This is a genomic window from Myxococcus sp. AM009 (genome assembly GCF_013372605.1).
Lineage (GTDB): Bacteria > Myxococcota > Myxococcia > Myxococcales > Myxococcaceae > Myxococcus > Myxococcus vastator.
The window spans coordinates 1-95365 of record NZ_JABXEP010000010.1 but is presented as its reverse complement, the minus strand read 5'-3'; the positions used below and the strand labels follow the sequence as shown (position 1 = coordinate 95365).

At 70.3% G+C, this 95365-nt stretch carries 87 protein-coding genes; 48 read left to right on the top strand and 39 right to left on the bottom strand.

All coding sequences use genetic code 11. The features are described from left to right. Window positions 1–2664: M1 family metallopeptidase (locus HV824_RS04705; RefSeq protein ID WP_255207765.1), on the top strand; the 2664-nt coding region annotated here is incomplete at its 5' end. Between the two features lie 66 nt (window positions 2665–2730). Here the strand turns inward: HV824_RS04705 and HV824_RS04700 are convergent. Both HV824_RS04700 and HV824_RS04695 read right to left on the bottom strand, forming a co-directional pair. After that, on the bottom strand, window positions 2731–3483 hold the full coding sequence (locus tag HV824_RS04700) for an enoyl-CoA hydratase (protein WP_163783988.1): 753 nt from the start codon (window positions 3481–3483) through the stop codon (window positions 2731–2733). A 100-nt stretch (window positions 3484–3583) separates the two neighbouring features. Then, window positions 3584–4489 carry a ribose-phosphate pyrophosphokinase gene (locus tag HV824_RS04695; RefSeq protein WP_176419030.1) on the bottom strand — a complete coding sequence of 302 codons (906 nt, stop codon included), beginning with the start codon at window positions 4487–4489 and terminating at the stop codon, window positions 3584–3586. 135 nt (window positions 4490–4624) lie between these two features. Here HV824_RS04695 and HV824_RS04690 point away from each other — a divergent pair, with 135 nt between their 5' ends. The 4 genes from HV824_RS04690 (at window position 4625) to orn (ending at window position 7136) form a co-directional block, all read left to right on the top strand. Then, complete coding sequence (locus HV824_RS04690; RefSeq protein WP_176419031.1) at window positions 4625–5308, top strand: phosphoribosyltransferase; 684 nt, start codon at window positions 4625–4627, stop codon at window positions 5306–5308. 26 nt (window positions 5309–5334) lie between these two features. Beyond that, the gene (locus tag HV824_RS04685) at window positions 5335–6027 is read left to right on the top strand and encodes a dienelactone hydrolase family protein (RefSeq protein ID WP_176422760.1); all 693 of its coding nucleotides are present in this window, start codon (window positions 5335–5337) and stop codon (window positions 6025–6027) included. Continuing rightward, window positions 6024–6515, top strand: coding sequence for an archease (locus HV824_RS04680; protein WP_176422754.1), 492 nt, complete (start codon window positions 6024–6026; stop codon window positions 6513–6515). The genes HV824_RS04685 and HV824_RS04680 overlap by 4 nt, the downstream gene beginning before the upstream one ends. A 69-nt stretch (window positions 6516–6584) precedes the next feature. Continuing rightward, window positions 6585–7136, top strand: a complete 552-nt coding sequence (gene orn / locus HV824_RS04675; protein ID WP_176419033.1) for an oligoribonuclease — start codon at window positions 6585–6587, stop codon at window positions 7134–7136. Here orn and HV824_RS04670 read toward each other — a convergent pair. From HV824_RS04670 to HV824_RS04660, 3 genes are all read right to left on the bottom strand, one after another. Then, the gene (locus HV824_RS04670) at window positions 7133–7501 is read right to left on the bottom strand and encodes a response regulator (protein ID WP_176419034.1); all 369 of its coding nucleotides are present in this window, start codon (window positions 7499–7501) and stop codon (window positions 7133–7135) included. The two genes, orn and HV824_RS04670, sit on opposite strands and share 4 nt — an antisense overlap. Beyond that, complete coding sequence (locus HV824_RS38140) at window positions 7498–9042, bottom strand: ATPase domain-containing protein (RefSeq protein ID WP_176422753.1); 1545 nt, start codon at window positions 9040–9042, stop codon at window positions 7498–7500. Before HV824_RS38140 ends, HV824_RS04670 begins: the two co-directional genes overlap by 4 nt. Window positions 9043–9143: 101 nt before the next feature. After that, window positions 9144–10712, bottom strand: a complete 1569-nt coding sequence (locus HV824_RS04660; RefSeq protein ID WP_176422752.1) for an AMP-binding protein — start codon at window positions 10710–10712, stop codon at window positions 9144–9146. A 182-nt stretch (window positions 10713–10894) separates the two neighbouring features. On the opposite strand from HV824_RS04660, the gene HV824_RS04655 reads away from it, so the two are divergent. From HV824_RS04655 to HV824_RS04640, 4 genes are all read left to right on the top strand, one after another. Further along, entirely contained in the window at window positions 10895–12139 is a 1245-nt protein-coding gene (locus HV824_RS04655; protein WP_176419037.1) for an HlyD family efflux transporter periplasmic adaptor subunit, read from the top strand. Further along, on the top strand, window positions 12136–12897 hold the full coding sequence (locus HV824_RS04650; RefSeq protein WP_176419038.1) for an ABC transporter ATP-binding protein: 762 nt from the start codon (window positions 12136–12138) through the stop codon (window positions 12895–12897). Before HV824_RS04655 ends, HV824_RS04650 begins: the two co-directional genes overlap by 4 nt. A gap of 153 nt (window positions 12898–13050) precedes the next feature. After that, on the top strand, window positions 13051–14472 hold the full coding sequence (locus HV824_RS04645; RefSeq protein WP_176419039.1) for a sigma-54 dependent transcriptional regulator: 1422 nt from the start codon (window positions 13051–13053) through the stop codon (window positions 14470–14472). Next, entirely contained in the window at window positions 14469–15812 is a 1344-nt protein-coding gene (locus HV824_RS04640; protein WP_176419040.1) for an ATP-binding protein, read from the top strand. Before HV824_RS04645 ends, HV824_RS04640 begins: the two co-directional genes overlap by 4 nt. Before the next feature lie 3 nt (window positions 15813–15815). On the opposite strand, the gene HV824_RS04635 is transcribed toward HV824_RS04640, so the two are convergent. Then, window positions 15816–16343, bottom strand: a complete 528-nt coding sequence (locus tag HV824_RS04635; protein ID WP_176419041.1) for a hypothetical protein — start codon at window positions 16341–16343, stop codon at window positions 15816–15818. Between the two features lie 219 nt (window positions 16344–16562). Here HV824_RS04635 and HV824_RS04630 point away from each other — a divergent pair, with 219 nt between their 5' ends. Next, window positions 16563–19142, top strand: coding sequence for a glycoside hydrolase family 15 protein (locus HV824_RS04630; RefSeq protein ID WP_176419042.1), 2580 nt, complete (start codon window positions 16563–16565; stop codon window positions 19140–19142). Between the two features lie 91 nt (window positions 19143–19233). Here HV824_RS04630 and HV824_RS04625 read toward each other — a convergent pair whose 3' ends face one another. Next, complete coding sequence (locus HV824_RS04625; RefSeq protein WP_217917088.1) at window positions 19234–21078, bottom strand: penicillin-binding transpeptidase domain-containing protein; 1845 nt, start codon at window positions 21076–21078, stop codon at window positions 19234–19236. 291 nt (window positions 21079–21369) lie between these two features. On the opposite strand from HV824_RS04625, the gene HV824_RS04620 reads away from it, so the two are divergent. The 6 genes from HV824_RS04620 (at window position 21370) to HV824_RS04595 (ending at window position 25444) form a co-directional block, all read left to right on the top strand. After that, entirely contained in the window at window positions 21370–21864 is a 495-nt protein-coding gene (locus tag HV824_RS04620; protein ID WP_176419044.1) for a CinA family protein, read from the top strand. Window positions 21865–21953: 89 nt separating this feature from the next. Then, the gene (locus tag HV824_RS04615) at window positions 21954–22568 is read left to right on the top strand and encodes a hypothetical protein (RefSeq protein WP_176422751.1); all 615 of its coding nucleotides are present in this window, start codon (window positions 21954–21956) and stop codon (window positions 22566–22568) included. A gap of 331 nt (window positions 22569–22899) precedes the next feature. Beyond that, on the top strand, window positions 22900–23160 hold the full coding sequence (locus HV824_RS04610) for a hypothetical protein (protein ID WP_176419046.1): 261 nt from the start codon (window positions 22900–22902) through the stop codon (window positions 23158–23160). 2 nt (window positions 23161–23162) lie between these two features. Beyond that, the gene (locus HV824_RS04605) at window positions 23163–24062 is read left to right on the top strand and encodes an AHH domain-containing protein (RefSeq protein ID WP_176422750.1); all 900 of its coding nucleotides are present in this window, start codon (window positions 23163–23165) and stop codon (window positions 24060–24062) included. Window positions 24063–24077: 15 nt separating this feature from the next. After that, entirely contained in the window at window positions 24078–24662 is a 585-nt protein-coding gene (locus tag HV824_RS04600) for a DUF1629 domain-containing protein (RefSeq protein WP_163778485.1), read from the top strand. Between the two features lie 17 nt (window positions 24663–24679). Then, window positions 24680–25444 (top strand): Imm49 family immunity protein, encoded by a 765-nt coding sequence (locus tag HV824_RS04595; RefSeq protein ID WP_176422749.1) that lies wholly within the window; start codon window positions 24680–24682, stop codon window positions 25442–25444. 17 nt (window positions 25445–25461) lie between these two features. Here HV824_RS04595 and HV824_RS04590 read toward each other — a convergent pair whose 3' ends face one another. The 4 genes from HV824_RS04590 to HV824_RS04575 all read right to left on the bottom strand — a co-directional run bounded on the left by HV824_RS04590 (window position 25462) and on the right by HV824_RS04575 (window position 29151). Beyond that, entirely contained in the window at window positions 25462–26790 is a 1329-nt protein-coding gene (locus tag HV824_RS04590) for a TIGR02270 family protein (protein WP_176419051.1), read from the bottom strand. A gap of 16 nt (window positions 26791–26806) precedes the next feature. Continuing rightward, window positions 26807–27271 (bottom strand): DUF4150 domain-containing protein, encoded by a 465-nt coding sequence (locus tag HV824_RS04585; protein WP_176422748.1) that lies wholly within the window; start codon window positions 27269–27271, stop codon window positions 26807–26809. 116 nt (window positions 27272–27387) lie between these two features. Further along, window positions 27388–28425 (bottom strand): DUF2169 domain-containing protein, encoded by a 1038-nt coding sequence (locus HV824_RS04580; protein WP_176419059.1) that lies wholly within the window; start codon window positions 28423–28425, stop codon window positions 27388–27390. Between the two features lie 99 nt (window positions 28426–28524). Further along, the gene (locus tag HV824_RS04575) at window positions 28525–29151 is read right to left on the bottom strand and encodes a hypothetical protein (protein ID WP_176422747.1); all 627 of its coding nucleotides are present in this window, start codon (window positions 29149–29151) and stop codon (window positions 28525–28527) included. 173 nt (window positions 29152–29324) lie between these two features. Here HV824_RS04575 and HV824_RS04570 point away from each other — a divergent pair, with 173 nt between their 5' ends. Genes HV824_RS04570 through HV824_RS04555 form a run of 4 tightly spaced genes read left to right on the top strand, consistent with a single transcriptional unit; the run spans window position 29325 to window position 35815 of the window. Further along, window positions 29325–32192, top strand: coding sequence for an FG-GAP-like repeat-containing protein (locus HV824_RS04570; protein WP_176422746.1), 2868 nt, complete (start codon window positions 29325–29327; stop codon window positions 32190–32192). Continuing rightward, complete coding sequence (locus HV824_RS04565) at window positions 32189–32962, top strand: hypothetical protein (protein ID WP_176419062.1); 774 nt, start codon at window positions 32189–32191, stop codon at window positions 32960–32962. Before HV824_RS04570 ends, HV824_RS04565 begins: the two co-directional genes overlap by 4 nt. Window positions 32963–32969: 7 nt before the next feature. Then, window positions 32970–34637 carry a GH3 auxin-responsive promoter family protein gene (locus HV824_RS04560; RefSeq protein WP_176422745.1) on the top strand — a complete coding sequence of 556 codons (1668 nt, stop codon included), beginning with the start codon at window positions 32970–32972 and terminating at the stop codon, window positions 34635–34637. Beyond that, entirely contained in the window at window positions 34634–35815 is a 1182-nt protein-coding gene (locus HV824_RS04555) for an aromatic ring-hydroxylating dioxygenase subunit alpha (protein ID WP_176419064.1), read from the top strand. Before HV824_RS04560 ends, HV824_RS04555 begins: the two co-directional genes overlap by 4 nt. Before the next feature lie 13 nt (window positions 35816–35828). Here HV824_RS04555 and HV824_RS04550 read toward each other — a convergent pair whose 3' ends face one another. Continuing rightward, window positions 35829–37250 carry an ATP-binding protein gene (locus HV824_RS04550; protein ID WP_176422744.1) on the bottom strand — a complete coding sequence of 474 codons (1422 nt, stop codon included), beginning with the start codon at window positions 37248–37250 and terminating at the stop codon, window positions 35829–35831. Window positions 37251–37533: 283 nt separating this feature from the next. On the opposite strand from HV824_RS04550, the gene HV824_RS04545 reads away from it, so the two are divergent. After that, window positions 37534–39378, top strand: coding sequence for a DUF262 domain-containing protein (locus HV824_RS04545; RefSeq protein ID WP_176422743.1), 1845 nt, complete (start codon window positions 37534–37536; stop codon window positions 39376–39378). A 676-nt stretch (window positions 39379–40054) separates the two neighbouring features. Here HV824_RS04545 and HV824_RS04540 read toward each other — a convergent pair. Both HV824_RS04540 and HV824_RS04535 read right to left on the bottom strand, forming a co-directional pair. Further along, window positions 40055–40423, bottom strand: coding sequence for an ATP-dependent DNA helicase (locus HV824_RS04540; protein ID WP_176422742.1), 369 nt, complete (start codon window positions 40421–40423; stop codon window positions 40055–40057). 133 nt (window positions 40424–40556) lie between these two features. Continuing rightward, window positions 40557–41804, bottom strand: coding sequence for a serine protease (locus HV824_RS04535; RefSeq protein ID WP_176422741.1), 1248 nt, complete (start codon window positions 41802–41804; stop codon window positions 40557–40559). A 108-nt stretch (window positions 41805–41912) separates the two neighbouring features. On the opposite strand from HV824_RS04535, the gene HV824_RS04530 reads away from it, so the two are divergent. Next, on the top strand, window positions 41913–42332 hold the full coding sequence (locus tag HV824_RS04530; protein ID WP_176419067.1) for a 2TM domain-containing protein: 420 nt from the start codon (window positions 41913–41915) through the stop codon (window positions 42330–42332). 13 nt (window positions 42333–42345) lie between these two features. Here the strand turns inward: HV824_RS04530 and HV824_RS04525 are convergent, their stop codons facing one another. Next, window positions 42346–43407 (bottom strand): gamma carbonic anhydrase family protein, encoded by a 1062-nt coding sequence (locus HV824_RS04525; protein ID WP_176419068.1) that lies wholly within the window; start codon window positions 43405–43407, stop codon window positions 42346–42348. Between the two features lie 172 nt (window positions 43408–43579). Here HV824_RS04525 and HV824_RS04520 point away from each other — a divergent pair, with 172 nt between their 5' ends. After that, window positions 43580–45430: a hypothetical protein gene (locus HV824_RS04520; RefSeq protein WP_255207764.1), complete on the top strand. Its 1851-nt coding sequence runs from the start codon at window positions 43580–43582 to the stop codon at window positions 45428–45430. Window positions 45431–45437: 7 nt separating this feature from the next. Here the strand turns inward: HV824_RS04520 and HV824_RS04515 are convergent, their stop codons facing one another. Beyond that, a complete protein-coding gene (locus HV824_RS04515; protein WP_176422739.1) occupies window positions 45438–46544 on the bottom strand; it encodes a hypothetical protein in 1107 nt (368 codons plus the stop codon). Between the two features lie 74 nt (window positions 46545–46618). Between HV824_RS04515 and HV824_RS04510 the strand changes: the two genes are divergently transcribed. Then, entirely contained in the window at window positions 46619–46822 is a 204-nt protein-coding gene (locus tag HV824_RS04510) for a hypothetical protein (RefSeq protein ID WP_176419071.1), read from the top strand. Window positions 46823–46891: 69 nt separating this feature from the next. Here HV824_RS04510 and HV824_RS04505 read toward each other — a convergent pair whose 3' ends face one another. The 4 genes from HV824_RS04505 to HV824_RS04490 all read right to left on the bottom strand — a co-directional run bounded on the left by HV824_RS04505 (window position 46892) and on the right by HV824_RS04490 (window position 52567). Further along, window positions 46892–48565, bottom strand: coding sequence for an iron ABC transporter permease (locus HV824_RS04505; RefSeq protein ID WP_176422738.1), 1674 nt, complete (start codon window positions 48563–48565; stop codon window positions 46892–46894). Next, window positions 48562–49605: an ABC transporter substrate-binding protein gene (locus HV824_RS04500; protein ID WP_176422737.1), complete on the bottom strand. Its 1044-nt coding sequence runs from the start codon at window positions 49603–49605 to the stop codon at window positions 48562–48564. Before HV824_RS04500 ends, HV824_RS04505 begins: the two co-directional genes overlap by 4 nt. A 121-nt stretch (window positions 49606–49726) precedes the next feature. Further along, entirely contained in the window at window positions 49727–50998 is a 1272-nt protein-coding gene (locus tag HV824_RS04495; RefSeq protein WP_217917087.1) for an SO2930 family diheme c-type cytochrome, read from the bottom strand. A 21-nt stretch (window positions 50999–51019) separates the two neighbouring features. Beyond that, entirely contained in the window at window positions 51020–52567 is a 1548-nt protein-coding gene (locus tag HV824_RS04490) for a parallel beta-helix domain-containing protein (RefSeq protein WP_255207763.1), read from the bottom strand. Between the two features lie 201 nt (window positions 52568–52768). Here HV824_RS04490 and HV824_RS04485 point away from each other — a divergent pair, with 201 nt between their 5' ends. The 3 genes from HV824_RS04485 to HV824_RS04475 all read left to right on the top strand — a co-directional run bounded on the left by HV824_RS04485 (window position 52769) and on the right by HV824_RS04475 (window position 55681). Next, complete coding sequence (locus tag HV824_RS04485; protein ID WP_176422734.1) at window positions 52769–53692, top strand: DUF3445 domain-containing protein; 924 nt, start codon at window positions 52769–52771, stop codon at window positions 53690–53692. A 207-nt stretch (window positions 53693–53899) separates the two neighbouring features. After that, window positions 53900–54679 carry an FKBP-type peptidyl-prolyl cis-trans isomerase gene (locus tag HV824_RS04480; RefSeq protein ID WP_176419076.1) on the top strand — a complete coding sequence of 260 codons (780 nt, stop codon included), beginning with the start codon at window positions 53900–53902 and terminating at the stop codon, window positions 54677–54679. 171 nt (window positions 54680–54850) lie between these two features. Beyond that, window positions 54851–55681: a dienelactone hydrolase family protein gene (locus tag HV824_RS04475; RefSeq protein ID WP_176419077.1), complete on the top strand. Its 831-nt coding sequence runs from the start codon at window positions 54851–54853 to the stop codon at window positions 55679–55681. Here HV824_RS04475 and HV824_RS04470 read toward each other — a convergent pair. The 5 genes from HV824_RS04470 to HV824_RS04450 form a co-directional block, all read right to left on the bottom strand. Beyond that, window positions 55675–56256 (bottom strand): CAP domain-containing protein, encoded by a 582-nt coding sequence (locus HV824_RS04470; RefSeq protein WP_176422733.1) that lies wholly within the window; start codon window positions 56254–56256, stop codon window positions 55675–55677. The genes HV824_RS04475 and HV824_RS04470 overlap by 7 nt on opposite strands. Before the next feature lie 95 nt (window positions 56257–56351). Further along, the gene (locus HV824_RS04465; protein WP_176422732.1) at window positions 56352–56999 is read right to left on the bottom strand and encodes a CAP domain-containing protein; all 648 of its coding nucleotides are present in this window, start codon (window positions 56997–56999) and stop codon (window positions 56352–56354) included. Window positions 57000–57075: 76 nt separating this feature from the next. Next, window positions 57076–58416 (bottom strand): DUF1552 domain-containing protein, encoded by a 1341-nt coding sequence (locus tag HV824_RS04460; protein ID WP_176420061.1) that lies wholly within the window; start codon window positions 58414–58416, stop codon window positions 57076–57078. Continuing rightward, complete coding sequence (locus tag HV824_RS04455) at window positions 58413–60017, bottom strand: DUF1592 domain-containing protein (protein ID WP_255207762.1); 1605 nt, start codon at window positions 60015–60017, stop codon at window positions 58413–58415. Before HV824_RS04455 ends, HV824_RS04460 begins: the two co-directional genes overlap by 4 nt. Window positions 60018–60311: 294 nt before the next feature. Continuing rightward, window positions 60312–62258 (bottom strand): M3 family metallopeptidase, encoded by a 1947-nt coding sequence (locus HV824_RS04450; protein ID WP_217917086.1) that lies wholly within the window; start codon window positions 62256–62258, stop codon window positions 60312–60314. A gap of 99 nt (window positions 62259–62357) precedes the next feature. On the opposite strand from HV824_RS04450, the gene HV824_RS04445 reads away from it, so the two are divergent. The 4 genes from HV824_RS04445 to HV824_RS04430 all read left to right on the top strand — a co-directional run bounded on the left by HV824_RS04445 (window position 62358) and on the right by HV824_RS04430 (window position 65158). Beyond that, window positions 62358–63179 carry a protein-glutamate O-methyltransferase CheR gene (locus HV824_RS04445; protein WP_176420060.1) on the top strand — a complete coding sequence of 274 codons (822 nt, stop codon included), beginning with the start codon at window positions 62358–62360 and terminating at the stop codon, window positions 63177–63179. A gap of 120 nt (window positions 63180–63299) precedes the next feature. Further along, window positions 63300–64196, top strand: a complete 897-nt coding sequence (locus tag HV824_RS04440; RefSeq protein WP_176422731.1) for a hypothetical protein — start codon at window positions 63300–63302, stop codon at window positions 64194–64196. A gap of 3 nt (window positions 64197–64199) precedes the next feature. Further along, window positions 64200–64577: a hypothetical protein gene (locus tag HV824_RS04435; RefSeq protein WP_176420058.1), complete on the top strand. Its 378-nt coding sequence runs from the start codon at window positions 64200–64202 to the stop codon at window positions 64575–64577. Between the two features lie 23 nt (window positions 64578–64600). Continuing rightward, window positions 64601–65158 carry a hypothetical protein gene (locus tag HV824_RS04430; RefSeq protein ID WP_255207761.1) on the top strand — a complete coding sequence of 186 codons (558 nt, stop codon included), beginning with the start codon at window positions 64601–64603 and terminating at the stop codon, window positions 65156–65158. Between the two features lie 79 nt (window positions 65159–65237). On the opposite strand, the gene HV824_RS04425 is transcribed toward HV824_RS04430, so the two are convergent. Further along, window positions 65238–65639, bottom strand: coding sequence for a hypothetical protein (locus HV824_RS04425; protein ID WP_176422730.1), 402 nt, complete (start codon window positions 65637–65639; stop codon window positions 65238–65240). A 164-nt stretch (window positions 65640–65803) separates the two neighbouring features. Between HV824_RS04425 and HV824_RS04420 the strand changes: the two genes are divergently transcribed. Beyond that, a complete protein-coding gene (locus HV824_RS04420) occupies window positions 65804–66463 on the top strand; it encodes a hypothetical protein (protein ID WP_255207760.1) in 660 nt (219 codons plus the stop codon). A gap of 61 nt (window positions 66464–66524) precedes the next feature. On the opposite strand, the gene HV824_RS04415 is transcribed toward HV824_RS04420, so the two are convergent. Further along, complete coding sequence (locus HV824_RS04415; RefSeq protein ID WP_217917085.1) at window positions 66525–66824, bottom strand: hypothetical protein; 300 nt, start codon at window positions 66822–66824, stop codon at window positions 66525–66527. A gap of 364 nt (window positions 66825–67188) precedes the next feature. Here HV824_RS04415 and HV824_RS04410 point away from each other — a divergent pair, with 364 nt between their 5' ends. Together HV824_RS04410 and HV824_RS37940 are read left to right on the top strand one after the other, a co-directional pair. Further along, window positions 67189–67698 carry a hypothetical protein gene (locus HV824_RS04410; RefSeq protein ID WP_176420055.1) on the top strand — a complete coding sequence of 170 codons (510 nt, stop codon included), beginning with the start codon at window positions 67189–67191 and terminating at the stop codon, window positions 67696–67698. 157 nt (window positions 67699–67855) lie between these two features. Next, the gene (locus HV824_RS37940; protein ID WP_217917084.1) at window positions 67856–69268 is read left to right on the top strand and encodes a collagen-like protein; all 1413 of its coding nucleotides are present in this window, start codon (window positions 67856–67858) and stop codon (window positions 69266–69268) included. Window positions 69269–69599: 331 nt separating this feature from the next. On the opposite strand, the gene HV824_RS04400 is transcribed toward HV824_RS37940, so the two are convergent. From HV824_RS04400 to HV824_RS04380, 5 genes are all read right to left on the bottom strand, one after another. After that, the gene (locus tag HV824_RS04400; protein ID WP_176422729.1) at window positions 69600–69971 is read right to left on the bottom strand and encodes a HEAT repeat domain-containing protein; all 372 of its coding nucleotides are present in this window, start codon (window positions 69969–69971) and stop codon (window positions 69600–69602) included. A gap of 115 nt (window positions 69972–70086) precedes the next feature. After that, window positions 70087–71517 (bottom strand): serine/threonine-protein kinase, encoded by a 1431-nt coding sequence (locus tag HV824_RS04395; protein WP_255207759.1) that lies wholly within the window; start codon window positions 71515–71517, stop codon window positions 70087–70089. Window positions 71518–71677: 160 nt separating this feature from the next. Beyond that, window positions 71678–72166 carry a hypothetical protein gene (locus HV824_RS04390; protein WP_176420053.1) on the bottom strand — a complete coding sequence of 163 codons (489 nt, stop codon included), beginning with the start codon at window positions 72164–72166 and terminating at the stop codon, window positions 71678–71680. Between the two features lie 106 nt (window positions 72167–72272). Then, entirely contained in the window at window positions 72273–73781 is a 1509-nt protein-coding gene (locus HV824_RS04385; RefSeq protein WP_176420052.1) for an HAD-IG family 5'-nucleotidase, read from the bottom strand. Between the two features lie 95 nt (window positions 73782–73876). Continuing rightward, complete coding sequence (locus HV824_RS04380) at window positions 73877–74428, bottom strand: glutathione peroxidase (RefSeq protein WP_176420051.1); 552 nt, start codon at window positions 74426–74428, stop codon at window positions 73877–73879. A gap of 109 nt (window positions 74429–74537) precedes the next feature. On the opposite strand from HV824_RS04380, the gene HV824_RS04375 reads away from it, so the two are divergent. From HV824_RS04375 to HV824_RS04335, 9 genes are all read left to right on the top strand, one after another. Beyond that, window positions 74538–75155, top strand: coding sequence for a hypothetical protein (locus HV824_RS04375; protein ID WP_176422728.1), 618 nt, complete (start codon window positions 74538–74540; stop codon window positions 75153–75155). Further along, a complete protein-coding gene (locus HV824_RS04370) occupies window positions 75152–75391 on the top strand; it encodes a hypothetical protein (protein ID WP_176420049.1) in 240 nt (79 codons plus the stop codon). Before HV824_RS04375 ends, HV824_RS04370 begins: the two co-directional genes overlap by 4 nt. A gap of 156 nt (window positions 75392–75547) precedes the next feature. Then, the gene (locus HV824_RS04365; protein ID WP_255207758.1) at window positions 75548–76195 is read left to right on the top strand and encodes an START domain-containing protein; all 648 of its coding nucleotides are present in this window, start codon (window positions 75548–75550) and stop codon (window positions 76193–76195) included. Between the two features lie 164 nt (window positions 76196–76359). Beyond that, window positions 76360–76623, top strand: a complete 264-nt coding sequence (locus tag HV824_RS04360; protein ID WP_176422726.1) for a TraR/DksA C4-type zinc finger protein — start codon at window positions 76360–76362, stop codon at window positions 76621–76623. Between the two features lie 120 nt (window positions 76624–76743). Continuing rightward, window positions 76744–76965, top strand: coding sequence for a hypothetical protein (locus HV824_RS04355; RefSeq protein ID WP_176420046.1), 222 nt, complete (start codon window positions 76744–76746; stop codon window positions 76963–76965). Continuing rightward, window positions 76962–77957: a type I methionyl aminopeptidase gene (gene map, locus HV824_RS04350; RefSeq protein WP_176422725.1), complete on the top strand. Its 996-nt coding sequence runs from the start codon at window positions 76962–76964 to the stop codon at window positions 77955–77957. Before HV824_RS04355 ends, map begins: the two co-directional genes overlap by 4 nt. Before the next feature lie 200 nt (window positions 77958–78157). Beyond that, window positions 78158–79063 carry a transcriptional regulator gene (locus HV824_RS04345; protein ID WP_255207757.1) on the top strand — a complete coding sequence of 302 codons (906 nt, stop codon included), beginning with the start codon at window positions 78158–78160 and terminating at the stop codon, window positions 79061–79063. After that, window positions 79060–82125 (top strand): serine/threonine-protein kinase, encoded by a 3066-nt coding sequence (locus tag HV824_RS37935; RefSeq protein ID WP_176422724.1) that lies wholly within the window; start codon window positions 79060–79062, stop codon window positions 82123–82125. Before HV824_RS04345 ends, HV824_RS37935 begins: the two co-directional genes overlap by 4 nt. Before the next feature lie 86 nt (window positions 82126–82211). After that, on the top strand, window positions 82212–82829 hold the full coding sequence (locus HV824_RS04335) for a hypothetical protein (RefSeq protein ID WP_176420043.1): 618 nt from the start codon (window positions 82212–82214) through the stop codon (window positions 82827–82829). A gap of 103 nt (window positions 82830–82932) precedes the next feature. Here HV824_RS04335 and HV824_RS04330 read toward each other — a convergent pair whose 3' ends face one another. Both HV824_RS04330 and HV824_RS04325 read right to left on the bottom strand, forming a co-directional pair. After that, a complete protein-coding gene (locus tag HV824_RS04330) occupies window positions 82933–83646 on the bottom strand; it encodes a class I SAM-dependent methyltransferase (RefSeq protein WP_176420042.1) in 714 nt (237 codons plus the stop codon). 116 nt (window positions 83647–83762) lie between these two features. Next, complete coding sequence (locus tag HV824_RS04325; RefSeq protein ID WP_368671007.1) at window positions 83763–84611, bottom strand: helix-turn-helix transcriptional regulator; 849 nt, start codon at window positions 84609–84611, stop codon at window positions 83763–83765. 84 nt (window positions 84612–84695) lie between these two features. Between HV824_RS04325 and HV824_RS04320 the strand changes: the two genes are divergently transcribed. Continuing rightward, on the top strand, window positions 84696–85685 hold the full coding sequence (locus HV824_RS04320; protein WP_176422723.1) for a PD40 domain-containing protein: 990 nt from the start codon (window positions 84696–84698) through the stop codon (window positions 85683–85685). A gap of 91 nt (window positions 85686–85776) precedes the next feature. Here the strand turns inward: HV824_RS04320 and HV824_RS04315 are convergent, their stop codons facing one another. After that, window positions 85777–86574, bottom strand: a complete 798-nt coding sequence (locus tag HV824_RS04315; protein ID WP_176422722.1) for a hypothetical protein — start codon at window positions 86572–86574, stop codon at window positions 85777–85779. A gap of 306 nt (window positions 86575–86880) precedes the next feature. Between HV824_RS04315 and HV824_RS04310 the strand changes: the two genes are divergently transcribed. Beyond that, on the top strand, window positions 86881–88290 hold the full coding sequence (locus HV824_RS04310; RefSeq protein ID WP_176422721.1) for a discoidin domain-containing protein: 1410 nt from the start codon (window positions 86881–86883) through the stop codon (window positions 88288–88290). Window positions 88291–88389: 99 nt separating this feature from the next. Here HV824_RS04310 and HV824_RS04305 read toward each other — a convergent pair whose 3' ends face one another. Continuing rightward, the gene (locus tag HV824_RS04305; protein WP_255207756.1) at window positions 88390–88698 is read right to left on the bottom strand and encodes a DUF2917 domain-containing protein; all 309 of its coding nucleotides are present in this window, start codon (window positions 88696–88698) and stop codon (window positions 88390–88392) included. A 207-nt stretch (window positions 88699–88905) separates the two neighbouring features. Between HV824_RS04305 and HV824_RS04300 the strand changes: the two genes are divergently transcribed. Further along, complete coding sequence (locus tag HV824_RS04300) at window positions 88906–90342, top strand: PLP-dependent aminotransferase family protein (RefSeq protein WP_176422720.1); 1437 nt, start codon at window positions 88906–88908, stop codon at window positions 90340–90342. On the opposite strand, the gene HV824_RS04295 is transcribed toward HV824_RS04300, so the two are convergent. Both HV824_RS04295 and HV824_RS04290 read right to left on the bottom strand, forming a co-directional pair. Further along, complete coding sequence (locus HV824_RS04295) at window positions 90339–91055, bottom strand: hypothetical protein (protein WP_176422719.1); 717 nt, start codon at window positions 91053–91055, stop codon at window positions 90339–90341. The genes HV824_RS04300 and HV824_RS04295 overlap by 4 nt on opposite strands. 81 nt (window positions 91056–91136) lie before the next feature. Continuing rightward, window positions 91137–92972 carry a metallophosphoesterase gene (locus tag HV824_RS04290; RefSeq protein WP_176420035.1) on the bottom strand — a complete coding sequence of 612 codons (1836 nt, stop codon included), beginning with the start codon at window positions 92970–92972 and terminating at the stop codon, window positions 91137–91139. Window positions 92973–93157: 185 nt separating this feature from the next. Here HV824_RS04290 and HV824_RS04285 point away from each other — a divergent pair, with 185 nt between their 5' ends. Both HV824_RS04285 and HV824_RS04280 read left to right on the top strand, forming a co-directional pair. Beyond that, the gene (locus HV824_RS04285; RefSeq protein WP_176420063.1) at window positions 93158–93622 is read left to right on the top strand and encodes a thioesterase family protein; all 465 of its coding nucleotides are present in this window, start codon (window positions 93158–93160) and stop codon (window positions 93620–93622) included. Window positions 93623–93654: 32 nt separating this feature from the next. Beyond that, a complete protein-coding gene (locus HV824_RS04280; protein WP_176420034.1) occupies window positions 93655–94425 on the top strand; it encodes a class I SAM-dependent methyltransferase in 771 nt (256 codons plus the stop codon). Between the two features lie 35 nt (window positions 94426–94460). Here HV824_RS04280 and HV824_RS04275 read toward each other — a convergent pair. After that, a partial coding sequence (locus HV824_RS04275; RefSeq protein WP_176422718.1) for a hypothetical protein occupies window positions 94461–95365 on the bottom strand: 905 nt, incomplete at its 5' end.

The following is a 95365-nucleotide window of genomic DNA, read 5'->3' as shown; positions in this document are numbered from 1 at the left end:
GCCCAACCCCCTCCGGCCCAGGCGTCACGACAGGCCGTTCCCGCGACGCCTCAGTCACCGAAGCTGCGCCTGCCCACGGAGGTGCGCCCCACCGGTTACACGGTGGAGCTCACGCTGGACCCGAAGGTGTCCGTGTTCCAGGGCGTGGCGGACATCGCGCTCGAGGTGACGAAGCCCACGTCCGTGGTGTGGCTGCACGCCAAGAGCCTCACCGTGAAGAAGGCCACGCTCACGCAGGGCGGTGCGTCCTCCGACGTCACGCCGGTGCGGGGCGAGGAGGACTTCCTCGGCTTCCCGCTGACGAAGCCGCTGGCCACCGGACCGGCGACGCTGCGCATCGTCTATGACGGCGTCGCGTCGGAGAAGGAGACGGACGGCGCCTTCCGCGTCAACGAGGGCGGGGACTGGTACCTCTACACCCAGTTCGAGCCGGTGGACGCGCGCCGCGTGTTCCCCTCCTTCGACGAGCCCGGCTTCAAGGTGCCGTGGCAGCTCACCTTCCACGTGCCCGCGGGCGTCGTGGCCGTCACCAACACGCCGCAGGAGTCGGAGGAGGCCCGCCCGGACGGTGGCCGCACCTACCGCTTCGCGCGCACGCAGCCGCTGCCCAGCTATCTCATCGCCTTCGGCGTGGGGCCCTTCGACTTCCTCCCCGCCGCCGACGCGGGCCAGAAGAAGGTGAAGACGCGCATCATCACCCCGCGCGGCCGCACGGTGGAGGGGACCTATGCCGCGAAGGTGACGCCGGAAATCCTGGCCGCGCTGGAGGACTACTTCGGCACCCCGTACCCGTACGAGAAGCTGGACGTGATGGCGGTGCCGCTGCTGGGCGGCGCCATGGAGCACCCGGGCCTGGTGACGTTCAACTCGCGCCTCATTCTCGCGAAGCCGGAGGAGGACTCGCTGGGCCGCCAGCGCGGCTTCTCCGATACGCAGGTGCACGAGCTGGCGCACCAGTGGTTCGGCAACCTGGTCACCATGCAGTGGTGGGATGACCTGTGGCTCAACGAGGCCTTCGCCTCGTGGATGACCCCGCGCCTCGTCGAGTCGTGGCGCCCCGCCTGGGACGCGCCCGTCGAGCGCGTGCACGACCGCGCCCGGGCCCTGGACGCGGACAGCCTCCTGTCGGCGCGCCGCATCCGCCAGCCCATCGAGAGCGCCAACGACATCCACAACGCCTTTGACGGCATCACCTACGGCAAGGGCTCCGCGGTGCTCAGCATGACGGAGGAGTGGCTGGGCCGGGACGTCTTCCAGCGCGGCATCCAGCGCTACTTCCGCAAGCACGCGGGCGGCAACGCCACCGCGAAGGACTTCCTGGACGCCGTGTCCGCCGAGTCCGGCAAGGACGTGACGGGCATGCTGGGGACCTTCCTGGACCAGAGCGGGGCGCCGCTCGTCACCGCGTCGCTGGTGTGCGGCGCGGACGGCGCGAAGGTGGTGCTCACGCAGCGGCGCTACCTGCGGCTGGGGGCCACGTCACCGGGCCCGCAGACGTGGAAGGTGCCGGTGTGCGTGGAGTACGCGGCGGGCGGCAAGGAGGCCCGGACCTGCACGCTGCTGGAGGGCGAGCGCGCGGAGGTGGCCCTGAGCGAGGCGAAGACGTGCCCGGACTGGGTGTTCCCCAACGCGGAGGGCGCCGGCTACTTCCGCGTCCAGCTGGACGGGGACGCGGCGGCGAAGCTGGCGAAGTCCGGAATGAAGCGGCTGTCGCGCACCGAGCAGGTGACGTTCCTGACGGACGTGCGCGCGCTGGCCCTGGCCGGGACGATTCCCGCCGCCGAGGCCCTGGCCCTGACGCGCCGCCTGGCGAATGAGCCGGACCGCGTCGTCACCCTGGCCTCGTTGGATTTGCTGGAGCTGGTCAGCTCGCGGCTGCTTCCGGACGAGAAGCTGGAGGACCGGGCCCGCTTCCTGCGGGAGACGTATGGGCCCCGGGCGCGGCAGCTCGGCTTCACCCCGCGCAAGGGGGAGAGCGAGGACACGCGCCTGCTCCGTCCCCGGCTGGTGCGGCTGGCGGGGCGGGAAGGCAGGGACCCGAAGCTGCGCGCGGAGGCGCGCGCCCTCGCGAACAAGTGGTTGAAGGACAAGCGCGCGGTGGCGCCGGAGATGGTGGACGTGGTGCTCGCCATCACCGCCACCGAGAACGACGCGGCCTTCCGGGAGCAGCTCGTCGCGGCGGTGCGCTCGGAGAAGGAGCGGCACACGCGCCAGCACCTCATCGGCGCGTTGAGCCACTTCACGGACCCGGCGCTGGTGAAGCAGAACCTGGCCCTGGTGTTCGAGAAGGGCCTGGACCCGCGTGAGACGGTGTGGATGGCGTTCGCCGCCTCGCGGGGCCTGCGCACCCAGGACGTGGCCTTCGACTTCGTGAAGGAGCACTATGACCGGCTGGTGGGGGACTCGCCCGAGGCGCTGCTGCCCGTCGAGGCCGCCGGGCGCATGGCCTACGTCGGCAGCAACTTCTGCGACGCGGGCAAGCGTCAGCAGGTGGAGGACTTCTTCACCGAGCGCAACGCGAAGGCGCCGGGTGGCCCCCGGATGCTGGCGCAGGTGCTGGAAATCGTGGACCAGTGCATCGCGCTGAAGAAGACGCAGGCGGCGAGCGCCGAGTCCTTCCTCTCCAAGGGCGCCCCGTCGCCGCGGGCGCCCACGTCGCGGTAGCCCGCGCGGTCGGTCGGGCCCGGCAGCCCTCGCGGGGTGGCCGGGCCCGGAGGCTCACGCCGGGCCCTACTTCCGGCCGCGGGACATGAAGGACATGAAGGCCTCCTGCGCCTCGGCGGACTGGAGGCGCTGGATGAACTCGCCGCCCTCGCGGGCCAGCGTCTCGCGAATCTGGGCGCGCAGGGGCTCGCGGACCAGCCGCTTCGTCACGCGCACCGCCTCGGCCGGGCGGGAGGCCAGCGTGGTGGCGCGCTCGGTGGCCACCTGCTGGAGGCTGGCGTCCGGCACCACCTTGTTGATGATGCCCGCGCGCAGCGCCGTGGCCGCGTCGAAGGGCTCGCCGAAGAGCAGCAGCTCGCTGGCCAGCGCGAAGCCCGCCGTCCTGGGGATGAGCAGGCTGCTGGCGCCCTCCGCGCACAGCCCCAGTTGGACGAAGGGCATGTGGAAGCGCGCGCGCTCGCTGGCCACCACGTAGTCACAGTGCAGCAGCATCGTCGTGCCGATGCCCACCGCCGGGCCGTCCACCGCCGCCAGCACCGGCTTGTCCGCGTCCACCAGCGCGCGCAGGAAGCGGAACACGGCGCTGTCCTCGCCCGCGGGCGGGTGCTCCATGAAGTCGCCAATGTCGTTGCCGGCGGTGAAGACGTTGCCCGCGCCGGTGAGCAGCACCGCGCGCACGTCGACGTTGCCCTCCGCGTCCTTCAGCGCGCGGGTGGCCGCCTCGTACATGGCATGCGTGAAGGCGTTCTTCTTCTCGGGCCGGTTGAAGGTGAGGGTGAGGACCCCCGAGTCGAGCTTCGTCAGCAGCGTGTCGGACATGATGCCGGGGAGCCTAACCGACTCCGTGCGGAGGGCGGGAGAATGGCGCCCGGCCCCCTGGCAATGGGGGCTGTCGAGGAGCCCAGCCCCTTGCGGGCCGTCAGGGCCGCAGGGCCCGGGCCACCAGGGGCGCGAGCGTCACCACCTGGTGCTGGAACGGCAGCCCCTGGACGGGCTCCACGCTGTCGGTGCTCACCAACCGGGTGAGCGGCAGAGTGCGCAGGCGTTCCGCGGCGGGGCCCACCAGCAGGGCGTGGGTCGTCACCACGGTGAAGTCCTCCGTGCAGCCCGCGTCGCGCAGCGTGCCCGCCGCGGCGACCAGGGTGCCGCCGGTGGACACCATGTCATCCACCAGAATCGGGCGGCGCCCTCGCACCTCGCCCATCAGCCCGCTGGCGTGGACCTCGTCCCCGCTCAGCCGCACCTTGTGAATCACCGCCCATGGCCGGTCCAGCAGCCGCGCCAGGGCCTCCGCGCGCTTCACCGCGCCCAGGTCCGGCGCCACCACCACGGAGGTGTCGGTGACGTGCTCGCGCAGCGCGTCCGCCAGGAGCGGCAGCGCGGTGAGGTGCTCCAGCGGCGCGCCGAAGCAGCCCTCCAGCGCGGGGCTGTGCAGGTCCACCACCAGCACGCGCGCGAAGCGGCCCTGTGACAGCAGGTCCGCCACCAGCCGGCCGCCCAGGGGCTCTCCGGGCTTCGCCCGCCGGTCCTGCCGCGCGTAGCCCAGGTAGGGCACCACGGCCTCCAGGCGGGCGGCGCCCATGCGCCAGCACGCGTCCGCCATCAGCAGCAGCTCCAGCAGGTGCTCGCCCGCGGGCGGCGTCGTGGACTGCACCAGGATGACGGTGCGGCCTCGCACCCGCTCGGGCACCTCGACGTGCATCTCCCCGTCGGGGAAGCGCTCGAAGTGGCAGTCAGCGGGCGCGATGCCCAGGGCTTGCCCGAGCGCGCGTCCCAGGTGGGGGCTCGCCGTGCCAACAAGGAGGACAGGGTCCATGGGCCGCACCCTAGCGCGCCTGCCGGCCGGACGGCGCGTCCTGGGTGGCCCCCTCGCGAGCACCCCTGCGGGGCGGCCTCCGCCTGGCCCTCCGCCGCAGGCTGCGGGCCCCGTGACTTCCTTGTGGGGAGGAGGAAGGACGCAATGCGCTTTCGGGACCGAGCAGATGCGGGCCGCCGGCTGGCGGCGCGGCTGTTGCCCTACCGGGGCGGCGAGGTGCGCGTACTGGGCCTGGCGCGAGGCGGGCTCCGCGTGGCGTACGAGGTGGCCCGCGCCCTGGATGCGCCGCTGGACGTCTGGGTCGCCCGCCGCCTGGACGTGCCGGGCCGGCTGCCGGTGCTGGGCGCGGTGTCGGAAGGGGGCGGCATCTACCTGGACCGGGGCGCGCTGCGGGACCTGGGCCTGGCGGAGGTGGAGGCCCGGAGCCGGGCGCGGGCGGAGGCTTCGGAAGTGGACACTCAGGTCCAGCGGCTGCGGGGCACCTCGGAGCCCTCGGTGAGCGGCGCCACGGTGCTGCTGGTGGATGACGGGCTGGTGTCGGGCGCCACGGCGGTGGCCGCGCTCCAGGTGCTGCGGCGGCGGCACCCGGCCCGGCTGGTGCTGGGCGTCCCCGTGGGGACCCCGCACGGGCTGGCCCGGGCGCGGCCGGAGGCGGACGCGGTGCACTGCCTGGAGGTGCTCCCCGCGATGCGCGACGCGTCGGAGGCCTACGACGACTTCCGGCCGCTGCCGGACGTGGAGCTGCGGCAGTTGCTCGTGCGCGCCCGGGAGCCCGCGCAGCCGCGTGAGCTCCTCGAGTCCACGGACCTGGGCGGCTTCTGGATGTGACGCGAAACCAAGGAGGCATGGACGACATGTGGCAGGGAGGAAAGACGGACCCGGACATCCGGGAGGTGCAGGTCCAGGTGGGTGACGTGGTGCTGGGGGGCAGCCTGGGCATCCCGGACGGCGCGGAAGGCCTGGTCATCTTCGCCCATGGCAGCGGCAGCAGCCGCTTCAGTCCCCGAAACCGCGCGGTGGCGCGAGCGCTGCGCGCGCAGGGGCTGGCCACGCTGCTGTTCGACCTGCTGAGTGAAGAGGAGGAGGTGGAGGACGCGGGCACCGGGGAGCTGCGCTTCGACATCCCGTTCCTCGCCCGGCGGTTGGCGGCGGTGACGGAGTGGGCGGAGCGGCAGCCGGCGCTGGCCGCGCTGCGCATGGGCTACTTCGGCTCCAGCACCGGCGCGGCGGCGGCGCTCGTGGCGGCGGCCCTGCATCCGGACCTCATCCACGCCGTCGTGTCGCGCGGCGGGCGGCCCGACCTGGCTGGGCCGGTACTGCCCCGCGTGCAGGCCCCCACGCTGCTGCTCGTGGGCGGGCAGGACGTGGGCGTGCTGGAGCTGAACGAGGAGTCGCTCGCGCGGATGGAAGGCCTGAAGGGCATCCAAATCATCCCGGGAGCCACGCACCTCTTCGAGGAGCCCGGCGCGCTGGAGCAGGTGGCCCGCCAGGCCGCCGCGTGGTTCCTGCGCTTCCTCGGCGGGGTCGGCGCGGAGGCGCGCGCGTGAGCCTGGCGTCGGGACACACCAACGAGGGAGGCGTCATGGAGACGGGGCAGGTGGCGGCGGCGCGCGAGGCGGTGCCTCGGTGGGAGCACCTCACCCGCGGCTCGGAGCGCGTGGTGCGGGGGCGGGGGCGCTCGCTGGAGGAGGCCTTCGAGCAGGCCGCGGCGGCGCTGTGCGCGCTGGTGGTGGACCCCACGGCGGTGGAGGTTCGCGAGGAGGTGGAGCTGACGTGCGAGGCGACGGCGCCGGAGCGGCTGCTGGCGGACTGGCTGCGCGCCATCGTCCACAAGATGGCGGCGCGCCGCCTGTGCTTCCGGTGCTTCGCGGTGCGCATGGACGGCACGCGCCTCTTCGGCCATGCCTTTGGTGAGCCGTTGGACCGGGAACGCCACCCCTTCGCGCGAGACGTGCGGGGCGTGTCGCTGATGGAAACGCGGGTGTTCCAGGACGCGGATGGGCTGTGGACGGCCGAGTGCGAAGTGGAGCTGTGACGCAGGGGCGCGCGGGACGTGGCGCAATGAGCCCCCCGGGCGCGCGCGCGGGCTGGTAGGGTCCGCCGCATGAGTTCGCGTGAGCAGCGCTTCGTCTGGTTGGACTTGGAGATGACCGGGCTGGACCCGGAGACGTGTTCCATCATCGAGGTGGGCGTCATCATCACCGGTCCGGATTTGCGGCCCCTCGCGGAGATAGAGCGCGTCATCTGGCAGCCGGAGGAGGTGCTCCTGCGCATGGAGCCCGTCGTCCGGGAGATGCACACCCGCAACGGGCTCTTGGAGAAGGTGCGTGCCTCCAGCACCTCCCTGCGCGTGGCGGAGCGGGACGTGATGGCGCTCGTCGCCGAGCACTGCGCCCTGGGCGAGGGCATCCTCGCCGGCAACTCCATCCACACCGACCGGCGCTTCCTATTCCGCTACATGCCCATGCTGGAGCGCTATCTGCACTACCGCATGGTGGACGTGACGAGCCTCAAGGTGTTGTCGCGCGCCTGGTACCCGAACCTGGTGGAGCCGCGCAAGCCGCCCAGCGGGCACACCGCCCTGGCGGACGTGCGCGCCAGCATCGCGGAGCTTCAGTACTTCCGCGACACCCTCTTCCGCGGGACGCCGGCCTAGGCGTGGGGCTGATGCTCGACGAGCAGCTCGGCGATGGTGTCGAGCAGCACGTCCAGCTCGAAGGGCTTGGCGAGGAAGCGCGCGCTGGAGCGGCGCTCCTCGTCGGAGATGCGGCCGGCGCTCATCACCACCACAGGGATGCCTCGCAGGCCGGTGTCCTCGCGCATGCGGCGCAGCATCTCCCGGCCGTCCATGACGGGCATCATCAGGTCCAGCAGCACCAGGTCCGGCTTCGCGTCCGCCATGCGCTGCAGGCCCTCGGCGCCGTTGAAGGCGGTGACGATGTCGTAGCCCTCCACGGACAGGATGTCCTGGAGCGCCTCGACGATGGCCAGCTCGTCGTCCACGATGAGAAGCCGCTTCATGCGCCACGCCCCCCACGTCGGGGCGGCTTTCCGCGCCGGACCGGTTTGCGCCCTGCCTTGCGTTTCGGCTTCCGCGGCGGCGCTGCCTGGGACGGGGTCTGCCCGTTGAAGAGGGCCTCCGCGCCCTCGCTGTCCGCCGCGACCTCGATGCCCCGGGGCGTCATGGCGAACAGGCGCTGGGCCGCGTCATGGTCGCTCTCCCGCGCCTTCAGCACGGAGAGCACGCGGTAGCGCCGCGAGCGCAGCGCCACCAGCCGCAGCACCAGGACGTTGTCGACGAGCGCCTCCACGTCCAGTCGCGCGTCCGCCTCCGGCGCGGCGAGCTCGTGCGTCTGCTGGAGGAGCAGCGGGGTGACGCCCAGGTTGAGCAGTTCGTACATGAGGGCGGCGAGGAAGCGGGGCGTGCGCTCCGGGGCCGTGAGTTCCTGACAGAAGGACTCCAGTCCGTCCAGTACCAGCCGCTGGATGCCGTGCTGTTTCACCCACCCGAACAGCTCCTCGGCCAGCGCGTCCGGCTGCGACTCCGCCGCCACGCGGGACACCAGGTGGACCCGGCCCGCGTCCACGTGCCCGCCCAGCGCCAGTCCCATCCGCTCCGCCCTGTTGACCAGCCGGGGCGGCGTCTCCACGAAGCCCAGGTACAGCCCGGGCTCTTGCCGGCGCGCGCCCTCCATCAGGAAGTGCAGCCCCAACTGCGTCTTGCCGCTGCCGGGCGGGCCCGCCACCAGCGTGGACGAATCCCGAACCAGGCCGCCGGAGAGCATCTCGTCCAGCGCGGGGAGGCCGGAGGTGAGCCGCGCGTCCGTCGCGAGCGTGCGCGCGGGCAGCCGCGTGTAGACGGCTTCGATTCGGGGATGAACGGACAGGCCGTCCTTGGAAATCTGGAAGCCGTGCTGGCCGGGGACCTGCGGGCCGCCGCGGAACTTCGTCACTTCGACCAGGCGCACCGACTTCACGCCGACGCGCTCCTGGGCCAGGGCGACGACGCCGTCCACCATGGTGTAGCGCGGGTCCACCGGGCCACCGTGCTGCCCGGCGAGCAGCAACGTGGTGCAGCCCGCGAGCGCGTTGTGGACGCACAGGCCGTGGAGGAACTCCCGGAGGCGCAGCGGGTCCTCGGAGCGCTCCTCCATGGCCACCAGGCCGTCCACCACCAGCGCCGTGGCGCCGTGCTCGCGCACCGCGCGGAAGATGAGCTTGCCGAGTCCCGCCAGCCCTTCCGCCTTGAGGGCGGCGGAGCCGCTTTCGTAGTTCAGTACGCGGCCGACCGCTTCCGGGTGGAAGAAGCTCATGCTCCGCAGGTGCTGCATCATCCGCGCGTGGGATTCACCCAGCACCGTGAGGTAGACGGCGCGCCCGCCCTGGGCCACGGTGGCGAAGCAGTACTGGTTGCCGAGGAGGGTCTTCCCCGTCCCCGGCGCCCCCGCGATGATGTACGTGCCCCCGCGAAGAAAGCCGCCGCGCAGGAGCGTGTCCAGTCCTGGCACGCCGCTGGAGACGCGTGCGTCGGGTTCGTCCGGCCGCTCAGCGGTGTCCGTCACACGATGCTCCTTCCGTCCTGGGCGCGAACCCTAGGCCAGCAAGGTGCCCACGCCACGCAATTGCGCGGCGTCTGTCCGGAACCGTGCGGAGGAAGCGCGGCTCACCGCGTCTCTTGCGTGCCGGGTGTCACCAGCGCCGCCCGGAGGAGGTGCTTCTGCACCTTGCCCAACGCATTGCGCGGCAGCGCCTCCGTGAAGACGACCTGGCGCGGCTTCTTGAAGCTGGCGAGCCGGTCCTTGCACCAGTCCACCAGGGCCTGGGACTCCGGCGGGGGCGCGCCCGGGTGAGGCACCACGACGGCCACCACCTGCTCGCCCAGGTCCGCGTCCGGCAGGCCCAGCACCGCGACCTCGGCGACGCCCGGGTGCAGGGCGAGCACCTCCTCCACCTCGCGCGGGTACACGTTGAAGCCGCCGCTGATGATGAGCTCGCGCGCCCGCCCGGTGATGCGCAGGTATCCGTCCGCGTCCACCTCCCCCAGGTCGCCCGTGCGGAACCACCCGTCCGCGTCGAAGGACTCGGCGGTGGCGTCCTGGCGGCGCCAGTACCCGGCGAAGACGTGAGGGCCCCGCACCTCGATTTCGCCCGTCTCACCGCGCGGCAGCGGCTGGCGCGTGCGCACGTCCACCACGCGCGCCTCCTGGCCAGGGTAGGGGAAGCCCACCGTGCCAGGGCGGCGCTCGCCCTCGTAGGGGTTGGTGGTGTTCATGACGGTCTCCGTCATCCCGTAGCGCTCCAGGATGCGGGCGCCGAACGCCGCTTCGATGTCCGCGAAGAGCTGGGGGCTGAGCGGCGCCGAACCGGACACCCACAGGCGCAGCGCGCGCGGCTTCACGCCCGACACGCGGGCCTCCTCCAGCAGGCGGCTGTACAGGGTGGGCACGCCGAAGAACATCGTGAGCGAGGCGTCGTCCCGCAGCGCGGCCAGGGCCTCGGCGGCGTTGAAGCGGCGGCGCAGGTCCACGCTGGCGCCGGTGAACAGCGTGCCGTGCAGGCCCACCATCAGGCCGTGGGTGTGGAACAGCGGCAGGGTGAGCAGCAGCCTGTCTTCCTCCGTCCAGCGCCACGCCTGGGTGACGGCCCGCACGTTGGCCAGCAGGTTGCGGTGCAGCAGCATGGCGCCCTTGGAGCGGCCGGTGGTGCCGGAGGTGTAGCCCAACACCGCCAGGTCCTCCGGACGTGGCATCACCAGCGGCGCGGTGGCCAAGGTGCCCTCCGCGAGCAGCGTGTCGAAGGGGACCTCGGTCAGCGACTCGGGCAGCGCGGTGGTGGGGCGCTCCACGGTGACGAGCCACTGGAGCGAGGGCAGCTGGGCCCGCAGCGGCACCAGCTCGGCGACGCCCGCCGCGCCGGTGACGCAGCCGCAGACCTCCGCGTCGGACAGGATGTGGGCCAGCTCCACCTGCCGGTAGGCGGTGTTGACCAGCACCACCACGCCGCCCGCGGCCTGCACGCCCAGGTAGGCGATGGCGAAGCGGGCGCTGTTCTCCAGGAAGAGCGCCACCCGCTCACCGGCCTGGAGCCCGCGCTGCTTGAGGCTCCGCGCGAAGGCCGTGACGTGCGTGGCGAGCTGTCCGTAGGTGAAGCGCTCCTGCTCGAACGTCAGCAGGGGCCGCTCGGGCGCGCGGTGTGCATGGTCCAGGAACACTTCGAGAAGGGAGTCCGGCATGGGCGCGCACCTTAGCCCTGGCGCCTCCAGGGGCCTCCACCCCCTTCCCGCTGCTGTCCGCTTCTGGGACGGCCCTTTCCGCAAGTGGGCACGCGCTTCGGGAGGCACTGCTTGGGTCTTAGCAATTCCAGGGGCTTGGCGCGGAGCGTGGCCTTGGCACGAGCCTCGCTCTGCGCAGGGGCGTGGACATTCCCAAAGCCAAGAAGCCGCGTCGCAAGCCCTGGGTGCTCGCCATCGGTGGGGCCTGCGCGCTCCTGGTGGTGACGGTGGGCCTGTCCCGGCTGCGCCCGGCGGCGCCCACGGTGGAGCGGGCCTCGGTGTGGTTGGACACGGTGAAGCGCGGCCCCATGGTGCGCCAGGTGAAGGGCGCGGGCACGCTGGTGCCGGAGTACATCCGCTGGCTCACCGCGGACACGGCGGGCCGGGTGGAGCGCATCCACGTGCGGCCCGGGGCCACGGTGACGGCGGACACGCTCTTGATGGAGCTGTCGAACCCGGACGTGCAGCTCCAGGCCTTGGAGGCCGAGCGCCAGCTGGCCAGCGTGGAGGCCGACCTCATCCAGGTGCGCATGGAGCTGGAGACGCAGCGGCTGGCCCAGGAGGCCATGGTGGCGGCGCTCATCAGCGAGTCCGCCGAGGCGACGCGCCGCGCCGAGGCCAACGAGGTCCTCCACCAGCAGGCGCACATCGGTGACCTGGAGGTGCGGCAGACGCGCGACAAGGCCGCGGAGCTGAAGCGCCGTCTGGCGCTGGAGGAGAAGAAGCTCCAGGTCGTGGCCTCCAGCATGAAGGAGCAGCTCTCCGCGCAGCAGGGACAGGTGGAGCGGCTGAAGGCGGTGGCCCGCTTCCGCCGCGCGCAGGTGGAGTCGATGAAGGTGCTGGCGGGCGAGGACGGCGTGCTCCAGGACCTGCCGCTGGAGCTGGGGCAGTGGGTGACGCCGGGGGTGCTGCTGGCGAAGGTGGTGAAGCCGGAGCGGCTGAAGGCGGAGCTGCGCATCGCGGAGACGCAGGCGCGCGACATCCAGCCCGGGCTGAAGGCGTTGGTGGACACCCGCAACGGCGTGGTGGAAGGCCAGGTGGCGCGGGTGGCGCCCGCGGCGAGCCAGGGCACGGTGCGCGTGGAGGTGTCGCTGCCCGCGGAGCTGCCCCGGGGCGCGCGGCCGGATTTGACGGTGGAGGGCACGGTGGAGCTGGAGCGGCTGGGCGACGTGCTGTCCGTGGGGCGCCCAGCTGGCGCGCAGCCGGGCGCCACCATGGCCCTCTTCCGGTTGATGCCGGACAGTGATGAAGCCGTCCGCGTGCCGGTGCAGCTGGGCCGGGGTTCGGTGAACGCGGTAGAGGTGCTGCAGGGCCTTCAAGAAGGTGACCAGGTGGTGCTGTCGGACATGGCCGCGTGGGACGCGGTCGAGCGGGTGAGGCTGCGATGATGACGAACGACACGAAGACGGCTGCTCCCTCGGAAGGCGCGGCGGCGCAGGAGGGCGCGAGCGTGGAGCCCGGCAAGGGGCTCATCCACCTGGACGGCCTGACCAAGGTCTTCGAGACCGAGGACGTGGAGACGCACGCGCTCTCCAACATCCACCTCAACGTGCGCAAGGGAGAGTGGGTGGCGATTGTCGGCCCGTCGGGTTCGGGCAAGTCCACCTTGCTGGCGGTGCTAGGGCTGCTGGACACGGCGACGCGCGGGGCCTACCTGCTGGACGGGCGCAGCGTGTTGGACCTGTCCGCGACGGACCGGGCGCTGGTGCGCAACCGGCACATCGGCTTCATCTTCCAGAGCTTCAACCTCATCGGCGACCTGACGGTGTTCGAGAACGTGGAGCTGCCGCTGACGTACCGGGGCATGCCCGCCGCCGAGCGCAAGCAGCGGGTGGAGGGCGCGCTGGAGAAGGTGGGCATGGCGCACCGGGCCCGTCACATGCCGGGGCAGCTCTCCGGCGGTCAGCAGCAGCGCGTGGCGGTGGCGCGCGCGGTGGCCGGCGACCCGCTCATCCTCCTGGCGGACGAGCCCACGGGCAACCTGGACTCGAAGAACGGCGAGGCGGTGATGCAGCTCCTCTCCGAGCTGCACAAGGGCGGTGCCACCATCTGCATGGTGACGCACGACCCGGCGCACGCGCGCGTGGCCACCCGCACGGTGAGCCTCTTTGACGGCCGCGTCGTCCAGGACGAGCAGCGCCGCTGAGCGCGGGACCTGGCCTCAGCGCCCATCTCCCCGAGGAGCGCCGGGAAGTCCTATCCCCTGGCCGGCGGCCGGGCTCGGGGGGGCCGCGCCTGAGAGACTCCCGCGCGACCACCGCCGGTTGTTTCTGGCACATTCCCCCCATGGGTGTCCCCCGTGTCTGAATCCGCCCCCTCCGTCCCGAATGCCCCCAGTGCCGCCGGGCGGCCTCCGTGTGTCCTGGTCGCCGATGACCAGGCGGACGTCCTGGAAGCCCTCCGCCTGCTCCTCAAGCGTGACGGGCTCACCGTCGTCACCTCGCAGTCGCCCGCTGGCGCGCTCGCCACGCTGGAGGCCGAGGACGTGGACCTGGTCCTGATGGACCTGAACTACGCGCGCGACACCACCTCCGGGCAGGAGGGCATCGACCTGCTGGGCCGCATCCGCGCGCAGGACGCGTCCCTGCCGGTGGTGGTGATGACGGCGTGGGGCAGCGTGGAGGGCGCGGTGGAGGCCATGCGCGCCGGTGCTCGCGACTATGTGCAGAAGCCCTGGGACAACACGCGCCTGCTGGCCACGCTGCGCACCCAACTGGAGCTGCGCCGGGCCCTGAAGCGCAGCCGCCGGCTGGAGGAGGAGAACCAGCACCTGCGCCGGGGGCAGGGCCATCAGCTCTCCCTGGTGTCCGAGTCCCGGTCCATGCAGCCGGTGCGGCGGCTCATCGACCGGGTGGCGCCGTCCGGCGCCAACGTGCTGGTGACGGGCGAGCACGGCACGGGCAAGGAGGTGGTGGCGCGGCTGATTCACGCGGCCTCCACGCGCTCGGAGCGGACCTTCGTCGCCGTCAACTCCGGTGGCCTGTCCGAGGGCGTCTTCGAGAGCGAGCTGTTCGGCCACGTGAAGGGCGCCTTCACGGACGCGAAGACGGACCGCATCGGCTGCTTCGAGCTGGCGGATGGTGGCACGCTCTTCCTGGACGAGATTGGCAACATGCCGCTGTCGCAGCAGGCCAAGCTGCTGCGCGTGCTCCAGACGGGCGAGCTGCACCCGGTGGGCTCGTCGAAGACGCGGCGGGTGGACGTGCGCGTGGTGAGCGCCACCAACGTGGACCTGTCGCGGGCGGTGACGGAGGGGCGCTTCCGGGAGGACCTGCTGTACCGCCTCAACACGGTGGAGGTGCAGCTGCCGCCCCTGCGTGAGCGGCGCGAGGACATCCCGCTGCTCGCCGCGCACTTCCTGGCTGAGCAGGGCCGGCGCTACGGCCGGCCCGACGTCCGGCTGTCCCCGGAGGCGCTGGAGGCCCTGCTGTCCTATGCGTGGCCGGGCAACGTGCGCGAGCTGGAGCACGCGGTGGAGCGCGCGATGCTGATGGCGTCGGGCGACGAGGTGACGCAGGAGGACCTGCTGCTCAAGCGGGCCGGCCGCGAGGGCCTGGCGCGCCTGGAGGAGATGACGCTGGAGGAGGTGGAGCGCTACCTCATCGAGCGGGCGCTGGCGCGGCACGAAGGCAACGTGAGCGAGGCGGCGAAGGGGCTGGGGTTGTCGCGCAGCGCGCTGTACCGGCGGCTCCAGTACTACGGCATCAAGGGCGCTCGGTGAGCGAGGAGCGCCGGCTACCGCCGCATGACCTGCAGGTGCTCGGGCTCGCGTGGCTCGCGGGCCTGCCGGGCTCGGTGGCCGCGCTCGTGCTGGTGTGGCTGGGGGACTTCTCCACCAAGGTGCAGTGGACGCTGACGTCCCTGGTGGTGGGCACCTTCCTGGGCGTGGGCCTGCTGGTGCGCGAACGGGTGATGCGGCCGCTGCACGCGGTGGCCAACCTGCTGGCCGCGCTGCGCGAAGGGGACTACTCCGTGCGCGGCCGAGGCGCGCGGGCGGGGGACGCGCTGGGCGAGGTGCTGCTGGAGGTGAACGCGCTGGGGGCCACCCTGCGCGAGCAGCGGCTGGGAGTGCTGGAGGCGGGCGCGCTCCTGGAGCAGGTGATGGAGGAGATTGACGTCGGCGTGCTGGCCTTCGACGGGGCGGGCACGCTGCGGCTGGTGAACCGCGCGGGCGAGCGGCTGCTGGGCGCGTCACGCTCGCAGTTGGTGGGCAAGGGCGCCGGAGCCCTGGGCCTGACAGACCTGCTGGCGGGCGACGTGCCTCGCAGGCTGACGCGCTCCTTCACGGAGGAGGGGGGGCCCTACGAGCTGCGGCGAGGCTCCTTCCGGCAGGGTGGCCTGCCACACCAGTTGGTGGTGCTCGCGGACCTGCGGCTGGCGTTGCGTGAGCAGGAGCGCGAGGCCTGGCAACGGCTGGTGCGGGTGCTGAGCCACGAAATCAACAACTCGCTGGCGCCCATCGGCTCCATCGCGGAGGCGCTGCGCGACACGTTGCTCATGGCGCCGCGTCCGTCCGACTGGGAGGAGGACGCGAAGAGCGGGCTGGGCATCGTCGCCCGTCGCTCCCAGTCCCTGGCGCGCTTCATGTCCGCCTACGCCAGCCTCGCGCGGCTGCCGCCTCCGACGCTGGGGGCGGTGGAGGTGGACGCGTGGGTGCGCCGGTCGGTCGCGCTGGAGAAGCGCCGGAAGGTGGGCGTGCGCGCGGGCCCCGGGTTGGTGCTGCGGGGCGACGTGGACCAGCTGGAGCAGCTGCTCATCAACCTGGTGCGCAACGCGGTGGACGCGGTGTTGTCCGTGCCGGAGGGCGCGGGGGACGTCTGGGTGTCCTGGGCCGTGCTGTCGCCGGGCGCGGTGGAGGTCTGGGTGGAGGACGAGGGCCCCGGCATGACGGACACCGGCAACCTCTTCGTGCCCTTCTTCACCACCAAGCCCCAGGGCAGCGGCATCGGCCTGGCGCTCAGCCGGCAGATCGCCGAAGCCCACGGGGGCAGCCTGCGCCTGGAGAACCGCCCCGAGGGCAAGGGCTGCCGCGCGCGCTTGAGGTTGCCTCAGGGCGCGTGAGCCTCAGGCCACCTGTGCGCGGGCCGTCGCGGGAGGCGCGTCGTACTCGGGCGTGAGGTCCACCACGTCGATGGTGAGCAGGTGGTAGACGATGCAGTTGCTCACCCAGAAGAACAGCGCGCTGTAGTGGACGTAGACGAGCGGTGAGCCGGGCCACACCTGGAGCGGATGGTTGAAGACGTTGGCCGCGATGTAGCCGCCCACCCACTCACCCACCCAGCACGCCGCGGCGCCAATGGCCAGCCGCGGCCAGACCTTCACGCGGCGCGGGTAGAACCAGAAGAAGTGGAGGCTCCACAAGAGCGCCACGCAGCCGGCCCACAGGATGAGGCTCCCGAAAGAGAACCAGTGGTACGGCGACCTGGGGAACACCCAGCCCCAGTCCCCATTCATCCACCGCCAGGCCACGTTCTGCGCCAGCTCCATGAACCAGAAGAGCGGGGCGACGTAGAGCACCTGCGTCAGCAGGACGCGCAGGAAGGTGCCGGAGTTCTGCCAGGTCAGCCTCGCGGGCCGGGCGAGCGAAGTCATGAGGTCCCTTGCGGCGGCGATGGGTGGTCCGGTGCCGCGTCACCAGTCAGTACGTGATGAGTCCCATTTCTTGGGAGAAGGGCGGCGACAGGTGGTTGCGCGGAGGCGCCAGAGTCCCGGTGGGAGGCGCCGTTGAAACAGCCATTTCCAGGAAGGTCAGCAAGAGAGGTGGTTTCGCACCCGTTGGCCTGGGACGGGAAGGGCCCCAGAATCCGCCGGATGATTGCCACCCCCCGCCTGTATCACCGACTCGGCCAGCCGCCCGCGCTGCTCCTGGCGCTGCTGTGCACCGTGGGCGCCGGCGCCCGCGCGGAGGCCCCCATCCAGCGCTCCTTCCTGCGCCTGCCTTCGTCCAACGGGCATGGCGCGGTGATGCTGGACGTGGAGCAGCGAAAGGTGACGCACTTTCGCGAGCACCTGTTCGCCACCGAGGAGCCCGTCATCGACGCGGCGGGCAATGACGTCTTCGAGAATGGCCACCCGAAGGTGATTCACTCCCGCGACCTGCTCTTCGACGCGTTCTTCGGGCTGCGCTCCGGGGGCACGCAGCGCTGGCTCAGCACGCAGGAGGCGGACCGGGACGCCAGCGGCTACGCGGCGTGGGCGCCGGAGAAGACGGGCGGAACGGGGCTGGGCGCGCTGGTGCAGCGGGTGGGGACGCTGGAGGCGACGACGTTCGTCTTCGCGCCGCAAGGCCTGCCGCACGCGTCCTTCGTGATGGCGCTGCGCGTGCGCAACACCGGCGCGGCGGCCGTCACCGGTGTGAGCGCCTTCTCGCTCCACAACTTCCACCTGGGCTTCGGTCGGCCGGGGGTGATGGCGGACCTGGAGGAGAATGGCGAGACGGTGGAGCTGAGCGGCGACGACTTCGTGGAGAAGGGCTTCGCCGGCGTGCTGGTGGCGCGGCCGTTGGGCGCGGTGGCGCGGAAGGCGGCGTGGCTGTCGGCGACGACGGGCGCGCAGAACGCCTACACGGTGGTGAATGGCGGCGGTGGGCAGGACCTGCGGGACTTCACGGCGCAGCCCTCGGCGGGGACGGGCTGGGCGACGGCGTACCAGTTCAACCTGGGGGACATCCCGGCGGGCGCGGAGCGGTGGGTGGGCGTGGCCTTCGCGCACCACGGTGACCCCGCGTCCGGGGCCACCGCGCGGCAGTGGCTGACGGAGTACGCGGGCGCGTCCGGCGCCCAGGCGCTGGTGGACGCGGAGGTGGCGCGGTGGGCGGCGTTCCAGGCGGACACGGTGAAGGTGCCGGCGGGCATGTCGGCGGACGAGGAGTCGCTGCTGCGGCACTCGGCGGTGGTGCTGCACATGGCGCAGGTGCGCTCGCGCGACGTGTACCTGCGCGAAGCGCTGTCCCGGGATGGCGAGCCGCGCCGCACGCGCTTCAAGGCGCCCGACGGGACGACGGCGACGCTGCCGGGCACGGTGCGCCACGCGGGCTACGGCGCGGTGCTGGCGAGCCTGCCGCCCGGGCAATGGACGTATGCGTGGATTCGGGACGGGGCCTACGCGGCGGCGGCCATGGCCACGCTGGGGATGCAGGCGGATGCCCGTGACGCGCTGGCCTATTACCTCAACGCGGACAGTGGCCGCTTCCAGCACTGGCGTGAGCTGGAGCCGTATTCGATGCCGCCGTACATCATCACCCTCACGCGCTACCACGGCTTCGGCGTGGAGGAGACGGACTTCAACGAGGCGGGGCCGAACCTCGAGTTCGACGGCTTCGGGCTCTTCCTCTGGGCGCTGCGGCACTACGAGCGGACGACGGGCGACACCACGCTGGTGGACCAGACCTGGCCCACGGTGTCGACGAAGGTGGGGGACGCGCTGGTGGCGCTCATCGACCCGGTGACGGGGCTCATCCGTCCGGACTCGTCCATCTGGGAGACGCACTGGAACGGGCGGCAGCGCTCCTGGACGTACACCAGCCTCACGGCGGCGCGCGGCCTGTGTGACGCGGCGGAGCTGGCGCGGCGGGTGGGAGACACGGAGCGCGCGCAGCGCTACCGGCAGGCGGGCGAGTCCTTGCGTCGGGCGATGGCGGAGCAGCTGACGGACAGCACCTTCGCGCTGGCGTCGAACCTGGAGGAGCTGAAGACGGGCCGGGGCTACTGGGACGCGGCGGTGTTCGACGCGTTCGCCTTCGAGCTGTTCGACCCGGCGGGGAAGATTGCCCAGGCCACGTACCGAGGCCTGGACCTGCGCCTGTCCTCACCGGCGGGGGCGGGCTGGCAGCGCAACGATGACCGGTATGACCACCCGGGTGGCGCGGACATGAGCCCCTGGGGCGGCGAGTACGACAGCGCGGAGTGGGTCATCGTCAGCCTGCGCGGCGCGGTTGCCAAGCGCATGGGCGGCGATGTGGCGCGTGCCGACCGCGTGCTGAAGTGGGTGACGGACCAGTCGCTGAAGAACTACCTGGCCGTGGCGGAGACGTATGACGAGCTGAACGGCACGTACAAGTACAACACGCCCATGGCGGGCTTCGGCGCGGGCGCCTATGCGCTGGCGCTGGACCACCGCGCGGCCGGAGTGAGCGACCCGGCGTGTGGCGCGTACTTCGACGAGAGCACGTTGACGAAGCAGCCGGACGCGGGCACGGGCACGCCGGACGCGGGCACGCAGCAGCCGGACGCGGGGCCGCAGACGCCCGACGCGGGCACGCCGCCGGATGACGGTGGAGGCGTGGGGGGTGGCGGTGGCGGCTGCAACGCGGCGGGACCGGGCGCGGTGGCGCTGTGGGTGGTGCTGGCCTTCGTGGGCCTGGCCGTGGCGCTGCGCCGTCGCGGAGCCTGAGCGCGGGCGGCGCGCGGTGGGCGGACCGCCGCGCGCTGTCTCGGGTATTGGCCTTCACGGGGCCTGAGCGGGGAGCGGCTCTCCGGGCGCGTTACAGGGCACTGGCGAACTTCGCGGCGATGGGCGCGGCGACGCGCCCGCCCACGCCGCCGCCTTCCACCAGGACGGCGAAGCCCACGCCCTTTCGAAAGCCGATGAACCACGCGTGCGTGGGCAGGGGCGCCACGGTGCCGAACTCGGCGGTGCCTGTCTTGCCGCCGAGCCCGGGGACCTGCCTGCCGGCCTTCCCGGAGCCCTCCGTCACGACGGCGCGCATCAGCGCGGACAGCGGCGCCCGGACGCCGTCGGAGAGCGGGCTGCTCGGTCCGCCGTCCAGTCCCTCCACGAGGTAGGGCGCGCGCCACTCGCCGGACTCCGCCGCCGCGGCGACCGAGGCCATGTGCAGGGGCGTCGCGAGCACCCGTCCCTGGCCGATGGCGGCGGCCGCCAGCTCAATGGCATCGGCGGGCGCGGGGAACGAGGCCCCGGCGGAAGTCAGGCCGGGGAAGTAGGACACATCGAAGCCGAAGCGGCGAGCCGCGGCGCCCAGCGCGTCACCGCCGAGCCCCGTCGCGAGCGTCACGAACGCGGTGTTGCACGAGTGGGCGAACACCTGTCGCAAAGTGGTGTCGCCCAGGGACTCCCCTTCGAAGTTCCGGAAGGGCTTGGTGCGCACCATCGTCATGGGTGGGCACGCGACAGGAGAGTCCACCCGCATGCCTCGGGCGAGCAGCGCCTCCGTGGTGACGACCTTGAACGTGGACCCGGGCGGATAGCGGCCGGTGAGGGCACGGTGCAGTGGCTGCGAGAGCGGCCGGCTGGCGACGGCGAGGATGGCCCCCGTGCCGCTGTCCACGGCGACGAGGGCCGCGGGGTGTGCCACGCCGTCGAGCGCGGCCTCCGCGGCGGCCTGGACCTCGCGGCGCAGCGTGGTGGACAAGGGCGCGCCCGGCTCGCCCTCGAAGTGGAAGAGGGCCTGCGTCTTGCCCCAGGGGCGCATGAGCAGGACGTCGCCGGAGGGGCTGCCCGCGAGCTGGACCTCGTAGGCCCGCTCCAGGCCGGAGAGGCCCACGAGGTCACCGGGCAGATAGGTGGGACCCATCAGGGGAAGCAGCTCGGCTGTCACCTCGCCGATGCGGCCCAGGGTGTGGGCGGCGAAGCCGTCCTCTGGGGTACGGATGCTCTTGCGGCGGAAGAAGATGCCGGGCACGGGGGCCAGCGCCGGGCGCACCTGTTGGTAGCGCTCGGGCGGGAGGTCGATGATGGGCACGAAGCGGCTCGTCGCCGTGCCCGCCGCGCTCATCGCTGCGTCGAACCGCGCGGTGCTCACGCCGACCTGGGCCTGGAGCGCCGCCGCCACGTCCGAGCGGCTCCGGACGCGGGTGGGGTCGACGCCGATGGTGATGACCTCGCCTTGCAGGGTGAGGGGTGTCCCCCGCGCGTCGAGGATGTCGGCCCGCTGTGGTGCGGTGCGGGTGCGGGAGAACAGGTCACCCTCGCGGGCTTCTGGGTGCAGCGTGGCGGGAGTCCACTGGACGCGCCAGTGGCCTTGGTGCCGGACGAAGCGCAGCGCGCCCTCCAGCTCCCATTCTCCGAGCCCGCGCAGCAGATGCACGGCGCGGTAGGTGGCCACCCGGGCGTCGCCATCGCGCTGGAAGGGCCCGAGCTCGAACTGGGAGGAGACGATGCGCAGCCCGTCGCGGAACTGCTGGTGCATCACCTCGAAGTACGCGGGCGGGTTGACGGCGGCGCGCCGCATGGCGGCGACATCTCCCGCGGCCCAGGCGTGCAGGTAGGCCTCGGCCTCGGCGACCGGGCCGGTGACGGCGGGTTCGGGGACGGGCAAAGGGGCAGGGGCCGCCGGCCTGGACGCGCAGGCCGCCAGGAACGCGGCCATCAGGGCCAGGACTCCAACCTTCCACGCTCGCCAGGACACGGGCGGAACTCTGTTGCGCACGAGCGCGGAGGGGTCAAGGAATCCGCCGCCGAGGGCACCCTGAGTGCGGCCAGGGGATGGAGGTCAACAGACTGCGCGACCGTGGACGGCGTCCCCGGCGCTGGAGCGTCCACCGGGCGCCACGGTGGACTCGGACGCGGCGCGGCGCCCGAGCGAGGACGCGGCCGGGAATGCACGGCGCGACCATCCTTGGGCGTGCAGGTTCGCCGCGGATGCGCTGGAGTGGGGCGCATGATGGAAGCAGCCCTGGAGGCCTTGGCGCGGCAGGCGCTGGAGCGGTGTCGCGCCGCGGGCGTTCGCCTGGCGTTGGTGGAGGCCTGCACGGGCGGCCTGCTGGGCGCGACGTTGACGGAGGTGCCCGGCGCCTCCGCGGTGGTCGAGCGCGGCTTCATTCCCTATTCGTACGAGTCCAAGGTGGAGCAACTCGGCGTGCCGCTGGCGTTGCTGCAAGCGCATGGCTCCGTCAGCGCGGAGGCGGTGGAGGCCATGGCCCACGGTGCCCTGGCGCGCTCCACGGCGGACTGGGTGCTGGTGGAGACAGGCATCGCGGGACCCGGAGGCGGCATGCCGCAGAAGCCCGTGGGCCTGGCCTACCTCGCGGTGCTCCAGCGGGGTGGACAGGCCACGGTGGAGCGGCACGTCTTCACTGGGGACAGAGCCGCGGTCCGGCGCGCCATCGTGGGACGGGGGCTGGCGCTGCTGGTGGAGCGGTTGGGCGCATCCTGATGGCCTCTGGGAGCGCGAATGCAATCGGGGGCAATGCGATGCCTTGAAAGCCCCCATGCTGCCGTCCGTGGGTGGCCAGGTGCCAGTGAATGGCGCACGCAATTGAGGTAGAGTTGCCTGAAGTGGCGCCGCATGTCGCCCCCTGGCTGCCCTGCAACTCAGGCGGGTTCTCATTCCTGGGGCGGACATTGATGCCCACGAGTCTTTCGGTCACCAGTCTGGGGATGCTCTCGTCGGTAGGGTACGACGTAACGACTGCGTGTGCCGCCATCCGGGCTGGTATCAGTTGCGCGCGTCCGCTGTCCTACTTCAGGGTCCTTGATGAAGAGGCCCAGGACACGGTTCCGTTGATGGGGCATCCCCTTGAGGGAATGGCCAGCGGCTTCGTGCTGCTGGGGTTCTGGGTACGGGTCGCCCGGGCGTGTCTGGATGACCTGCTGGCGTATGGCGACCTTCCGGAGATGGACGACACCTCCTTTTGGGGCCGTACCGGGTTGGTGGTGGCGTTGCCCACCTGGGATGCTCAGCGCTACCAGGAAGTTCCTCGTCCGTGGAACGACCACGACGCAATGGGGGCGCGTTTCCTGGAGCGACTGAAGCGCAGCATGTCCTGGCGCCTTGAGCCTCGATATGTGGCGGTTGTTCGCAAGGGGCATGCGGGGGGGGGCAGCGGGGCTCAGTCTTGCCCGAAGGTGGATGGATGAGGGGCTTGAGCGGGTCGTGGTGCTCGCCGTTGACTCCTACCTGGACCCATTCACCTTGGAGTGGCTGGAGTAGCGGCGCCGCCTGAAGACGAGCGAGCGTCCCGTGGGCTTGATGCCAGGAGAAGCGGGGGCTGCGGTTTTGGTGGAGTCGCGCGGCGCCGCGCAGCGCCGCGGAGCCCGAATCCACGCATCGATTCGTGGTTTCGCGACGGCCCAGGAGCCCCGGCACCTCTTTCAGGACAAGCCGAACACGGGAGAAGGGCTCGCCACGACGATTGCCACCTGCCTGGATGCCGGAGGCCGTGGCGTTCACTTCCGAGGAGACGTGGTCGTGGACCTGAATGGAGAGGAGTGGCGGGCGAAGGAGTGGGGCCACGCGCGGGTGAGGCTCTCCTCGCGGCTCGATGGCGTTGCCAAGTGGATTGTTCCGGGGACCTCCGTTGGCGACGTGGGTGCAGCCAGCGGACTGGTCGGATTGTGCGTGGCGGTCCGCTCGCTGACGCGACGCTATGCAACGGGGCCTCAGGTGCTCGTCGTCTCCAGCTCGGAATGGGGTGATGCGGGCGCGGTCCTTCTTGAAGGAGAGGTGTAGGCATGTCAGACGCATCGGAAGAGCAACACCTCAAAGATGTCGCCGCGCAGTTCCACGAGGGAGCCGCAGATACGTCGGTGGGCAAGTGCCTCAACCGGCATGTCTCTGTCTGGAAGGCGCACTCATGTTCGCATCGCTGGCAGGCCTGGCTTCACGCGTCCGATGACAAGGCGCTCTACGACTGGCCCAAGTACAAGCGCTTCGTGGACGAGAATCAGCCGATCCGCACCAACGCGAAGCAGAACTACACAACGAGCGACAAGTCTGGAAATACGACGGTCTGGCCTGTCTACCCTGCATTCTACAAGGAGTTCCTTGATGCTCCACAACCACACGATTGGGACGTAGGGCAACTGGGGAACTTCCGGCATAGCTGCGTGGTTCCCTACTACCACAACGCGCACCATATCGTGACGAACTCGGAGCTGCGAAACGCCATCAACAGGCTGACCTCGAAGTTCGAGTCGCGCGTGCCTGACGCCAACGCCTTCGTGCGTGGCGGTCTGCTGAAAGTCGGGTATAATCTCAATCACAAGATGAACATGACTGTCCTTCCAATGGACAAGGCCATCGCGGACGAGTTGGGCTTGCCTCGCCACCTGGACCAGGTGACGGATCGGGCGCATCCCATCTACTCCCATCAGGTCAAGGATGAGCTTGAGGGCATCATGGCCGATTACGCCCAGACGCTGGAATCGGTCGCCAACGCGGGACAGGACCACGTAATGCCCAACTATTCCCTCTCCAAGGCGAAGCTGGAGTCCCTCTCGAAGACCATCTACGCGAAGATCGTCTCGAACGTCCGCCCGCCAGGGTACGACGGCACGCTCAACACGGTGCTGGGACCTCCTCGGCGGAGACCGGCCGCGCCCAGGGTGCTGGGCAAGCGCAAGGCGCAGTAGGGAATCGATTCTTCCATGAACTACTTCATGATCGAAACCTTGGGCGACACGAACGACAGTTCGCTCTGTCTGCTCGATAGCGAGCCCGAAGGCATGGGGCTGGAGAGCTATTACCTGTCCGTGGGCAAGAAGGCCGCCCCCTTCTTCCCAGCGGATGCCAGACTCCATATGAGCGAGGCGTATCCAGGCATTCAAACGGGCTCTCTGATAGGGAACTTCAAGCGCTTTCTCATTGTGGATTCGAAGACTCGCGAGATATTCGCGCGACGGTGCTCGGGGATGGAGGTCGAATACCTCCCCTTCACCCTCTATAATCACAAAGGGCGCATCCATTCGCGCGACTATGGGTTCATCAATCCCATTGGTGCGTTTGACTGCCTGGACTTCCAGGAGAGCCAGATTGAGTATCTGGGCCAGGACATCGTGCGGATCGAAGAGCGAGTGCTCGACCCGCGGAAGTTGAAACATGCGCCAGACTTGTTCCGTATTGACAGGGACACGCAGCGATATGTGGTCAGCGAGCGACTGGTAGACGCACTGGAGGCGTCAGATCCCACCAATATCCTGGTCACGGAGCTGGCGCAGTCGGGTCACCTGTGACTGTTCGCGAGAATCCCGTGACCTCGAAGTTTCTGCCGGTATTTGCCAAGAATGCACTGCTGGAGGCACATCAGGCGCTGCCTGGACTCATCGACGGTTCCGCGAAGGAAGCGGATGTCCTGGCGGTGTGCGGGCACTTCCGCCGCAGGGGCCTGTGCGAGTTGCTCCTCGAGGGAGCGCCCGAGCGCCTCCATCGGTTTCTCTTCATGAGCGGCTGCGCCTACCTGCATTTCCTTGAGCGTGCTGTACCCGCTGCGAGGCACGTCAGCAAGGCAGCTCCATTCTTCGACGCACTGGCGAGCATGGACCTGCAGAGGGCTCGGCGCATCGCGCTGGCCAGCACCGCTCCCTTCAATCCGAAGCGGGAATATGAAGAGGACTTCTTGTATGTGCAGCGCCTCATGGGGATGGTTGCTCAGCGAACGGAGCCTGCGGAGGTGCGAGCGCGCCACGCCGCCTTGTGCATGGAGACGGATGATGCCCGGTGGCATCTCGTGGAAGCGCTCCTGCACGACGATACGGCCAGGCTCAATGACGCGTTGACGCGAATGCTGCGAGAGGAGGCCTCGAGGTGGCGCAGGCTTCACGAAGAAGGCGCCGTGCGTGAGGAGGAAGCCGCTACCGAAATGCATGTGTGCATCGAGGGGCTGGCGTTGGCGTGGTTGGCCCAGCAGAGAGGCCTCGGGACGTTGTCTGACTACCCGCAGGTCCCCTCCCTGGCCCGAATCGTGCCCGACGAACGCCCGGCGGCGGAGCTCTGGATGGACCCGATGCGCTGGTAGCACCGGCCGGCTGTTCTTCAGCCCCGCAGGCCCTCGGCGAAGGGGCGGCTGTACGACGACGCCGGTGTCGCGCGTGCTTCCGTCCACGCCTGAAGTTGCGTGGACACCCAGCGGCGCGTGGGCACCTGAATGGCGCCCCGGCTGCGGAACGCCAACTCCAGGGCCAGGGCATGCCGCCTTCGCATGGGCGCCGTCGTGAGCGCCTCCAGGAGTGCCTGAGGCGTCAGTGGCTGGCCCGCGAGATACCGCTGCCTGGCGTCGAACCGGGGCCGGTTCTCCTGCCACCAGGCCGCGACCCGCTCCGCGTGAGGAACGGGCAGCGCGTCCTCGGGCTTGAGCTTGAGGTCCGCATCCAGATCCTCGGACTCCAGGGGCGCGGGCTCCTCGGGCTCTTCTTCTGGGGGCCTGACGAATGGCCCTTCGATGCGGAGTCCCGTGATGGCGCTGAAGGCCTCGCCCGCGAGCGCGGCCGTGGCCTTGTCGTGCAGCTGCTCCAAGCAGGCGTCCGCGGCCGCCAGCCGTCCAGAGAAGCCAAGCGCCCACAAGACGTCAGGCCGGCGCGGCTCCACGGAGAGCAGCCCCAGGAGGACCTTGAGGTCACGCTCGTCGCCATTCAGGGCCAGCGCGAGCAGAGGCAGCCGGCCTCCACGCCCTTGAGGCTCCGCGGCAGCCTGGCAAGTGGCCCATGCGTTCCGGTGCCCCGCCTGGAGGCCGGCGGCGATGGCGGCCTCCCGAAGCAGCGGATCATTGGACTCCAGCGCGCGTTGAATCGCGGTGGGCTCAACCGCCACCCGGCTGCGGCTGGCGGCTCGCAGCGCGGCGGCGGCGACCAGGGGATGCGGATGTGTGACGAATGGCTGGCACAGCGGAGCGTCGACAAGGCCTTGTGCGCCGAGCGTGTCCAGGGCGAGCGCCTGGAGCTCGGGGCGGGTGTCGCCCTGCTTCAACAGCGACGACAGCCCTGCGCCGAGGTCGGGCGGGCAGTTGAGTTCGAAGGCGCGTTGGAGCGGCGTGAGCGTGGGGGGCTCCGCCTCGGCAAGCGCGGCCAGGAGCGCGGCGGGCCCAGTCGGCGCATCGCTTCCAAGGAGCGCCAGGGTGGCTGCGACGATGCGCTCTGGCTCTTCGGACGTGAGCGCGGGCTCGAGCAGCCGCCGGGCAACCGGCGCTCCTCCCAGTACCAGCCCATCCACGTGGGCCGCGAGCTGTTCCTCCAGCTCCGCGACGTCGGCCAGGGTGAAATCGGGAGCGTCGAGGGCTTGCTCCCACTGGCTCCATCGGAACGCGGCCTCGTCGAGGTGCGTTTCATGGATATCCCAGCGCAACAACCGTCCATCACGTTTGGCCATGGTCGGGCTCGGAGGGTCAGACCTCTTTGTCGCAGACGAGGCACTTGGGCTTGCCTTCGCTTCCACCCATGGTGATGACAGGGCCCTGCATGACGGGGAACGGCGGCGTGTTCTTGTCGTTGTGGAGCATCAGGTCGAAGGCGCGGGCCACGTTCTTTCCTTCGAACTTCACGTCGAAGGAGAAGTTGACGAACTCCGCCTTACCCTTCGTCTTGCCGGAGACCACGCCGCCTCCCGCGGTGCCGGCCTCGTCGCCGGTGCTCGTCTTGAAGTTGGAGTCCTTCACGCAGACCGGGTTGCCGGCCACGGAGACCTTCTTCGTGCCCTTGTCGGTGTCGGAGGACTGGGCCACGTTGGGGTAGGGGATGGGCACGGGGCCAGCCGGGCTGGGCGTCTTGCACACGTCCGGGAAGGCGACGGTGACGCCGCCGCTGTCCTTCGTCACCACGGACATCTTGTTCACACCGGTATTGACGGGCATGCCAACCACCTCCAGGGGAGCAGGATACCCCAGTGGGGCCACGCGGTGCGAGTCGAGCAGCCGCGCAGCCGGAGCGCGGCTGCGCTGCTGGATACATGCCCCTACGCTGGCTCCGCTCAGGCCGCCTTGGGCGCGCTCACACCCTGGGCGGTGACCTTCAGGCCCCGCACCTCGTGGAGACCCTCTCCCAAGGCAACGTGTCCACGCCAGAGGAGCGTCACCTGCTCTTCGTCGGTGTCCAGGGTCACGGTGTCCAGGTGCATGGGGGGTGTCGCGTCCTCGCCGCCCGCGAGCGCCACGGTGACGACCGGCGCGGACTGGCCGGGGAGCGCGAAGGACAGGCGCCCCTTGGGCGAGACGCCGGCGATGATGACCGGCTCGTCCCCCTTCAGGTAGCCAGGGGCGATGAGGCCCGGCGCGGCGGCGTTGAAGAATCGCCGGTCGAAGTCCTTCGGCAGCATGGGCTTGCGCGTCTTGCTCCAGGCCTCGTCGTAGGTGCCGCCGTACCTGGCGCGAGGTTGCCAGTGCGGGGAGATGAAGCCGAAGCCAGCGGGCACCACCTTCTGGCCGAAATCACGCAGGGGCTCCGTGGCGGGGTCCTCCAGGTTGGGCAGCTTCAGTCCCTCCTCGAAGTGGCGAGGACTGGCGCGGAAGCCCACGCCCACGGGGTTGCGCGCCTCGAAGGAGGGCTTCGCGGCGTCCGTCCTGTCCCAGCCGCCGAAGGCGCGCTCCCACGTGAGCGGGATTTTGTCGAAGGGGAGCGGCCTGGTGGCGGTGACGTGCCCCATGCTCTTGAACCAGGTCCGCTCGCCCACGACGCGCACGGCCTTCTTCAGTGGCCCGACCTGAAGCGCCACCAGCGCCTCCGTGGCGCCTTTCTGGGGCGGGTAGGCATGGCCAATCAGCGCCACGTCCGTGGCAAGCTTGATGAAGGCGCTCTCGGGTTCGTGTTTGTCGCTGGACTCGCCGGGCTTGCCCCAGGACTCACCGCTCCACGTCACGGGCACCTGCTCGTCCGCGAGCTTCAGCCCGGAGGGCCCGATGGCATATGTGGCCTTCACGACGAGCAGCAGCAGAGGACTCCCGTCCTCGTCGGCGAGGCCCATCATGTCGAAGGCGAAGGGGGTCTCGTTCTCAAGGGTGGGGTGTCCCATGGCTTTTCGAATCGGCGGGCAGGAGGTCCGGCAGCGCCAGCGCGGAGGCGCAGTGTAGCAGTCATGCCTCGGGTTGTTCCGCGCGTGCCGTCACTTCGCCTACCACGCCCCCACCATCAGCAGGCCCGCCAGCCCCGCGTAGAGGGGCACGTTGAGCGCCAGGGTCAGCCGGTTGATGCGGCGGAACCGGGACTGCGCCTCGTCCGCGAACCAGATGCCGTCCTCGCCCGTGGTGCGGCCCTCCACGGCGTGGAAGAACAGGGCCGCGTAGGCGACCTCGACAATCAGGCTCACGAGCACCAGGCCCAGGAAGGCCAGGGCCCACAGGTCCTCGGGGCCGAGCACGCCCAGCCACCGCGCCCGGCCCCAGTACAGGCCTCCGAGCACCAGCGCGATGCACGCGACGTCGTGGGCCACGCCATATGGGGGCCGCCAGCGCTTCATGCCGTAGAGCAGGTACAGCTCCGCCACGCCTCGCAGCCACATGAAGGCGGCGAACGCGCCAAGCACGCCTCGCGCCTCCTCCGGCACCGCCGCGTCCAGCGCCACCAGCGGGCACGCGAGGAACCACAAGAACACCGCGTAGAAGAGCCACGCCAGCTTGGGGCCGGAGATGCGTCCGCCTCGCGAGCCCTTCACGTTCTGCGCGTGGCGGAACGCGCCCGCCGCCACGATGCAGACAGCGGCCAGGATGGCGAGGAGGGCTCGGGTGTGCGGAGAGGGCATCGGAAGGTGCGCGCTGGAGGACCTGCGCCCGGAGTTTGCAACGCCCTGGGCATGGCATGGATGCACGGACAGGAGGGGCTCATGCAAGCCCCTGACCTGAATGGACAGCGCGCGCTCCACGGGGCACGCTCCGCACGCGCGCGGCGACGCGCCTTGGTGGGAGGCGGGCTTCGATGAGCGTTGGTCCCGGGGTGAGCCCGGCTGCACAGGTGTACATCCCGCTGCACACGGCGCCCCGCGTCGAGCGCTGGGGCTGGGTCTGGCCTCGCTGGAACGACCCGCGCCTGCCCTTCGCCTTTTTGCTGACGCTCTACGGTGTGCTCGGCTTCACCTTCTTCGGCTTCAACCGCAACCCGTGGCAGATGGCCACCATCGTGGTGACGGGCAGCGTGCTGGACGTCGCGCTGGGCTGGGGGCTGAAGCGGCAGAAGGTCGTGCCCCTGAGCGCGTACATCTCCTGCTGCTCGCTGGCGCTGCTGCTCAACTACTCGCATTCGAGCTGGCTGCTCCTCCTGCCGGTGTGGATCGCCATCGGCTCGAAGTACGTGCTCACCTTCCAGGGCCGCCACGTCTTCAACCCGTCGATGTTCGGCGTGGCCATGTCGCTGCTCTTCACCCGGGAGCTCATCACCGCCGCGCCCGCCTACCAGTGGGCCAACGGCGAGGTGGCCCTCTCCGCCTTCATCCTCATGGCGGCGCTCGTGCTCTTCTTCTTCCGGGTGGGGCGCGGGTGGCTGGTGGTCAGCTTCCTCGGCTTCTATGCGCTCCAGACGGCGCTGCGCGCCTACGTGCTCCGGCATCACCTGCCGCCAGAGGTCCTCTTCCTCGGCACGCTGGGTGCGCCGTCGTTCTTCATCTTCGTCTTCTACATGCTCACCGACCCGGCCACGTCTCCGGGCACGCGGCGCGGGCAGATACTGCTGGCGCTGGCGGTGACGCTGGTGGACCTGGTGCTGCACTTCAAGGAGAGCGTCTACACGTTCTTCTATGCGGCCCTCACGTGCGCCGCGGTCCGCTTCCTGTTCGTCCACGCGCGCGCCGCCTGGCAGCGCGGAGGGCGCGAGTCACTGCGCACGCTGGTGTCCTCCGGTTGGCTGAAGCGCGCCGCGGTGGTGGGCGGGCTGGGTGGCCTCATGGTGGGTGGCTACACCCTGGCCGCCACGCCCGGAGTCCGGACCCCGCCGCTGGACTTCCGCATGGAGCGCGTGGAGGCGCGCGCCGCGGGGCTCGGCTCCACCATGGGCAACACGCTCGAGGAGCTGGACCCTCGGCTGGAGCACGTCGCGAAGTGGCTGGTGGCGGTGGGGGATGCCGTCGCCGTGGGCGACTACGACGGGGATGGCCGGCCGGACCTGTTCCTCACGCACCCGCTGGCCCGGCCCGAGGACCACGCGGTCCTCTATCGCAACCTGGGCGACCTGCGCTTCGAGCGGGTGCCCGTGCCCGCGCTGGAGCGCTTCACCACGCGCTACAGGGAAGAGGGGCTGCCGGGCGGCGGCACCTTCGTGGACTGGGATGGCGACGGCGACCTGGACCTCGCGGTGGCGGTGGCCTTCGGGCCCGTCCGGCTGCTGCGCAACACGCTGCGGGAGACGGGCACCGCGGGCTTCGAGGACGTGACGGAGGCCGCGGGCGTGGCGGACCACGCGGTGAGCCTGGGCCTCACCTTCCTCGACTATGACCGGGATGGGCACCTGGACCTGTTCGTCCTCAACGTGATGACCACGCACCTGCCGGGCTACGCGCCTCCGGTGCCGCTCAACCTTTTCCGTCTGCCCGAGCCCGAGCACGCTGAAGACCGCCGCATGTTCCGCTTCATGCATGACGGCTGGCACAACGCGGCCAACGGCGGGCTCAACGCGCTCTACCGGGGCCGGGGTGACGGCACCTTCGAGAAGGTGGACATCGCAGCCATGGGCATGCCGCAGACGCACTGGTCACTGGCGGTGAGCACGGTGGACTTCAACCGCGACGGGTGGACGGACCTGTACGTGGCCAACGACTTCGGACCGGACGACGTCTACCTCAACGAGGGCGGCACGCACTTCCGCCGCGTCGCGGGCCGGCTCTTCGGTGAGATTGGGAAGGACACGTACAAGGGCATGAACGCCTCCGTGGCGGACTTCGACCGCAATGGCTGGTTGGACCTGTACGTCTCCAACGTCCACCACTCGCTCCAGGCGGAGGGCAGCCTGCTGTGGATGGTGGGCCCCGGGAAGGACGCCTTCACGCCAGCGTTCCGGGACGAGGCCACCTTCCGCGGCGCGCTCAACGAGCGGCGCTTCGGGTGGGGCGCGGCGGCGGGAGACCTGGACAACGATGGCTGGCCAGACCTGGTGCAGGCCAATGGCATGGTGGATGACCGCCTGGACGCGGCGCGGTGGCGCATCCCCGACGGCCAGCGCAAGGACTACTGGTACGTCAACCACAAGCTGATGCAGTCCGGCCCGGAGGTCCACACGTTCGCGGACAAGTGGGGCGACATCCGGGGCCGCACCATCTACCCGAATGAAGCGCGCCGCGCGTATCTCAACCTGGGTGACGCGAAGCCCGGCCACTTCGTGGACCTGGCGCGCGAGCTGGGGCTGGACGACCCGGACAACTCGCGAGGCGTGCTCCTGTCGGACCTGGATGGGGACGGCGACCTGGACGCGCTCATCACCAACCAGCACGGGCCGGTGTCGCTGTATCGCAACACGCTGCGCTCGGAGGGGCGCCAGGGTGCGCGCTTCGTGGGGCTCACGTTGGTGGGCCACGGGGGACGCACGCACCGGAGCGCGGTGGGCACCCGGGTGGTCGTCACCTACGAGGAGGCGGGGAAGCAGGTGGAGCAGGTGCGGGAGGTGGGCTTGATGGGCGGCTTCTCCGCGTCGGCGGACGCCCGGCTGCACTTCGGGCTGGGCCGGTACTCGGGGCCCGTGACGGCGCGGGTGCACTGGTACGGAGGGGACGTGCAGGAGGTGTCGCTGACGCCGGACCGCACGCAGGAGCTTCGGCAGCCTCCTGACGCGGAGGTGTTGCAGGGGCGTGCCCGGCCATGATGTCGCCGCTCAAGGGCTCGACGGTGCGGCGTGAAGCGCTCACGGACGCGCAGCGTGGGCGGATGCTGGCGCTGATGCAGCGCTGCTACACGGGCGTGTCGCCGGAGCGGTTCGCGGAGGACCTGGAGGCCAAGCAGTACGTCATCCTCCTCCACACGCGGCGAGGTGGGGAGCTGGTGGGCTTCAGCACGCTGCGCGTCGCCGAGGAGCTCGCGGGCGGGCAGCGGGTGGAGGTGGTGTATTCGGGCGACACGGTCATCCACCCCGACTGGTGGGGACACAAGGTGTTGCAGGTGTGCTTCGGGCGCTTCGTGTTGTCGCGCAAGCTCCGTCATCCCCTTCGGCCGGTGCACTGGCTGCTGTTGAGCGCCGGCTTCAAGACGTACCTGCTCGCGGTGAACTACTTCCCCAGGACGATGCCTCGGCGGGACTGGACGCCGCCGCCTGGCCGCGCCGACTTCCTGCGCGCGCTGGCCGCCCGCTGGTTCGGCGCGCAGTACGACGCGGCGCGGGGCACGCTTCGCTTCCAGGGCGCGCACTATCGCGTGCGGGATGGCGTCGCGCCCATCGACCGCGCGGCGGCCCAGCACCCCGACATCGCCTTCTTCGCCGAGCGCAACCCGCGTCATGGCGAGGGCGAGGAGCTGGTGTGCCTGGTGGAGATTCGCTGGTGGGACCTCTTCCTGGCGCTGGGGCGGAGCGTGTCCGGGCAGCTTCGGGGCTGGGCCCGGCGCGGGTTGAGATACGCGGGCGCCCGCGTGAGGACGTGAGGCCGGCGTGAGCGCTTCCTCCTTGCCGCTGGAGGGGCTGCGGGCCGTGCTCGCTCCCTCCGCGCTGCGCTTCCACCGGGCCTTGCGCCACCCCGAGGCCGCGCAGGCGGAGTGTCTGCGGCGGGTGCTCTGTTCGGCCGCGGGAAGCGTGCAGGCGGCGCGCCTCCCTGGCTTCCACCGCATCCGCGCCGCCCGTGACTTCCAGGACGCCGTGCCATGGGTGACGCCGGACGCGCTGGCTCCGGACGTGGAGCGCATCGCCGCGGGCGAGGCCCGTGTGCTCACGCGTGAGCCGGTGCTGCGCTTCGAGCTCTCTGGCGGCTCCTCGGGCGCCAGCAAGCGGGTGCCCATGACGCGCGGCCTCCTGGCCGAGTTCCAGCGCGCCCTGGCCCCCATGCTCTTCGAGTTGCTCCACCGCCGGCCCGCGCTGCGCGAGGGCGCCAGCTACTGGTCCATCTCCCCGCTGGCGCGAAAGCAGGTCCGCACTTCGGGCGGCATTCCCGTGGGCAGCGCGGAGGACAGCGCCTACTTCTCGCGCGTGCTGCGCCCCTTGCTGTCGCGCATCTTCGCGGTGCCTGGGGCCGTGGGGGCTCTTCCGGACGTGGAGTCCTGCCGCTACGTGACGCTCTGGCACCTTGTCGCGCGCGAGGACCTGGCGCTCCTCAGCGTGTGGAACCCCAGCTTCCTCACGCTCCTCATGGACGCGTTGGAGCGGCACGGGGAGCGACTGGCAGATGACCTGTCGCGAGGGCGCTGTCGGCCGCCTTCGTCCGGCGCCGCACCCGATGAAGCCGCGCTGCGGACGGTGTTGGCTCGGATGCGCTTCTCTCCGCGCCCGGAGCGGGCCTCGCTGCTGCGCGAGGTGCTGCGTGGTGACGGGAGCGCCCGCGCGCTGTGGCCTCGGCTGTCGCTGCTCAGCATGTGGACGGACGCACAGGCCGCTCACGCGCTCCCCGCCGCGTGTCGCCGCTTCCCAGGCGTGGAGGTGCAGGGCAAGGGACTGCTGGCCACCGAGGGCGTCGTCACCGTGCCCCTCTTCGATGCGCCCGCTCCCGTGCTCGCGGTGCGCAGCCACTTCTTCGAGTTCATCGACGGCGAGCACCCCACCGCGCGGCCTCGCCTCGCGCACGAGCTGGAGCGGGGCCGCACGTACACGGTGCTGTTGTCCACCTCGGGCGGCCTGCTGCGCTACCGCCTGGGCGACCTGGTCCGCGTGGAGGGCTTCCAGCACGCGACGCCCTGCCTGCGCTTCGTCGGCCGGGCGGATGCCGTGAGTGATTTGGTGGGCGAGAAGCTCGCCGCCACGCGCGTGGGGGCCGTGCTGGATGCCGTGCTCCCGGACTGCCTTGGCGGCGCGCGGCCCGGCTTCGCCATGCTGGCGCCCGAGTGGAGTCCGGCGCCAGCCTACGTCTTGTTCCTGGAGACGGGCGCCCCCGCCTCTCGGCTCACCGCCGCCGCGGAGGCCGTGGAGCACGCCCTCTGTGAGGGACACCACTATCGCTACGCGCGGGAGCTGGGGCAGCTCGGCCCGGTGCGCGCCGTGCGCGTGGAGGACGGGGCGCGCCGCTACGAGGCCCGCTGCGTCGCGCTGGGCCAGCGCGCGGGCGACATCAAGCCCGTGGACCTGCACCGCCTGACGGGCTGGTCGGACCATTTCTCCGGAGTTGCTCCATGAGACCGCCGCTGCGCCTGCATCCGCGCGACACCTCGCCCGCCCCCAACGTGGACCTGGCGGCCGAAGCCGACCTCACGCGCTGTGGCGCGCTGAAGGACTTCTGGTACGTCGCGTGTCTCTCCACCGAGCTGAAGCCCGGCCAGCCCCTGGCGCGGACCCTCTTCGGCACGGGCGTGGTCCTCTTCCGTGACGCGCACGGGCAGCCCACCGCGCTCCGGGACCGGTGCCTGCACCGCAACGCGCGGCTGTCCCGGGGTGCGGTCTTCGACGGCCGCATCGGCTGCCCGTATCACGGCTGGGTCTACGACGCGTCGGGCGCCGTGGTGGAAGTCCCCTCGTTGGGGCCCTCGCAGCGAAGCGAGTTGCTCGACGCCAACGCCTGCGCGCGGGAAGGGCTGGCGACGGAGCCCTGCGCGCTGGGGCGCCTGACGCGCTTCCCTACCGTGGAGCAGGACGGCCTCGTCTTCGTCTACATGGGTGGCGCCGAGCCCGCGCGGGCCGCGCCGTTCCGCGTGCCTTGCTGGGGCCAGGCGGGGTGGACGGTCTACTTCATGGTGACGCGCTTCCCGAACGGGGTGACGAACCTCGTCGAGAACTTCATGGACGTGCCGCACACGCTCTTCGTGCATCCAGGTTGGTTCCGCAGGCCCGCCAGCAAGCGGGTGCCGGCCACGGTGCGGCGCACGGCGGGCAGCGTGTTGGTGACGTACAAGCAGGCCCAGGACACCGTCACGGGCCTGGGCAGGCTCTTCAACCCGCGCGGGCTGCCGCTGCTCCACACGGACAAGTTCTACGTCCCCAACGTCACGCGCGTGGACTACCTGTGGGGCGAGCACGGCTTCGTCATCAACTCGCAGTGCACGCCCATCGGGCCCACGGACAGCCTCGTCTATACGGCCATCAGCTACCGGTTGCCGGTGGATGTCCCCGGCGCGCTGGTGGGGCGCGCCATGATGCCGCTGGTGCGGTGGTACACGCGGCAGGTCATCCGGCAGGACGTGGCCATCATGGACATCCAGCGCGAGGCCCTGCTGGACGGCCCAGGCGGCGGCGTCTACTCCGGCACGGAGGCGGACCTGCACCACGCCGACATCGAGGCGTATCGCCGCTGGCTGCGGGAGGGCGGCCAGGGCCCGGGGCCCGAGGACACCGAGCGCGACATGGCCTTCTGGATTTGAGGCCGCCGCCGCGCTACGGCGGAAGGTAGGGCAGCTCCACGATGAAGGTGGCGCCCTGGCCTGGCTCGCTCTCCACGCGGAGGGTGCCGCCGTGCGCCACCACGACCTGGCGGGCCGCGTAGAGCCCCAGGCCCAGGCCTCCAAAGGCGCTCGAGGGAACGGCGCGCTCGAAGCGCTGGAAGATGCGCGCCTGGTGCTCGTGGGCAATGCCGATGCCGTGGTCTCTCACGGAGATGCGCGCGTGGTCCGGCGCGCCCTCCACCCGCACCTCGATGGGACGGCCCTTGCCGTACTTGAAGGCGTTGACCAGGAGGTTGCCCACGACCTGCTGAATCCGCAGCGAATCCCACACGCCTTCGACAGGGACGTCCGCCGTCAGGTGGATGGGACAGGCCGCCTCGGCCGCCGGAGTCATGGCGCGGGCGACCGTCTCCCGGACGAGCCCCGACAGGTCGAGCGGCTCCACCATCAAGGGCACCTGGCCCTCTCCCACGCGGGAGGCGTCGAGCAGCCCGTCGATGTGCGTGGCGAGCCGCTCGGTATGGCGGATGGCCTTGTCCAGCCGCTCCAGCAGGCGTCCGCCACCGTCCTTGCGGGTCGCCGCGGAGGGGAGTGATTGGAGCTGGAGCTGGAGCGCCGTCAATGGCGTCTTCAGCTCGTGACTGGCCAGGGCCAGGAATTCATCCCGGTGGTGGAGCGCCTCGCGCAGGGCCTGCTCGGCCTGCTGTCGCTGCTGGACCTCCGCCTCCAAGGCCTGGGCGCGCTGCTGGAGGAGGCTGACCTCGCGCAGGCGCCCCGCCGGGCCTTCGAGCCGTGTGTAGCGCTCGGTGGGGAGGACGTGTGCGTGGGCCTTGCAGACGTCGAGGAAGGGCTGCGCGTGCGCCGCCTGGCCGAAGTGGCCGATGGCGTAGGTGCACAGCAGGGACAGGGGGTACAGCACGCTGAGGTCATTCCACAGCGCCTCCAGCGCCACCGCCACGTCCGGCATCCCATCCATGCAGAGGACATCCACCATCTCGCCGTAGGCGCGGACCTTGGCGCCGGGGCGCGCGGCCGCGAGGCTGTGCTCAATCACGGCGCCGACGACTTCTCGGAAGCGCTCCCAGTCCGGGCGTCTACCCACCATGAAGCGTGACAGGGTCTCGCGGGCGTCGAGCAGGGTGAGCTGACCGCTCGCGATGACCGCCTCGGTGTCCACGCCCGCGGCCATCAGCCGCGCGATGAGCTGCTGACGGTGGCTCGCCTGGGTGATGAGGATGAGCGGGTCTCCGCGTTCGAGCCCGCCCGTGATGTAGGCCTCGACGATGTCGACGACGAAGGCTTCGTCCTCATAGAACTGGACCGTGTGGTCATGCTCCAGGGGATACCCGACGGGCGTTTCGCTGGCGGGCTGCCGGTGGCTGCTCCCGAGAGTTGCGGCGTCGGATGGAGGCATCGTCCTCACCAGGTGCGTGGGCGCCTCATTATTGTGTCGGGGCTTGTCGACGCGGAACGGCCCCCGGGGGCAGTGGAGCGCCCGGAAGCCGTCACTGGCGGGCCGGCGCGCTTGACGCGGGTTCACCGCCGGAAGGCGCACGCGCCTGTCAGGCACAACAAGAATAGGGCCTGAGCGAAGCTCATGCCGTTGTTGGCTTCCGCTTCCGCTTCCTTGAGTCTGATAGAATGCTGCATTGCAGAGGGCACGCCCGCAGTCCAAGGGGGAAACACGCGTGAGTACGATGACGACGTTCGACACCACCCCTGAAGCGCTGGGGGACCTCCTTCGGAGCGTACAGAATGGGCGGACCCAACTCCCCGACTTCCAGCGAGGCTGGGTCTGGGACGACGCTCACATCCGGAGCCTGCTGGCGAGCGTGTCACTCTCATACCCGGTCGGTGCCGTCATGATGCTCCAGGCCGGCGGTGATGACGTGCGCTTCAAGACCCGCTTAGTGGAGGGTGTCAAGCCCGAGGGGCTTCGCGCACCGGAGCGGCTCATCCTGGACGGCCAGCAGCGGCTCACCTCCCTTTACCAGGCGCTGCTCTCCGGTGCCGCCGTCGAAACCCGTGACTCGCGCGGGAATCCGATGAAGCGCTGGTACTACGTAGACATCAACAAGGTCCTCAGTCCGCACCACGACCGTGAAGAAGCCATTGTGAGCCTCCCTGAAAATCGCAAGCTCCTGAACTTTCGGGGAGAGGAGATCGCAGACTATTCGTCCTTGGAGAAGGAGGTCGTGGCGGGGTTGCTCCCACTACGGCTGATGTTCGACACCGATGGTCTCATGCGCTGGCAGATGACGTACCTCCAGGCAGATCCTGCCCACATTCAGGCACGACTCGCTATCTGGAGTCAGCTCATGAAGGATGTGATTCAGCGGGTCCAGCAGTACCAAGTGCCGCTCATCATGCTCCGCAAGGAGACTCCGAAGGACGCTGTCTGCCAAGTCTTCGAAAAGGTAAATACGGGCGGGGTGGCGCTGACAGTGTTTGAGCTGCTGACAGCCACCTATGCCGCTACCGACTTCGACCTACGTAACGACTGGAACTCGCGCCGACTCAAGCTCAAGAAGCATAAGGTGCTCGCCAACATCGAAAGCACCGAATTTCTTCAAGCGGTGACCCTGCTGGCGACTTACGCGCGTCGGAAGAAGAGCCTCTCGGCGGGTACGGCCGCCGATGCTGCTCCCGGCATCAGTTGCAAGCGCAAGGACATCCTTAGACTTACGCTGGAGGACTACAAAGCCTGGGCCGACACGGCAACCTCTGGCCTCTTCCGTGCGGCCATGCTGCTTTACGACCAGAACATCTTCTCCTCGAGAGACATCCCTTACCGCACGCAGTTCATCCCACTTGCGGCGATCTTCGCGACGCTCGGAGACCGGGCGGACACTGACGGCGTGCTCACCAAGCTAACTCGCTGGTACTGGTGCGGCGTCTTCGGAGAACTCTATGGCAGCGCCCTGGAGACGCGCTTCGCCCGGGACTTGGCCGAGGTCGTCGCCTGGGTGGAGGGAGGCGCAGAGCCGAGCACCATCATTGATGCGAACTTTGCTCCAGCCCGGCTCCTCTCGCTTCGGACACGGAACAGCGCAGCCTATAAGGGGCTAGCTGTGCTGCTTCTGCGTGACGGTGGCCGGGACTTCCGCACGGGCTTCTCGATCGATGCGCAGATTTACGACGACGAGAACATCGACATCCACCACATCTTCCCAAAGGCATGGTGCAAGGAACAGGGCATCGACCCCAGTCGCTACGACAGTGTCGTCAACAAGACACCCCTTTCGGCGAAGACGAACCGTATCATCGGGGGGAACGCGCCCAGCGCCTATCTGGCAAGGCTCCAGAAGTCTGCGGACATCAGCGACGCGCGGATGGGTGAGTTGTTGCAGTCGCACGTCATCGAGCTGGCGCGACTGCGTTTCGATGATTTCAAGGGGTTCTTCGAGGCACGAGAGTTGGCGTTGCTCCAGCGCATTGAGAAGGCCATGGGCAAGAAGATTGCTGCACACATGACAGGAGTGGATGCAGGACTCTTGGACGTGGCTGCCACCGAGGAGGATGACACTGGGGACGAGAATTAGACTTCGGCATCCCTTCTCGCGTGGACCTGCTCCATCGTTGGGTCGCACAGTTGCGCGACTGATCGCGCAGCGCAGATGAACTGAGCGACGGCGCCGCCGCAGTGGGCGTGTCCTCTGCGGCGTGTCGTCCATGGGCTGCGCGAGCGCCAGTCGGGGCAGGAGGAGCGACAGCAGGACGGAGCGGTTCGCGTGGGAGTGCATGCGCGCGGGGCACCTCGTCAGCGCACGGCGCGCGCGCGGATGCCATGCCATCACCTCCGTGCCGGACTTCATGCTGAACGGACCACGCGGCCACCCCAGGGGCCCCCTCGCGGCGGGGGGCCGGAGTCACTCCCGTCGCTCGCTGTTCGGAAATGTCGGGGGTTTTGACGCCACAAAAGTCCCGACATTTCCGAACAGCTATCCACCGGGATGCGCGCCCGACCCACAGGGAGGAAGCGTGGTCGCCTGCTCGTGGCATAGGCACAGAGATCGGCGCGTCATGGGCGCAGATGAGCCTGTCGAACAGTTGGACTCGGAGCCTGGTGAGCCCCCCGAATCGTCGCCATCGCCCACCCAGGGGTGCGCCAAGAGCACGCACTGGGCCACAGCCTCCGGCTGCTCGCTTCATCCGCACGGCGCTATGAGGCGTCCACCCCACGGAGAACGCTTCTCCGTGGGGGCGATGCGCTGAGGCCTATCCGCGCCGCGAGGTCTCCGTGGACCGCCCGTGCATCGGGTTGCCGCAGTTCCAGCGCTCGCGCTCCTGCCGCTCACGCTCCAGGCGGGCGATGCGCTCCCGCTCCTGCCGCTCGCGCTCCAACCGGGCCAGGCGCTCGCGTTCCAGGCGCGCCACCTTCTCGCGTTCGAAGCGGGCCTGCCGTTCCCGTTCCAGCCGCTCGTACTCCGCACGCTGCCGCGCGGACTCCACGCTGCCGCCCCGTGCCCAGGCCTGGATGTTGTTGGGGGCCTGGATTCCGGAGGCGCCATGCACGCCCTGCGCGAGGACCGGGCTTCCGACAGACAGCGCGAGGACCACAAGCACCCGCATCAGCTTTCCGCGCATGACTGCCTCCCTTTCATGGCCGCCGTGGCCCTGTTTCGTCGTCTTGCCCCTTCTGACGGGAGGTCCCGGCGGCCATTCAGCCCCCATTATTACGCTTCATTTCGGCCGTGGGACGCGCGTCCCGGAGCGTCACTCAGGGATAGAGCGACTTGAAGTAGCTGATGGAGTTGTTCCACGAGGGCGTCAGGTGCCCCATCCTGTTCGGGAAGGCGTTGCCCGCGCAGGCCGCGGCGTCGCAGTAGTACTGGTTGTACTGGCCCACCACGACGGGCCCCGAGACGGGCGCGTCATACGAGTAGATGGGCGAGCCGCTCTGGCCCGGGCTGCCGTCGCAGCCGATCTCGATTTCCTGGTGCCAGCCGTCCGCGTCCGGGCTGTAGGCGTTGCCCGTCTTGCACAGGTTGACGTCGCCGTACAGCGTGCGCGCCGTGCAGCTCGCGGGGGCCGCCACGTGGCCGCAGCCAGGGTAGCCGCGCATGTACGTGGACCACGTCTTGAGCGTGTCCGTGGACGCGTTCCAGTGCCCCATCCAGCCCGGGTGGCCGTTCGGGAAGTTGTCCGCGAGCACCATGATGGCGACGTCGTGGCGGTTGCAACTGGCGACGCTGTTGCAGGAGCCGTTGATGTAGCCCTCCGGCACCCAGTACCAGATGGCGTCCTGGACACCCCACGGCGCAGTGGCGCCGTCGCGGCGAGCGGTGAAGGTGTTGAAGATGGGGTTCCACCCGCTGTACGCGCTGACGACGCAGTGGGCGGCGGTGACGACGACGCGGCGGCCCACGAGCGCACCCGAGCATCCAGCGCTCAGGTGGCCGATGGTCCGATAGGGCCACGAGTTCGTGGCATAGCCGTTCGTGAGGCCCATGCGGATGCGCGTGTCCACGCCGTTGCTCCACGTCTGGCCGGAGACCGCGCCGGAGGTCAGGGCCTCATCACCGTTCACCGGCTCCAGTCGCGCGGCGTCATCCAGCGTGCCGCGCGAGGCGCCGTTGAGTCCGCGCCGCGCCAGCTCCTCCGCCACGCGGCCCAGGTTGGCCGCGTCGGTGCGCAGGCGGTAGGCCTTGTTGTTCTTCACGTCGATGCCAATGAAGGAGCGCTCGGTGGACGGTCGGGCCGGTGCCTCCGCCGCGGCGCGCGTGGCTCCCGCGGCCTGGCGCGCCGAGGCTTCGCGGTGCAACGCCTCCGCGTTCACGTCCTTCAGCATGCGGACATCGCCCAGGGCCTCCAGGTGCGGGAGCTCGGCGCCCGCGGCTTCGCCCAGCCACGCCTCCGGGACGACCTGGACGGGGGGCTCCACCTGGGCGCGTGAGGCTTCACCACCACACGCGGCGGCCATGAGGCCGAGCGCACAGAACATGGACCTGCGAATGCCACGAAGCATGAGTTCCCCCTTCGCTGTTTGAGAAGACAGGTGAGTCGCCAGCGAGAACGGGCGTGGGGGATTCCTTCTCTTTGCGTGGTGGAGACGCCGCGCTAGCGTCCCAGTCCCATGGCGGACACCCGGCAGCGCGGCGCACCTTCGAGCTTTTCCCAGAACGAGGCCGCGGACATCATTCGCGAGGCCACGGCGCGCGCGCTCGCGGGCAAGGACGTGGAGCGCGCGCTCACCCGGGAGGACCTGCTCGCCATGGCCCGGGAGATGGGCGTGAGCGAAGCCGCCGTGGAGAGCGTGATTTCCGCGCGCGCGGGACGCGACAAGGCGCAGCGCCGCATGCGCAGGGCCTACATGGGCCTTGCGTCACATGCGACGAGCTACACCATCGTCATTGGCGGGCTCACCCTCATCGACCTGTTTTCGGGGCCGAGCTGGTGGGTGCAGTACCCCGCCATCGGCTGGGGCATGGGACTGGCGTTCCATGCCATGGGCACGCTGATGGCGGCCTTCAATCACGCGGACAGGCCGCGGTGAGCCTTCGGCCGCGTTAGCCGATGCGCCGCAGCCCCGGCAGGTCTTCCGGCCGCAGCGCCCAGCGAGGCACTGGTGGCAGCGACGCCAACGTGCCCGTCTGCGTCGCAGGGAAGCCCTCCACGTGCGCACCCTCCGCGAAGGCGCTGCCCTGCTTCACCAGGCTGCCCGCGCCCACGAAGCTGCCGCGTCCCAGCCGCGTCCCGTCACAGAGGATGGCGCCCGGCTCCACCACGGTGTTCGCGCCCACGTGGCTGCCATGCACCGTGCAGCCCGGACCGATGATGACGCCGTCCTCCAGCGTCAGCGCGTGGTCCGACAGCCGGTGCAGCACGGTGTTGGCCAGCACTTGCACGCCCGCGCCAATGCGCACCGGGCCATTGCCGTCCCCGAGGATTTTGACCCCGGGGCCAATGATGCAGCCCGGGCCGATGATGACGTCCCCCGTCACCTCGGCCGAGGAGAAGAGGGTAGCGGTGGGGTGCACCAGTGGGTGTTTGTCGCGAAACGTATAGAGCTGTCCCATGGGAGCGTCCTCTGCGCGATCTCTCGCGGAGAAAGCGGTGAGTGGTTGGCCCGGCAGGTCGAGGCTTCCGCCGCGCCGCTTCCGGAGCCGTTCCAAATCATCCGCGGTGGTTCGGCGGAGAATGCGACCGGGGCGGCCCACGACGACGGAGTCGTCCGGCACCACGGTGCCCGCTGGAATGAGCGTTCCTTCCCCTAGCAGGCAGCGGGTGCCGATGCGCGCACCGGGCATGAGGATGGAGCCGCCTCCTACGTCGCAGAGCGCGCCGACCTCCGCGCCCAGCACGAGGCTGCGGTGGTCGAGAAAGGTGCGCTCTCCCACCGTGACGGGGTGCTGCGGCATCCCGATGATGACACCGTTCTCCAACACGGCCGAGCCAGCGCCCAACCGCACGGCGCCGTCATGCGAGCGCACCACCGCGCCTTGCGCGATGTTGGCTCCAGGACCCAGGTGGAGAGTTCCCAGCACCCGCGCGCTGCTGGAGAGGCTGAAGTGCGCGTCCCCCCCGGCAGGCACCGCGAGCACACTTTCGTGCGGCAAGCTGATGGCCATTGATGCGGCACCCTACACCCACGCGCTCTGCGGCCCGACGGCCCGACGGCGCAGGTAGGTTGTCCAGCGTCCGACGGTCGCCGGGCCGGGCCTTGCCCTGGAGGAGGCTGCCCGCTCCCTGTTCTATGCTTGCGGCATGGTGTTGACGAAGGGGATGAGAGGGCGGAACGTCATGGCCCGTGCGCGGCGCTCCACCCGGCCCCCAGGGCCGCTGCCGGTGGTCCTGCTCCTCGTCCTGGGAGTGGCCTCGTGCAACACCGTGGAGGTGCCTGGGGATGCGGTGGCCTGTGCGGGGCTGCGGTGCACCGCGGGCGCCTGCTTCTCCAACGCGGGGCAGCCCATGTGCCGCTGCGGACCGTGGGAAGATGCCGCGGGGTTGACGTGCTCGGTCGCCGCCTTCAAGCAGCCGGATGACCATGGGGGCGCTCCCGACAGCGCGACGGTGCTGACGCTCCCCATGTCGCCCCGCGAGGGCCGCATCGAAGAGGGCCTGCGCGAGGAGCTGAAGGACCGGGACGTGTTCGCCGTCACCGTGGCGGAGCGCGGCATGTACCGCTTCTCATGCACGCGGCTGACCCTGTCGGAGTGCCGGGTGCGGTTGCTGGACGCGGCTGGGAACACGCTGGACATGCCTGTCGATGTGGAGGGCGCCACGGTCTTGTGGTTGCCCACGCTCGCCGCGGGCACCTGGTACTTCGAGGTCTCTGGCGGGCGCTCACACGGGCACTACACGTACCACCTGATGTCGCTGGGCGTGGACGACCACGGGGATACGTTGGAAGAAGCCACCCTCCTGCGGGAGGGCGCTGGCGCTCCGTTCCCGGTGAGGCTCGCCTCGTCCGCTGACGTGGATGTGTTCACCTTCCGCTCGCGGGTGGGGCATGGCTACCGCTTCATCTGCGAGCAGGCGCCCGGGCTGCTCCTTCAGGTGATGCTGCTGTCCTCTGTCGGCGCGGTCGCGGAGGTCTCGCAGGGCTCGTCAGGGGCGCCGCTCGCGGTGAGCCTGCTTGCGACGTCCGAGCGTGACTGGTTCGTGGTGCTGAGTCCGGAGGGCGTCACCCCGGTGGATTCCACCTGCCGCTTCGAGGACCTGGGCCCCGATGAGCATGGCGACACGCTGGAGACCGCCACGGCCGTGACGGCGGGCCTCCCGGTGCCAGTCACCCTCCAGTCACGTGAGGACGTGGAGGTCTTCTCCTTCACGGGGGCGCCCGGGCACGTCTACACGGTGCGGACGGAGGGGGCCGGGCGGTGGTCGGCCCAGGTGGTGGATGCGAACGGGGGGAACGTGGCCCTGGCGGACACGGACCGGCTGCGGGCCCGGGTGGAGCGCGCCGGGACGTATTACCTCCTCGTGGATGGCGGCGACCTCTGGGCGCACTCCTTCTTGCTGACGTTGGTGGACGCGGGAGTGGATGACCACGGGGACTCGCCGCAGACGGCGACGCTCATCACGCCGGGGACCCCGCTCTCGGGCCTCTTCGAGACGCCGCAAGACACGGACGCCGTCGTCTTCCAGGCCGAGGACCGTGGCATCTACCTCGCGTCCTACGCGCCCTCTCCGGACCTGTCCTTCAACCCACGGGGCGCGGTGGGCATCCTGGAGCTGGACGACGGCCGCCACCTCTTCAGCGCCTGGAACGCGGCGCCTGTCACGATGATGTTCCAGCCATTGAATGGCGCGGAGGCGTTCTCCTTGCTGCTGGAGCACGTGGCCGTCGATGACTACGGCGACCACGGCGGGACGGCCCACGCCCTGACGCTGCCGGCCTCGGTGTCGGGCGTGGCTCAGACGGCCATCGACGCGGATGTGTTCTCCGTCGGGTTGGAGGCGGGCCGCGCCTACTGGCTGGACCTGGAGGCGGGAGCGCTTCAGGTGTCGCTCATGGCCCCCGGCGGCCTGCCATTGAGTCTGCGGGCTGGACGGTTCGTCGCGGACCGCTCAGGCCTCCATGTGCTGACCTTCGCCGGTGCCTCCGGCCTGGAGCAGGTCCCCTGGCGCTTCACGCTCCAAGCGGAGTGAGCGTGCGTCAGGGCAGGCAGATTTCGAAGCCGGTCCGTCCGGCGGGGAAGGTGTCCCGAGGACGTGAGGCGGGCGTCACGGCGTAGAGGTGGAAGTCGAGCCGTCGCTGGAGGAAGCCCTTCAGCGCGGGCGCCAGCGGGTCCCCTTCGTCCTGGTACAGCGTGAAGAAGTGGAAGCCCTGGCCGTGGAAGTCCGCGTACACCCGCTCCACGAGCGCGTTGAAGATGGCCGGGTCTTCTCCGCGCACGCTGGTGTTGCAGAGATAGAAGTAGCGGAAGTCGCTGCCTGGCGCGGGCAGGCGCGGTGCGCGGAGCGCGGTGGCCAGCGTGTTCCATCCCCACCGCACCCAGCGCAGGCCTCCACGGTAGGCATGGACGCGGTAGCGCTTCACGGCCGCGGGGCTCCAGGCGGTGGTGCAGCCCACCAGCGCGCCTGTCGCGTCGAAGGCCAGGTAGGTGTCTTCGATTCGCAGCCCGGGCCAGTGGGCGAGGCGGTGCTCCAGCTCGCCCGCGTCGAAGCGGTAGCCGAAGGGACGGGCGCGGTGGTCGGCATCCAGCAACGCCGAGACGGCGGGGACGTCCGCGGGCGTGGCGCGCCGCACGGCGAAGGCGCTGCGCTGGGGACGGCGGCGGAGCAGGAACTGGATGGACACGGCGGAGAAGCGGCGGAGCAGGGCGTAGTGCGGCTGGCTCACGCGTCCTGGCCGCCGCCGCACGAGCGCCTGGAGCGCGGTGGCGTTGGAGGCCATGACGGCCGTGAGGAAGGTGTCCACCCCCAGCCGCTGGGCGCTCTCCTCGAGCATGGGCCCGTAGAAGCGCGCGAGGCCGCGGCTCCGGCGCGCGGAGAAGCGGGTGCGCAGGTCGCCCAGGTAGCCCACCCGGCACGGACGGCCCTCCCGCCAGCCGTCGCGCACGTGCACGGCGCCCATCCCGTCCAGCCGGCCGTGCTCGCCGTGGACCCAGACCTCCGTCTCTCCGCGCTGCATGGTGTAGAGGCCGAAGTAGTCGGGCGCTCGCTGCGAGGAGAGGACCAGGTCGCCCTGCATGGGCACCGCGCCGAACAGGTCGAGCAGCGCGGTGTTGTCGTCACGGGTGGCGCGTCGGAAGTCGCTCATGCGGCGGTGGCGGAGCCTACCCCGGCCGCCGCCGTTTGTGGTTAGGCTGGAGGCTCCCCGAAAGGAGTCACGCGATGAAGAAGAATGGAATTGCGATGCTGATGGCGCTGGGTGTGGGACTGGCGGCGGGTTTCGGAATGGCGTTCATGCCGTCCACGGCCGAGGCCAACGCGCCTGAGTCCGCGCAGGCCATTTGTGTGCGCAACTCGGATTGTGACTACTTCTGTGGTGAGGGCTTCGGGCACTGCATCCGGGGCATGTACTGCGCGTGCATGTAATGGCGTCCAGGGTCTGAAGACCTCGCCAGGGGGCCGGCGGCTCCCTGGCGAGGCCGGACGCCTCCGCCCTCACCGCGTGTCCACGGGCCGCCGCGTCAGCAGCGCGAGCAGGGCCTGGCCCACCACCACCAGCGCGATGAAGGCACACGCCAGCACCGCGGCGGCGGCGGGGTCCGCGTAGCTCTGGAGCTCGAACAGCAGCGTCCCGAGCACCTCGGTCCCCGCGGGCACCAGCAGGACGGACATCGTGATTTCCGTCGCGCACGCGAGGAACGCCAGGACGAAGGCCGCGGTGAGCGCCGGCCGCAGCAAGGGCAGGGGCGCATCCACGAACGCGCGCCAGGGGCCGGCGCCGCTCACCCGCGCGGCCTCGGTGAGCGAGGCGTCCAGCTGCGCGAGCGCCTCCTCGCTGTTGCGCGCGCCCAGCGCGAGGTACTTCGCCACGTAGGCGATGAGCAGCAGCCACGGCGTGTGGGCCAGCGCGAGCACGAAGGCGACGCGGTCCATCAGGATGAAGCGCACGTCCCGGGAGAAGGCGAGCAGCAGCGCCAGGGCCAGCACCGTCCCGGGCGCCGCGTAGGGCCACACCGCCAGCGCCTCCACGCCCGTGCCCAGGCGGCGCAGCCCGCGTCGCAGCACCGCCGCCGCGGGCCCCAGGCCACACACCAGGACCCCCGCGCCCGCCGCCAGCAGGACGCTGCGCCCCGTGGCCTGCAGCGTGCGCGGCTCCAGCAGCACGCCCGCCCAGTGCGCCAGCGTCAGCGTCTCCCACGTCAGCGCCGCGCCGAAGCTGCGCTGGAGCGACGTGAGGAGGATGGCCCCCAGCGGGAGCAGCACCAGCACCGAGGCCGTCAGGCTCACCGCCCCCAGGACGAGCCCGCGTGCGCGCCCCAGCGGGAAGGGGCGGGAGGACAGGCCCTTGCCCGCGCTCAGGCGGACGCGGCCGGCGCGGCCCAGCGCCCACGTCACGAGCATCGCCAGGGGCGCGAGCAGCAGCAGCGACGTCGCCAGTTGCGCGGCGCGCGCCAGGCCCTCGGCACCGCCCATCAGCACCAGCTCATAGATGCGCGTGGTGAGCACCCGCGTGGGCGGCGAGGCCGACACGCCCAGCAGGTACGGCACGCCGAAGGACGAGGCCGCCATGAGGAACACCATCACCGCGCCCGACAGCAGGGAGGGCAGCGCCAGCGGCAGCGTGGTGGTCAGCAGCGCCCGCGCTGTCGAAGCCCCGCAGACGCGCGCGGCTTCCTCCACCGCCGGGTCCACGCGCCGCAGGGCGGCCGCGCCCGCCAGCAGCACCAGCGGGAGGCCCGACACGCCCTCCACGAAGGCGATGCCCGCGGGGCCGTAGATGTCGAAGATGTCATCGCCGAGCAGCCGGTTGAGGTACCCCGCGCGAGGGCTCGCGAGCGATAGCCAGCCCATGCCCCAGATGAACGCGGGCACGGCGGAGGGCAGGGTGAACAGCACCGTGAAGGCCCCACGCATGGGCAGGTCGGTGCGTTGCAGCACCAGCGCCAGCGGTGTCCCCAGAACGAAGGCCAGCACCGCCGCGCCCGTGGCGATGCGCAGCGTGTTCCCCAGCGCCCCGCCTTCGGCGAGCAGCCAGCCCAGGCCCCCCGCCCCGGCGGGCCCCAGGCCTCGCCAGAGCAGCGCGGCCACCGGGAGCACGGAGAAGCAGAGCACCGGCACCAGCCACAGGCCGAGCCCCAGCCACTGGGACCTGGGCGCCGCCGCGCTCATCGTGAGAAGGCCTGACGGAAGCGCTCCTTCACGGCGCCGCCCCGCGCGAGCCCTCGTTCGAGCAGCTCGGGCGTCCACGGGCGCGCGCGCTCCAGCAGCTCGGAGACACCGGCCTCTCCCTTGGGGCCCGCGAGCCTGGGGTCCACCGCGTGCATGTCTCCCTGCTCCACGATGATGCGCTGGCCCTCGGGGGACAGCAGCACGTCCACCACCGCCTTCGCCGCCACGGGGTTGGGCGTCGTCGCGAAGAGGGCCGCGGGGCCGGGGATGACGACGGCGCCATCGGTGGGCCACACCACCTGGATGGGGCTGCCCCGGGCCTGGGCCGCGAGCGCGTTCTCCAGGAGCAACACGCCCGCATCCGCCTCGCCGCTCTCTACCTTCTGGAGCACCGCCGCGTTGCCTCCCGCGACGATGGCGCCGCGCTGGCGCAGCCCGGGGAAGAAGGACTCGCCATGCTTCGCGTCGCAGAACACGGCCCAGGTGAAGGCGGTGCCCGACGTCAGCGGGTCTCCAATCGCCACGCGTCCCGTCCACGGACCCTCCGCGAGCGCCGCGAAGGAGGTGGGCGGCGGGGGCCCGTCCTTCCGGTGCACCAGGACCATGGTGGACAGGCGCAGGGCCGCGTAGCGCGCGTCCAGGTCCACCAGGGCGCGGGGCACCCGGAGCACGTTGGGCGAGGCGTAGCGGAGCAGGGCGCCTTCACGGGCCAGCCGCTCGTAGAGGAACGGGTCCGACGTGGCCAGCAGGTCCGCGCGGATGGCCCCGGCGGCGCGCTCCGCCTCCAGCCGGCTGGCCACCTTCTCACTGCCCGCCTGATACCAGCGCACCCGGACGTCGGGCAGCCGCGCCTTCAGCAGCGGCTCCAGCGCGTCCAGGACGTGCCGGTACATGGACGTGTAGACCCAGACGTCTCCGGAGGGCGTGCCCTCGCGCGCCAGCGTGGGCCCGGCCGAGGGCGCGGCGGACTCGATGCGGCAGGCGGCGAGCAGGACGAGCGCGGCGGCACCCGCGGCCCGGAGCAGCGTGGGCAGGGACATGTGCCCGCGATTATGCGGCACCCGCGCGCCCTGTCACGCGGCGCGGCCGTCACGCCTTGGAAACGAGAAGCCCCTCCGCGCACCGGACGCGGAGGGGCCGCTCGACAGACTTGGGACAGACCTACTTGCAGGCCCGCGCCGGCATGGCGTCAATCCAGTCGGCGATGAGCCGTGAGCCCTGGTCGTGGCGAAGCACGCGGCCCAGCTCCGGCATCATCTTCCCCGACTCCTCGGTGTGCATGCGGTACCAGAGGATGGACACGGAATGGTCGCCGGGGACGATGTCGAACTCACCGCCCACCCCGCCGCCGGCGGAGCCCGGCCGCTTGCACACGCCCAACGTGAACTCATCCGTGTTGTCCACGTTGAGGAACAGCCGGCTGGTGGTGCCCGCTGTCCCCTTCGGGTTGTGGCAATGCGCGCAGTTGATGTCCAGGTAGGCGCGCGCGCGCCGCTCCAGCGAGCCCTCCTCCTCGTCGAACGCGTTCGGCGCGCGGGGGACCTGGTCGATGGGCGGCAGCCCCGTCAGCCGGCCCAGGTTGGCCAGGTGCTGGAGCTGGTTGAGGGGCCCGTCGCCATAATCTTGGTCCTGGTTGAGGTAGCGGGCCTTCACGCCAATGGGCAGCAGCACCTGGTTCTCCTGGGCGTCCTGGAGGTGGTGGCACTTCAGGCACTGGTTCTTGCTGGGCACCAGGTAGTCCAGCGTCCGCTCCTCGCCGTCCTCGCCAATGAAGCGCACGCCGCGGACGACGCGGCCGCCGTTGGCCAGCGTGGCCTCCGTCTGGGCCTCGTTCCAGAAGTAGGGAAAGGCCTCCCAGCCTCCGGGCCGGTGCACCAGCACGCGCGTCTCGATGACGCGCACGTTCTCTTCCGGGACGCGGAGGTCCGCGGGGAAGGCGAACGTCTTGGTGATGATGGTGCCCACCGGCAGGTCCAGCACGTCGTGCGCCGAGTACCCGGCCTGCGCGTCCGGCGGGATGAACAGCGTGCGGGACTTCACCGAGTAGTCGGAGAAGAGCGGCGTGGTCAGCGCATAGGGGATGTTCCCCTCCACCGGCTGGAGCCCACCCGACGCGGGTGTCCCGGTGAAGAGGCCGAAGCCCGACAGGGTGCTGGGCGGAAACGCGGGCCCGGCGTCTGGCGTCCCCGCGTCCTCGGGTGTCCCCGCGTCCTCGGGCGTGCCGGCGTCCTGGCCCGCGTCACCCGTGCCCGCGTCGTCGTCACCCGCGTCCGGGGTGCCGCTGTCCTCGGGCGGGTACCCGGAGTCGAACACGAGCCCGCCGCCAGCGTCCGGCGTCGGCGTCACGCCGCCCTCGTCACCGCCGCACGAGGCCAGCGCCGCGGTCACCAGCACCGCGGCGAGGCCCAGTCCTGGGATGAACGGCCTGTACATGCGTCCGTTCTTCACGGGGTCTCAGCGGATGGTCAGGGCCGGGGTGAAGCCCGAGCAGTTGTAGGGCTCGGCGCCCTGGACATAGCGGCGCGTCTCCGCCCAGGCGGCGGCCAGGTTGGGGGTGCCCGCCATGATGTGGGCGCCCACGGCCTGCAGGTCGAGGTCCACCACCGAGGCCTGCGTGCTCTCCGGCAGCGTGTTGCGCGTGAAGCAGATGTTGATGGGGTTGGCCAGGCTCTCATCGCGAGGCGCCGGGTCGATGCCGTCCCACAGCACGTGCTCCACGCCCGTCACGCCGTGGGCCGCGGCGCCGTACTGGTAGACGGCGCCCACCAGCGCGCCCAGCGGACGGCGCTCCGGGTCCGGCGTGCCGTTGTCCACCAGGCGGCCGCTGCCACCGGTGAAGGTGTTGTCGTGGATGGAGATGTCCTGGCTGGGGTAGTTGAAGAAGCCGGCCGCCCACTGGATGGGGTCGGATTCAATGGCCAGCCCGCTGAGGATGGCGATGTCCACCGTGTTGTTGTCGCCCCACGTGTTGTGCTCCAGCTCCACCCGGCGCGAGGCCAGGATGAAGGTGCCGGTGCCGGCGGGGACCTGGGACACGGTGCTGCTGCTGGCCTGCACGGAGGCGAAGTTGGGGCGGTTGTTCCCGGTGATGGTGTTGTGGGCGATGTAGACGTCCGTGCCCCGGATGGGGTTGCCCGGCAGGTCGAACACGACCAGGCCCGCGGTGTTGTCCTGGGCGATGTTGTTCGCGACGTGGGCGTACTTCGTGTTCTCGATTTCGATGCCCGCCACGTTCTTCTTCGCCACGTTCCGCCGGACGATGGTGTGCTGCGTCTGACCGACGTAGATACCCGCGTCGGCGGCGTTGTACGCCTCACAGTCCTCGACGAGGACGTACATCGACTTCACGGGGTAGATGCCGTACTTGCCGTTGCTCTCCAGGTTCTCCTCGGCCCACTCGGTGCGGACGCGCTGGATGTTCACGTTGCTGGAGGACTCGATGCGCAGGCCATCCTTCTTCGCGTTCCAGACGGCCAGGTCGCTCACCGTGAAGAGCTTGCCCACCACGTCGAAGCCGTTGGTGTTCGCCGCCGCGTTGGAGAAGTCCAGCACGGTGCTGGCCTCGCCGCCGGTGGCCTCGCCCTGGGCGCCCTTGCCCGCGCCCTTCACGGTGATGCCGTTGGCGCGCAGGGTGATGGCGTTGTCGAACTGGAAGGTGCCCGCGCCCAGCGCGATGGTGGTGCACTCGTCCAGCGCGTTCACCGCGTCCTGGAGCTCCTGCTCCTGGCCCGGGTTGAACGTCAGCGTGGTCTGCTCCTTGCCCTCGCAGGAGAAGTCCTGCGGCCACGCCATGGAGCCACCGTCACCGCCGGTGCCACCGTCGTCCGGGATGCCCGCGTCACTGCCCGCGTCCCCCGTGCCCGCGTCCCCGGGCGCGCCAGAGTCCGGCTGGCCCGCGTCCGGACGGTCATCGTCGTCATCCGAACAGGCGGGGAGGGCAAGCAGACCCACGAGGGCCAGGAGCACGGCACGGGGCGCGCGCGACAGCGGCAGAGGATGCATCAGGTATCTCCTGTGGAAGTGCTGCGCTTGCTGGCGCCCGAGCATGGGGCTTCAGGGCGCAGCCAGCACCGTGCGAATCCTCCCTGTGAAGATGAACAACCTCAAGGGTGAGACACCAAAAACAGCCGGGCCTCCCGTGACGCGATGCGTTCTGCAACACGGTTGATAAATTGCTCCCATTCTTCATGAGAGGTCGACGCGGTGCTGCCTTACTTCCCCTTCGAGCAGGATGTCTTTTCAATGTCGCTGGGCGTGCGTGCGCTGAGGCCCGAAGAGACACTCATCGAAGTAGACGCGCCGCGCTATGCGGACGAAGTGGCGTTGAAGGCGGCGCTGCTGACGGCGGGGCACGCCGAGCGCTTCCAGGGAGGGCCCGGGACGGAGGAGCTCCAATGGGAGACGCTGACGGTGCTGCTGCCTGCCATGGCGCGTCAAGCGCCGGAGCACTTCTCACTGGAGGTGGAGGGCACGCGCTGGTGCTGGCACAACCACCTGCTGGGCACGCGGACGCACTTCACGCCGGGGGACGCGGCGAGCCTGCCGCTGGCGCCGCTGGACTGGTTTGGCCGGCAGGTGCAGGAGGACCTGCTGCTGCTGGACGGCACGCGTGAGGGGTTCCCGCTGGTGGCGGGGCAGCTCTGCTTCCCCTCCGGGTGGTGCCTGGGGGACAAAATGGGCCGACCGCTGCTGGCCGTCCACGCGCCGGTGCCCCAGTTCAACGCGAAGCTGGGGCCCTCCACGCTGAAGCTGATGGAGGGCCTGAAGCCCGGGCGCCCCGTCACGCGCTGCAACTGGGCCATCAGCGTCACGGAGCGGTTGGATTTGGAGCCGCGCACGCTGCCGGAGTGGCGGCACCTGTTCGACGGCATCACCCCGGACAACGCGGGCGAGCGCTGCTTCCTCCGCCTGGAGCGCCAGACGCTCACCCGGCTGCCCCGCACGCGCGCCATCCTCTTCACCATCCACACCTACGTGGCCCCGGTGGCCTCGGAAGTGGAGGCCCCCGGCCGGCGGCAGCGCCTGGCCCGCGTGCTGCGCTCCGTGCCCGCCGACACCGCGACCTACAAGCGCCTCACGCCCGTGCTGGCGCCCCTGCTGGGCTACCTGGAGGCGGGCCCTGTCTGAGGTCGGGTGGAGTGGGTAATGAAAAGACCCACCTTCTGGCGGAGACACGCGGTCGCCCTGGGGGCGGGCGGGGTGTCGCCCAGGAACGGGGACGCTCCTGGTGTGCTGTCGAACCGGAAGTCAGGCCATTTCTGTAGTAAGTCGCCCCCCAGAACTGACTGCGGCGATGTCTTACTGCCGCTCCAAAAGGCAAGGAAGGGCAACGACATGCGGAAGACGTGGCTGGTCGCGGGAATGCTGGTGCTGGCGGGCTGCCAGCAGCAGGGCAAGACGGATTCGACGCCGGCGGCGACGGCGACGGCGCCCGGCGCGAGCGCGAATCCCCAGACGGAGGACCAGAAGACGCTGTACGCGCTCGGCCTGTCCATTGGCCGCAGCGTCAGCGTGTTCGACATGACTCCCGAGGAGCTGGAGTACGTCAAGGCGGGCATCACCGCGCAGGTGAAGGGCGACAAGCCCGCGGTGGACCTGGAGACGTACGGCCCGAAGCTGCAGGAGCTGGCGCGCGCGCGCAGCACCCGCAAGGCGGAGGCTGAGAAGGAGAAGGCGAAGGCGTTCCTGGAGACGGCCGCGAAGGAAGAGGGCGCCCAGAAGACGGAGTCCGGCCTCATCTACAAGGAGCTGACCGCCGGTACGGGCGCGGCGCCCCAGGCGTCGGACATCGTGAAGGTGCACTACCGCGGCACGCTGCCGGACGGCACCGAGTTCGACAGCTCGCACAAGCGTGGCGAGCCCACGCAGTTCCCGCTCCAGGGTGTCATCAAGTGCTGGACCGAGGGTGTGCAGAAGATGAAGGTGGGCGGCAAGGCCAAGCTCGTGTGCCCGTCCGACATCGCCTACGGTGACCGCGGCGCGCCGCCGAACATCCCGGGCGGGGCCGCCCTGGTGTTCGAGGTGGAGTTGCTGGAGATCGTCAAGCCGCCGGAGATGCCGGCCATGGGCGGCACGCCGCCGGCGGGCAAGCCCTCCGCGGTCGAGAAGAAGTAGTCACCGCCTTCACGCGGGACGCTTGAGGGGGGCTGGCGGGGGATGCTTCCCTCCCAGCCCTCTTCGCGTTCGCGGGCACCGGAGGTGGCGCGGGGCGCTGCCTCGGAGTAGTCCACCAGCCGCCAGCGTCTCCGCCGCGGGGACGGGCCAACCCACGGAGGTCGACACATCATGCGCCAGGGCCTGCTGTTGATGATGGGAGCGCTGCTGCTGAGCGCCTGCGTCCAGGGCCGTGCCCGGGAGGTGCGCCGCGAGCCGGCCGCCACGGGCGCCGTCTCCGAGTCGGAGTTCAAGGCGCTGCACACGCTGCGCGAGGACGCGCCGCCGGTGCTGGAGGGCCAGGAGGTGGAGGTGGCCGGCACGAAGGCCTACCTGAGCCTGCCCGCGGGCGCCCAGGGGCCGCTGCCCGCCGTCATCGTCATCCATGAGTGGTGGGGGCTCAATGACCACATCCGCCACTGGACGGACCGGCTGGCCGCGGAGGGCTACGCCGCGCTGGCGGTGGACCTGTATGGCGGCAAGGTGGCCACCACGCGGGAGGAGGCGCTGGCGCTGCTGAAGGCCGTGGACCCGGCGCGCGCGCAAGAGACGCTGACGGCCGCGCACACCTTCCTCCAGCAGGACGCGCGGGTGCGGGCGCCGCGCACGGGCACCATCGGCTGGTGCTTCGGGGGCGGCTGGTCCCTGCGCGCGGCCATGGCCCTGCCGGAGCTGGACGCGGCGGTCCTCTACTACGGCAACCCGGTGACGGACGCGCGGGAGCTCGCCGCCATCCGCGCGCCGGTGCTGGGCATCTTCGGCACGAAGGACCCGTCCATCCCCCTGGAGACGGTGCAGGCCTTCCGGCAGGCCTTGGATGAGGCGGGCGTGCGGCACTACATCCTGGAGTTCGAGGCGGAGCACGCCTTCGCCAACCCGTCGGGTGAGCGCTACGACGCGCAGGCCGCCGCGGGCGCCTGGCAGCAGGTGGCGGCCTTCCTGGACCAGCACCTGCGTCAGTAGGGGCGCTGGCCCACGTAGTTGCCCGGCGGCGCGTAGTTGCACACCCAGAGCGTCCAGTTGGGGAACCGGTCCCCGAAGGGCGAGTTCGTCGTGCACTCCTGGACGGCGCAGCCCAGGGCCCGCGTGCCGCGCCACACCACCTGGGTGTAGTGGCCACAGACCTTGCCGCTCGCGCAGGTGTTGGTGGTGTGGTCGTAGTGGGCGGCCTCGTCCACCCAGCCCTGCACCACGCCCTGCGCGCCCATGGCGCTGGACGAGGCGGCGGTGAGGTTCTCCCCCAGGTTGCCCCGGCTCGAGTTGTGCTCGAACCTGCACCGCGCGGCGTAGGCCTTCGCCGTGCGCGTCGCCTGCTCGTCCCACGTCAGGTCCTCCAGCGCAGGGGAGGCCTCGGGCGACACGTCCCTCCGCGCGGCGTTGTGCGCGGCCAGCATGTCGCGGTCGAACTGCGTCATGACCAGCGGCTCGGTGTCGCCGTCACCGTCTCCCTCGCCGGGGGCGTCGGAGCCACAGCCGGTGAGGAGCAGGGGGAGGAGCAGGCCGAGCGGCCGGAGGAAGCGGGGCGTGGAGCGGAGCATGGGGTGGATTATCCGCCGTCAGGCGGAGGTCCGTCACCTCCCGCCGCGTGAGTGTCCGGCACCCGGGACGCACCGGCCCCGTGGGGCGCGGGAGGTCAGTAGGGCCGCTGACCCACCCAGTTGCCCGGCGGCGCGTAGTTGCACACCCAGAGCTGCCAGGTGGGGAACCGCGCGCCGAACGGTGAGTGCTTGTTGCACAGCACCGTGGCGCACCCCACGGCCGCCGTCTTGCGCCACACCACCTGCGTGTAGTGCCCGCACACCTTGCCCTTCTGGCAGGTGTTGCGCCGGTAGTCGTAGTCCGCGGCTTCGTCCGCCCAGCTCTTCACCACCTGGGACGTGGTCCACGCGCCGGGCGTGGCGGCGGCGAGGTTCTCTCCGAAGTCGCCCCGGTCCGGGTTGTGCTCGAACTTGCAGGCCTTCGCCCAGGACGCGGCCTTGCGCTCGGCCTGGGTGGACCAGGCCAGCGGCGGCAGCGCGGGCTTGGGGGCGGGCTGGGCGCGGGAGCGCGCCAGGTTGTGCGCGGCCACCATGTCCCGGGAGAAGTCCTTCGCCGCGGGGAGGGCCGAGGTGGGCTGCCTGGAGGCCACGGCCTGCCGGGAGGTGGCGTGCTGTCTGCGCCCCTGCTGGGTGCCCCCCCCCGCGCAGCCGAGCAGCGGCAGCAGGAGCAGGGCGGACCAGCGGGAGGCGCGGGAGGAGGAAGGCATGAGGGGGATGATGCGCCAGGAAGCCCACTCATGCATGTGAAGCGTGCGCGGCGGGCACGGCGCGCGGTGGGCCGCCCGCTCGCATGCTCCGCCGCGCACGACACCGCGGGGACTAGACGAGGCCCGGCAGCGGGCCCGTCCCGTCGTCACCGAAGGTGGTGACGTTGGGCACGCCCATGGCCTGCATCAGGTAGATGTACAGGTTGGCCAGCGGGTCCTTCTGGTAGCGGAGGTGCCGGCCCGGCGTGAGCGCGCCGCCACCCTTGCCCGCCAGGATGATGGGCAGGTCGACGTGGTTGTGAGAGTCCCCGTCGCCGACTTCGCTGGAGAAGTAGACAATCGAGTTGTCGAGCAGCGACATGCCGTTGACCTCGATGACCGACTTCATGCGCTCCAGCAGGTACTGGAGGAGCGTCACCTCCCACTTGTCGATGGTGGCGAGCGCGTCGTAGTTGGACTGCACCTTCTGGTGGTGCGAGTACGTGTGGTGTGCGCCGCTGAGCCCCAGGAAGGGGTAGACCTTGTTGGCGCGCGCGTTGGCCAGCATGAAGGTGGCCACGCGGGTGAGGTCGCACTGGAAGGCGAGGACGATGAGGTCCATCATCGCCCGGGTCTTCGCCGTCGGGTCCTCGGACACGATGGGGGCTGCTCCCGTAGCGCAGGTCATGGATGGGACGGACACGTCCTCCACCTGCTTCTCCAGCTCCCGTACGCTGGTGAAGTACTCATCCAGCTTCCGCAGGTCCGCGGTGCCCAGCTGGCCCTGCAGCGCGGTGGCGTCATCGCGCACGACGTCGATGATGCTCTTGCCGTACGCGCGCCGCTTCTCGATTTGCGCCTGGGTCTCCCCGGGGATTCCGCCCGCGAAGAGCCGGTTGAACGCGGCCTGCGCGTTGGTCTCCTTCGCCACCGGCGTGCGTGGCCCCGACCACGCGATGTTGTTGGCATACGGGCACGCGTAGCCGGAGTCGCAGTTGCCGATGCCGCGGCCCGCGTCGATGCCCAGCTCCATGGACCCGTAGCGAGTGGCCCGCGTCGCCGTCAGGTGGTTGGCGATGACCTGGTCCATGGAGATGCCCACGCGGATGTTGGTGCCCTCCGTCTTGAACACCTTGGCGCAGGTCAGGAACGCGCCGGTCGCGGCGGCATGGTGGCCGTCGCCATCCGGGAAGGCGGGCATGTTCGCCAGGCCGGAGACGACCAGCAGGTCGTTCTTCACCGCCGCCAGGGGCTCCAGCGTGGGCGTCAGCTCCCACGCGGGGCCCTCCGTGCTGGGCGTCCACTTCTGCATGTGGATGCCGTTGGGCGTGTAGAAGACGGCCAGCCTGCGGGGCACGGTGCCCGGCGCGCCGTGTGCGTTGCGGGGAAGCATCTGCTCCAGCAGGGGCAGCGCCATCAGCGCCCCCGTCCCCCGCAGGACGGTCCGTCGCGAGAGTCTGAATTTCTTGCTCATGGCGTCTGCTCCTCCTCCGCGCCACGCTGCGTGAAGTGGCTGCTCGAGACGATGCTGAGGATGTAGTCGACGAGCCGCCCACCGCGGGCCTCGGCCTTGTCGGCGACAGCCTTCACCGCGCAGTGGTCGGCCTCGTTCAGGCCACGGCCCGTGGCATAGGTGAGCATGTGCTCGGTGATGCACTGGGTCAGCTTGGGGTCCTCCTTCAGGTAGCGCTGCATGTCGCGCACGCCGTTGAGGATGGCGCCGTCGGGCATGTCACCCGTGGCGTCCACGGGCGCGCCGCTCACCTCCTGGAGGCGCCAGCGGCCAATGGGGTCGAAGTTCTCCATCGACAGCCCCAGCGGGTCCATCAGCCGGTGGCAGCCCTGGCACGCCGGCGCGCTGCGGTGCAGCGCCATGCGCTCCTTCATCGTCATGTCCGGAGTGATGGGCGGCGGCAGGTTCTCCACGTCCGGCGGCGGCGGCGGCGGCGCCGAGCACAGCAGTTGCTCCAACACCCAGACGCCGCGCTGCACCGGTGAGGTGCGGTCCGGGTTGGACGTGACGGTGAGCAGCGAGCCCTTGCCGAAGATGCCGCTGCGCTCCGGGTGGCCCGTGAGCTCCACGCGCTGGTGCGTGGGGCTGCCGGGCAATGGCAGGCCGTAGTGGGCGGCCAATGGGTCGTTCACGTAGGTGAACGGCGCGTCGATGAGGTCCTTCAGCTTGTGGTCGCCGGAGATGAACTCCGCGAAGAAGAGCTCCGTCTCCGTGCGCATGGCGGCGCGCAGCTCCTCGTTGAACGCGCCATAGAGCGTGCCGTCCGGCGTGGCGGTGCCCAGCGCGCGGGTGAAGAGCCACTGGCCAGCGAAGTTCTCCACCAGCGCGCGTGCCTTCGGGTCCGCGAGCATGCGCCGCACCTGGGCCTCCAGCTCCGCGGGGTCGCTCAGTTGCCCCGCCTCGGCGGCGGCGAACAGCGCGTCGTCCGGCATGCTGCTCCACAGGAAGTAGGAGAGCCTGCTGGCCAGCTCGAAGTTGTCGAGCGTGTACGGCTCGGTGCTTCCCGGCGGCGCGTCCTTCTCCACCCGGAAGAGGAAGTGCGGTGAGACGAGCACCGAGCGCAGGGCCAGCTTCACGCCCACCTCGGGCGGGTCCGCGTGCTGGCTCGCCAGGCTGACGAAGGTCATCAGCTTGTCGACCTCTGCCTGCTGCACCGGCCGGCGCCAGGCGCGGCGGGCGAAGTTGGAGAGGATTTCGTGCGCGCACGGCGCCGGGTTGAGCGGGTCCAGCGCGCAGGAGTTGAAGACGCCGCGCGTCCAGGCGTCTTCCACCAGCCGCTCCGCCGCGGCGGAGTACTTCTCCATCAACAGTGGGGACAGCGAGAGCACATCGGCGATGTTGTCGAAGCCGTAGCCGTGGTCATCGATGGGGAAGTCCTTGGCCGGCTGGGTGGTGTCCCCCAGCAGGTCTCTCACGGTGGCGTTGTATTCCGCGCGGTTGAGGCGGTGGAGCGTGACGCGTCCCGGATTCTGGGGCGCGCTCTCGCACTCGCCTTCCACCGGGGGCTGCCCCGGTGGAACCGGCTCCCCTGGCACCTCCTCGTCGGGTTTGACCCGTGCCATCGGGTCGTCATCAGTGCAGCTGGTCACCAGCAGGGCGAGAGTCACGCCCGCAAGGAAGCGCCAGCCCCCTCTTCGTCGATGCATCATGGGTGTCACGTCGGCTACCCCCCCTCCACACTGCCCCATACGAAGCCGGGACAGCCGAAGCCGTAGCAAGGCGCTCTCCAGCCAGGGACGTAGCCTGGCGGACCTCTCCGTTGTTTCAGGGGGTAGGACGGCGTTGGCTACCCGGAAGCGCGCTGGGAAGAGTTTTGCGCGAGTGGGTAGCGAAGTTCCCGGTGAGGGAACCGCGGACTACTTCGCGTCGAGGTAGGCGCGGTACGCGTCGAAGCCGTACTCCCGCCCGAGGAAGTCCTTCACCAGCTCGGCGGCGGGCTTGGAGCCGCCGGGCTCCAGCACGGCGCGGCGGTACTTCATCGCCGTCTCCCGGTCGAGGAAGCCCTTCTCCTGGAACTCGGTCTCCAGGTCCTTCGCGATGACGGAGGACCAGAGGTACGTGTAGTACGCCGCCGAGTAGCCATCCAGGTGCCCGAAGGCCACCTCGAAGTGCGTGCCGTCCCGGTGCTCGTGCTTGAAGGGGCTGAGCTTGTCCTGCAGGGCCACCAGGGCCTCGGTGGTGTCGAAGCCCGGCTCGCGCGAGTAGTAGTCCAGGCTCACGGCGGACAGGAAGAGCTGCCGCCGCGCCCACAGGCCCTGGCCGAACGCCTTCGACGCGCGGAGCTTCTCCACCAGCTCCGCGGGGATGGGCTGGTTCGTCTCGTGGTGCTTCGCGAACTCCTTCAGCACCTCCGGGTTGCCCGCCCACTGCTGGAGCAGCATGGACGGCGTCTCCACGAAGTCCCACTCCACGCGGGTGCCCGCGATGCCCGCCCACTTCAGGTGCCCGCCGAAGATGGCGTGCAGCAGGTGGCCGAACTCGTGGAAGAAGGTCTCCACCTCGTCGTACGTCATCAGCTCGCCGGGGCGCGCGAAGTTGCACACCAGCGACGCCTCCGGGTAGCGCTTGCCGGCCTGGCCCGCGACGAGGTCGAACTGCGCCGCGTGCTTGTACTTGTCGTCACGCGGGTGCATGTCCAGGTAGACGCGGCCCAGCAGCGTGTCGCCATCGAACACGTCGTAGGTCTCCACCTCCCGTTGCCACACCCGGGCGTCCTTCACCGGCTTGTAGGTGATGCCCCAGAGGCGCGAGGTGATGTCCATCACCCCCGCCTTCACCTGGCTGTACTCGAAGTAGGGCCGCACCGCCTGCGAGTCGAAGCTGTAGCGCTCCGCGCGCAGCCGGTCCTCGTAGAAGTCCTGGTCCCAGGGCTCCAGCACCTTGGCGCCCCGCACGTCCTGCTGCTTGCGCGCCAGCAGCTGCGCGTACTCCTGCTTCGCGCGGGCCTCGGTGGCCACGCCCAGCCGGTCGATGAAGTCCGCGGCCGCCTGCTGCGTGCGCGTCATCTTCGTCTCGGTGGTGTACGCGGCCCAGCTCCCGTAGCCTAGCAGCGTGGCCAGCTCGTGGCGTTTGGCGATGAGCCGCGCCAGCACGTCCTGGTTGGCCGGGTACGCGCGCTGACGGTAGGTGCGCCACAGCTTCTCGCGCGCCTTCGCGTCCTTCGCGTACGTCATGAAGGGGAAGTAGTCGGGGTAGTTGGTGGTGATGACCACTTGCCCGTCCGCGCCCGGCGGGTGCGCCTTGCGGTAGTCCTCCGGCAGGCCGTCCAGCTCGGAGGGCTTGAAGCTCGCCTCGCGGACGTCCTCGGCGATGTTCTTGCTGAACTGCTGCCCCAGCTTGAGCAGCTCCTCGTTGAGCGACTTCACCTTGGCGCGGGTGGCGTCGTCGCGGTCCACGCCGGCGCGGCGGAAGTCGAGCAGCGCGCGCTCCATCCAGTACCGGGTCGCCGCGTCCGCGCGGGACAGGTCCACCGCGGCCAGCACGTCATAGACGCCGCGGTCCTGGGACAGCGCCACGTTGGCGGAGTCCACGCGCTGCTCACACTCGCGCGCGGCGTCGCGGAAGGCCGCTTCTGGATGCACCTCGCGCGCGAGGCTGGAGCGGTTGGCCGCGGCGAGCAGCGAGCCCAGGGCATCGTCATAGGCGGCGAGCACGGCCTGGCCGTCCGCGCGCGCGTCCAGCGCCTTGATGGCGGTCACCTGCGCGCGGGTGCGCTCGAGGTCCGCATCACACGCGGCGGGGGTGTGCGTGCAGCCGGCCGACGCCAGTGCCGCGCAGAGGGTGAGGGCGCTCAGTCTCTTCAAGGGTGGGTTCCTCCAGGGGCCAATGACAACGCCGGAGCGTCATGCCACATCCCGTCCGCCTCCGCTCGTGCTGACATCCAGGAGGATGAGGCCGACCCGATGACAGACCGTGAATGCGTGGAGTTGTTGCAGTGGGCCGCGCCCCGCCTGCGCCTGCGCTGGGAGGGCTTCCGGCGCGTGCGGGGGCAGGTGTGCAAGCGCATCGGCCGCAGGCTGAAGGCGCTGGGCCTGCCAGACGCCGGAGCCTACCGTGCCCGGCTGGAGGCCGAGCCCGCGGAGTGGGACGTGCTCGACGCGCTGTGCCGCGTCACCATCTCCCGCTTCTACCGGGACGCGCGCGTCTTCGAGGTCCTGCGCCATGACTTGCTCCCCGCCCGGCTGGCGTCGCTGCGCGCGCGAGGAGAGGCCACGCTGCGGGCGTGGAGCGCGGGCTGTGCTTCCGGTGAGGAGCCCTACACGCTGTCGGTGCTCTTCCAGTTGGGGTTGGAGCCGCGCTTCCCGGGAGCGCGGCTGGCGTTGGTGGCCACCGATGCGGACGCGGCGCTGCTCGCGCGGGCGGCGCGGGGCTGCTATCCGCGTGGGGCGTTGCGCGAGCTGCCTCGTGCGTGGGCGGAGCGCGCCTTTCCGGGACCCGGCGACGAACCGTGCCTGGCGCCGGAGTACCGGCGGGCAGTGGACTTTCGCCAGCAGGACTTGCGCTCCCAGATGCCCGACGGGCCCTTCCACCTGGTGCTGTGCCGCAACGTCGCCTTCACCTACTTCGCGCCGCCGCTTCAGCGCGAGGTGCTGTCACGGCTGGTGGCGCGGCTGGCCCCTGGTGGACTGCTGGTGATTGGCGGTCATGAGTCCCTGCCCGAAGGAGACTTCGGCCTGATGCGCGCCGCTGGCCCGCTGCCTGTCTTCGCGCGGACAGACGCCTGAGACCGCCGGGCTCTGGCTACGAATTCGTCCGGTGCGAGCATTCCGCGTCGCTGGGCCGTGCTCCCCTGACGTGAGCGGGAAGGAGGGTTCGGGCCTGCTCCTGGCCGGGGGAATCCGAGGATGCGCACGAACCTGTGGTGGAGCGTGGTGCTGGTGGCGTGTGCTTGTGGCGGCGCCGCGAAGACGGGCGACGCGCTCCGCTCGCGGCAGGCGGGGCTGTCGCTCTCCGCCGCGCCAGGAGGCGTCCAGGGCACCTTCGTCCATGAGGACGAGGCGGTGACGTTCTCCTCTCGCGAGGTGGAGCCAGGGGTGTACCGGCTGGAGGTCCGGCTGCGCGGGCTGACGCTCACCGGGTTGATGGAGCCGGCCAGCGGCGTCTCCACGCTGGATGGCTTCGCGGAGGCGAATGCCGCGGACGCGCAGATGGGCGCCGCGGACCGCGCGCTGCTCACCGCCCTCTATCGCGAGCTCGACGCGGCGCTCCCCAAGGGAGACGCGGCGGCCCCCGCGGCCATGTACCTGCGCCGCGCGGTGAGCGTGTGGTCCCAGTACCCGGACACCGTGGGGCTGCGGCGCGTGGTGATGGGCGAGAAGGGACGTGGCTACACGACGTTGTGCAGCTATGCGCGGTGCAACGGGCGCGACTCGGGCAGCTGCGAGGGGCGCTACAACTGGTACGCCCACGCGACGCATGACTGCGACCGGGGCGGCTTCGACTGGCCGGGCAATCAGCAACTGGCCCAGCTCGGTGACCACTATTCGTGTAACGGGGACGAGTTCTATCTGGCCGGTGATACCTGGCACTGCGGTTCACCCAATCACTGGCACCGGCCGAAGGTGGTGGGCAACTGCTTCGGGCGCTGCGGCAGCACGTGCGGCGGGGACACCCAGTACACGGTGGACGCCACCAACCACGACAGCTGCGTGCGCAATGGCCACATCCTGGTGAGCGGCTGGTGCAATGACCAGTTCGTCGCCGCCGTGGATGACGAGCTGTTCGCTCCCAACTGCTACTGAGCCATGTCACGACGGTCCCCGCCAGCGAGGTGGATGGGGTGGCTGATGCTGGCCGCGCTCGGGTGTTCCTTTGAAGCGCCGAAGACGCGGGCCGCGGAGGCGGCGGTGCGCCACTTCTTCTCGGCGCTGCCCGCGGGCGACTGCGAGGTGCTGGCACCGCTGCTGGCCACGGGGGGAAGCGCGAGACCCTGTGTGGAGACGGTGCGTGAGCTGCGGGGGCATGGCCTCACGCTGGTGGAGATTGTCGAATCGACGGTGGACGGGCGCGACGCCGAGGCCGTCCTCGTGCGGGCCCGGGTAGCCCATGGTGGACGCGAGCGTCCGGCACCGTGGTTGCTACGCGTGGAGCGTCAGGACGGCGACTGGCGGGTGCGCTTCTGAGCGCCGGGGCGGGGAGGGGGACCATGCGGATTCGTTACCGTTTGATTCTGGCGGGTGCGGGCGTGCTCGCCGTGGCACTGGGCAGCGTGGAGCTCTGGCCCCAGTCCGAGCCGGCGCCGCTGCCCGCCGCGATGCGCTCCATGGCCGTGCCTCCGGCTCCACCTCCACCCGCGCCGCCCCCCAGGGTGGTGCCGGTGAACGCCGCCGAGGTGCCCGCTCCGGCGCCTCCGCGCGAGGTGCCCCAGGTCACGGTGGCGCGGATGGAGCCAGAGCCCGTGGAGCCAGAGCCGGAGCTGGAGGACGCGTCACTGCCTCGTCCCGAGGACAACGACGACCTCGAACCCGAGCTGCCGCAGACAGCCCAGTGGGAGCTGGAGAAGACGGCGCGAGTGGCGGCGCTGGTGGAGCGAGACGTGGTGCGGCTGGCGCGCGAGCGAGAAGACGCCGCGGCACAAGGTGACGTGCGGCGGGGCGAGCAGCTTGACGTGCTGCTTCAGCGCAGCCTGGAGCAGCTGCGCGACCTGCACGAGGAGGTTCGCAGGCTGGCCGCGGTGGTGAACGGCGTCGCCCCCTCGGAATGAGCGCCAGGGGGCCGGACGCCGAGGAGGCCCTGGCGGCGCCTTCCATGGCCTGGAGGCAGGGCTCCAGACTGGGAGGGCCTCAGGCGCGGATGCTCGTCTTCCGCGTGCCCGCTCTTTTGTAGACCTTGCCCGCCTTCAGCGGAGTCGTATCGCCGCGTCCTGTCGTCTTCTTGGGACGGCCCTCCTTGCGGTAGGCCACGGCGGCCGCCGACGGCAGCGTCTTGCGCCGCGACGTGCTGCTCTGGCCCGGCTCCGGTTCGGGCAGCTTGCGGCTCTTCGCCGTGAGGCCCGTCCCTGGCGCGTGGCGGGGGCTGACGCTGCGGTCCGCGAAGGTCCGTTTGCCCAGGGCTCGCCGGCCGCTCTTCTTCGCGTGGTGCGTGCTGTCCTCGCTGGAGAGGTGCACATCGGTGGGCTTGAGCTCCAGCGTCGTCCCCTGCCGCTTCGCGCGCTTCACGCGCTCCGTCTGACTCTTCTCTGGCATGCCACCTCCAGCGACACAGGTAGGAATGCCGCGCGGAGGATGCCAGGGAGCAGCGAAGCGGCCGGGGCCCGGTGCCCAAGCCTGGTGGTGCCTCCGAAGCGTCCGTCATGGCCTTCCGGGACGGGTTGCGGCGGCGCGGGGCGAGGTGCTCCGATGGTGGGGCCATGCGCCGCGCTCGAAGCTCCCTGGATGCGCCGTACCTCTCGCTGGAGGCGAGCGAGCTCCGCATCGTCTGCCCTGGCTGCGGGCATGCCGTCACGGTGAGCGCCGAGGCCCTCTGCATGAAGTGCGGCGCGAGCCTGGAGGCGGCCCTGAGCGCCGCGCGAGGTCCGCCGCCTCCGTTGCCCCCGCGCCGGTTGACCCGGGCACAGCGCGCGGCCGTCTCGCGGCCCAAGCTGCACAAACACTACATGCTGGGAACGCTGGGGCTGTGGGCGGGGGTGATGCTGCTCCCGGTGGGTCTGCTCTTGGTGCGGCCCCTGCTCCTGCAAGCCGCCATCTTCATTGGGGTGGGGTTGCTCTTCCGGCGCACGAGCTGGCCGGTGGCGCTGCGGCGCGAGCAGCGGCGCCAGTTGAAGGCGTTGGTCTGGGGATTGCCGGCCGCGGCGGAAGTCACGCGGGTGGAGCGTCAGGTGGCGCCTTCGCTGCATGCTGGGCGCCTGGTGCAGCTCGACTACGTCTTCACGGTGCATGGCCAGCGCGTCGAAGGGAGTCTGCCTTCGACGCACGCGGCGGACCTGCTGCGGCGCCCGGGAGAGCGCGTCTGGGCCGTCTACGTGGCGGAGGACCCTGGCGCCAGCGCGCTGTGGCCACCGGCCCCCTGAAGCGAGCATGGCCCCTGCCCCGGAGGTCGCGAGGCAGGGGCCGCGTCACGACGTGTCTGTGTTATCCGCCGTGAAGGGGCAGGCGCTTCTTCGGCCCGCCAATGTGCTTCACGTTCATCTCGCTGGGGGTCTTCTTGCGGCCCTTGAGCGCCGTCGCGCGGCGCCGATGACTCTTGGGCTCATGCGCCTCGGCGGCGGGGCCCAGCGTCACGCGCTCCAGCGTCTTCTGCCGCCGCAACGCGGCCGCGTCATCGTGGGGCAGCGTCTTGCGCCCCTTGCTGGCCTGCACGCTCGGTTGGGCTCCGTGCGCGTCGACCCGCCGCCTGTTCTTGATGCCTGCCACTGTCGTCCGAACGGCCATGTTGCCTCCCTCCGGGTGAGGTAAGGACGGCGCCCCGGCTTTTCCATCCCCTCCGTCAATCGCCCCGGGTCGGACTTGAACGTTCACCTGAGACAACCTGCTTCGCGGCCCAACGCTGTACTCAAGGTTGCCGCAAGGGACGTGCCGCTTCGTGGTCTGTAGAATTCACTGCCGGGACTGTGAAGCGCGCTCCCCCTGGATGGCATGCGGCTTTCCTTTACGCCTGATGCCACCTGTCCGGCGGGATGTGGCACTTGTCATTGAGGCGATACTCGCCATTTCGCCAGACCATGAAATACGCTGGCACAAGGGGTGCTCTCTCCACTCGCACGACCGCCTGTTCGGTCGACAGGAGAGGGATCCGATGAAGAAGAGCATTGGCCTTGCGCTCGCTTTGACAATCATTGCTTGCGGCAAGGCCCAGGACGATGAAATGCCGCCAGTCGAGCCCGTGGAGGGAAATACGGCGCAGACCGTGGCGGTGCGGTTGCTGGGCGTCCGCGGCTCGGGGCCGGTGCGCGTGCAGGTCTCCGCGCTCGAGTTGACGGTCGACGGCAACCCGCTTTCGTCTCAGCTGGGTGGCAGTGAAATCGACCTCGGCAACGAAGAGAACGCGTGGGCCGTGACGACGTTTGACCTCCCGGTCGACGCGCGCAAGGTCGGGATCCGGTTGAAGTTTGACCCGGAAGGCATCGTGGAGCGCAACGGGAAGACGCAGTTGCTCGACCTGAGTGGGCCACCGGTCTCGTTGATCGCGGACGCCGCGCAGCTCCGAAAGCGCAGCAAGGTCGTGCTTGAGATCGACCTCGCGCGCTCATTGGTCGACCGTGGCGAACAGGTCTTCATGTTTCCGGAGTTCATTGTTCGCTACTGATGAGACTTCGAGCATCACGGCCACATGCGGTGAATTCAAACTGTAAGCAGAAATGAAAGGTAGATGGGGGAGTATGCGTTTTGGATGGCTATTGGCAACAGCGGGCCTGCTGACAGGCAATGTCGCGCTTGCGCATGAATTGGCGTGCGACAAGCGAGTGAACGGGGAGCTCATCTACGAGATTCAGTCGTACCCGGCGCCGCTCGAATGGACGATGAAGGTGCGCAATGTGCACCCAACGGGCGCGTCGACGGTCGATGTGGTGGAGGACCGACTGCTCACCGATGCGTTCGGTTGGGTCCCCACTCGGACGCCGCCGTACACGCTGGCCGTTGGAGAGTTCTATACCGAGCGCTACACGGTCACGGTGAACTCGTTCGAGGAGTGCAAGCAGCTCGCGCTGGCTGATGGTTCGAAAGACGAGCTCATCGACAACGTGTTCTCCGCGTCCTGGGACGATGGTGAGATTCAATGCCGGGCTCGCGTCGTCTGCCTGCCGCTCTGCCCGCCCGGGACCTGCATCGGCGAACAGGGACCTCCGGGGCCCGAGGGGCCGCAGGGGCCCGAGGGACCTCTGGGGCCCGAGGGACCTCCGGGCGAGGATGGGCTCCAAGGGCCCGTGGGGCCTCAAGGCGTGCCAGGCGTCGCTGGACCGCAGGGGGTGCCCGGCGTCGCCGGTCCAGTGGGTCCTCCCGGAGAGACGGGCGCCACCGGACCTGCGGGGCCGGCTGGGCCCGCGGGTGAGACGGGCGCCACGGGCCCTGCGGGGCCGGCTGGGCCCGCGGGTGAGACGGGCGCCACGGGCCCTGCGGGGCCGGCTGGGCCGGTTGGTGAGACGGGCGCCACGGGACCTGCGGGGCCGGCTGGGCCTGCGGGGCCGGCTGGGCCTGCCGGAGAGACGGGCGCCACGGGCCCTACGGGGCCGACTGGGCCCGCGGGTGAAACGGGTGCGACGGGGCCTGCTGGGCCGACGGGGCCTGCTGGTGAAACGGGCGCGACGGGGCCTGTCGGGCCGACGGGGCCCGCGGGGCAGTCCGTGGTCGGTGCGTCCGAGCCCCCCGGGGCGAACTGCACCTATGGGGGCGTCCAGTACACCTCCGCGTCGGGCATCAACTATGTCTGCAATGGGGCTCCGGGCGACACGCTGGCCTTCGGGTACTTCTATGCCCTGATGCCGCCCGACAACGCGGCGACCGTTGCTGCCGCGTCCGCGGTGGACTTCCCGCGCGATGGCGCAACGAACGGAATCAATCGGGCCAGCGACAGCGAGTTCATCCTGCCCGCGATTGGTGTCTACGAAGTCTCCTGGCAGGTGAGCGTCACCGAGGCCGGGCAGCTCATCCTGGGGCTCGACAGTGGTGGCGGGGTCGTGGAGCAGATCAACACCGTGGCTGGCCGCGCTACCGGAGCGTCTCAAATCATGAACCACGTCTTGATCACGACGACCGTGGTGAACTCGGTGCTCACCGTCCGCAATCCCGCGGGGAACTCGCCGGCACTGACGATTACGCCCCTCGCTGGCGGAACGCGCGCCGTCTCCGCCTCGCTGGTCATCAAGCAGATTCAGTAGCTGGACCCCCGGAGAGGCCATTCGACACGTTCGAGTGGCCTCTCCTCAGGGGCGATGGTCCGTAGGGCGCTGCCGGACGTGACGTCGACCGTGTTCGTCAGGGCCTTCCGTGGGCGAAGGGAAGACGGATGGAGCCCGGTGCTACGTCGACGACCCGTTGCCACGCCGGGGCGGGCGGGTGCTGGTGGTTCTTTGCCTCCCTCCGGGTGAGGTAAGGACGGCGCCCCGGCTTTTCCATCCCCTCCAGGGGACGGCGGAGGTCATTACTCACCTGCCTGCCGGGATGAAGAGATGCCGCGCGCTGTCTGGATGCGTTCGCGCGCGTTCGACTTCATGAGGGTGGGTATCTCCCGCTCTTCCACTCCCGGAGCGTCAGGGCGGCACTGAGCCCGACCTGGCTCATCGGCGTCGCGGCCAGTTCCTCCAGGGTGCGCTCCGCCTTTTCGGAAGCAAACTTCACTAAAGCCGTTGCGGCCCAGTATCGGGTTCCGGGCTCGGTCGCCGTCAGGAGGTTCAGCAGGGGCGGCAGCGCGGCGGGCCCTCGTGTGTTCAGCTCGTCACGAGTTGCTGCGGCGGCGTCGTACTCGCGGTTGGCTGCCTGGGTTTTCCGTGCGTTCAGCAGGCTCCCATGCCGCGCCGAGACCTCCCGAAAATGGTCCACCAACCGGGCGGTATCGAGATTTCCGAGTCCGTGCGCCTTCATGGCAGGACGCCGAACCACGGAAGAAGGGCTACGCGCCAGGAGGCGAGCCGCGCCGACAAGTCGCAACGTCATGTGTCCTCACTGTCGGCCCCGTCGACTACATCAAGCAAGGTGTTTAAAAGGGTGGCTCTGAAGGGCCCGAGGTAGATGGTCGCGCGGATGGGAACGTGGGGCCGTAGCACGCGCCTTTGTAGACGATGTAGTTCCAGTCTGGGTCGCAATCCTTCAGCGCTACGTCTAGCTTCACCCAACACCCACCATTGATGGGGATTTGTGTCTTGCTTGGGCAGCGGCCTGCGGCATCTGTTCGCGTCTGGCCTGGGATGGGCCTGGGAGGAGGCTCTACGGCGATGGTTGACCACGCAGATGGAGCCCGCCGCAGTGGTCCCGGGGCCGTCAATGCGGAGTCTCCGACGGCCACCGTGCCGCCATCCTTCACGACCTCGGACTTGGATGCGTGAGCCTGCTCGGCTCCCTCGGAGTCCGCGCGCAGCATCCACATTGCGCCAAGTGCCATGGCGCTTCCCAGAGCGCCTGCTACCGTGACCCATGTCCACCGAGTCCACCTGGACGCTTGAGGCACGGCGTGGTGGGCGTCAGCCCCAGCGTCGCTAGACCGGGAGTCCTCCTGGTCAAAAAGTGGCAGATCCGCCTCGGGGCCCGCCTGGGTTGCGGCCCGTGTCAGCGCTTCGGCCAGTGCTTGGGGGCTACCGCGTGCCTCGGGCTGCACGGCCAGCATCTGGGATACAAGCGCGCTCAACTCCGCGCAGCATCGACCGTTGACTGCGCATGGCGGGTGAACCCCCGGGCCCTTCGGATTCCAGGCGTGGCGCGCATCATCCAGTTGCGCCGTTGCGAGCGGGTACTCGTTGGTTACGAGCCGGTAGGCTGTTACCCCCAACGCGAAGACATCATCCGCAGGTCCGGGTGCGTAGGCGGAAGTCGACGCACGCGTGGGATGCCGCGCCGAGCGCCACGCCTCTGGTGAGCGATAGGGGGGCGTCCCCGGAGGAAACGGCGGTGGCGTGAGGGGGGCGGCACCTACGTAGTGTCCTGACCCGAAGTCGATCAAGAAGACCTGGTCGTCCGTAGCACGCACCAGCACGTTGTATTCCTTCACATCTCTGTGGACCCCGCCCGCGGCGTGGGTGGCCTCAAGCGCACTCGCGAGGCTGGCGAGGACGTTGAGCACCTGTCGCGAGGTGGTCCGTCGCACTCGCCCCCACTCGGATAGGGACACGCCCTCTATCCACTCCATGGCGAGGTAGGGGTGCGTGGCGCCCGCCGCTTGCTGCCAGCTCCCATGGTCCACCAGTCGCGGGACGCTCCGATGGCGGATCCGAGCGAGGAGTTCCGCTTCGCGAGTGAAGCGCTCATCGCCTGGGTGCAGTGCGACTTTGAGCGCAACGGGCTCAGAGTCGCCTGCTGCATTGATTGCGCGGTAGACGGCGCCGTAGGTCCCCCACCCTCGGCGCTCCAGCACGCGCCACCGCCCTACGCGTGTTCCGGGTGGCAAACGTGCTGGATTCAGGGTTCCAGGTCCCATTGCAGACCCCGTGCAAAGAGGAGGGGCGCTACGCTGGCGGCGAGTCTACTTCCTGGAACGGAGGGTGTCAGGGACACCTCTCGGTTTCCGGAGCACCCTCCAGTGACGCCCCCTCCGGCAGTGAACGGGATCGCCAGGACGTGCGCCCAGGGGCCCGGCGCTACGTCGACGAGCCCTTGCCACGCCGGGGCGGGCGGGTGCTGGTGGTGCTCTCCGGCGGGAACAGCCAGCCGTCCGTGCCGCGCGGGGCGCTGTTGCTGGTCCGCGACGTCTCCGTGGGCTCCAGGTGCAGGCCCCGGCAGCCGCGGCACCAGGACTGGGGCCGGCGCTCACCGCGCATGATGCGGTAGCCGAAGTCCTGCGCCGTGGGGCCCCGGTGGCCGCAGCGAGGGCAGGTGCTCAGGGACGTGACGCCCGTCTCCTTCGCCTTCTGCTTGCCATGCTCCACCACCAGCGCCAGCGCCGCGGCGAACCCCACCCGCCGCTCCGAGGCGACGTGGAAGCGCCGGGCGCGCTTGCGGCCCTTGCCGCCCAGCACCGGTTCCAGGTCCATTCCCCCAAGCAGGTTGCGCTGCTCGAGGATGCGCGTCGAAGAGCTGTTCGCGGTCGAGTGGCTCACAAGAGCACTCATACCGGGGCGGTCTGACATGCCCCGTGGAGGCGGATGCCTGCCTGCCCTCGCCTCGGAGGGGCACTGAACGAAAGTTCAATGAATCCAAGGCTCTACACATCCGCCCCGCCCGGTAGGACGCCGGCTACTCCCCGCCGTCCGCGCCGGACAGGCCGCCGCCGGCCTCGCTGGTGCCGAAGACGGGGGTGCCGCCGGGCAGGCTCGGGTCATGCGGGAGGCTGCCGCGCGGGCTGCGCAGGTAGACGAAGGGCGTGGCGAACAGGAAGTTGGACACGCGCGACGTGTAGATGTCCGCGTACCGCTCCACCTGCCGGGCCAGGTGGCTCTTGTCGTTGCCCGCGCGCGTCAGCAGGCCCCAGATGGGGTTGGACAGCTCGGTGGCCGCGCGCGCCAGGGGCCCCAGCTCCGCGTCCAGCGCCTCCACCTCCGCGCGCAGCGTGGCCTGCCGCGCCACCAGCTCCGCCTCCGTCGGCGTGTCAGTACGCGGGCCGTACTGGAAGCGCCGCCGCTGGAGCTCCAGGCGAATCTGGCGGCTCTCCGCCTCCAGCCGCTCCTTGACCACCATGCGCTCGGCCAGCCGGGTCTCCGTGGCGCGGAACGCGGCGATGGAGCGCACCTCGTCCTCCAGCTCGCGCAGGATGAGCGCCGTGCGCCAGCGCAGCACGTTCTTCGTGACATGCACGTCGCCGAACATGTGGTCGCCCACGTAGAGAATCTGGTCACCGCTCATGCCCAGGTGGCGCTCCAGCTCCACCGCGCTGCCGCCGAAGTACGGCGTGCCGGGCTTGAAGGGGCCTGAGTGCGGACGCAGCAGCGCCTCGCCGCTGGACTCCACGACTTCGAAGAGCGACGAGCGCGTGGTGAAGAACTCCGGCTTGCGCGCGGAGACAATCACCACGTCGAAGAGCTGCCGCCACGTCATGCCGTCGGGCAGGTGCCGGTCGAAGGCGAAGTGCATCATGGGCTCGGTGTAGGCCCACTCGCTGTTGGTGATGAGCAGCAGCTTCTTGCCGGCGTTGCGCTGGTCCAGCAGCGCCAGCGGCGTCTCCGGGTCGTCGATGACGTAGCGCTCCGGGTCGGCGATGATCTCCGCCTTCAGCCGCCCCTGCATGTGCGTGGCGTCCAGGTTCTTCCGGACGTGCTCGTAGAGGTCCGAGTAGCCCATGGGGCCCGGGAGCTGGCCGGCGTCCAGCCGGTCCACGAGCTGCGCGTAGATGCACGCCTCCGACAGCGAGAAGAGCGTGTTGAGGAACACCCAGCGCCGCTCATGCAGGTCGATGATGGTGCGCGCGTATTCGTCGCGCTGCGCCTCGAAGCTCATGGCCTGCGTGCCGTGCAGCGCCTTCTTCACGAAGCCGAAGCGGTTGGCCTTGAGGAGGTTGCCCTTCTCCGTGTCGATGATGAGGCCGCGCATCGACAGCTCGGGGTCGAACGACAGGTCCGCCACCGGCCAGCCCTGCTCCACGAGCCGGTCGCGGATGTGCTCGTAGGCGCGGCGCTCCCACGCCTCCACATGGTAGTGGATGAGCGTGTAATCCATGTCGTAACCCACCGCCTTGATGGCGCGCAGGTTGAGGGTGCGGTTGCAGAACAGCCCGCGCTCGGGCGGGGGACCAGGAATGAACGTGCTCATGGCCCCCCTGGCTTGCCCCGGAGCGCGCGAAAAGTCACTGCTTTCGTCAGGGCCCGTCCGCTGGACGGCAGAAGTCCAGCGGCACCCCGGCCGGCTCAGGCCTGCTTCGCGAGCTCCGCGTCGATGGCGGCCAGCAGGCGCGCGTCGTCCGCGGCGACGTCCGGCGCGAACCGCGCGGCGACGCGGCCATCACGCCCCACGAGGAACTTCTCGAAGTTCCACTGCACCTCCGGCGCGGGGTTGGCGGTGATGCCGTAGCCCTGCAGCCGGCTGCGCATGGGGCCTTCACCCACGGCGTCCGGGATGGCGCCCGTCAGCGCGTGGTAGAGCGGGTGCTTGTCCGCGCCCACCACCGAAATCTTGGAGAACAGCGGGAACTTCACGTCGTAGGTCAGCGTGCAGAAGTCCTTGATCTCCGCCTCGCTGCCCGGCTCCTGGCCCAGGAAGTCGTTGGCCGGGAAGCCCAGCACCTCGAAGCCCTCGGCGCGCTTGCGCTCGTAGAGCTGCTCCAGGCCTTCGTACTGCGGCGTCAAACCGCACTTGGAGGCCACGTTGACCACCAGCAGGACCTTGCCCTTGAACTGGCTCAGTGACTGCGGGGCACCGTCAATGGACTTGAGGGGAATGTCGTAGAGGTTCTGGCTCATGCCTCACCCTATAACCGCTCGGTGGGGAGTAGGCCGGGGAGATTGTAAAATCCAGAATTGACGACTATCCATCACCTCCTCTCAACCTTCCCTCATTGGAGGTCTGCCCATGTCGTGGACGATTCGGAGCCTGCTCCTTGGTGTCTTCCTGCTGTCCGGCTGCAAGCACGCGGGAGGCGGCGTCACCCCCACCCCGACGCAGCCGCAGGCCTGTGATGCGCAGCAGGCGCAAATCTCCCGCGAGGCCGACGAGCGCGCCAGCCCGTGGAGCGTGGAGCAGCACCTGGCGAAGAACTTCCCCGGGAAGAAGGTGTCGTGGCTGATGACGGACTCCGCGTACCAGAACTTCGTGGTGAAGCCGAACGCGCGGAACTTTGGCCGCTGCAATGACCGCGGCTGTTACCTGTTCGCCGCGCCGTCGGAGACCATCCAGGCCGCCGTCGAGAAGTCGATGGTGGACGGCGCGCATGACCCGGCGGTGATTGGCCAGGCGCTGGGCCTGCCGGCGAAGAACTTCGAAGGGCCGCTGCGGATGATGACGCTGGACCTGGCGGCCACCGGCGTGTGCGTGCGCCTGCCCGTGGACAGCGACCCGGGCGTGTGGAAGTGCACCAGCGAGGCGGACACGGACTGCTTCAAGTTCGGTGGCTACACCTCTGGCGGCGTGCCGGAGCTGATGGTCATCGACGCGCCCGTCTCCCAGGCGGTGGTGACGGAGATTCCGTGAGCGAGGAGCAGGTCCTCATCCAGAGCCCGCTGATGTACCGGCTGGTGCGCTCGGCGGAAGGGGCGCTCTTCCTCGACGTGGTCGTGGGAGGCATCGCCCAGTTCACGGTGCGGGTGGTCCTCACCGCCCAGGAAGCGGAGGCCTACGGCCGGCTGGGCCGCCCCTACGCCGACCGTCTGGCGATGGATGTCATGGCCAGCCCGGCGTTCGGCGGGCGGGCCATCCGCGTGCCGTAGGGCGCGGCGAGGGCTTGCCGCCCCGGGCCATCTTGAGTGGTGGCTCGGGGGCGGTGCTTGCGGGGGCCTGTTGCACCTTCGTGAATGCGCCGCCGCGCCCGGGTGTCGGAGGCTGACGTGTTGTCACCTCCGGCCCGGGCCGCGAAGGAAGCTTGCATGAAGATGCTGTGGAGTGGGGCGGCCCTGTCCGCCTGTGTGCTGGGGCTCGCCGCCGGAGCCGCCCGCGCCGAAGCGGCGTGGAAGACGGTGGCGGAGAAGCCCTACGTGGTGAAGGTCCGCGCGCGCCCGGGCTCCGAGGCCAAGGACGTGTGGGCGGAGGGCGAGCTGGCCGCGAGCGCCGCGGACGTCCAGGCGGTGCTGCGGGACGTGGACGCCTACCGGCGCTGGATGCCGTACGTGAAGGAGTCCCGCATCCTGAAGGACCTGCCGGACGAGGGCCAGCGCACGTACACGAAGCTGGACCTGCCGGTGGTGTCCTCGCGCGACTACATCTGCGACGTGGTGCTGGAGTCCAAGCTGGCGGAGGACGGCTCGGGGGTGTTCGCGCAGCGCTGGCAGGCGACGCCGGACGCCATCCCCCAGCGGCGCGGCACGGTGCGCATCCGGCTCAACGAGGGGAGCTGGCGCGTGGAGCCTCGCGGCGAGGGGAAGTCCCATGCCGTGTACCGCTTCAGCGTGGACCCGGCCGGCTCCATCCCTGGCTTCCTGGCGCGCATGGGGCAGAAGGACGCCGTGGAGGACACGTTCCGCGCGGTGGAGAAGCGCGCCCGGGAGCGCGCCGCGTCCCGCGCGAAAGCGCAGTGACGCCAGCGCGCCGCAACCGATGCGGGGCCCTGGCCGGAGTACGCAAGCCTTGCGCGCCTCCAGGGCTGTCGCGCCGCGCACCGCAAGGCACGCTTCCTGAAAGCATTATCTCCCGCTGGGCCGCGGGTTGGCAGTGGCCGGGGTGGCAGCAGTGGGAGGCGAACGTGGAGCTGCTGGCTCGGGAGGCCCAGGAAGCATTGCGGCAACGCAGACATCGGCTGCGCGCCCGGGCCTCGTCGGGGGTGGGAGGGCTGTCCTTCACCCAGGCGGAGGCGCAGGAGCTGCGGGACATCGAGGAGGCGCTGACGCGCATCGCCCAGGGGGAGTTCGGCCGGTGCGCGCGCTGCGGCGGGGCCATTGGCCGGCACCGGCTGCGCGCTGTCCCAGAGGCCCGGCACTGCCTGACGTGCGCCGCCCTGGCGCGCTGAAGGCCCGCTCCCTGCCCGGGCGGGCGGCGTTGCCTGGCGAGCAGTGACGCCGCCCCGCCTGGGAAAGAAGCCGTGCATGGGTGCGTGTCTAGGGGTATAGACACGCCCGACATGTGTCCCATGGTGAAGACCGAAGACCTGATTGACGCTCAGGCGGTGGCCGGGTTGCTGCGCCTGCGCCACTCCAACAGCGTCAGCACCTACCTGCGCCGCTATCCCGACATGCCCCGGCCCGTCCTGGACCTGGGCACGGGGCGGCCCCGGCTTTGGCTTCGTCCCCAGGTGGTGCGCTGGATGCGCGCCCGTAAGCCCGAGCAGCTCCGCGCTGGAGGTGAGTCATGACTACCGCCGTTCCCCGTACCCCGCCCGCCGTGCTTCCGGGGCCCAACGACACCTGCTGGTGTGGCAGTGGCACCAAGTACAAGAAGTGCCACCGCGGCGCGGATGCCGTCGAGGCGCGCAAGAAGGGCCCGGACGTCCTCCGCAAGGGCGTCCGCCCGGGCGTCATCAGCCCCCGCCGCGAGGTGCCGCTCCACATCCCCCGGCCGGATTACGCGCTGACGGGCCGTCCGTCGCGCAAGGACGTGGGCTCCGACATCAAGACGCCGGACGTCATCGCCCGCATGCGCAAGGCGTGCAAGGCCGCCGCCGAGGTGCTGCGGGAGGTGGGCTCGCACGTGCGCCCGGGCATCACCACGGACGAGCTGGATGCGATTACCCACGAGGCGTACATCCAGCGGGGCGGGTACCCGAGCACGCTCAACTACCACCGCTATCCGAAGTCGCTCTGCTCGTCCGTGAACGAGGTCATCTGCCACGGCATCCCGGACAGCCGGGCGCTGGAGGACGGCGACATCGTCAACCTGGACGTCACCATCTTCCTGGATGGCGTGCACGGTGACTGCTCGGCGACGTTCTTCGTGGGCAACGTGGACGAGGAGAGCCAGCGGCTGGTGCGCGTGACGCGCGAGTGCCTGGAGCGGGGCATCGCCGCGGTGAAGCCGGGCCGGCCCATCAGCGACATTGGCCGCGCGATTGAGACGCATGCCACCCAGAACGGCATGAGCGTGGTGCGCGCCTACTGCGGCCACGGCATCGGCGAGACATTCCACACCTCGCTCCAGATTCCGCACTACTACGAAGCCGAGGCCGACACCGTCATGCAGCCCGGCATGATTTTCACCGTCGAGCCGATGATCAACCTGGGCGGCTGGGGTCACCGCACCTGGGATGACGAGTGGACCGCCGTCACCGCTGACGGCAGCCGCAGCGCCCAGTTCGAGCACACCCTGCTCGTCACCGAGCAGGGCGCGGAGATCCTCACCGTGCCGTGAGCCCGTGGACGCGCGCGGCCGGGTGCTTCCGGCCGCGCGCTCCGGCTCCCCGGCGGTCGCTGTCAGGGACGTAGCCCGTCGGGTGAGCGCGGCCCCGCGCAGGCGCGCGCCGCTCGGGGACCGGGAGCCCGCTCAGGCATTCGTGCTAGAGATTCCGGGGAGGGGGATGTGGTCTCATCGTCACGGGAAGTCACCATCTCATGTGTACGGACAGCGCTCTTCCCGAGGAGATTCTCGAGACGGTTCTTCGTTCGATGGACACCGCCGCCGCGGGCCGCTTGCGCTCCGCGCCGGAGGCGCCGCGGGCGCTCGCCCTGGCCTTCCGTGAGGCGGCCTCCCTTCAGTGCTCGGCGCCCGAGCCCCTGGTGTTCGCGCGGCACCTGGGGGCACGGCTCTCCGAGGCGGAGGACCCCGTCGTCGCGCTGGAACGTTTGCACGCACGGGACCTTGCCCTTGCGCTCGCCTGCGCTCGAGGGACGCCGGGGGCGGCGGACCTCTTCGAAGCGCAGGTCCTGCGCAAGCTGCATGGCTCGCTCGCACGGCTCCATTCCTCGCCCACGTTCGTGGATGAGGTGCTTCAGGCGCTCCGGGGAAATCTGCTGATGCCTCGGCCCGACTCGCCGCCCCGGCTCCTTGGCTATGCGGGCGTGGGGTCGTTGTTGCACTGGGTCAACATCTCCGCGGTGCGCCTCGCGCTCCGGATGCGAAAGGCCCAGGGGAGGGAGGCGCGGGTGGACGCGGAGATGCTGGCCGCGGACCCCGCGCAAGGCGGGCTGGAGCTGGGGCTGGTTCGCGAGGAGTCCCGCTCGCACGTGCGCGCCGCCTTCGTCCAGGCGGTGGCCTCCCTGGACGACGAGGACCGGGAGTTGCTCCGTCTCCACTTCGTCGAGCATCTGTCGCTGGCGCGCATGGGGGAGCTCTACGGCGTGCACAAGTCCACCCTGTCCCGGCGGCTGTCCGGGGTGAAGGCGCTGCTGGAGACGCGCACCCACGAGGGGCTGACGGAGCGGCTGTCGCTCTCCCAGGAGGAGCTGGACAGCATGATGCGGGCCGTTCATGGCCGCCTCGACGTGAGCCTGTCCGGACTCCTGGCGGCGAAGGAATGAGCTGCCCGGCCGAGAACGACCTCGCGCGCCACCTGGAAGGCCAGCTCTCCTCCGAGCGTGAGCAACAGGTGCGTGCCCACGTTGCCGGCTGCGCCGAGTGCCGGAGCGTGCTCGCCGCGCTGAGCCCGGATGAGGCGCGGACCTCCTTCGCGGAGGTGGGGCCGCTCGCCACGGGCACGCGGGTGGGGCGCTACGTGGTGCTGGGGCTGCTGGGCGAGGGCGGCATGGGCCGGGTTCATGTCGCGTATGACCCCGAGCTGGACCGCAAGGTGGCGCTGAAGCTGCTCAAGCCGGAGCGGTTCCAGGAGGACTCGCTGGCCCTGGCGCGGCAACGCCTGGAGCGCGAGGCCCGCATCATGGCGAAGCTGTCCCACCCGCACATCGCCAGCCTCCACGACGTGGGCGAGTACCAGGGGCAGCTCTTCCTGGTGATGGAGTTCCTGGAGGGCGGCACGCTGCGGCGCTGGCTGGCGGAGCAACCGCGCCCGCTCCGGGAGGTGCTCGAGCGCTTCCGGCAGGCGGCGGATGGACTCGCCGCGTCGCACGCGCTGGGCATCGTCCACCGGGACTTCAAGCCGGACAATGTCTTGCTGACGAAGGGGGGCCTCGTCCGCATCACTGACTTCGGCCTGGCCAACGCGACCCTGGTGCCCGGAGCGGCGGCTCCCGGCGCGGTGACTTCGGCGTCCCTCACCGTCACGGGGACCTTGCTGGGCACGCTGGCCTACGGCGCGCCCGAACAGCTCCGCGGCGAGCATGGTGACGCCCGTTCGGACCAGTTCTCCTTCTGCGTCGCGCTCTACGAGGCGCTCAACGGCCAGCGTCCCTTCGAGGGAAATACGCGTGAGGCCTTGCTGGAGCAGGTGGCGCGGAATGCCGTGCGGCCGGAGCGCGCCGGTGTCCCCGCGTGGCTGCGGGCCGTCGTCCGGCGCGGGCTCGCCGCCGACCCCGCGGAGCGGTTCTCCTCCATGGAGGCGCTGCGCGCGCGGTTGTCCCGGGACCCCGTGGCGCGCAGGCGCACGGTCGCCCTGGTGATGCTGGGCGCGGTCCTGACGGGGCTGACTGTTTTCGGGTTGCTGTCCAGGCAGCCGCCTCAAGCGCTGTGTCAGGGCAGTGAGCGGCACTTCGCGGGCGTCTGGGATGCGCGGATGCGGGAGTCCACCCGGAGGGCCTTCCTGGCCACGAGCGCCCCGGACGCGGAGGCGTCCTTCTCCGCGGTGGCGGCGGCGCTGGAGCGCTGGAAGCTGGACTGGACGCGCGAGCACCAGGAGGCCTGCGAGGCCACGCGGGTCTGGGGTGAGCAGCCAGACCAGGTCCTGGGCCTGCGCATGGCCTGCCTCGACGAGCGGCTGGAGGAGGTGACCCGCGTGGTGGCGGCGCTCCAGAAGGCGGATGCCCGCACCGTGGCGCGCGGCTTCGGGCTGGGGGGCTCGTTGGCGAGCCTGCGGCGCTGCTCGGACGTGAGGACGTTGATGGAGGCCGTGGCGCCTCCGGAGGACCCGGCCGTGCTGTTGGAGGTAACGGCGGTCCGGGCGGAGCTGGCCCGGGCGAACGCGGGGCTGCTCGCGGGGCATACGCCAGAGGCGTTGAAGGTGGCGCTGGCGGCACGGGAGCGGGCCGTACGCACGCGCTACCGCCCGCTGGAGGCGGAGGCCCACCTGCTGTGCGCCACGCTCCAGGAAGACGCCAGTGCGTTCGAGGATGCGCGAGCCTCGCTGGTCCAGGCCGGCCTCGCCGCGGAGGCGGGGCGCCATCATGCCGTGCTGGCCCGGGTGCTCTATGTCCAGGCGTGGTTGAGTGGCCATGACCTGGGACGGACACAGGAGGCCTGGGCCTCTCTGAACCGCGCTCAGGCGGTGGCTGAGCCGCTGCGCGACCCCGAGTTCGACGCGCTGTTGAGCTATGTCCGCGCCGAGTTGTTCGAGCAGGAGGGACGTTTCTCCGAGGCGGAGCCACTGCTGCGCGAGGCGCTGGACCGCGTCACGGCGAAGGGCGTCTCCTATGCCGCTGCCCGCGCGGAGCTCAACGGACGTCTGGGCTTGCTGGCCCGGCATCAGGGCCGGCTCCTGGAGGCGAAGCGCTGGCAGGAAGAGGCGCTGCGGCTTCAAGAGGACTTGCATGGCCCCGACCACCGCGACACCGCCCGGGCCCTGGTGAACCTGGGCGGCACGCTGGCGCACGCGGGGGAGCTGGCCCGCGCGGAGGCCGTCCTGCAGCGGGCGCTGGCCAGCCTCCGCCGCAGCCTGGGCGAGGAACACCTCGTGGTGGCGCGCACGTTGTCCAACCTGGCCGTCATCTATTTCGAGTGGGGGCGGGGTCCGGAGGCGCTGCGCGCGGCGGAGCAGAGCCTCGCGGTCGCTCGCAAGAGCGTGCCGCCGGAGGGCGCGGACGCGGTGCTCATGGGCATGACGTCGAACCGGACGGGGGTGCTGGGCGAGCTGGGCGCGCGCGAGGCCGAGCTGGAGCAGGCCCGGCGCAGCCTGGCCCACCGTGAGCGCGTGTACGGCGCCACGCATCCGGAGGTCGCGTTGGACCTGCACGAGGTGGGGCGGCTGTTGCGATTGCTGGGGCGCGCGAAGGAGGCTCGGGGCTTCCATGCGCGCGGCGTCGCGCTCCAGGAGTCGTTGCTGGCGCGAGGTGCGCTGGAGGGGGAGGGGCTGCGCTGGCTCGCGGATGCCCTGCTGTTCCTGGGGCGCGTCGAGGAGGCTCGGGGCCACGCGGAGCGGGCGCTCGCGAGGCTGGAGCGGGACTGGGGGCCGGTGGCGCCGGAGCGCATCAAGGCGCTGGTGCTGCTGGGCGACATCCATCTGGCGAGGCGCGAGCCAGCGGAGGCGGCGGCGCCCTTGAGGGCGGCGCTGGCGGCGCTCGCGAGCGAACAGGTGGCGTCCGCGCGGGTTCCCCTGGCGCGGCGGCGGCTCGCCCAGGCCTTGCGTCTGTCCGGGGCGTCTGGCGAGGCGTGTCAGGAGGCGCGCAGGGCGTGGCTGGAGTGGGCGCCCTGGCGCAAGGCCTACCCCGGTGAAGTCGCCGAGGCTCGAGCCGAAAAGGACCGCTGTCCGCGCTAGCCGTCCGATTTCGACGCAACGATGACTCCCGGGCTGTCTCTTTGTCGTGGGGCAAATCCCCATGAACCTTTTTCCGGGAAGTTCCGATGAAGAACCTGACGCGTGCGTTCGTGCTGTCGCTCTCACTCCTCGCTGTGGCGTGTGGTGACTCCAAGGGAGACGACAAAGACGGTGACGGAGGAGGAGGCGGCGGCGGTGACGGAGGCGGCGGCGACGCGCTCCAGTGTTCCGCGGTGGGGTGGTGCACGACGTGGAGCGCGGACACCACCGAGGTGACGAACGCACCGCCGCTGACGGGGGGCACCCTCCGGGAGGGCACCTACCGCGTCGAGCAGGGCCGCGGCTACGACGCGGCGATGGTCCTCCGTGGCAGCTCCGTCATCCTCCTGGGGGGAAGCTGGAACAACTACCTGGGCACCTGGAAGGTGAGCAACGGGAAGCTGGAGCTGACCCGGGCCTCCGCGTGCGACGACTCCAGCGAGGGGCCGCTGGACAACCTCTTCACCGAGGTCCACGCCTTCGCGGTCCGGGGCGACGAGCTCTTCACCCAGGACCAGGACAGCTCGGGGGGGGCCATCCTCCGCTGGAAGCGGGTGAATGACCTGTGTGAGGAGAGCGCCTCGTTCAAGTGCCGGAGCGGCATCTGCTCCTGTGCCACGACGACGAACAGGCCCATGACGGGGCAGCCGAGCTGCAGCGGGTGAGCGCCAGGGCTCACTCTCACGTGCTCCTCCTCCGTGGCGTGAGCCCGTGAGCGCGCGCGGCCGGACTCCTCCGGCCGCCCGCTCCGGGTTCGTCCGGTCGCGCTCAGGGCGCGTTGCGCGCCAGGAAGACCTTGTACTGAAGCGACACGAAGAGGGTGCGAGGCTCCACCAGTCCCGCCCTCGCGAACATGTCGAAGAGCGCGGCGTCGGAGGGGATGGGCTTCATCTGGGCGGACATCTGGCGCCGCCGCTCCAGGGCCTCCGGGGAGACGCCGCAGGCCCGCAGCCGCCGCAGCTCGATGTCCGTCAGCACGGGGTCCATGCCGACGCGGCAGCCCAGGACCAGCGGCGCCCCCGGCTTGAGCCGCCGCGTCACCTCGCGCAGCAGCGCCATGCGGGCCTCCTCGCCCTCCACGTGGTGGAGGACGCCCATCACCTGCGCGCCGTCGAACGGGGCGCTGGCGGGCAGGGTGTGCAGCGCGCCCTGGTGCAGGTGGGTGCGTGAGCGCAGCCCCTCGTCCTCCAGCCGCTTGCGAGCGACGGCGAGCATGGGCTCCGAGGGCTCCACGCCCGTGAAGCGCCAGCCCGGAACCTCAAAGCGGTGGTAGGGCACCAGCTCCGCGCCCGTGCCCACGCCCACGAAGAGGATGGATGCGGCGTCCTGCCCGTCGAGCTGGGCCGTCAGCGCGCTGGCGCCGAGTTCATAGATGGCTGGCGCGCCCGCGAGGTTGATGGCGGCCTGGGCGTCGTAGTGGGGGGCGCGGTCCGCGCCGAAGCCCGCAACGACGAGGTGGTGGGCGGAGTGCTCATGCGTCATGCGGGGACCTCGGGGGAAAGCAGATGGAGCCCGAGGATGCGTCGCGGCCTCGATGTTCGGGAGAGCGGGGATTCAGGTTGAATCGGCGGGGACGCGAGCACCGCCCGCCGCGGCGGTCAGGCGGGCTTGAGCGCGCGAGCGCGGTAGGCACGAGGCGAGAGACCGAACGCTCGCGTGAAGCTCGTCGTGAAGTGGGACAGGTCCCCGAAGCCGGCCTCCAGGGCGACATCGGTGATTCGCGCACGGCTGCCGCGCAGCGCCGAGGCCGCCATGCCTAGCCGCGTGGCGATGACGAGCTGGCGGGGTGTCTGCCCCGTCACTGCTCGGAACATGCGCAGGAAGTGAAAGCGCGTGAGCCCCGCGACGTCCGCGAGCGTGTCCAGCGAGCAGTCCTCCATGAACTTTGATTCGAGATATCGCAGGACCCGGGCCACTCTGCGCGCCTGGAGGTCGGAGACCTCCACCCGTGTCTCCGTCGGGTTGCTTCCCAGCGTCACCCCCGCGTCCACCACCGCCAGTGCCGCCTCTCGCAGGTCCTCCACCTGGCCACTCTCAAGTGCTTGTCGCGCCAGGAGGACGGCGTTCACCGAGGTGAGCGACGCCGGAGCGCAGACGCGCGCGAAGGGGCGCGTTGCTCGCGAGGAGCGTCCCAGCGAGCGGAGGGCATCGTCCAGCAGCGCGTCCGAGCACTCGATGACGAGCGAGCGGTCTCCACCATCATCGACGTGCCGGAACTCATACGGCGCCGCCCGGTTCCCGAGCAGCAGCGCGCCCGGCCCCACCACCGCGACCCCCTCGGGGCTCCGGACATGGAACGCGCCGGACAGCACGACGCTGATGCAGACCCGAGCGTGCTCGCCGCCGAAGATGGGACTTCGCGTGCCTGCTCGGCAGACACAGTCCCTGATGTCGACGGCGTCGTCCGCGCTGAGCGCGTGATAGCCAGGAGCCCGCTCGGGAAGCACCGCAACATTCCCAAAGTTTCGCCTCATGGGCCGATGCTATCCCGACCGCCGTGGTGCTGAAGCAAGGCCCAGGAGGAGCCGTACATGGCGGGGATGTCGTCGATGCGAGGCGTGCTCTTGATGATGACGCTCTGGGAGCTGGGGTGTGGCGCACACGGTGGGCGGCCCGCGGAGGCGCTGAAGCGTCACGAGGGCACCTGCACGCCCGAACTCTACGGCGCGGGGCTCTTCACCACCGGGGCCTGGGACTTCTTCATGGCCTTCTCGCCAGACCAGCGACGCGTGCTCTTTGGCAGGGCAGATGACCGCTTCGAACAATATACGCTCTACGAAACGCAGCTGACCGCTGAAGGGCACTGGTCCCGTCCGGTGCTCCCTCGCTTCGCCACGGAGTGGAGCAACGCGGACCCACACCTCTCGCCCGACGGGCGCACGGTGTACTTCATCTCGAACCGTCCCGAGCCTGGGGAGCAAGGCCCCCGAAGCTCGTATGACATCTGGGCCGCGTCGCTGGGCGCCGACGGAGCATGGGGGGACGCGCGACGCCTTCCGGCCCCCGTCAATGACAAGCACCGCGACGAGTGGTCACCAGCCGTGGCCGCCAATGGCAATCTCTACTTCGGGGGTGAGCGAGACGGCACCCTGGGGGGCAGCGACCTCTGGGTCTCCCGCTGGGTCGACGGCGCCTACCAGCCGCCAGAGAACCTGGGGCCCGCCATCAACTCGTCGGTCCATGAGCTCGAGCCGTGGATTGCGCCTGATGAGCGCTACCTCATCTTCAGTGCACTGCGGCGGGAAGACGGCCTGGGCGGATACGACTTGTTCCTCAGCCGCAAGGTGGATGGCGCGTGGACGCCTGCGCGCCGGCTCTGCGAGGGCATCAACACGCCCGCGAGCGACTACAACCACAGCGTCTCCCCCGACGGGAGGTGGCTCTACTTCAGCAGCACGCGCCCCTTCACGGGTGACGTGGGGGCACGTTTCGATGCGCCACGGGATGACAGCGCCGTCCAGGGCATTGGCCGCGGCACGGGGGACATGTACCGCATCCCCATGAGCGCGCTGGGGTTGTGAACCCGGCAGCGGAGCACATCCTGGCCGCCGGGTTCCGCAACCTGCGCGAAGTGCTTTGCGTGCGCCGGCGAGGAGAGGGGCGGCCTGGGGCTCACCCCTCCTTCACCCAGGCGCGGAGCTTCGGGCATGGCAGGGTCGTGGCGAGCGACTCTTCCATGCTGCGCTCATAAATCGTGATGGCGCCCGGCAGGTCGGAGCCCGCGATGTCTCCGACCGCCTTCATGGCACCGCGGATGCTCGGGTCGACGTGCGCGCCGTGCTCGGCGAGGAAGCGCTTGATGGTGGCGCGCCATTCCACGCCGGCCCGCGGCTGTTGAGTGACTTTCAGTGCGGAGAGTGACTTGCAGAGGCCGCTGTAGAAGTCGCGCAACCGGGTGGCTGCCGCCGTCCGTTCCGCCTCCGTGGTCCGGAACCGCGCCCACAGCTCTACCTGCACCCGCTCGTCAGGGTTCGCTGGGAAGCTCGGGAAGGACCAGGCTGTCAGCTTCTCCTCCGCGCAGCGGGTGTCGAGGAACATCGACCGCACGTCATGGGCTTCCGGCCCCCTGTCTTCCTCCAGAATCGTGCCGTCCGGCTTCAGGGTGAAGCGCACCCGGAGGCGGTCATCCGTGTCGGGTAACGGCTTCCAAGGCACGAACTCCAGGGCGTTGTCCTTCTTGCGCTGGATGGAGACCAGGCGCATGCAGGAGGCCAGTGTCTGACTTTGGCTGTCGAAGGCGCGCCGCACGGCATCAGGTGACAGGCCCGGCGAGGTCTCCACCCGTTCCGCCGGGGAGACCTCCGCGGCCTGGGCCGTGAGGAGTGAAGGCACGAGCGTGAAGAGCGCGGCGAGGCGGCGACAGTCAGGGACGCTGGGCATGATGGCGCGGACGATAGCAAGTCGGGGCATGGCGTGGTCCAGGATGCCGCCCCATTGCTGTGGCCGCCAGCAAGCACGCAAAACCACAGGAGTCCATCACGAGCACGCGGCCGGGTGTCACCGCCGATGATGGGCGCGGCTCGAGGCGCCTTCCTGTGATGAATCAATGAATGCCCGGTGTTCACTTGGAGTGTGATATGACTCCGGGTCTCAAGCACCCCATTTGAATTAAAGGCCGTTCTTCTTGAGTGTTTTCAGGATGCATGGTGTGTCGAGTGTTTGTTGTTGTTCTGGTTTCGGGCGCGCTCGAGCCATTATTCATTCACGGAGAGGAACATGACTTCATCCCTGACATTTCGCCACGACCTGCTCATCGGTCTTGCGTGCGCCGCGCTCGTCGTCGCGTGCGCGCCTCAGGAAACCACCAGCACCGACTCGCGCGAGGACAGTGGCCTTGACCAGGCGACGCTGGCGCTGAGCAGTCCGCCCAATCTCGCGCTCGGCAAGCCCGCGTCCCAATCGAGCACGACCCACTCCGCGGATGCGTCACGCGCGGTGGACGGCAACACTGAAGGGGCCTTTGACCATGCCTCGGTCACCCACACCGACAACACCTGGCAGCCGTGGTGGCAGGTGGACCTGGAGGGCGTTCACGCCATCTCCTCCGTCGTTGTCTACAACCGCACCGATTGCTGCTCAGAGCGGCTCCAGAACTTCCGGGTGCGGGTCTCCGATGATGGGCTGAACTGGCAGGACTTCCCGTTTACGGGGATTGCTCCTGCGCAGTCCGTGTTCGCCATCAACCGTACGGCGCGGTTCGTCCGCGTGCAGCTCGACGGCACCGACCCCCTGAGCCTCGCCGAGGTCCAGGTCCTTCCGGCTCATGGGAACGTCGCGCTCGGCAAGCCGGCGTCCCAATCGAGCACGACCCACTCCGCGGATGCGTCACGCGCGGTGGACGGCAACACTGAAGGGGCCTTTGACCATGCCTCGGTCACCCACACCGACAACACCTGGCAGCCGTGGTGGCAGGTGGACCTGGAGGGCGTTCACGCCATCTCCTCCGTCGTTGTCTACAACCGCACCGATTGCTGCTCAGAGCGGCTCCAGAACTTCCGGGTGCGGGTCTCCGATGACGGGCTGAACTGGCAGGACTTCTCCTTTACGGGGATTGCTCCTGCGCAGTCCATTTTCGCCATCAACCGTACGGCGCGGTTCGTCCGCGTGCAGCTCGACGGCACCGACCCCTTGAGCCTCGCCGAGGTCCAGGTCTTCGGTGTGCCGCCTTCGCCCTCCGAGCTCCTCATCTCCGTCGACACGGCGGGATGCAACACCAACGTGGCTATCAACAATGCCATTGGTCAGAGCTTCCGTGTGAACGGGGCAACTGACCTTGACAAGATTGAGGTCTGGATCAAGCCGGAGCTCTACTACACGACTTCGTACGCCATGGAGGTGTACGACGGAGAGGGCACGGGCGGCGCGAAGCTCGCGACCTCTCCGACGACGGTGACGCTGGGCTCGCTGACAGCCGGGGTGCCCGCCGCCTTCCGCGGTTTCTCCTTCACCCACCAGGGCGTCACGCTGCAGCCTGACCGCGCCTATACGTTCAGGCTGGTGCGGATGTCCCAGTATTCTGGCGCCTTCTCCAAATGCGACGACGTCTATCCGGGGGGATGGCAGTACTGGCTGGGATACAGCCCGGATCGTTTCAACGACGTATCCTTCAGGTTGTACGGCTCATAGCAACAGGCGCTCGCGCACTGACTCACTCCGGGCTTTCAATGTGGCCCGGAGTGAGGGCCCATCGTGTCAGTGCGCGGGAAGACATGAACCGGGGCGGGCTCAAGAGCGCCCGGCTTCGCCGGTTCGTCGCGAAGGACTCGGGGCGGTCAGGCAGAAGCGTGAAGGCCGCAGGGCCTGTACCACCACATGCCCCGCGTGCTCCAACCGCAGGGTGTCCCCGGGCCACAGGACGTAGTCACGCGCGTCGCCCTCCCGGGTGAGCCACAGCGTACCTTCCGCGCAGGTGAGCGTCAGGGGCTCATCGCCGCGCGTGCGCACGCTCCACGGGGTGCCCTGGGCCAGCCGCATCGGGCCCGTGTTCAATGCAGGCCGCGTTCCCCACCGCAGCCGCTTCGTCACCTTCCTCATCCAGTCCCACATCACCGCGTCCTCCAGGGGCCAACATGCGCCCCCTGGCGGTTGCGGAACAGATTCAGCCAGATGAGATTGTGACCGGCACAATTTGGCCCTGACAGGCTGTGCTGGTCGTCATCGGCGGGAGCTGTATCTGGGCAACGGGCCCGTTTTCGTCTCCGATGCCGGCCGTGGTGGAAGCGGCTCACTTTGGGAGGCGCCATGGGCGCGGTGGCACACAAAGCAAAGCTCTACGAGCAGGTGGCCGAGCGGCTCGCGGATGCCATCTCCGCGGGGACCTTGCTGCCTGGAGACAGGCTGCCGTCCGTGCGGCAGCTCAGCCTGCGCGAACGGGTGAGCATCTCCACCGTCCTCCAGGCCTACCTGCACCTGGAGTCCCTGGGGCTCGTCGAGACGCGCCCCCAGTCCGGCCACTACGTGCGCCGCCGTGAGCGCCCCCGGCTGGCGGAGCCCCAGGTGTCCCGGCCCGCGTCCAGCGCCACGGCCGTCACCGTGAGCGGGCTCGTCGCGAGCGTCTATCAATCCATGGGGGACGACCGCATGGTGAAGCTGGGCGCCGCCTCGCCTTCGCCGGAGCTGCTGCCCGTCCGCAGGCTGTACCGCGAGCTGAACGCGCTCAGCCGCGAAGCGCGCGACCGGAGCATCCTGTACGACGTGCTGCCCGGGTGCCTGGAGCTGCGCCAGCAACTCGCGCGCCGCTCCCTGGACTGGGGCTGCTCGCTGTCCGCGGACGACTTCATCACCACCTTCGGCACCTCCGAAGCCATCCACCTGTGCCTGCTCGCGGTGGCGAGGCCCGGGGACACCATCGCCATCGAGTCCCCCGCGTACTACGGGACGTTGCAGGCCATCGAGGCGCTGGGCCTGCGCGCGCTGGAGATTCCCTGCTGCCCGCGCAACGGCATGCAGATGGAGGCGCTGGAGGCGGCGCTGACGCGGCGGCGCATCGCCGCGGTGCTGGTGGTGCCCAGCTTCAGCAACCCGGTGGGGAGCTGCATGCCCGACGTGCGGCGCCAGCGGCTGGTGAACCTGCTGGATGCGCATGACGTGCCGCTCATCGAGGACGACATCTACGGCGACCTGCACTTCGACGCCGAGCGCCCGCGCTCATGCAAGGCGTTCGACACGCGCGGCAACGTGCTGCTGTGCAGCTCGTTCTCGAAGACGCTCGCGCCGGGCTTCCGCGTGGGCTACGTGGCGCCGGGCCGCTTCCGGGAGCGGGTGGAGCTGCTCAAGTTCTCCACCTCCGTGACGACCGCCACGGTGCCCCAGTATGCGATTGCGCGCTTCCTTCAGAGTGGAGGCTACGACAGACACCTGCGCTCCCTGCGCCGCCGGCTCGCCGCGCAGGTGGAGCGCACGGCGGAGGCCGTGGCGGAGTCCTTCCCCGAAGGCACGCGCGTGACGCGGCCCACGGGAGGCGCGCTGCTCTGGGTGGAGCTGCCGCGGCAGGTGGACGCGCTGGTGCTGCATGCGAAGGCCCTGGAGGCAGGCATCAGCATCGCCCCGGGGCCCATCTTCTCCGCGCGGATGGAGTCGTATCGTCACTGCTTCCGGCTGAGCTGTGGCCACCCGTGGACGCCGCGCATCGAGGCGGCGCTGTCCACGCTGGGGGCGCTGGCGCGCGGCCTGGTCTAACGCGCGAACAGCAGGCCCGCGCCTTCCCGGGCCGCCCGGTCGACGGCGCGGGCGATGGCGTCAATCGCCGGGGCGGGGGCGCCTCCCCTGCCGGTCCGTGTCAGCTTCAGGCGGAGCGATGTCATGAAGCGGCCCTTGCCGGTGAGCGGCGGGTAGTCGGGGGCCTCGCCCAGGTGCTGGCGCAGGTCGTCGCGTACCTGCCGGACCTCGTTGGACGTCCAGTAGCCCATGGAGGGGAAGTTGCGCCGCAGGCCGATGCCCTCCGCCACCACGCGGTCCGGGGCCCGGCCCCAGACGAGGTGCCGCCACAGCTCAAACGTCCGCTTGGGGCAGTTCACCGCGATGACGACGTCCGAGGCGCGGACCTGCTTGTCGGTGGGCTTGAGGTCCGTCGCCAGCTCCATGCCCTCCGGGGTGCCCGTCTCCTCGCGGGTGAAGTAGTCGGACAGCTCGTCGAGCAGGTCCAGCATCGTGTCCGCGTGGCGGGTGGGGGGCTTGCGCAGGGACTCGGAGCCTTGCTGGAGCAGGTGGTCCACGAAGGCGAGGAGGGCCTTGAGCTCCTCGTCCGAATCGATGTCGGCCAGCTCCTCCGCGCTCAGGTGCTCCGTGTTCTCCCGCCAGAGCCATTCGCGGAAGGCCGCGAGCCGCGCCGGGGTCAGCAGGGGCACGAGCCCTTCGGGAGGCGTCAGATAGATGAAGACAGGGGCGCTCATGGCCTCTGTCTACTCCGGACTTGGACGCCTGGGGATGGCCGAGGCGCTTCCGGGACGGTGGGCGGCCGGTGGCGGCACGGCTCACACGCGGATGGGAGGCTCGATGAGCACGGGCGCGGTGGCCTTCGGGTCATCCGGGTCGAACGCGGGCGCGTAAGGCCCCGCGTGGGTCTCCTTCCACTTGCGGGGCACGCGCTCAAGGCCCACGGGGAAGACAGTGAGGCGCCCGTCTTCACCGATGCGCAGGCGCAGGAAGTTCTTCCAGTCCGGGAGCGCGAGCGAAATGAAGGCCTCGTTGGAGTGCGCGCCGAAGCGGTTCACGCTCAGCCACAGGTACAGGCCCATGACGAAGGGCCCCACCAGGAAGCCGCCCAGGAAGGTGAAGCCCGAGGACAGCAGGAACTTGCCCGCCAGGTGCCACCAGCCCGCCTCGCAGTGGATGCCGTCCGCGGAGATTTCTGGGCACACGCCCAGGCAGCTCACGGTGAAATAGGTGGCGCCCCAGGCCACGAAGAAGGCCGCGGCGATGTGCCCGAGCCCATGGAGCGTACCCGCCAGCGTGCGCCACTTGCCGAAGGCCGAGTCCGCCAGCCCGATGAGCCCGGCGATGGTGCCCATGCCCAGCACCAGCGTCCACGGCCGGGCCACCATGCTGTTGGCCACCGCCAGGATGACATCCGAGAGCTGGGACATTCCGAAGGAGCCCACCTCCGCGTAGGCCGCCAGCGCCAGCAGCAGGTACAGCGCGCCCGTCAACAACCCGAACAGCGGGCTGTGACGGATGAGGAGCAGGTTCTGCCGAGCCAGCTTCCGGGACGTCCATTCGTCCGGGAAGCTCTTCTGCAGCGTGTAGCCGTCCCGCAGGACGTGGGCGGAGGGCGCGTGCGTGGGATGGAGGAACGCGCCGCCACCGCCCGCGGTGATTTTCTGCCGCCCGCCAGCGTCCTCGTGCCGCCGGTAGTGGTGCAAATCGCCCGCGAGGAAGACGTTGATGCGCCGGCCGAACACCTTCTCCTGGAGGTACTCCAGGTTGTTCTCCAGGTAGCTGCCCTTGCGCCGCTCGGTGGCGGCCAGAATCCAGGCGGGCTCCGCGTTGCAGAGGATGATGCGGTCGTCGGGGCCCATGTGGCTGGCCACTTCGCGGAAGTACTCCACCTGCGGCACGTCGATGTCGCTGTTGAGCTGTACGTCCGTGCCGATGAGCCACCACCGCTGGGGCAGCTTCAGCGCGAAGTAGCTGCGGCTCTGCCGCGTGCGCCGGCCGGCAATCCACCGGCTCGCGCAGAACAGCCGCAGGAAGGCGCCGAGCCCGTCGTACCAGTCATGGTTGCCCGGAATCACGAACAGGTCCGGGCTGGGCGCATGCGAGCGCCGCATGGCCGCCTCATAGGGCTGCACCAGCCGCTCGTCGTACACCTCGCGGCTGGCGCCGGGGTACACGCCGTCACCGCCGAAGACGAGCAGCCGTCCTCGCTGCGTGGCGTGGGGCTCCGCGGAGGGCTGGCCCTGCACGGGCAGCGTCAGCTCTGGCAGCGCCAGCAGCCGCGCCACCGCGTAGGTGGAGTTCCAGCCGTCGCCGGTGTCCGACACGTAATCCAGCCAGAAGCCGCCCTCCGGCATCGGCTCCTGCGAGTAGTCGAAGTAGGGCACTTGCGGCCGCACCACCGCTTCGATGAGCCGGTGGTCCGCGCGCGCGCCGAAGACGGCCGCCACCACCGCGTCCAGGCCCGTGCGCAAGAGCTGCGCGGGGTGAAGCCAGCGCACCATGTCCGCGCGCTTCCGGCGTTGCGCCGCCAGGCTCCGGTCCGACGCCGGCAGGCCCTCGCGGGGGGACAAGGCGTAGGGGCGCAAATCCTCGGCGGGCAGGTCCGCGCGTGGCGGCTCCAGCGGCTCCACTGGCTCACGTTCAGCGGCCATGAGCGGGCTGCTCCAGGAAGGGGCCGGTAAGGACGGTGAAGCCGAGCCCGGGGGCCGCGGGCGAGGACGTGTGCAGTCGTGAACGCATGGCTGTCCTGGATTACCACGGCCGTGGCCCTCGCCTGGAGGCCAGGCGGGCGCGGTTCGCGGTTCCCTGGGGCCGCCGGGTGGGGCACCCTGGGGACATGCCGGACTCGCCGCTCAAGGATTTCCCGGTGGTTGTCTCCTTCCCCCTCCACTGGGGGGAGATGGACGCCTTCGGCCACGCCAACAACACGCGCACGTTCACCTGGTTCGAGACCGCCCGCATCCACTACTTCGCGCGCATCGGCCTGACGGGCCCGTCAGGCGCCGGGGACGCGCGGACGAACCGCGACGGCGTGGGGCCCATCCTGAAGGCCACCAACGCGGAGTACCTGCGTCCCGTCCTCTTCCCCACGCGCCTGGTGGCCGGCTGCCGCGCCACCCGCATCGGCACGTCCTCCCTCACCCTGGAGCACGCGGTGGCCGGAGAGGACGACGGCGTCATCTACACCCGGGGCAGCTGCGTCATCGTCACCCTGCGCTACGCCACGCACGAGAAGGTCCCCGTGCCGCCGGAGCTCCGCGCGGCCATCGAGGCGCTCGAGGGGCGCTCCTTCAGCTCGTGAGTGAGCGGCGGTCTCCGAGCGGCGCGCCGTCCATGAGCGACCTGGCGCTGGGGTTCTACGAGGGCATGGCGGAGGAGTATCACCTGCTCTTCGCCAACTGGCCGCAGACGGTGGAGCGGCAGGGCGCCATGCTGGACGCGCTGCTGCGCCGCTGCGAGGCGCCGCCGCCCCGGCGCGTGCTGGACTGCGCGTGTGGCATCGGCACCCAGGCGCTGGGGCTGGCGGGCCGTGGCTACACCGTCCACGCCACCGACTTGAGCCCCGCCGCCGTGGCGCGCGCCGAGCGCGAGGCGCGCGCGCTGAACGTACACCTCACCACGGGCGTGGCGGACCTGCGCACGCTGGACGCGCAGGTGGAGGGCACCTTCCCGGTGGTGCTGGCGCTGGACAACGCGGTGACCCACCTGCTGACGGACGAGGACCTGGACGCGGCGGCGCGCGCCATGGCGTCGAAGCTGGCGCCCGGCGGGCTGGTGGTGCTGAGCGTGCGCGACGCCGACGCGCTGGCGCAGAGCCAGCCCCGCTTCACCTCGGAGCGGCTCCTGGAGGCGCCCGAGGGCCGTCGCATCCTCTTCCAAATCTGGGACTGGGCCGCGGACGGGCGGACGTACACGGTGCGCCAGTTCATCCTCCGCCCCGAGGGCAAGGGCTGGCACACCACCGAGCACACCGGCGTGTACCGCGCACTCCAGCGCGTGGATTTGGAGCGGGCGCTCACGCGCGCGGGGCTGATGGACACGCGCTGGCACACGCCGGAGGAGACGGGCTTCCATCAGCCCATCCTCACGGCGCGGCGGGCCTGAGCTTTCGCGGGGAGGCACGCCTCGCCGCGTGAGGCTCAGGCGCCGCCGCGCTTCGCGTCCGCGGGGGCGTTCGGGTGGCGGGTGAGCAGCAGGCGCAGGGGGGGCTGACGCCGCACCGCCTCTTGCTTCAGCAGGTGCGCGATGAGGGCCGGCGGGGCCGCGCTCCAGCGGGCGATGTTCTGGATGAGCATGGGCGAGCGGTAGGTGCGGCCGCACAGCAGTGACGCCGTCTTCCCATCCACCGGCAGGCCGATGAGCGCCGCCAGCGCGCGGCCCTCCGTGTTGAGGATGAGCTCCACCTTCTCCTCCGCGGGGCCGCTGGCGAAGCGCTGGCGGAGCACCTCGCGCGCCGCGCGCCGCGTGGACTCTGGCACGTCGCGGTCATTGCCTACCTTGTGCAGCTCCATGAGCCGGCGCGCGCTCCATAGCCGCCGGAAGAGGCTTGCGGGGAGCTGCGGGTTGCGCACGAGCCAGCGCCGCACCCCCGTGTCCGCCGCGAAGGCCGCCCGGGCGCACAGCGCCTCCAGGCCGACGGGGTTGCGGTGGTAGCGCGCGACGAGTCGCGCATGGGGCAGGCCCGTGCGCGCGTTCTCCAGCACGGCCTTGATGACGGCGGGCACCGGGTCGAAGCACAGCGCGGAGAGGACGGGGTCCTCCGCCGCGTGGGCGTGGGCGATGCGCTGGTCCTCTGGAAGCGGGTGCAGCCGGAGCTCGAAGAGCTGGCGGTAGTTGCCCAGGGCGACCTCTGGCTCGTCCTCGGCGTCAGTCGCCGCGGCGGGGGCGGGCGCGGCGTCCAGCGGCGTCAGGTCGAGCACCGGGAGGTCCGCTTCGGGCGCGGCGTCCAGCGGCGTCAGGTCGAGCACCGGGAGGTCCGCTTCGGGCTCGATGGCCGCGGGGGGCGCCCGCCGCTGGACGCCGCGCCCGAAGCGGACCTCCCGGT

Coding starts and splice junctions, on each gene's coding strand:
- HV824_RS04700 (WP_163783988.1), bottom strand. CDS start 3,483: ATGTCCGACACGCTGCTGACGAAGCTCGACTCGGGGGTCCTCACCCTC.
- HV824_RS04690 (WP_176419031.1), top strand. CDS start 4,625: ATGCGCTTTCGGGACCGAGCAGATGCGGGCCGCCGGCTGGCGGCGCGG.
- HV824_RS04685 (WP_176422760.1), top strand. CDS start 5,335: ATGTGGCAGGGAGGAAAGACGGACCCGGACATCCGGGAGGTGCAGGTC.
- orn (WP_176419033.1), top strand. CDS start 6,585: ATGAGTTCGCGTGAGCAGCGCTTCGTCTGGTTGGACTTGGAGATGACC.
- HV824_RS04670 (WP_176419034.1), bottom strand. CDS start 7,501: ATGAAGCGGCTTCTCATCGTGGACGACGAGCTGGCCATCGTCGAGGCG.
- HV824_RS04660 (WP_176422752.1), bottom strand. CDS start 10,712: ATGCCGGACTCCCTTCTCGAAGTGTTCCTGGACCATGCACACCGCGCG.
- HV824_RS04650 (WP_176419038.1), top strand. CDS start 12,136: ATGATGACGAACGACACGAAGACGGCTGCTCCCTCGGAAGGCGCGGCG.
- HV824_RS04635 (WP_176419041.1), bottom strand. CDS start 16,343: ATGACTTCGCTCGCCCGGCCCGCGAGGCTGACCTGGCAGAACTCCGGC.
- HV824_RS04630 (WP_176419042.1), top strand. CDS start 16,563: ATGATTGCCACCCCCCGCCTGTATCACCGACTCGGCCAGCCGCCCGCG.
- HV824_RS04625 (WP_217917088.1), bottom strand. CDS start 21,078: ATGGCCGCGTTCCTGGCGGCCTGCGCGTCCAGGCCGGCGGCCCCTGCC.
- HV824_RS04620 (WP_176419044.1), top strand. CDS start 21,370: ATGATGGAAGCAGCCCTGGAGGCCTTGGCGCGGCAGGCGCTGGAGCGG.
- HV824_RS04615 (WP_176422751.1), top strand. CDS start 21,954: ATGGCGCACGCAATTGAGGTAGAGTTGCCTGAAGTGGCGCCGCATGTC.
- HV824_RS04605 (WP_176422750.1), top strand. CDS start 23,163: ATGTCAGACGCATCGGAAGAGCAACACCTCAAAGATGTCGCCGCGCAG.
- HV824_RS04600 (WP_163778485.1), top strand. CDS start 24,078: ATGAACTACTTCATGATCGAAACCTTGGGCGACACGAACGACAGTTCG.
- HV824_RS04590 (WP_176419051.1), bottom strand. CDS start 26,790: ATGGCCAAACGTGATGGACGGTTGTTGCGCTGGGATATCCATGAAACG.
- HV824_RS04585 (WP_176422748.1), bottom strand. CDS start 27,271: ATGCCCGTCAATACCGGTGTGAACAAGATGTCCGTGGTGACGAAGGAC.
- HV824_RS04580 (WP_176419059.1), bottom strand. CDS start 28,425: ATGGGACACCCCACCCTTGAGAACGAGACCCCCTTCGCCTTCGACATG.
- HV824_RS04575 (WP_176422747.1), bottom strand. CDS start 29,151: ATGCCCTCTCCGCACACCCGAGCCCTCCTCGCCATCCTGGCCGCTGTC.
- HV824_RS04570 (WP_176422746.1), top strand. CDS start 29,325: ATGAGCGTTGGTCCCGGGGTGAGCCCGGCTGCACAGGTGTACATCCCG.
- HV824_RS04565 (WP_176419062.1), top strand. CDS start 32,189: ATGATGTCGCCGCTCAAGGGCTCGACGGTGCGGCGTGAAGCGCTCACG.
- HV824_RS04555 (WP_176419064.1), top strand. CDS start 34,634: ATGAGACCGCCGCTGCGCCTGCATCCGCGCGACACCTCGCCCGCCCCC.
- HV824_RS04550 (WP_176422744.1), bottom strand. CDS start 37,250: ATGCCTCCATCCGACGCCGCAACTCTCGGGAGCAGCCACCGGCAGCCC.
- HV824_RS04545 (WP_176422743.1), top strand. CDS start 37,534: ATGACGACGTTCGACACCACCCCTGAAGCGCTGGGGGACCTCCTTCGG.
- HV824_RS04540 (WP_176422742.1), bottom strand. CDS start 40,423: ATGCGCGGAAAGCTGATGCGGGTGCTTGTGGTCCTCGCGCTGTCTGTC.
- HV824_RS04535 (WP_176422741.1), bottom strand. CDS start 41,804: ATGCTTCGTGGCATTCGCAGGTCCATGTTCTGTGCGCTCGGCCTCATG.
- HV824_RS04530 (WP_176419067.1), top strand. CDS start 41,913: ATGGCGGACACCCGGCAGCGCGGCGCACCTTCGAGCTTTTCCCAGAAC.
- HV824_RS04525 (WP_176419068.1), bottom strand. CDS start 43,407: ATGGCCATCAGCTTGCCGCACGAAAGTGTGCTCGCGGTGCCTGCCGGG.
- HV824_RS04520 (WP_255207764.1), top strand. CDS start 43,580: ATGGCCCGTGCGCGGCGCTCCACCCGGCCCCCAGGGCCGCTGCCGGTG.
- HV824_RS04515 (WP_176422739.1), bottom strand. CDS start 46,544: ATGAGCGACTTCCGACGCGCCACCCGTGACGACAACACCGCGCTGCTC.
- HV824_RS04510 (WP_176419071.1), top strand. CDS start 46,619: ATGAAGAAGAATGGAATTGCGATGCTGATGGCGCTGGGTGTGGGACTG.
- HV824_RS04505 (WP_176422738.1), bottom strand. CDS start 48,565: ATGAGCGCGGCGGCGCCCAGGTCCCAGTGGCTGGGGCTCGGCCTGTGG.
- HV824_RS04500 (WP_176422737.1), bottom strand. CDS start 49,605: ATGTCCCTGCCCACGCTGCTCCGGGCCGCGGGTGCCGCCGCGCTCGTC.
- HV824_RS04495 (WP_217917087.1), bottom strand. CDS start 50,998: ATGTACAGGCCGTTCATCCCAGGACTGGGCCTCGCCGCGGTGCTGGTG.
- HV824_RS04490 (WP_255207763.1), bottom strand. CDS start 52,567: ATGCATCCTCTGCCGCTGTCGCGCGCGCCCCGTGCCGTGCTCCTGGCC.
- HV824_RS04480 (WP_176419076.1), top strand. CDS start 53,900: ATGCGGAAGACGTGGCTGGTCGCGGGAATGCTGGTGCTGGCGGGCTGC.
- HV824_RS04475 (WP_176419077.1), top strand. CDS start 54,851: ATGCGCCAGGGCCTGCTGTTGATGATGGGAGCGCTGCTGCTGAGCGCC.
- HV824_RS04470 (WP_176422733.1), bottom strand. CDS start 56,256: ATGCTCCGCTCCACGCCCCGCTTCCTCCGGCCGCTCGGCCTGCTCCTC.
- HV824_RS04465 (WP_176422732.1), bottom strand. CDS start 56,999: ATGCATGAGTGGGCTTCCTGGCGCATCATCCCCCTCATGCCTTCCTCC.
- HV824_RS04460 (WP_176420061.1), bottom strand. CDS start 58,416: ATGAGCAAGAAATTCAGACTCTCGCGACGGACCGTCCTGCGGGGGACG.
- HV824_RS04455 (WP_255207762.1), bottom strand. CDS start 60,017: ATGGCACGGGTCAAACCCGACGAGGAGGTGCCAGGGGAGCCGGTTCCA.
- HV824_RS04445 (WP_176420060.1), top strand. CDS start 62,358: ATGACAGACCGTGAATGCGTGGAGTTGTTGCAGTGGGCCGCGCCCCGC.
- HV824_RS04440 (WP_176422731.1), top strand. CDS start 63,300: ATGCGCACGAACCTGTGGTGGAGCGTGGTGCTGGTGGCGTGTGCTTGT.
- HV824_RS04435 (WP_176420058.1), top strand. CDS start 64,200: ATGTCACGACGGTCCCCGCCAGCGAGGTGGATGGGGTGGCTGATGCTG.
- HV824_RS04430 (WP_255207761.1), top strand. CDS start 64,601: ATGCGGATTCGTTACCGTTTGATTCTGGCGGGTGCGGGCGTGCTCGCC.
- HV824_RS04425 (WP_176422730.1), bottom strand. CDS start 65,639: ATGCCAGAGAAGAGTCAGACGGAGCGCGTGAAGCGCGCGAAGCGGCAG.
- HV824_RS04420 (WP_255207760.1), top strand. CDS start 65,804: ATGCGCCGCGCTCGAAGCTCCCTGGATGCGCCGTACCTCTCGCTGGAG.
- HV824_RS04415 (WP_217917085.1), bottom strand. CDS start 66,824: ATGGCCGTTCGGACGACAGTGGCAGGCATCAAGAACAGGCGGCGGGTC.
- HV824_RS04410 (WP_176420055.1), top strand. CDS start 67,189: ATGAAGAAGAGCATTGGCCTTGCGCTCGCTTTGACAATCATTGCTTGC.
- HV824_RS04400 (WP_176422729.1), bottom strand. CDS start 69,971: ATGAAGGCGCACGGACTCGGAAATCTCGATACCGCCCGGTTGGTGGAC.
- HV824_RS04395 (WP_255207759.1), bottom strand. CDS start 71,517: ATGGGACCTGGAACCCTGAATCCAGCACGTTTGCCACCCGGAACACGC.
- HV824_RS04390 (WP_176420053.1), bottom strand. CDS start 72,166: ATGTCAGACCGCCCCGGTATGAGTGCTCTTGTGAGCCACTCGACCGCG.
- HV824_RS04385 (WP_176420052.1), bottom strand. CDS start 73,781: ATGAGCACGTTCATTCCTGGTCCCCCGCCCGAGCGCGGGCTGTTCTGC.
- HV824_RS04380 (WP_176420051.1), bottom strand. CDS start 74,428: ATGAGCCAGAACCTCTACGACATTCCCCTCAAGTCCATTGACGGTGCC.
- HV824_RS04375 (WP_176422728.1), top strand. CDS start 74,538: ATGTCGTGGACGATTCGGAGCCTGCTCCTTGGTGTCTTCCTGCTGTCC.
- HV824_RS04365 (WP_255207758.1), top strand. CDS start 75,548: ATGAAGATGCTGTGGAGTGGGGCGGCCCTGTCCGCCTGTGTGCTGGGG.
- HV824_RS04355 (WP_176420046.1), top strand. CDS start 76,744: ATGGTGAAGACCGAAGACCTGATTGACGCTCAGGCGGTGGCCGGGTTG.
- map (WP_176422725.1), top strand. CDS start 76,962: ATGACTACCGCCGTTCCCCGTACCCCGCCCGCCGTGCTTCCGGGGCCC.
- HV824_RS04345 (WP_255207757.1), top strand. CDS start 78,158: ATGTGTACGGACAGCGCTCTTCCCGAGGAGATTCTCGAGACGGTTCTT.
- HV824_RS37935 (WP_176422724.1), top strand. CDS start 79,060: ATGAGCTGCCCGGCCGAGAACGACCTCGCGCGCCACCTGGAAGGCCAG.
- HV824_RS04335 (WP_176420043.1), top strand. CDS start 82,212: ATGAAGAACCTGACGCGTGCGTTCGTGCTGTCGCTCTCACTCCTCGCT.
- HV824_RS04330 (WP_176420042.1), bottom strand. CDS start 83,646: ATGACGCATGAGCACTCCGCCCACCACCTCGTCGTTGCGGGCTTCGGC.
- HV824_RS04320 (WP_176422723.1), top strand. CDS start 84,696: ATGGCGGGGATGTCGTCGATGCGAGGCGTGCTCTTGATGATGACGCTC.
- HV824_RS04315 (WP_176422722.1), bottom strand. CDS start 86,574: ATGCCCCGACTTGCTATCGTCCGCGCCATCATGCCCAGCGTCCCTGAC.
- HV824_RS04310 (WP_176422721.1), top strand. CDS start 86,881: ATGACTTCATCCCTGACATTTCGCCACGACCTGCTCATCGGTCTTGCG.
- HV824_RS04305 (WP_255207756.1), bottom strand. CDS start 88,698: ATGAGGAAGGTGACGAAGCGGCTGCGGTGGGGAACGCGGCCTGCATTG.
- HV824_RS04300 (WP_176422720.1), top strand. CDS start 88,906: ATGGGCGCGGTGGCACACAAAGCAAAGCTCTACGAGCAGGTGGCCGAG.
- HV824_RS04295 (WP_176422719.1), bottom strand. CDS start 91,055: ATGAGCGCCCCTGTCTTCATCTATCTGACGCCTCCCGAAGGGCTCGTG.
- HV824_RS04290 (WP_176420035.1), bottom strand. CDS start 92,972: ATGGCCGCTGAACGTGAGCCAGTGGAGCCGCTGGAGCCGCCACGCGCG.
- HV824_RS04285 (WP_176420063.1), top strand. CDS start 93,158: ATGCCGGACTCGCCGCTCAAGGATTTCCCGGTGGTTGTCTCCTTCCCC.
- HV824_RS04280 (WP_176420034.1), top strand. CDS start 93,655: ATGAGCGACCTGGCGCTGGGGTTCTACGAGGGCATGGCGGAGGAGTAT.